Origin of the sequence: Paraburkholderia sp. EG287B (assembly GCF_040965595.1) — a bacterium.
GTDB lineage: Bacteria > Pseudomonadota > Gammaproteobacteria > Burkholderiales > Burkholderiaceae > Paraburkholderia.
In genome coordinates this window covers 1-111,996 of record NZ_JBFRCG010000013.1, presented here as the reverse complement: position 1 = coordinate 111,996, position 111,996 = coordinate 1, and the positions used below count along the sequence as shown (strand labels likewise).

The window sequence follows — 111,996 nt, the reverse complement described above, 5'->3', positions numbered from 1 at the left end:
GACATCGGCGACTACTGCATGCGCGTGCTCAAGCAGCCTTACGTCGCCGAATGGATCGCGGCGGCCCAGTCGGAAACCGAGGACATCGACGAACTCGATATGGAGTTCTGAGCGTCGCCGCGCACCAACATCGGGCATGAGGGCTTGCGCTCGCAGGCCAGGCATCGGCATGGAAGTTGCATTGCCCCAATGCAGCCCGGCACGAACAAACACGAACAATCGCGCGCAAAAAGGCAGCGAACGGAAAAAACGCACATGAAGCCAACAGCCTTCAACGAGATGTTCGAGTACGGGGATTTCGACGTTCGCGGTCTCGCCGCCACGGCGTTTGCGCAGGCCGGCGAGCCGCGCGCCCACTACCGCGAATTCTTCGCCTGGATGCGCAGCCAGAGCGAGCAGCAGATGCTCAAGAAGCGCACCGAAGCCGATGCCATCTTCCGGCGCGTGGGCATCACCTTCGCCGTTTATGGCGAAAAGGACGTATCGGGTGCGGGCACCGAGCGCACGATTCCGTTCGACGTGATCCCGCGCATCTTCCAGCGCCAGGAGTGGAACACGCTCGAGCGCGGCCTGCGCCAGCGTGTGAACGCGCTCAACCGCTTCATCCACGACATCTATCACGAGCAGGAAATCGTCAAGCGCGGCATCGTGCCCGCCGACCAGATCCTGCGTAACGCGCAGTACCGCCCCGAGATGCAGGGCGTGCACGTCGCGCACGACATCTACGCGCATATCGCGGGCATCGATATCGTGCGCGCCGGCGAGGGCGAGTTCTACGTGCTGGAAGACAATCTGCGCGTGCCCTCCGGCGTCTCGTACATGCTGGAAAACCGCAAGATGATGATGCGGCTCTTTCCCGATCTGTTCGTGCGCAATCGCGTGGCGCCGGTTGCGCACTACCCCGACCTGCTGCTCGACACGCTGCGTGCCGCCGCGCCGTCCGGCACCGACAATCCGACGGTCGTGCTGCTCACGCCGGGCATGTACAACTCGGCCTACTTCGAGCACGCGTTCCTCGCGCAGCAAATGGGCGTCGAGCTCGTGGAAGGCCAGGACCTGTTCGTCGAGAACGATCACCTCTATATGCGCACCACGCAGGGCCGGCAGCGCGTGGACGTGATCTACCGGCGCGTGGACGACGACTTTCTCGACCCGCTCGTCTTCCGCTCCGACTCGGCGCTCGGCGCGGCGGGCCTCATGAACGTCTACCGCAAGGGCAACGTGACGCTGTGCAACGCGGTAGGCACGGGCGTGGCCGACGACAAGTCGATCTACCCCTACGTGCCCGACATGGTGCGCTTCTATCTGGGCGAGGAACCGCTGCTCAAGAACGTGCCCACGTGGATGTGCCGCAAGGCCGACGACCTGCGCTACGTGCTCGACCATCTGCCGGAGCTGGTCGTGAAGGAAACGCACGGCGCGGGCGGCTACGGCATGCTGATCGGTCCCGCTGCCACGCGCACCGAGATCGAAGCGTTTCGCGCCGCGCTCGTCGCGAACCCGGACAAGTACATCGCGCAGCCCACGCTCTCGCTTTCCACCTGCCCGACGTGGGTCGAATCGGGCGTCGCGCCGCGCCACATCGACCTGCGTCCGTTCGTGCTCTCGGGCAAGGAAGTGCGCATGGTGCCGGGCGGGCTTACGCGCGTGGCGCTGCGCGAGGGCTCGCTCGTGGTCAATTCCTCGCAGGGCGGCGGCACGAAGGACACCTGGGTGCTGGAGCGCTGAGCCCGCGCAGCAACGAACTCGCGCGGCGCGTGGGCGTTCACGGCCGCGAAGACGAAGCCGAGATCACGCGATGAACGAAGCGCAACTTGTCGATGACGGGCGAAGCCAGTGCGAACGGATAGCCGTCGGGCATGCCGAGGCTGCGGTTCAGGCTGTTGAGCGCGTAGGTGAGCGGAAACCAGCGCGCCAGCAGGCTGTCGAAGCTCGCCTCGTCCACCGGCGTCTGGTCGACCAGCGTGGGCTCGTCGGGGCTTTCGGGCAGCAGCGCGAGGCCGCAGGCCGTGGCCGTATCGAGCGTATCGACGATATGCAGGTAATGCGCCCACGTCTCGGCCCAGTCCTCCCACGGATGCACCGACGCATACGCGCTCACGTGGCGCTCGGCCCAGTCGGGCGCAGGGCCGTCGGCGTAGTGCGCGGCGAGCGCGGCGGCATAGTCGGCGCGCTCGTCGCCGAAGCGGCGGCGAAACGGTTCGAGCCAACGCCCCGTCGGCTCCTGCGCGATGAGACGATCGAAATAGTAGTGGCCGACCTCGTGGCGAAAATGCCCCAGCAAGGTGCGATACGGCTCGTGCAGCGACACGCGCGTGCGCTCGCGATGCGCGTCGTCGGCCTCGGCGATGTTCATCGTGATGAGCCCGTGATCGTGGCCCGTCATGATGCGCTGGCCGTCGCCCGTCTCTTCGAGAAATTCGAATTGCAGGCCGTGTTCCGGGTCTTCGGCGCGCGTGACGAGCGGCAGGCCGAGCGCCCCCAGCGTGTAGAGCAGGCGCCGCTTGGCCGTCTCGAGGCGATACCAGTACAGGCGGTTTTCGGGCCGCGAGAGGTCGGGAATCGTGCGCGTGAACTGGCAGGCGCGGCACAGCGTGTCGTCGCAGTCGGCCGGGATCATGCCGTTGCAGACGTTTTCGACCGCGTAGTTGTGGCACTGGCGAAAGAGCGCACCGTTTGCCTGCGCATTCAGGCTGCGCCAGCGCCCCTCGCCCGCATCCTCGAATGCGTGCATCTCGCCCGTCTGCGGCACGTAGCCCAGGCGCGACTCGCACCGCTCGCAGCGCTCGTTTTCGAAAAACACCAGCTGACTGCAGTGATCGCAGTGAAAGGTCTTCATCGCCGCATTCCTGTGAGGGCCGCGCGGGCCACGGTGCCTCGCGCAGCACGCCGCGTGCCTCGCACCCGCGTGGCCGCCGCTGTCACATCCTGCACTCGCGCCATGCGCATCATAGGCGCGCTGCGCGCTGCGCCTTTTCCGCCGTTCCATCCATGTCGATCGAGGAGTCGGGTGTGTCCATCCGTGTCGCGTTAAACCATGTCACGCAGTATCGCTATGACCGGCTCGTGCATCTCGCGCCTCACGTGGTGCGCCTGCGCCCCGCGCCGCACTGCCGCACGCCCATCCTCTCGTACTCGATGCGCGTGGAGCCCGCCGGTCACTTCGTCAACTGGCAGCAGGACCCGTTCGCCAACTATCAGGCGCGGCTCGCGTTTCCCGAGCCGACGCGCGAGTTCCGCGTCACGATCGATCTGGTCGCGGAAATGGCGGTCTACAACCCGTTCGACTTCTTTCTCGAACCGAGCGCCGAGCGCTTTCCGTTCGCGTACGCGCCCGAGCTGGCCGCGGAGCTTGCGCCTTATCTGGCGCACAGCGAGCCGACACCGCGCTTTGCCGCGTTCGTCGAGACGATCGATCGCACGCCGCGCGTGACGATCGACTTCCTCGTCGAGCTGAACCAGCGCCTGCAACGCGAGATCGGCTACCTGATCCGCATGGAGCCGGGCGTGCAGACGCCCGAGGAAACGCTGGAGAAAGGCTCCGGCTCGTGCCGCGACACGGGCTGGCTGCTCGTGCAGACGCTGCGTCAGCTCGGGCTCGCGGCGCGCTTCGTGTCGGGCTATCTGCTGCAGCTCACGCCCGACGTCAAGGCGATCGACGGCCCGCGCGGCGCCGAGGCCGACTTCACCGACCTGCACGCCTGGTGCGAGGTCTATCTGCCGGGCGCGGGCTGGATCGGGCTCGATCCGACCTCGGGCCTGCTCGCGGGCGAAGGCCATATTCCGGTGGCGTGCACGCCGGAGCCCGGCAGCGCCGCGCCGATCTCGGGCGCGCTCGACGAATGCGAAGTCGAGTTTTCGCATGCAATGTCGATCTCGCGTGTGCTCGAAACGCCGCGCGTGACGAAGCCCTACACCGAAGCGCAATGGGCCGATATGCACGCGATGGGAGTTCAGGTGGACGCCGCGCTCGCCGGCCAGGACGTGCGGCTCACGATGGGCGGCGAGCCGACCTTCGTGGCGGCGGGCGACCGCGACGCGCCCGAATGGAACACCGACGCGCTCGGCCCGACCAAGCGCCGCTACGCCATCGCGCTGATGGACAAGCTGCGCGCGCACTACGGCGCGCTGGGCTTTCTGCATATCGGCCAGGGCAAGTGGTATCCAGGCGAGCAGCTGCCGCGCTGGGCGCTTTCGCTTTTCTGGCGCGCGGACGGCGAGCCCTGCTGGCGCGATCCCGCGCTCTTCGCCGACGAGCGCTCGCCGACCCACCACACCGCGGCGGACGCCCAGCGCTTCATCGAACACCTCGCGGCGAAGCTCGCGGTCGATCCACAACACGTGCAGCCCGGCTACGAGGACACCTGGTATTACCTGTGGCGCGAGCGCCGCCTGCCCGTGAACGTCGATCCGTTCGACTCGCGCCTCGACGACGAGCTGGAACGCACGCGGCTGCGCCGCGTGTTCGACGCGGGCCTCGACACCGTGACCGGCTACGTGCTGCCGCTCGCGTGCGAGCGCGGCGAGCCGCCTGCGGCACAACCCGCCCTGCAGGGCCCGCGCTGGGTGAGCGGCCCGTGGTTCTTCCGCGACGATCGCATGTACCTGATTCCCGGCGACTCGCCGATGGGCTACCGTCTGCCGCTCGATTCGCTGCCGTGGATCGCGGCGGGCGACTACCCGTGGCAGCACGCGCGCGATCCGTTCGCCGCGCCTGCGCCGCTGCGCAGCGCGGCCGAGTTGCGCATGCAGTACGAGGCGGGATTCGATGCTGCCGCGTCGTTGCGGCGCGAAGAAAACGCGGGAAGCGCGGGGGGCGCGAACGGACCCGAAACAAACCGCTACCCCGAGCGCGGCGAATCCGCCGCCTGGACGCACCGCACCGCACTGTGCGTCGAAGCACGCGACCCCGCGCGCGCCGCCGGGCCGAAAGCCGAAGCCGCCGCCTTCGGCCGCGCGCAAGGCCAGCTTCATGTCTTCATGCCGCCGCTCGCCGAACTCGACGATTACCTCGACCTGCTGGCCGCCGTCGAAGCCACCGCTGCCGAGCTGGCGCTGCCCGTCGTGATCGAAGGCTATCCGCCGCCGCGCGACCCGCGCCTGAAAATGCTCCAGGTCACGCCCGACCCCGGCGTGATCGAGGTGAACATCCACCCGTCGTCGAACTGGGACGAACTGGTCGAGCGCACCGAATTCCTCTATCAGGCCGCGCACGAAACGCTGCTCTCCACCGAGAAGTTCATGCTCGACGGCCGCCACACCGGCACTGGCGGCGGCAATCACCTCGTGCTCGGCGGCGCCACGCCCGCCGACAGCCCGTTCCTGCGCCGCCCCGACCTGCTCGCTAGCCTCGTGGCCTACTGGCACAACCATCCGTCGCTGTCGTACCTGTTTTCGGGCCTCTTCATCGGGCCGACGAGCCAGGCGCCGCGCGTGGACGAAGCGCGCAACGATCAGGTCTACGAACTGGAAGTCGCGTTCGCCGAGATCCAGCGTCAGGTCGATCTGCTGCGCGGCTTCGGCAGCCCCTTCGACAACGGACCGCGCGTGCCGCCCTGGCTGATCGACCGCACGCTGCGCAACATCCTCATCGACGTGACCGGCAACACGCATCGCGCCGAGTTCTGCATCGACAAGCTCTACTCGCCCGACGGCCCGACCGGCCGACTCGGCCTGCTCGAGCTGCGCGGCTTCGAAATGCCGCCGCACGCGCGCATGAGCCTCGCGCAGCAACTGCTGCTGCGCGCGCTCGTCGCGCGCTTCTGGAAGACGCCGTACACGCAGCGCCTCACGCGCTGGGGCACCGAACTGCACGACCGCTTCATGCTCTCGACCTTCGTGCAGATGGATTTCGACGACGTGCTCGCCGAAACGTCCGCGGCGGGATTCGCGCTCGATCCCGCCTGGTTCGCGCCGCACTTCGAATTCCGCTTCCCGCTGGTCGGCGAGCTGCACACGAGCGGCATCGCGCTCTCGGTGCGCCATGGGCTCGAACCGTGGCACGTGATGGGCGAAGAAGGCGGGGCCGGCGCGACGGTGCGCTATGTCGATTCGTCGGTGGAGCGGCTCGAAGTGCGCGTGCTCGGCATCAACGAAAGCCGCCACGTCGTCACCGTGAACGGCCGCGCGCTGCCGCTGCAGCCCACCGGGCGCGTGAGCGAGAGCGTGGCGGGCGTGCGCTTTCGCGCGTGGCAGCAGGCGGCGTCGCTGCATCCCACCATCGGCGTGCACGCGCCGCTCACGATCGATATCGTCGACAGCTGGAGCGCGCGTGCGATCGGCGGATGCCAGTATCATGTTGCGCATCCGGGCGGCCGCAATTATCAGACGTTTCCGGTCAACGCCTACGAGGCCGAAAGCCGGCGGCGCGCGCGCTTCTTCACGACCGGCCACACGCCGGGACCCGTGGACGTGGCGCCGCCCGAGCGCAGCCTCGAATTTCCGTTCACACTGGATCTACGCCGCGGCTGATTGCGGCCGATAACCCGTCAAGAGCCCTAACCGAAGGCGCGCCTCATGAACGAGGCGCGCTGCCACGACCCACGATCTTGCCCACCCAATCCACCCTGCCGTTCGATTCCTCCGCCAGCGACGAGCCGGCGAGCGCGCCGCTGCGCACGCTGCCGGTGCGCGCCGGACACTGGGACGAACTGCAAACGGCGGAAGGCGAGCTGCGCGAGCCGTGGCGGCAGTTCTTCGGGCTGCTCGGCAAGCCGGGCGTGGCGGGATTCGACGGCGCGGCCGCGTCGGTCGCGCGCCAGGTGCGAGAGAACGACATCACCTATAACGTCTACGCGGACGCGGGCGGACCGCGGCCGTGGGCGCTCGACGTGCTGCCGTTCATCATCGACGAAGCCGAATGGGCGCAGATCGAGCGCGGCGCTGCGCAGCGCGCACGCCTGCTCAACGAGATCGTCGCCGATATCTACGGGCCGCAAACCCTGCTCGCGCGCGGGCTGCTGCCGCCCGCACTGGTGTTCGGCCACCCGGGCTATCTGCGCGCGGTGAAAGGCTTCGTGCCGCCCGCCCGCCAGTATCTGCAGATCGTCGCGCTCGACCTCGCGCGCTCGCCCGAAGGCCTGTGGACCGTCGTCTCGCACCGCACGGAAGCGCCCTCGGGACTCGGCTATCTGCTGGAAAACCGGCTCATCGTCTCGAGCCTCTTCGCCGAGCCGTTTCGCACCATGCGGGTGCACCGACTCGCGCCGTCCTATTCGCAGCTCGTCGCCACGCTCGCCGCGGCGGCGCGCGCGATCATGAGCGCCGACGAGCGCAGCGTGAGCGGCGCGTCCGCGCATATCGTGCTGCTCACGCCGGGGCCGTTCAGCGAGACTTACTTCGAGCACGTGTTCCTCGCGCGCTACCTCGGCCTCACGCTCGTCGAGGGCAAGGACCTCACGGTGCGCGACGACATGCTGTACCTGAAAACGCTCGACGGGCTGGAGCGCGTGCACGCCGTGCTGCGCCGCCTCGACGACACCTTCTGCGACCCGGTCGAGCTTCGCGCCGACTCGACCATCGGCGTGCCGGGCCTGCTGCAGGTCATGCGCGCGGGCAACGTGATGGTCTCGAACGTGCCCGGCGCGGGCTTCGTCGAATCGCCCGCGCTGCACGGCTTCATGCCCGGCATCGCGCAGGCGCTGCTCGGCGAGGAGCTGGCGCTGCCGGGCATCGCGACCTGGTGGTGCGGCGAAGACGCGGCCTGGCGCGATGCGCTCGCGCAGGTCCCCGAGGCGCTGCTCGTGCCGACGTGGCCGGGCGCGGCGAACGCGCCGTCCGCGCCGCCCGGACTCGCCGCCGGCATGCAAACGCTCGCCGACTGGCGCGAGCGCATCGAGCAGCTGCCCGACGCCTTCACGGTCCAGCAGCCCCTGCGCTACAGCTATACGCCGCGCTATGAAACCGGCGCGGGCATGCTCGGCGCGCGGCCTGCCGGGCTGCGCGTCTACGCGATCGCCGACCAGGAATGCGGCTGGCGCGTGCTGCCCGGCGGCTTCACGCGCCTCGCGGCCGAACATCAGGAATCCGTATCGATGCAGATGGGCGGCAGCAGCGTGGATACCTGGGTCCTGTCGAGCCAGCCCGGTTCGACCTTCACGCTCCTGCCGAGCCCGATCAAGCCCGGCGAGCTGCGCCGCGAGCGCCGCCGCGTGCCGAGCCGCTCGGCGGAGAACCTGTTCTGGGCGGGGCGTTATGGCGAACGCGCCGAAAACGGCGTGCGCCTGTGCCGGCTGATTCTCGGCTCGCTAGAAGGCAGCGACGCCGAAGAGCTGTTCGGCACCTTCATCGAACTGGCCGCCGCCAACGGGCTCGTGCCCGCCACGGTCAGCGAAGCCCGGCGCAGCCTCGACGACTTCGAGCGCGTGCTCGTGGCCAATCTGCACGAGAATGCGGGCGCAACGGGCATCGGCCGCACGCTCGCGAGCCAGGCGTACGCGTGCGGCGAGATTCGCGGCCGGCTGTCGAACGATCACTGGCGCACCGTGCTCGCCTCACGCAACGACTTCCGCGACGCGCTCCACGCGCTTTCGCTCGTGCCCGCGGCGGCGCGTCAGGGCGCGGCGATCGAATTCAGGCGCCCCACGCCGTACGACCGCATGGCGCTGATGGGCGCACTCGATGCGCTCGCGACGCAGTTGAGCGCCATCAGCGGCTGCCAGGGCGACCGCATGACTCGCGACGAAGCCTGGCGCCTGCTGTTCGCGGGGCGCCATATTGAACGCGTGGCCGCGTTGGCCACCATGCTCCGCATCGCCGCACACGAACGCACGCTCGCCACGCCCGCGGGCTTCGACGTGCTGCTGCAACTGTTCGACAGCACGCTCACGTATCGCTCGCTGTATCCGGGGCGACTCGAAGTGCCCGCCCTGCTCGACGTGATCGTGACCGACCCGACCAATCCGCGCGGGCTCTATGGCGTCTATGCGCGGCTGCGCGCGCGGCTCGACGAAATCGCCCAGGCGGCGCGCGGCCCGAGGCGCGAGCCGTTCGCCTCGCAGCTCGCGCCCGTCGAGGCGCTGCCGACGCTGGAGGCGCTCTGCGAGCCCGGCGACGACGGCCGCTACCCCGCGCTCACCGCACTGTGCGACAGCCTCGCCGAGCGCATGGCCGCGATGTCGAACGAGATCAGCGCGCGCTGGTTCAGCCACGCCGCGCCGCTCGCCGCGCAGGTCTGGTCATGAACGGCACGCGCCTCGCGGTCACGCACCGCACGACCTACCGTTATTCGACGCTCGTCGAGACCGCGCAGCATCTCGCGACCATCCGCCCGCTCGACCTGCCCTGGCAGCGCGTGCTCGCGCACCGCGAGCGTATCGAACCCGCGCCCTCGTATCAGACGAGCCGCCGCGACGCCTTCGGCAACGAGGTGCTCTACTTCTCGTTCGACGCGCCGCACGACTACTTGCAGATGACGAGCGAAACGAGCGTGCTGCTCTCGCCGCGCTACGCGACGCTCGACGCAGACGGCACGCCGGCCTGGGAAGACATCGCGCGAACGCTGCGCTACACGGCGGGCGGCGCCTTCCATGCGGAGTCGGAATTCTGCTGCGCCTCGCCGAATATCGCCTTGCTGCCGGAATTGCGTGCCTACGCGCTGGAGAGTTTCGCGCCCGCCGCCCCGGTTCTGGCTGGCGCGATCGACCTGATGCATCGCATCCACGCGGACTTCGCGTACCGCCCCTCGGCGACGTCGTTCGACACCCCCGCCGCGCGCGCCTTCGAACTGCGCCACGGCGTGTGTCAGGACTTCGCCCAGGTGATGATCGGCTGCCTGCGCTCGATCGGGCTCGCCGTGCGTTACGTGAGCGGCTATCTGCGCAACGACCCGCCTGAAGGCGCCCAACCGATGATCGGCGCGGACGCCTCGCATGCGTGGGTGTCGCTCTACGTGCCTTCGGCGCCGTCTGCCCCCCCTGCTGGCTGGATCGATCTCGATCCGACCAACGACGTGCTCGCCGACCAGGGCCACGTGACGCTCGCCATCGGCCGCGACTACACCGACGTGTCGCTCCTGCGCGGCGTCATTCTTGGCGGCGGCGCGCATCAGGTGGATGTGGCGGTCAACGTGAGCGCGGAATGACGGCCGCGCTCAGACCCGGCGTCGAAGCGGCGCCGTATAAGGCGCCAACGGGCTGATGCTCCATCTGGTGTGAACCTGGCTGGCCAGCGAAAGCAGCGAGTCGACGTGCCCGGCCACGCTGGCGTCGTAGAGGACGGCTTGCCCGTTCTCGTTATGGTTCTCTCCGACAAGCCGGCTCGCGACTGCGCGCCTGATCGTCTCGCGCAGCGACCGCACATCTCCCCGCTCGAACACGTGTTTCGCATGCGTGGCGATCACGTCGCCGCAACCCATCGTCGACGGCATGATCACCGGCGTGCCGCACATGACCGATTCGATCCCCACCAGCCCGAACGGCTCATAGGCGGAAGCGAGGATCGAGAAGTCCGCCGCGCGAAAGCAGTCTTCGATTTCGCGCTGAAAGCCGATGTAGCGCACGTGCGGCGAGTGACTGGCTACCGGGCGGCCCGCCACCGCGACGACGACGGGTTCCTTCAGGTCTCGCACGGCGGCTTCAATGAGGGGCAGTCCCTTGCGCACATGACTGCTCGACGGAAAGAGCAGCACGCGCTCGTTGTCCTGGAAGCCGAGCCGCTTGCGCAGCGAAGCGCGCGCAGCCGCATCGACGGGCGTGAAGCGCGCCGTATCGACCGGGGGACGCAGAATGCGCACCCTGGCTTCATCGATCCCGTACAGTTCGATCAGCTCGTCACGCATCAACGGTGAGTGCGCGAGAATGATCGCCGCATTGGCATACAGGCGTTCTTCCAGCGCAATCTGCCAACGGTCGGCAAGCTTGAGTCTGCGGCCTGTTGCGCGCAGAAACCCGCGATGGGTGCCGCCACACACCGCGATATCCGAACTGTCGACCCGGTTGCAGCCGATCATGACGTCGACGTCCGCAACACGCTTCGCACGGCGCAGCCGCCACGAGAACCAGGCATCGCGCAATTTGCCCGGCAGAAACGACACGTTGATGCGATGCGGCTCGACCATCGCATACTCCGGCAGCGCGTGGTCGAGCTTGCGCGCGAAATAGGCGGGTCGAAAGCCGCGCTCGGCAATGCCGCGCGCGAGGTCTCTCGCATAACGCTCCATGCCGCCGCTATGCTTCATGACATTGCAGGAAACACCGAGTTTCATGGCGATCCGCTCCTCCAATATTGGCCGATCCAGTCCTTTACGCCGGGCCGCGTTTGACGGCTTGCGCTCATGAGCGCGCCTGCAGCGCCTGAAAATGCGCCATCACACGCCTTACGCTGAGCAGCTTCGTCCATAGCAGCTCCTTGAGATTGCCGAACGGGATGACGTTGGGCGGCAATACGACCTGACCGGGTCCCCAGCACGGGCGCCACGTACGGGCAAGGCCGCGCCGCATGAAAAGCGTGAGCGTGGGGACGCCGATCGATGAAGCGAGGTGGCCCAGACCCGAGTCGTTGCCGATGAACCACGCCGACTCGGCGATCCATGTCGCCACGTCTTCGAGTCGCGGCAGCGAGTGAACCTCGTGGCCTTGCATGGTGCTTTGCCGCCAGGCGGCGAACTCGCCGGGCGCAACGAGAAAGCCCGGATGCAAGTGAGCGCACTTGAGTTCGTCGGCGAGCGCGAGAAACTTCTCGCGGCTCCACATTTTTTCGCGGTGGCTGCCCGTCGGATGGATCACGACGCGATCCGCGAAACGGCCGCGCTGCACGCCAGGCGGCACGACGAGCCCGTTCGAATGCGTCACGTCGCGCAGCCCGAACACATTCGCTGCAATATCGACGATGCGGTCGACCATGTGCTTCCCGCCGCCATATTCGGGCAGGTCAGCCAGACGCAACGTCTTGCCGGTGCGGCTCAGCATCGGCCCGAACTCGGTCGGACGCAGTTCGATCACCGTATCGAAGGCGCCTGCATACGCCGCCTGATAGCCGACCGTCATATGGGGAAACCAGTCGGCAAGCTGCTCGGCGACCCAGCCAAACACGATAGGACGGTAGCCGTTGCGAATCAGATTGTTGACGAGCACGAGCCCGATGAGGCTGTCGCCGATCGGCGGCGGCAACGCCACCGCAACATTGCCCTGGATCTGAACTTTCATTTTTGTGCGAAGGCTTATACGTTAGCAAGACTAAATTTATATTCGGCATGCGTAGCGGACCCCGCCATGCGTTTATCGCGATGCAGGCTTCAGGTCATCGACGCCACGCGCGCCCGCAATGTCAGAAAGGCCCGGTACACGCGTCTCACCGAGATGCTTTCGCGCCACCACTTTTCCTTGAGCCCCGCGGTCGGCACCCACCACGGCGGCAGCACGATCTCGCCGCGCTGAAATCCCGGGCGCCAGCGTTGCGCGATACGTCGCCGGCGAAATACGGTCAGCGTCGGTATGCCGAGCGCCGAAGCGAGATGCCCCAAGCCCGAATCGTTGCCGATGAACCAGCCCGATTCGTAGAGCCACGCCGCAAGCCCGGCCGTATCGCGAAACGAGCGCAACGGCGGCGCTACGCTGGCAAGCGGCAGCCAGTGCGAGCGCTCGCTGTCGGCAACCACGAACTCGGGCGCAAAGCCTTCCCCGCTCAACCGCCGGGATAAGCCGATGAAGCGCTGCGCCAGCCAGCGCTTGTCGGCCGTACTGGCCTCCGGATGCACCGCCACGCGTTGGGCGTAACGGCGGCGCTGAAAATCCAGCGGCGCACGAATGCCGTTCGAAATCTCGACGGTTTGCAATCTGAAATGAGCCGCTGCGAACGCCGCAAAACGCTGCGCCATGCACCGGCCGTCATCGGCATATTCGATGTCGTGCAGGTCGACGAAGCCCGGATGCCATGTGCGCAGATGCTTGAACGGCCGCTCGCGGTGCATCTGCACCACGACGCCGAAGCTCGCCAGCCTGTCGCGCGCTGCTTCCTCGCCGAGCGCCGGGTTCATCGACAGGTGCGGGAACCAGAGCGCAAGCGACCACGCATGATCTCCGAATATTTCCACCTGCCAGCCCGCTCGCACGAGGTTGTGCGCGATGACCAGCAGATTCAGCGAATCCCCTAGCGCCGGCGACATCACGAACGCCGCGTTGGGTGCTTTCGCGTGCGCAATGGAGGGACCCGTTGCTGGCGTGTCGTGCTGTGCGTGACTCACACGGGCGGGTTGTGGCATCGGTTGCGTGTCTGATCGGGTTTCGGCTATGGACACGCATGGTGCCACTGTGGCGCGATTCGCGGGTTACGTGATCTTTCTGCGCATTTCTTTCGCGCCACGCCGGCGCGCGCGAACGTTACGCGCCCGATTACACGTAAAGAATTAGCAATGTTTCTGGGCTTCGTGAATGCGACGTCACCTGCTACGCTGGTCTTCGCCTGACATTGCGCGGGAAGCCTCGACCGCGGATGAACGGTGCTTTACCTTCAACCCTTTGCATACCCGGCGCATCGCCGGGTTTTTTTCACGCGCGGGCAGCAGCCTGGTCCAGATCGGGAAGCGCGTCGTCAGGGCAAAACACATAACCATCCCTATAGCGCGTTTGAATATATTGGCGGCCGCAGGGCGACAGGCCGAGCAGCTTGCGCAGACGAAAGACGACGACGTCGACGCTGCGCGCGTGAAGCGACGAATTGCGATCGATCATGCTCACGATGCGCTCGCGCGAAAGCGGCCGCAGGCGGTTCGCGGCGAACACCGCGAGCACCGCGAGCACCAGGGGAGGCGCGGGAATCTTGAGTCCGTCCCTGAACAGCTGGTTGTCGATGGCGTCGAGTTCGAAGCCGTCGAAGACGTACTTCGTCTCTCTACGCGGCGACGCAGGGTAATCGATCTTGCAGCGCAATGCATGATGCAGGCGCGCGAGCAGTTCGCGAGGATCGAACGGATCGACCATATAGTCGTTGGCGCCGAATTCGAAGGCGAGCACCTTGTCGGCCACGTCGGCGGACTCGCTCACGATGATGGCGGGCGTCAGCCACCCTCGCTCACGCAGCGTGCGCAGCGCTGCGATGCCGTCGATCCTGAGCGCATCATGCCGCAGGATAATGAGCGAAGGGGTTTCGCGCGCGAGACGCTGCTCCAGCCGCTCGACGCCATACAGCACCGACACCGCGATCTGCTGCCGCTGCAAATAAGTACGCAGGTCGTCCCGATACGCCTGATCGGGCTCGACAAGCAGCACGTGAATGTCCATCGATCTGTCCCTTCCTCTGTGATGCACGTCATTCCATCCGGATCCCGCGCACGAACGCATGGATGCGCTTCGATCTGCAGCGGATCATACGGAACAACGGTGCAGGAAAAAGAAGGGAAATCTGGAGAAAATGTGGATTCGGACGGGCCACGTACCCCTTACGGTACGCTTCGGGCGAAAATAGTGCCGAATAATTTCGCACTCGCCTCTATTGCTCCCTGCTGAACCCGTCATGAAAGTCAGCGTCACCTCCAAACTCTTCCTCGCGATTCTTTCGGCTTGCGTGCTCGCTGCGGTGGCCATGGGCGTCGCGATCCGGACGAGTTTCGAATTCGGCTTCGTGGATTTTCTGCAGGAGCAAAGTGCGAGTGAGCTGGCGGCGCTCCAGCAGGAACTGGAAGCCTCGTACGCCCAGCATGGCAATTGGGATTTCGCTCGCGAGTCCACGCAGGACCGGCCTCCATTCGATGGCGGGCCGCCGCCAGGCGCGCCGCCGGGCGACGGCCGCCCGCCCGATGCGCCGGGCGGCTTCCACGGCGACGACGGCAACGGCGGTCCCTTCGCCCCCGGCCTTGGCGGACGCCCGCGGCCGTTTCGCCCGCCCTACACGCTTTACGACGCAAACATGAAGCGCGTCACGAGCGCGGGGCCGCCCCCGCCGCCCGACGCCGTACGCCATCCGCTGCGTGTCAAGGGCCAAACGGTCGGCTGGATCGCAGTGGCGGGACCCAACTCGCTCATCAACCAGGCGGAGCAGCGCTTCAAGGACCGCCAGCTGCAGGCGACGTGGATCATCGTGGGCTTTACCGCGTTGCTCTCCGCCGCCATGTCGATCATCCTCGCGCGTACGCTGCTCACGCCGATCAAGCGGATCGTCACGGCCACGCATCGCCTCGCGGGCGGCGACTACGCCACGCGCGTGCCGGCCAAAGGCAGCGACGAATTGCAGATGCTCGCGAGCGATTTCAACCGGCTCGCGGCGTCGCTCGAAAAGGCCGAAAGCGACCGGCGCGACTTTATCGCCGATATTTCGCATGAGTTGCGCACGCCCCTCTCGGTGCTGCGCGGCGAGCTCGAGGCGATCGAGGACGGCGTGCGCCGACCCGACGCGGCGACCATCGCTTCTTTGCAGTCCGAAGTCGCGATGCTCAGCCAGCTGATCGACGACCTCTACGAACTTTCGCTGGCTGACATCGGCCAGCTCTCATTCGAGAAAGTGCCGCTCGACCTCGTGCCTATCGTCGAAGCTTCATGCGACGTATTTCGCGAGCGCCTCGCCGCCAAGGACATCGCGCTGGAATTCGATCCCGACGACGCGCACGCCACGCTCTCGGGCGATCCTTATCGCCTCACGCAACTGTGGAAAAACCTGCTGGAGAACGCGCTGCGCTACACCAATGCCGGTGGCCGCGTGAGGCTCTCGGTCACGTCGAACGACAACGACATCCATGTCGACGTTCAAGATTCGTTTCCGCCGGTTCCTGCGCCGCTGCTGCCGCATCTGTTCGACCGGTTCTTCCGCGTCGACCCATCGCGCAGTCGTCAAAGCGGCGGTGCGGGTCTCGGGCTCGCATTGTGCAAGCACATCGTGGAGCAGCACGGCGGCACCATCGAGGCATCGCGCTCCCCGCTCGGCGGGCTGCGGATCCTGGTCCAACTTCCTCGCCTACACACGCAACATGATTGATCCGACCATGCGGCCGTCCATCCTCATCGTCGAAGACGAGCCGAAGCTCGCGGCCCTGCTCGCCGACTACCTCGCGAAGGAGGATTTCGCCACGGCGATCGTGGCCGACGGCCGCGAGGTCGTGCCCTACGTGCGCGAACATCAACCGTCGATGGTGCTGCTCGACCTGATGCTGCCCGGACGCAGCGGCCTCGACGTGTGCCGCGAACTTCGCACGTTCTCCGCCATTCCCGTGATGATCATCACGGCGCGCGTGGACGAAATCGACCGTTTGCTCGGGCTCGAACTGGGTGCCGACGACTACGTGTGCAAGCCGTTCAGTCCGCGCGAAGTCGTAGCACGTGTGAAAGCGATCCTGCGTCGTGCCGAACTGCTGGCGCGCGCACACCAGGAGGCGGAAGGCACCGTGGCCTCGCCGTTTTCGATCGATGTTACGCAATACGCCGCGCGCCTGGACGGCCGCGATCTGCACCTCACGCCCATCGAATTTCGTTTGCTTGCGCTGCTGCATTCGGGCCCGGGCCGCATTTACGCGCGCGACTTTCTTCTGCGCGCGCTATACGACGATCATCGGGTCGTGGCCGACCGCACGATCGACTCGCACGTCAAGAACCTGCGGCGCAAGATCCAGTCGATCCGGCCCGAGCAGGACATGATCCGCTCGATTTACGGTGTGGGTTATCGCCTGGAGATCGCGCCTGCCGGCGAATGAATTTGACAGGCTGTACACCGACGAATCCGCATCGAACGAGAGGCGCCGGTAGATAGGCTAAATGTATTGGCGTGCCGGACGCGCGATGCAGTCTAATGGCCTTCCCGCGTTCCCCTCTATACGCATGGAGGCATCGATGAACCAGCACGCCGCAGAAGAACTCGTAAAGGCGATTGCAGCCGAGACCCGTGCTCCCATGGAGACCGTTTCCAGGATGTACGAAGAAACCTGGGCGGCATTCAGCGACGGCGCGCGCATCATGGATTACCTGACCGTGCTGGTCGCGCGGCGCGTGCGCGAAAATCTGCGGAGCTTGCGCACAGACGCGCACTAGGCTCGTGCAGCCCCGAGCGCTCTGAGTGGCTGGAGATGCAGGCGCGCGCCATGCATGCGCGCGCCCGCATTCCATTGCAGATCAAGGTGCGATCGGCTTGCCGCTCGCGTCCTTGACCTTCTCCTTCCACTGCGACTTGATTTCGCTGACGACCGACTCCGGCAGCGAGATGTAGTCGAGGCTATCGGCGGCGGACGAGCCGTTCTTGAAAGCCCAGTCGAAGAACTTGAGCGTTTCCTTGCCCTGCTCAGGCTTGTCCTGCGCCGTGTGCACCAGCACGAAGGTCGCGCCGACGACCGGCCATGCGTCCTTGCCCGGCTCGTTCGTGAGGATCTGGTAGAACGACTTTTTCCAGTCCGCGCCGGCGGCCGCCGCCTTGAACGTTTCGGTGTCCGGCTGAACGACCGTGCCCGCTTCGTTCTTCATCGCGGCGTAGACCATGTGGTTCTGCTTCGCGTACGCCCACTCGACGTAGCCGATCGCGCCCGGCAGACGCTGCACGAAGGCTGCGACGCCGTCGTTGCCCTTGCCGCCCGTACCGGTCGGCCAGTTCACGGTCGTGCCTTCGCCGACCTTGCTCTTCCACTCGGGGCTGACCTTCGAAAGGTAGTTCGTCCAGATGAAGCTGGTGCCCGAACCGTCGGCGCGGCGGACCACGGCGATGTCGAGATCAGGCAGCTTGACCTTCGGGTTCAGTGCGACGATGGCCGGATCGTTCCACTTCTTGATCTTGCCGAGGTAGATGTCGCCGAGCACCGGGCCCGACAAGGTGATCTCGCCCGGCTTCACGCCCGGCACGTTGATCGCCGGCACGACGCCGCCGACCACCGTCGGGAACTGGAACAGGCCGTCCTTGGCCAGCTGGTCATCCTTGAGCGGGGCATCCGAACCCGCGAAGTCGACGGTCTTGGCCTGAATCTGCTTGATGCCGCCCGACGAGCCGATGCCCTGGTAATTCACCTTGCCGCCACCCGACTTCTGATAGGCGTCGGCCCATTTCGTGTAGATCGGCGCCGCGAAGGTGCTGCCCGCGCCCGTGATATCCGCAGCCTGGGCGATGCCCGTGCCCAGCGCGAGAATGACAATCGCAAAGAGACTGACTCTCATCCCGTACTCCTTAAAATCGTTATTGATGCGCTGGACGTTACGTTCGCAATGTGACGATTGGGTGACACTGCAGTCGATCGCAAAAGAGAACTTATGGATGCTGACGTCACCATTCAGCAGACGTGTTAGCAAGGACTCATTGAACAGGTTCGAAGGCAGATCGCGGCGCGGGTGGAATGTCGCAATAAACAGTATATACTGTTTATACCGTTTTCAGACCGGAGATCGACATGACTGTAGCGACCACACGCAAACCCACCAAGAAGGCGTTCCACTTCCCGAAGTCCGCGGCAGCCGAGGCAACCGCGGAGGCGCAAAGCGAAGCAGCAAAGCCCGCTGCGGCAGCTGCAGCAGAAGCGGCGGTAAAGTCCAAACGCAAAAAGGCCGTATCCAAAGCGGCGGCGAAGCCCGCTAACGGCGCTGCGGAGGCACCGGCTCCTGCACCTGCGGCTGCACCCGCCGAAAAGGTCAAGGCCAAGCGCGTGAAGAAAGACAAGGTCGTGCGCGACAGCTTCACGATGCCCAAGACGGACTACCAGCGCATCGCGCTCCTCAAGCGCAAGTGCCTCGAGGCCGGTGTTGCGGTGAGAAAGAGCGAACTTTTGCGCGCCGGCCTTCAACTGCTGGAAGCGGCCCCGCAGAAGCGGCTGCTGGCTGCGATCGAAGCGCTCGAGACCGTCAAGACGGGCCGTCCGGCCAAAGGCGACGAAAACGCCTGATGGGCGCGAAGCGTTGGTGATGTTGGGCTTGGGGTATCTGCCTGGGGAAGGCAGATGCATCCGGATTGAACGCCGTGGGCGTTCAATCCCTCACCACGAGGGCCGTGGTGTTACTTCCTGCGCCGCTGGTTGATCAGCCGCACGATATCGGTTGTTGGACCGCTGGTGAGCAGGCGCGGGATGTCGTCGAGATGGACCCATCGACACCTGGCTATCTCGCTGCTCGGCCGTGCCTTGGCCTGCCTCGGTATTTCGCAGGAGAACACGTGATGGTGTTTCTGCTTGCCGCGAATGTCGAACAGGTACCTGGCCGACTTGCCCAGCAGCCGCGTCTCCTCCTTGAGTTCCCGAAGCGCGGTTTCCGTAAGATGCTCACCGCGCTTCAATATGCCACCCGGTAGTGCCCACTTCGACTGACTGCGTGCTACCAGGAGTATTCGCTTACCTCTACGGCAGATCACGGTGGCCCGTTTCTTCAACTCGAACTCCCACTTCGTTCCCGGGGGGCGCTTCTCGCTGCATCCGCAAAGCAACGCCTGACGTAGGTAAGCATCGTAATACAGAAAATCAGAAGTTCAACCTGCCGGTGACGCAAAGGCTGTCAACTTGTCAGAATTTGCACACTTCATCAAATCGTCACGAAGATTAGATTGCCAACCGGCCATATGGTATGGTTTGGGCCAACCTGTTTTTGTGAGACTCGAGGTTGAAATGGATATGGACGGTGACTGGCCGCTGCCACGGCCGCGCACTCGCCTCAGAATCGATCGGCGCCGCTCCGCCGCGTCACTCACCAGCAAGACCTCCATCGCCAGCACCTTCTCGTCATTGGCCATGCCAGTGGTCGTCGAGGTGGTGCAAAGAACGAAATCCCTCGCAACAGAAGTCGACCCCGAAGCGTTTCATCAGCTTCGGGTGGCCTTCAGAAAACTTCGTGCCTTGTATTGGGCGTACTCGCCCTGGCTCGGCGAGGAAGCCACCGCGCACGCCAGCGAAGAATTCAAGCGCCTGGCCGCCGTGGCGGGCGGAACGCGCGACTGGGACATCGCAGGCGATCTCCTCAAAACCGCACAGAAGTCAGACGCCTTCATCGAACTGCTCGTGAGCGCCGCGCGCGAGAAGCGCGCGCAAGCGGTGGCGCATAGCCAGGCCATGATCAAGAGCGACGCCGTCGAGGCATTTCTGAACGACGCCGTGCTGCGCGCGCAAACCACGCTGCAGTCGAGTTGCGATGATCTGCCGATCCGCGCGTTTGCCAGGCGGCGAGTCCGCATGGCGCAGCGCACGCTTCGAAAGCGCAGCAGACGCGCCGCGCGAAGCGAGGCCGGCCACGAGGAGAGTCTTCATGACGTGCGCAAGGCCGGTAAAAAGCTGCGCTATCTGCTCGAGTTTTTTCAACCCGTGATCAAAGGCGGGCACGAGCGCACCATCAAGGAGCTGACGTCCGTGCAAAAGACGCTAGGGGAGTTCAACGACATTGCCGCGAGCGAGACCCTGATCCGCAACACGACATTCGACGAGGTGCCTGCCGACATCGTCGAGAAGTCATTGCAGTGGCTGGAAGCCATGAAGTACCAGCGAATCGACGTGGCCTCGCGAAGGGTGAGAGCCATTACCGACTGAACCAGCAAGCTGCCATCACTGGCAGGTCACGACGCTAACGGGCAGGTTCTCACTCGCCGTGCCGAGCCGCTCGCGCGACGCGGTGGTGATGGAACCGCCGGGCGGTATGCATTCCGATTGCCCCATTCCCCCGCCTTCCGTTTGCGGCGCGCCGTTGTTGAACGACTGCCACGTGATGATGACCGATGCGCCGCAGTTGTTGATCAGGTCGATGTAGTCGAGTCCCAGTCTGGCATTTTTCCCGCGATATTCCCGGTCGACGCAGTCCGTCGAAAGCTCGCTCGGTTCGAAACCAGGTGAGGCGGTGGGCGCCGCGCGATCGCCGGCGGCATTGGCCGTGCCATGCACCAGAAGGATCAGGAGCAGGACGGTAAGCTGGCTGTTAGCCAGATTGCGGGAAGCGCTCATTGCGTCACCTCGCTTTCGGGTACCGATCACCGTCAGTTAGCGTCCCGCAGAAGCAGGCGTCAAGCGTGGGGCGCTTCCGTACGTGGGCAAACAAACAGTGTCGCCCGCGAGCCGTAAGTCCTTACTAAGGAATTCGAAATGAAGAAGACGATTCCTGGGATCTTCACAAGGCCTGCACCTGCACTGCCGGTCCGGGCGCGCCGCCCACGCTCGGCGCGATCACGAGATATCGTCGGTGATCGGACACGCCCGGCGTGCCGGGCACGACGACCTGTCGAATCTGCCCCAGCGTGTTGACGATCGCGGAGCCGGCCGGGTTGGCCTTGAAGCTCGCGAGGACGTCGATGCGGCCACTGCCGTCGGCGTGGTCCGAAAGTCCGAGGAAATACGGCTGGCCCGCCTGCAATCCCGTCACCGCAGCCTGCAGCACCTGCAGCAATCCCTGATCGAACAACGCCACCGAAGTGGGCGCAGCGCCACGATCGGCCGCGGCGTCACCCACCGGAACCAGCATGACGTGCGTGGCCTCGCCCGCCGCGCCGAGCGGCTGCGTGTTGGCCGTACCGTCGCCTTCCGGCACGGCGTCCGGCACGTACGCCACGGCTTGCGGCGCCTGGCCGACCGGCACCGTGGCGACGACCTGGTTGGTCAGCGTGTCGATTGCCGTCAGCGCATCGCCGTTTTCGAGGCCCACGTAGACACGCGTGCCGTCGCCCGACGGCCAGATGCCGTGCGGCAGGCTGCCAACCGCAATGGTCGCCACCTGCGAGAAGTCGTCGGTACGGAACACCTTGATCTGGTTCAGGCCGCCCACCGTCACGTACGCAAACATGCCGTGGGCGTTCTGCACGATGTTCACATGATTGGTGATCGGCCCCGTATCGAGCGTTTTCAGCAGCGCAAACGGCGGGCGGGCGTCGAACACCTGCGTCTTGCCCACATCCTTCAACGTGAACCAGACCTGCCGGCCATCCGGCGTCGCCGCGATGTTCGGGCAGAACGGGCTCGCCTGTGTGACGCGGGCCACGACCTTGTGATCGGCTACCGAAACGACATCGGTTTCCGGGTTGAACGACGAGCAGATATACCCGTACTTTCCATCGGGCGAGAAGATCTGCATGCCCGGCCCGGCTGGCACGACAATGCGCGTCTTCTCTTCGAAGGTCTTGCCGTCGAGCACATCGACGTAATTCTCACCGCGCACGGTCACCCACACCTCCTTGCCGTCGGGTGTGAAGAAGGCCTCGTGCGGGGAGCGGCCCACATAGGTCACGTGCTTGACCGCATTGGTTTGCGTATCGATGAAGCTCACCGAGTTCGAGCCGATGGAGACAATGGCCAGCATGCGGTGATCGGGAGAAAAGCCCATCCCGTGCACGAGCAACTGACCGTGATAGAGCGGGCTGAAGTTGGCCGGAGTCGGTTCACCGAGGCGGATGACACCGACCAGACGATTGGCCGCGGGGTCGATGATCGACACGGTGTTCGAAAACTGATCAGACGAATAAACGCGGTCCCGATGGCTCACCGGAATATCGGCGGCCGCGAGCGAACCGGGGACCTGCCCCGCCTCGGCGAGCGTGGCGGCGGCAAGCGCGACGGCGGTCAGGGCCGCGCCAAGCATGGCGTTGGTTTTCATGACGTTGTCTCCTGCGTTTTGATGCGAGTGGGTCAGTGCGACATCGGCGCCGGCGCCGGGTTCGCGTCATGCACCGCGAGGCGCATGGCAACGATCTCCTGCTGTTGCTCGACCACGATCGCCTGGGCGATCCGGCGTAACTGTTCGTTGTGTCCATGCCGCAGTTCCGCCATGGCCATATCGATGGCACCCTGGTGATGGGGAATCATTGTTGCGACGAAATCGCGGTCGATGTCGCCCGTGGGCCTGGCCGCCATCCCCGCCATCATCTTCGTCATGGCGGCGTCGTTTTCAGAGAGAAACGAGCCTTCTTCACTATCGCGAGACGATCCCGCGTCACCCGACGACGCGGCGCATAGACCGGCCAGGGAAAGCACGGCCGCACCGCTCACCGTTGCCCGCAAAACGAGTCGAATTGCAGCGTTCATGACGTCCCCTCCGTATCGGTCGAATCCCGTTCGACGAGAAGGCAAACAACGGACTCGCCGATTTACTCCATGCCTGGCGAAATTGAAGTGCGGATCGACGAACCGCGAAACGTTGGCAAACGCTTCCCGACTCACGAGCCTCGCGCGGGCCGGGTGGAATAACTTCCTTGATAGCGCGTTCGCCCCGTGACATTCGCGTAAGCGGGCGTACCATCATTGCACAGCGCATGAAGGTCGCACGCGCGGGCCCGACCGATTGATCTTTTGCCGGGCACCGCATAGCAGATTAGCCGCGTCGCCGCGGTGAGGAGCGCTACATGGCCACGAGCATTGGGCTTCACGATCAAGCGCGGCAGCTGTTGCCGTTTCGCGAGTCGGTATTGGCGATGCTCGGCGTCGCGTCGGTTTCGATGCTGATCGCGCTCGACCAGACCATCGTCGGCACCGCATTGCCCCGCATCGTCGCGGAGCTCAAGGGCTTCGAGCTTTATGCATGGGTCGCGACGGCCTACATGCTTGCGTCGGTCATCACGATTCCGATCTTCGGGCGTCTGGGCGATCTGTTCGGCCGTAAACCCTTCATGCTCGCAGCGATCCTCCTCTTCACCCTCGCCTCGGTACTCTGCGGGATCGCGACCAACATGCTGTTTCTCGTGCTCGCGCGCGGCCTGCAGGGCATCGGCGGCGGCATCATGATGGGGACGGTATTCGCGACCGTCGCCGACCTGTTCCCCGATCCGCGGCTGCGCCTGCGCTGGCTGGTGTTCGTCTCCTCAGCGTTTGGCCTGGCGAACGTGGTCGGGCCAACGCTCGGGGGCATGCTGACACAGCACGGCAGCTGGCGCCTCGTCTTCTTCGTCAACGTGCCGGTGGGCGTGGTAGCGCTCTTCTTCGTGAATGCTTTCCTGCCGCATCTGCACCATGCCCGCGAAGGCGCGCGGCTGCGTCTCGACTGGCTCGGCGCGTGCGTCGTCGCCGTCACGTTCGGCGCGCTGCAGCTCGCCATCGAGCTTTTGCCGAGGCAGGGCTGGACGACTTCGACGATCGTGCTCGCGGTGATCGTGCTGGTGTGTTCGCTGACGCTTTTCTTCTGGGAAAAACGCATGGGCTATCCGATCATCCCCGTGGACATGCTGCTCGACCGCAAGCTCGGTCCGCTCTTCGCGATGTCGGTGCTGGGCGGGTTTGCGTTGTTCTCGCTCGTGTTCTATGTGCCGCTGCTGTTCCAGGGCGGCTATGCGATGTCGCCGCGCGCCTCGGGCATGCTGATCACGCCGCTGCTGCTCGGCACGACGGTCGGCAGTTTCGTGAACAATCGCGTGGTCACGCGCATCCGGCGCGCCAACGCGATCCTCTACGTCGGCTTCGCGTTGTCCGCTTTCGCGAGCCTCGCGGTGGTCGTGCTGCGAGGCAACGAGCCGCATCTCGTGTGGATGGCGTGCATGGGCGCGAGCGGCCTGGGGCTGGGCCTCGTGGGCACGAGCCTCACGGTCTGCTCGCAGCAGATCGTCTCGCGCGACCATCTCGGCGCCGCCACGGCGATGCTGCAATCGCTGCGCACGTTCGGCGGCATGCTGGGCACGGCGATGACCGGCGCACTGCTCGGACATGTTTACACCATGGGCGTGAATCGCTCGCTCGACTCGTATCAGGCGACGCAGTGGTTCAAGTCGTTTGCGAGTCCCGAACTGCTCGTGGACCGCGCCGACCAGGCCGCGCTGATCAGCCGTCTCGTGAGCGCCGGCCATGCCGGCGATGCGATGATGAATTCGGCGCGCAGCGCGCTCGTGGACTCGATCCACATGGGCCTCATCGTCGCCGCCGTGGCTGCGCTGGCCGGCCTGTGTCTCGCGTGGTTCGTGCCGCCCGTGCAGGTCGGTTATCTCGAGGCGCAGCCGTAAATGAACGACGCAAAATATTTCACCGGTACTTCATTTCCACTACCGTTTAACATCTGCGTAATAAATTAGTAATTAGGGAGTAATCGACGGTAAGCATAATTCGCCGCCGTCAGTCACAAATAATCACACAGCATCAATCACGACGACGGAGCCCTCAGCATGCCCGCTTCACGCCATCGAATTGCACTGCCGGTCTACCTGGCAGTGCTCACCAGCGTTGCCGCGCTGACCGCCTGCGGAGGCGGCAATAGCGATCCCGCCACCACTGCCGCCATTCCCGCGCCGCCTGCCGACCTCGGCTCCGTGGACAACGCACCGGTTATGGCGCGTTCAGCGGCAACGTGATCGTGGCCATGGACGCGACCCAGGGTGGCTTCAACGCCGCCGACACCTGGCGCAACGACATCGCCGGCTCGGGCAAGCTCACGCTGCAGGGCAGCGGCACACTCACGCTCGCGGGGAACAACAGCTACACGGGCGGCTCGCAGGTGAGCGGCGGCGTGCTCGCGGCGGCGTCGACCACGGCCTTCGGCAACGGCGACGTGTACGTTGGGTCCGGCGGCGGCGTGGCCGTGGCGACGAGCGCACCGTTGACGGTGGCGGGCAAGTACACGCAGCTCAACGGCACGACGCTCGAACTCGACATCGACGGCAACGGCGGCGGACGCCTGCGCGTGGGCGTCCAGCTCACGGTGGCGGGCGGCACGCTGCATGTGAAGTTCGTGAACGGCTATACGCCGAAAGCGGGCGACTCGATCGACGTGATCGACGGCAGCGGCGCATCGGTGAAATTCGCAACGGTCACGGTGGATGGTTTCAAGGCCACGCCCGTTTATTCTTCGACCGGCGTTTCGGTGAAGCTCTCGGCTTCGTGATGTAGTCACTCAGCAAAGCGGCCCCGAATCGCGATGGTTCGGGGCCGTTTTGCGTGTGAATCAGAAGCGATGCCGGATGCCCGCCGCCACGAGCACCTGGTTGCGGCCGGCCGACGGGTCGCAGGTGTTGATCATCGCAAACGCACCGGACGACGCGCGCTGATAGACCGCCTCCGTATACACGTCCGTGCGTTTCGACAGCTGATAGTCGGCCTGCAGCGCACCTTGATGCCAATGTGCGGAGGTCGCGCCCGTATAGGCATACATGCCCGCCAGCGAGAACGCGGGCGTCACCTGCCACAGCGCATTCACTTCGTAGTTGCTGAAGGCGATCGACGGCAGCGGCACGCCGCCATCGGCCTCGCTCACACTCGTATGAATGGAACGTGACCAGGCCGCGCCGAGCGTCACGTCGCCGAGCGCGTAGCTCATGCCCGCGCCAATGGTGTCTTCGCGCTGCACCGCGACCTCGGTCGGCACGAGGCCCGCACCCGGCAGCACCGACGTGTCGTACGCACCCACCGAAGAGGCACCGCGTCCGTCGATGTGCATCCAAGCCACGCCGGCGCTGAACGGGCCGCCCTCGTAATGCGCGCCGAAGCCGTAGGCGCGGTTTTGCGCGAAGCGCCCCGCCGCGTTCGAAAACGCGTACATCGCGCCGGCGCTGAAACCGCCGTATGTGGCGCTCGCGAACTTCACCGCATTCGAGGCGAGCCAGGAATTGTTGGCGTTGTCGTTGTCGAACGGATGGCCGAATGCCGTGCCGCCCGCGCCGCCCGTCAGCGTGAACGGGGCGAAGTAGTCGTGCATCGTGTCGTACTGGCGGCCCAGCGTGATCGTGCCAAATCGTTCGGATTGCAGACCAACGTAGAACGGATGGTCGTTGAAGGCTTCGCCGGAGGTGACCGAGAAACCGCGCTCGAGGCGAAAGATCGCGGCGTTGCCGCCGCCGAGATCCTCGCTGCCCTGCAGGCCCCAAAAACTGCCGTCGATCAGGCCCGAGCCTGCGCGATACTGGCTGCGGCCCGCAACGTCGCTGACATAGTCGACGCTAGCGTCGATCTCACCGTACAACGTGACCTGCTGCGCCGAGGCGCCAGCGCCTGTGAATGCCAACGCCGCCCCGCCGAGGGCGGCCAGAATGTGCTTGTTCATGAGTCTTCTTGTTTGTGCTTGTAAAGAATGCATGGACGAGCGCCGTCAGCCCTCGCTTGGTGCGGCGAGGTGCCCCGACGTCGTCGTTAATCCGTCAATATCCAGCGTGCTTTTGAACAGCGAACGCCTGGTGGCCCGTGAGCGGTCTACGCCGCATCAGGGCCGGTGGTGGTGGCCGGATTGGCCCGCTTTTCCAAGGTGGGAGGGTGTGCATTGACGGCTCCTTGGGTTACGCGCCCGGGAATGAGTCGTGAAATAAACGTAGCGAGGTCTGACTTCTGGCTCGATTGACAGCCAGTCACAGTGGCGCGACCGCGCCGGATTCTCACCGGCTTCCCTGCTGCGTTTCGCTCGTGCAGCGCCTACGCGCGAAAAACAGCTGCAAGGATAGCGTAAGTTGCGGGAGCGGCCAAACCGGGTGTTTTCGCCACACGACACACGTCAAAGGTTGACGCGGCGAATGCGCGGCCATTACCCTTGCGCGCTGATGGTTCCCGGCGACGGGATCAAAAGGGAACGCAGTGCAAGACTGCGGCTGCCCCCGCAACTGTTAGCGGCGAGTCCATGCCAGAGCGTGCCACTGGGAAACCGGGAAGGCCGGCAACGGACGTCGACCCGCGAGCCAGGAGACCTGCCATCAGCCGAGTCCAGCAGCCGCAGCGGGCGGGGATCCCCAATGCGCAAAAGCACCGCCCACGCGGCGATCGCCCGTTGCACGGACAGCCCGTTTTTCAGGAGCTGTTTCCAGCCACCGCATCATGAAGTTTCGCCAATTCGTATTGACTTCCGCCGCGCTCGCCTGTGCGTGGCAAACCGCGCATGCCGCCGACGCATCGCCGACCCAGACACAGCAGCAAGCCGGCGACGGCACCACGCTGCCCAATATCCTCGTCGTGGGCGACGCGCAGCATCTGCCGCAATCGTTCGACCAGCGCTACGCGAGCACCCAGGTGCTCACGCGCGAGGACCTCGACCGCGTCTCCCCCGCCGACCCCAGCATCGCGCAGGCGCTCGCCACGCTGCCCGGCGTCACCGTCTCGCAGACCGGCGGGCCGGGGTCGTACACGGGGGTGAGCATCCGCGGGTCGTCGGCCGACCAGGTGGCCGTGTTCATCGACGGCATACGCATAGGCTCCGTCACCACGGGCACGGCCGAATGGGCCGATCTGGCGACCGCCTCGTTCGACCGCGTCGAAGTGATCTCGGGCCCCGCAGCCTCCTCGTTCGGCGCGGATGCCGTGGGCGGCGTCGTGCAGCTCTTCACGCGTCATGCGTCGAACCAGCCGAACCAGACCACCGTCTCGTTCGGCGGCGGCTCGAACAAGACCTTCGACACGCAGGTGCGCACCTCGGGCACGATCGGCTCGACCGGGCCGCTTTCCGCACTGAGCGGCCTCACCTACTCGCTGGGCCTGCACGACTACAACACGGCGGGCATCGACGCGACCCAGCCCTGGGCCTACGGCCACGAAGACGGCCGCAACCCGTACCACGCGCAGAACCTGGACGCGCGCCTTGGCTACGCGCACGACAACTGGTCGATCTCGACCTTCGCGCTCTACCACCGCTCCGATCTCTCGTTCGACAACGCGGGGGGCAACGACCGCCAGCGCGACAACCAGCTCACGACCGGCCTCGCGTTCCACCTCGACATCACGCCGACCACGCAGTTCGACCAGTCGGTGGGCTACGCGACGGACCGTCAGTTCCTCTATTCGAACGACCCGACGATCCCGACCGACGAGATCGACTCGACGCGCTTTTCCACCTCCACGTCGATCACGCATCAGGAAAGAGGCCACACGCTCTTCGGCATGCCGCTCGACGGCGAGACCAAGCTCGCCTACGACTACACGCGCGAGATGGCGTTCCTGCCGGTGGATGTGCCGGGCGGCCTGCCGGCGCGCAACGATTCGGCCGTGTCGATGCATCAGTCCACCACGCTCGGACCCGTCACGCTGTTTCTGGCGGGGCGGCACGAGATCGTGCAGGGGCAATCGGTGAATACGGGCAACGTCGCACTGTCGTGGGCGATCACGCCGGTCTACACCGCGCGCGTTTCGTACGGCAACGCGTTCCGCCTGCCGACCTTCAACGACCTCTACTATCCGGGCTACTCGAATCCCAACCTGCTGCCCGAACGCAGCGATTCGGTCGAAGCCGCGCTCGACGCCACCACGTCGATCGGCACGTTCACGGCGGCCGTGTACGACACGCGGGTGCACGACCTCATCACGTACAACTCGCAGACCTTCCTGCCCGTGAACGTGGGCCGCGCGCACATTCAGGGGCTCGACCTCTCGTACAAGGGCACGCTCGGCAAGTCCACGCCGGTGAGCCTCGCGGTGGGGATCCTGAATCCGCAGGACGTGACCGACCAGACCTGGCTCAATCGCCGCCCGCGCCAGACGGCGAGCCTGAGCGTGGATCACACGTGGGACGAGTTCCAGCTCCACGCCCTCAGTACCGGCGTTTCGCTGCTGTATAACGGCTCGACGTTCGACGACCAGCTCAACACGATCTACCTGCCTTCGTGGACCACGGTGAGCCTGCGCGCGTCGTACAAGGTCAATGCGCATCTCGCGCTTTCGGCCACGCTGGCGAACGTGTTCAACCGGCAGTACGTGACCGCATACGGGTACAACACGCTGGGGCGCACGGCGTTTGGCAAGGTGACCTATACGTTCTGAGCGTTGCGTGCGAGCGGGTGCGTTCAAGCGTTTCGCGCGCCCGCTCGCCTAGCCCTCGCGCTTCGGCCGCCGCACCGCGCGAATCTTCCCGCTGTTGCCGCCGCCGCAGAAAAACTGCTCGCCGCCATCGGACTCCAGCCCCGAAACGGCGGTCCCCGGCGGCATGTCGAGCTGTTCCAGCACTTCGCCCGTGCCCGGATCGATGCGCCGCAAGTCGCTCTCGTCGCCTTCCCAGGTGCCGTGCCACAGCTCGCCATCCACCCACGTCACGCCCGTGACGAAGCGGCTCGATTCGAGCGTGCGCAGGATCGCGCCCGTCTGCGGATCGACCTGATGGATCTTGCGCTCGCGATACACCCCGACCCAGAGCGTGCCGTCTGCCCACGCGAGTCCCGAGTCGCCGCCGCCTCCAGGCGCGGGAATCGTGGCAAGCACGCGGCCCGTTTCAGGGTCGATCTTGTGGATGCGGTCCTCGGCGATCTGAAACAGATGCCGGCCGTCGAACGCCGTGCCCGCGTGTGCCGCAATGTCGATCGAGCGCTGTGTCTGGCCGCTCTGCGGATCGAGCGACGCGATGCGCTCGCCCACGGCGAACCACACCTGCTTGCCGTCGTACGAGACGCCGCCCACCTTCTCGATGCCGGGAAAAGGGCCGTACTCGCGGACGATTTCGGCAGTCGTTCGTTTCATGGTTTCCTCCTTGAATGACGGGACAGGCGTTCATCCTAGTCGCCTGGCAGCGGCGCGGGGAGTAACAAGGTCGTCGCGAATCCGGGGACGGGCGGCGTGGTCCAGCGGCGCGCGCGGCCGTAGCCGAACGACTGCACCTTGTCCGCCGCGGCGAGCGAATCGAGCGCGCGCTGCACGGTGCGCTGGCTCGCGCCAAGCGCCAGCGCCAGCGCCGAACTCGACCACGATTCACCATCGGCGAGAAAGGCCAGCACGGCGGCGTGCTTTTCTTCCACGGGCCGTGCCAGCACCACCACTTCGCTCGCGTGGCGCGGCGCCAGCGCGAAGCCCTGCTGGGTCGCGCCGATCTCCGCCACGTCGCGCATCAGCGTGCGCAAGCGGCCGATTTCCACGCGCAGGCGGGCGCGATGCGTTTCGTCGGCGTGCTTCGTGCGAAAGGCGCGGGCGATGAGCGCGTCGCGCGGCACGTCGGCGGGCCACGCCTCGGCGAGCGCGCGGGCGAGCACGAACAGCACGGGCCGTCTTGCGAGTTCGATGACGGTCGGGCCCTCGCGCGCGACGTAGCGGCACGCGTCCACGACGAGCGCCTTCGAGGCGAGCAGCGCCTCGACGTCTTCCAGCAGCAGCACCCGCTCTTCACCGCGCGCGATGAGGCGCGCCGCCGGCGAGGTCAACAGCAGCGCGGCGCTCTCGATCTCGGCGCTCAGCGCCGCGATGCCCGCCTCACGCGCGGCGCGCGCGGCCGCGGAGAGCGCGCGCCGCGCCGCCTGCGTCTGAATGCGCCGCATGGCAATGCCGGCGGCGATCAGCTCGTGCGCCGCACGCAACGCAGGCGGCAGCGGCGCGGGATCGGCTTCGGCAAGCATGCCGCCGGCCTCGTCGAGGCGGCCGATGAGCAGCAACCGGCGTATTTCCAGGTAGCGTGCGTGCGCGGCATTGAGACGGTCGCCATGGGCCTCGAGCGTTTGCCGCGCCGCAGCGAGCGTATCGGTCGGCCAGCCGAGGTCGCGTGAGGCGAGCGCGATTTCGGCCTCGGCGACGACACAGCGCGCACGCGCCACGGCCTCGCGCGAGCCGAAGCCGCGCGCCGCGCTGCGCAGCAGCGCTTTGGCGCGCGCGAAGTCGCCGAGCTGCGCCATGGCGATGCCGCGCAGCGCGAGCGCGGGCGCGTCGTCGCGCAACGCGACCCGGTTCAGCGCGCCGAGCGGATCACCGGCCGCGAGCGCGCGCGCCGCCGCCGTGATCAGCGAATCCATGGTCATGGGAATCCCGCCACACTTGTCACTCCCCCTCCTCCTCGGTCCGGACCTAATCTAACACGGCGATCAAACGAATCATCGATCGAACGGCATGGCCATGCGCACAGCGCGCCGCCATCATAGTGAATCCATAGGAGGACCAGGCAATGGCAACCCATACCACAGGAACGCGCGAAGACTGGCTTGCGGCGCGCATCGAACTGCTGGCCGCCGAGAAAGAACACACGCGCCGCGGCGACGCACTGGCGCAGCAACGCCAGGCGTTGCCGTGGGTGCGCGTCGACAAGACGTATCGCTTCGAAACCGAAGAGGGCGGCGCCACGCTCGCCGATCTCTTCAAGGGGCGCTCGCAACTGCTCGTTTATCACTTCATGTTCGGACCGGATTACGCGGCGGGCTGTCCGTCGTGCTCGTCGATTGCGGATGGCTTCGAAGGCATCGCCGTGCATCTCGCGAATCACGACGTGCGGCTCATGGCGGTCTCGCGCGCGCCGCTCGCGAAGCTGCTCAGCTACCGCAAGCGCATGGGATGGCATTTCCCGTGGGCCTCGTCGAGCGGCAACGACTTCAACTTCGATTTCAACGTGGCGTTCACCACCGCGCAGCAGCGCGCGGGCGACATCGAATACAACTATGCGCGCAGCGGCCACGCCATGGACATGAATCCGCCGCCCGCGCCCGTTGCCGAGTTCGCGGCGAGCTGCGGCACCGACGCGGCGACCTACACGCGCGACCGTCCGGGCCTGAGCGCGTTCGTGCTCGAGGACGGCGTGGTCTATCACACGTACTCGACCTATGCGCGCGGCCTCGATGGCGTGTGGGGCATGTACCAGTGGCTCGACCGCGCGCCGAAGGGACGCAACGAGGCCGGCATCTGGTGGCACCGGCATGACGAGTACGCAGAGAGCTGAGGCGCATCATGGATAACGTCGGCATGACGGTACGGCTGCGCGGCGGTACACCGCGCGCGATTTTCTTCGGCGTTGCGTCGCTGGTCTGCGCGGCGAGCGCGGCGGCAACGTTCGTCTGGTGCGCTTCGATGCAGGCGATGGGCGGCACGCCGATGCCTGGCGGCTGGACGATGTCCACGCTCTGGACGCCCATATGCGGACGCACGTGGTTCGACGCCGCCGTATCGTTTGCCGGCATGTGGAATGTGATGATGGTCGCAATGATGTTGCCCGCGGTCGCGCCCGCTTTGTGGCGGTATTTCGAGGCGCTGGGCGACGCACGCGCGGCGCGTGCGGGTGGGATGACGGTGATGGCCGGTGCGGGTTACTTCTTCGTGTGGCTCGTAGTCGGGGGGCTCGTGTTCGCGGCGGGGGCGCGACTCACCGCGCTGGCCGTCGAGGCGCCAGCGCTAGCGCATAGTGCGCCGGCCCTGGCCGGTGTGGTCGTCGTGATGGCGGGCGTGCTGCAGTTCTCCGCGTGGAAAGCGCGGTGGCTTGCGTGCTGCGGGAACGTGCCGTCGTGCGGGCATGCGCGGTTCGATATGCAGGCTGCGCTGCGTCACGGCCTGAAGCTCGGCCGGCATTGCCTGTACTGCTGCGGAAATTTGATGGCGGCGCTGCTTGCGGCGGGCGTGATGGATCGGCCTGCGATGGCGCTGGTCGCGGCGGCGATCGCGGCGGAGCGGTGGATGCCGGGCGGCACAAGAGTCGCACGCGGGATTGGCGCGGCTGCGATTGCGGCGGGCCTGGTGATGCTGGTGCGGGCGTTGGCTGCATAAAAAAATCGCCGTTCCGCACTCGCGAAACGGCGATAAAACGCTCCGACTCTAACGTCGAACTCACGCCTCCAGACTCGCGCCTGCACACGAGTCTGATCGACGCTCCGGACTGTTACTGGCAATCCGGAGTAACAGCAGGAGGCTGACTGGATTCAACCTCCGTGCTGCTGGGCGAAGCCCGGCGCGACCGGGGGGACTCCCGGCCTCACCGCACTCCGCGCCTCTGGTGGCGGCTCACATGCCGCCTAAAGGTTTCTGAACCGTCAGCTTGTTCGTCACCGAAGTCACGCCAGGAACGCCCCTGGCGATCTCGGCGGCTCTGTCGACCTGCGCCGCATCCGTGACCGTGCCATTGAGCGTAATCGCCCCATTTTTGGCACTGACGCCGATACTGCCGCCTTGAATTTCCTTGTGCTTCGCGAGCGCGCGGTACACCGCGCGCCGCAGCTTGGTGTTGCTCGGCGTCGCGGGTGCCTCGGTGCTGGCCGCCGCCGAGGCCGTAGCGCTGGGCGCGCTGGCCTCGGTTTGGGCCGAAGCGTTCAGGGACGCCGCGGCGAGCAGCGTGACGAGTGCAAGGCTGAGGGTCTTGTTAAATGTGTTCATTCCATACTCCAATGGTGGCTTCTGCTCGCGGCTTAAAAGGTATGGCGCAGGCCGACGTTGACAGCCGTGGTGTTGCGACCCGGGGCGACAGGCGTGCCGTAAATGAGCTCCTGGTTCATCTGGCCGCGGTTGGACACATAGCCGCCCTGGGCATAAACCAGCGTGCGTCCCGAGATGTTGTACTCGGCGCCGAGTACGTAGGCAGTCGACTGGTTCGAGTTGTTCCGGTTGTCCTTCAGGTAGTAAACGCCCGAAGTGACGTTGAGCGCCGGCGAGAAGCGATAGCCAAGACCGCCCGTCCACATGTCAAAATCACCGGAGACAACCAGTGACTTCGGCACCCCGTTCGTGTTGGCCGGATTGCGGCCGTTGGCGAACGAGCCCGAGACCGAGAGCCCGTGCCACGTGTATTTCGCGCCGAAATAGATGAAGCGGTTGTTGTTCTGGCCGGTTGCCGGCGTCGCAGTCGGCGGGTTCGAGTACCCGTACGGGTTCGCATCGTGACCGTTGTAGTAGACGGCATCGGCGTTCAGGCCAAAGCCCGAGTACTTGAGGATGGCCGACTCGCGCGTGCCGCCCTGGGGCTGCCCTGCCACGCCGCCGGGCGCGTATTCGAGTGCAGTCGAAAGACCGTAAAACGACGGCGAGTTATAGACAATCGCATTGTCGTCGTAAAGCGCGCCAATCTGGGCATTCGTGTTGTTCCCCGCCCAGCCCGACATCGTGTTCATGGTCAGCCAGGCAGTCAGCGTGCTGCCGAAGTACTGCGCATTACGCACGTCCGTTTCGGCCATGGCGTAGGCCATCGGCGCAAACTGGCGGCCGAAGTCGATCTTGCCGAACGGACCCGAAAGGCCGATGGTGGTGACCTGGTTGAAAATCGCGCTCGCCGTTGCCGAGCTGTTCAATCCCGTCTGCCCGTTGGAGCTGTTGAACGATCCCTGGAGCTTGAAGTTGGCCGCGTATCCGCCGCCCAGGTCTTCCCTGCCCTTCATGCCGAAGATGCTCGAGTAGATGCCGCCGTCCTTGAGCGCAAAGATAGAGCCCGCGTTGCCATTGAATAGTTTGCCGCCCACTGTCTTGGGCGCGAAGGCATGCTGCGCCGACGTGCTCTGGTAAAGCAGACCGGAGTCCACGACGCCATAAAGCGTGACCGACGATTGCGCATGCGCCGCGCTGGCGAACAGGATCAGCGCTGCCACGCTGCCGAACTTCAATTTCATTGCCTCTCTCCGTGTGTGTGGCCGCCAGGTGGACCCGGCGTCTTTTGTTGTTGCCTGATGGGTATAGCCTGAAGGGTATTGCCTGAATGAAACGCTGTGACCTGGGACCTTAACCAGCTTGCAAGTAGTGGCCGCCATATTGATCGCGCAACTGGTTCTTGAGCACCTTGCCCGTCGCGCCGATCGGAACGCAATCGATGAACAGCACGGCGTCGGGCTTCCACCATTTCGCCACGCGGCCGTCGAAGAACGTGAGCAGGTCGTCGGCTTCGAGCGCGCTGCCCGGCTTCTTCACGATCAGCAAGAGCGGCCGCTCGTCCCACTTCGGGTGGCGCGCCGCAATGCACACCGCCGTCGCGACTTCGGGATGCAGGCTCGCGACGTTCTCGATGTCGGCGGAGCTGATCCACTCGCCGCCCGACTTGATGACGTCCTTGCTGCGATCGACGATCTGCATGAAACCGTCGGCATCGATCTTCGCCACGTCGCCGGTCGGGAACCAGCCGTCCTGCAGCGGCGACGCGTAGTCGCCGCCGAAGTATTCGCTCGCGACCCAGTGGCCGCGCACCTGCAGGTCGCCGGCGGCATTGCCGTCCCAGGGCAGCTCCTCGCCCGCAGCGTCGACGATCTTCATGTCGATGCCGAACACCGAGCGCCCCTGCTTCGCCTGCAGCGCATAGCGCTCGTCTTCGGCCAGTTCGGTCTGATGCGCCTTGAAGCTGCAAACCGTGCCGACCGGGCTCAGCTCGGTCATACCCCATGCATGCAGGACGTCGACGTGATGGCGCTTCTGGAACGCCTGGGTCATTGCGGTCGGGCACGGCGCGCCGCCGATGATCGTCCGGCGCATGGAGGAAAACGAACCTGCTACCGACTCGACGTGCGAAAGCAGCCCTTGCCAGACCGTCGGTACGCCAGCCGACACCGTGACCTGCTCTTCCTCGATCAGTTGATACAGCGACTTGCCATCGAGCGCCGGGCCCGGAAACACGAGCTTCGCGCCGGTCATGCAGGCGATGTACGGCAGGCCCCACGCATTCACATGGAACATCGGCACCACCGGCAGGATCGTGTCGCGCGCCGAGCAGTTCAGCGCGTCGGGCAGCGCCGCCGCAAAGGTGTGCAGCAGCGTCGAGCGGTGGCTATAGAGCACGCCTTTCGGGTTGCCGGTCGTGCCCGACGTATAGCAGAGCGACGAGGCGCTGTTTTCATCGAGCAGCGGCCATTCGAAAACGTCCTTGTGATTGTCGATCAGGTCCTCATAGCAGAGGAGTCTCGATCCAAGGCCATGGTTGCGCGGCATATGCGCGCGATCGGTCATGGCAATGAAGAACTTCGGCGTCGTCACGCGTGACGCGACGCTTTCGATGAGCGGCAGGAACGTGAGATCGAAGAAGATCACGCGGTCCTGCGCGTGCTCGATGATGTACACGAGCTGATCGGCATGCAGGCGCGGATTCAGCGTATGGAGCACGGCGCCCGAACCCGATACCGCGAAGTACAGCTCCATGTGACGGTAGCCATTCCATGCCAGCGTCGCCACGCGCTCGCCCGGCGCAATGACGAGGCTCGAGAGCGCATTCGCCATGCGGCGCGCACGCTGCGCGAGATCCTGATAACAGTAGCGGTGAATATCGCCTTCCACACGACGCGAGACGATTTGCCGAGCGCCGTGATGGCGTTCTGCGTGCTTGAGCAGCGAAGCAACCAGGAGCGGTTGCTCCATCATCAGACCTTGCATGGTTTGCTATCCTAAGTGACTTTGGTACGTATGCGGTTCTTGAGTGCGATGCCGCGCGGCTATGCCTGGCTCGAAGCCGGCGTTTCCATCACGCTCACCAGCAGCTTTCCTTCCGCGGTCCGCACAGGAAATGTCGTGAGCTTCAGCCCGCCCGCGCCCGGCATACAGCCGCTGCGCACGTCGAAGCGCAGTCCATGCGCCGGGCAGCGCACCACGCATCCTTCGAGCGGGCCGCTCGCGAGCGAGGCGCCGTTGTGAGGGCACGAATTGTCGACCGCGTGCAGCTGTCCTTCGATATTGAACAGGACGATGCTGCGGCCATCGACGAAAACCAGCTTGCGCTCGCCCGGCGCAAGTTCGTCGGCCATGCCGACCGGTACTTCACGTGTCATTCCTGTTTCCCCTCGATTTCCTTCAGCTCGCCTCAGTGCGCGACCGCCAGCGCCATCGCGCCAGCCATCGCCACCGGCGAATACACGCCCGAGAGCGAATAACCCGTGTTGAACACGAAATACGGCACGCCGTTCACCTGCGGTTCGGCATAAGGCACGCGCTGACCGGTCGGGTCCGCGAGGCGTTTCGACGCGGCGATGTGCGCCGCCAGGCTCTCGCGCTCGAGGCCGCATTCGATACCGAGACGCTCGAGCACCGCGTAATCGCCGATGTTCTGGCCTTCCATGAAATAGGCCTTGAGCACGCGGTCGATCAGTGCCGCACTCTGTTCGCGCGTGCCGCGGCTAACGGCAAACGTGACGAGGTCGTGCGCGGCCGCGGTGTTCGGCATCAGCTCGATGCGCTCGAATGCGAACTCGACACCCGCGTCGCGTCCCGCGCGCTGCACCTGCGCACGCCGTGCCGCCACCGCTTCGGCGCTGCCCAGACGGTCGCGATAGAACGCCTGATACGGCAGGCCGTCGAGCGGCGTCCACGGCAGCAGTTGATGCGAGCGCCACTGCACACGCACGCGCACATCGGGCCGCGAATTCGCGAAACGCGCGAGCGCTTCGTCCAGATTGCGCTTGCCGATCAGGCACCACGGGCAGATGAAGTCGAAGAAGGCTTCGATCGTCAGCACGGGCTGCTCGCCCGCGTCGCGACTCGCCTGCGTCGCCCACTTTTGATCAGACAAGTTCATGAATCAACATCTCCGCCATCGGCCATTCGCCGAAACCCGCTGCGGGATTCAGGTGGCCGACTTCGCCCAGGTCGACGAGGCTGCTGCCCCAGTCTTTCGCCATGGCCTCGACGCGCTCGAAGCGCGCGAGCGGATCGTTGCGGCTCGCGCCCACGATGCTCGGGAACGGCAGCGGCGTGCGCGGAATCGGGTTCCAGCCGTTCTCGGCGAGCGCATCGAATGCCGGGTAGCCCGGCGGCAGCGGCGTTTCGAGGTCGGCCGGCGCGGCGAGCAGCGCGCCGTGAATCTTGCGGCTGTGCTGCTGCGCCCAATGCACGGTGATCATCACGCCCGCGCTGTGCGCGACGAGAATGACGGGACCGTCGATCTTCGCGAGCGCCGCGTCGAGCGCGGCTACGCGCGCCGCGCAGCTGAGCTTGTCGTGCTCGAGCGGCGGCACCGAAGCGGCGTTGGGCAGCTTTTGCTGCAGCAGCGTTTGCCAGTGCTCCGCCACGTGGTCGCGCAACCCCGGGACCATCAGGATGGTCGGTGTGGTCTTCAGCGTCATTTGTAATGGTCTCCTGCGCGCTTCAATACGGCTTGTCGCCGACGATGCCGGCGCGTTCCATCTTGCGGTGGCACGGCGGGTAGTCCATCACCGCATAGTGCTGGGTGCTGCGGTTGTCCCAGATCGCGATGCTGTTCGGCTTCCAGCGCCAGCGTACCTGGTACTCCGGAATATAGGCCTGGCTCACGAGATAGCGCAGCAGGTCGCCCGCGCCCGGATTGGCGTCCTGCCCGAAGCGCACGCGTTCGGGCGTGTGATAGTTCGTGAAGTGCGTCGTGAATGCGCTCACGAACAGCACTTTCTCGCCGGTCTCCGGATGCGTGCGCACCACCGGGTGTTCCGCATCGGGAAACTGCGCCTTCAAGGCATGGCGCTTCTCGATCGGCATGGCCGCGCCGAAGCTCGCCTCGATGCTGTGGCGCGCATACAGGCCGGCAATCTGCGCCTTGACGTGTTCCGGCAGCTTCTCGTAGGCGAGCACCATGTTCGCCCACATCGTGTCGCCGCCCACGGGCGGGCACTCCACGCAGCGCAGCACCGCGCCGAACTGCGGCGCCTCGCGCCAGGTAGCGTCCGCGTGCCACGCGTTTTCGTAGCGGTCGTTGGGCTGCTCCGGGTTCTTGTAGATGCGCACGAGGCCCGGATGGTCAGGGTCGCTGCCCGCCACCGGATGATCCTCCAGCTCGCCGAAGCGGCGCGCGAACGCCACGTGTTCGGTGCGCGTGATGTTCTGGTCGCGCAGGAACAGGACGCGGTGCTTGAGCAGCGCCGCGCGAATCTCGGCAAAGAGCCCGTCGTCGTGAACGGCATCGGCGAGATTCACGCTGGTCAGTTCCGCACCGATGGCATAGGTCAGTTGTTCGACTTTCATGCTGCGCTCCTCAGATGACGAAGACCGACGACCCCGTCGTCTTGCGTGCTTCGAGGTCGCGATGCGCCTGCACCGCGTCTTCCAGCGCGTAACGCTGGTTCAGTTCGATCTTGATGCGGCCCGCCGCAACGTGCCCGAACAGCTCGCCGGCCAGCTCGTTCTTCTCCGCGGGATCGGCGATGTAGTCCGCCAGCGCCGGGCGCGTGAGATAGAGCGAGCCCTTCATCGCGAGGATCTGCGGATTGAACGGCGGAATCGGACCCGAAGCCGTGCCGACGCAAACCATCAGGCCGCGGCGCTTGAGCGAGTCGAGCGACGCCTCGAAGGTGTCCTTGCCCACGCTGTCGAACACCACATTCACGCCCACGCCGTCGGTCAGTTCGCGCACGCGCTTCGCGACATCTTCGCGACCGTAGTACACGATGTGATCGCAGCCATGCGCGCGCGCCACTTCGCCCTTCGCCTCGTTCGACACCGTGCCGATCACCGTGAGGCCCAGCAGCTTCGCCCACTGCGAGACGATCAGACCGACACCGCCTGCCGCCGCGTGCAACAGGATCGTGTCGCCGGCCTTGAAGTCGTGGATGCGGCGCATGAGGTACGACGAGGTGAGGCCTCGCATGGTCATGCCGGCCGCCGTTTCGCACGCGATCGCGTCGGGCAGCTTGATGAGCGGGGCCGCCGGAATCAGGCGTTCGGTGCTGTACGCGCCGAGCGTGTTGATGAAGCCGGTGTAGGTCACGCGGTCGCCCACCGCCACGTTGCTCACTTCGGGGCCCACGGCCTCGACCACTCCCGCGGCTTCCACGCCCATGCCGGCAGGCAGCGGCACGGGGTACAGGCCGGAGCGGAAGTAGGTATCCGCGAAATTCAGGCCGACTGCCTCATGGCGCAGGCGGACCTGTCCGGGGCCGGGATCGCCCACTTCGACGCTCTCGTAGCGCAAGACTTCGGGGCCGCCGGTTTCGTGGAAGCGCACTGCTTTCGCCATGTTCAATCTCCTATCCTTTACTCAAACGCATTGACTCGAACCCGGTCAAGCGGACTCAAACTGCCTGTTCAATTTCATCGTTGTGCGTGACCACCGGCTTCTTCGCGCAGTGCGTTCACACGATCCAGATCGACGGCGTAATTGCGCTTGCCGATCAGGAAAACCACTGCCGCCACGAGCGGCGCAAACGGTACGAGTTGCAGCGCGCCAAGCAGGCCGATATGGTCGGCGGCCATGCCCGTGAGCACCGCGGCGGGCGCGAGGCCGAGCAGGTTGTTCGCCAGCGTGAGCGTGGCGAACGCCGAGGCGTGGATCGAGGGCGGCGTGAGGTTCGCCACCATCGCGCCCGAGGGGCCCGCTGCGCCTGCGCAGAAGAACATGGCCGCGCCGATCAGAACCAGCTGCGCCGGACCCGCCGGCATGCGCAAGCCGACCGCGAGCAGCGCGAAGCAGATCAGGCAGTACGCGATGGCGATGCTCCATTTGCGCGCGCCGTTATCCTTGCTGAAGCGGTCCGCGAGGTTGCCGCACACCACCATGCCAATGCCCGTCACCAGCACGAACAGCGCGGCGGTCGCGGCCGCTTTGCCGGTCGCCATGCCGTAGTAGCGGTTCAAAAAGCTCGGCAGCCAGCTCCACACGGCCGCCGGCACGAGCAGATGCACGCCGCTGCCCACATACGCGCACACCACGGAGCGCGTGGAAAACAGGCCCTTGAGCAGCGCGCGCAGGCTCATGCGCATGCCGAGGCCATTCGCCTCGCGGCTCACGCTTGCCGGCTGCAGCGGGGCAATGCGCTTTTCCGTGACGACGATGCGATAGATCACGACCAGCACGATCCCCATGACCGCCATCGCGCCAAACGCCGCGCGCCAGCCAAGCTGCGCCGCCACCGCACCGCCCAGCGCCATGCCCAGCACCGAGCCGAACGCGCCGCCCGCCATGAACGCGCCCGTAATCGTGGAGCGCAGACGCACCGGGAAAATACTCAACACAACGGCAATCCCCACGCTGCCATAAGCCGCTTCGCCGATGCCGACGAACGCGCGTGCAAGCAGCATTTCGCCGTAGTTCGTCGAGAGCGCGCAGCCAAGCGTGGCGATGCTCCACAGCGCCGCCATCAGGACGATGCTCTTCACGCGGCCCCAGCGGTCGGCGAGCACCGACAGCGGAAACGTCAGCACGCCCACCATCAGCGCGACCACGCTGCTCAGCGAGCCGAGCTGCGTGTCAGAAAGATTCCATGTGGTCTTGAGCAGCGGGAACACGGCATTCAGGACCTGCCGCGACATGTAATCCGAAAGCAGCAGCCCGACCGTCAAGGCGAACACCACCCACGCATAAGCGGGCACGCTCGTTCCGGTCGTCGTCAATTCGCCCGCAGTGGGCTCGGCATGCGTTGTAAGCATGGGTTGTCTCCGTGCTAGCCCGCTCTTCGTCGGGTTCCGTTGTTCTCTCAGGTCGGCCGGCGGCCGCAAGGCAAGCGCCAGACATCCGTTTCGAGGCCCGCGCCCGCGGCGCCGGGCCTCACTTCGATTACGCCGCGCGCAGCGGCAGGTTCTTCACGCCGGCCACGCGGTTCGGCGCCATGCCGTTGGCCGCGAGCGTTTCGTCGACCGTCTCGTACTGCACGCCAATGCGGTAGATCTCGCGCGCTTCCTTGCCCGTGGCGATTTCGCGGCCCAGTTCGCGCGCCACGCGCACGCACTGCTCGATCTGCTGCACCGACGTGAAGCGCTTGCCGTGCTGGTCGATGATCGTATCTTCAATGCCGCAGCGCGGGTGCAGGCCCATGGACATCGCCATCATGTTGAACGGCAGCACATTCTTGAGCAGCGACTCGGCGGTGACGGTGCAGCCATCGGGCGCACGGTGCACGAAGTTGAAGAAGTTGAACGGGTTCGGGCCGTCGAAGCCGCCGCCGATGCCGATCCACGTGAGGTTCAGCGGACCCTTGTACGCGCCCTTGCGCACGAGGCGGTCGAGCGTTTCGAGCGCGTGGATGCCCGTGAGCTGGAAGTGCGGCTGGATGCCCGAAGCCTGCAGGCGGCGCAGATGCTCCTCCACCCATGCCGGGCCGGCCGGCACCGTCATTTCGCTGTACGCGGCCATGAGCGCCGGATGCGCCAGCGACGTGCCCTCCAGGTATTCCGGATAGAGCAGCTCCATGATGTTCATCTGCGTGGTGTTGATCGCCACGGTCACCTGGTCCGGCTTCGGTTCGAGATCGGCCAGCATGTGGCGCGTGTCGTCCGAAAGCCACTTGGCGGCCTGGCCATCGTCTTCCGGCGCGAACGAGATCGAGCCGCCCACCTGGATGATCATGTCCGGCACCGCGGCGCGCACGCCTGCGATCAGCTCGTTGAACTTCGACAGGCGCTTGGAGCCCTTGCCGTCGAGTTCGCGCACGTGCAGGTGCAGCACCGTTGCGCCCGCGTTGTAGCAGTCCACGGCCTTCTGGATCTGTTCTTCCATCGTCACCGGAATGTCTTCCGGGAAGTCTTCGGGCATCCATTCCGGGCCATACGGCGCGGTGGTAATCACAACCTTGTCCTGGTTCTCGGGGTGCAGCGAATCGTCGAGGAATTGCATCGTGTTCTCCAATATGGGTGACGGGATTTCAACGTTTGGCAACGTGGCCAGGAGCCTGAAATACCGCTCGGAACGTGGCTGAACCGTTGAGATGCACGATACGGCAATCCTGCGCTACACTTTTCTGATCGCACGCCATCGTTTTAGCTTTTCGCGCCACCAGGCGTTAACACCGAGATAAGCGCAAGCCCATGTTTGACGGGCTGAAGAAGCGCGACGAGGCTGCAGCAAGGAGGAGACACGACAATGGAAACGACGCTGAGCTCGGTCTCGCTGAGCGGCTATTTCGACGTGGCAAAGCGCGTGGGGCTGAACCCGGTCGAGCTTGCCCACGAGGCGGGCGTGGACGCCGCGGCGCTCGCAACCCCCGACCACCGCATTCCCGCCGCCGCCGCGTGCCGGTTGCTCGAGCGTTCGGCGGAAAAGGCCGCGTGCCCGACCTTCGCGCTGCAAATGGCCGAGACGCGCCACAAGTTCGGCACCGGCGTGGTCAACATTCTGCTCGCGCACAAGCGCACGCTGCGCGAGGTGCTGCTCGCCACGGCCGAATACCGGCACCTGCTCAACGAAGCGCTCGCGGTGTACGTCGAAGACGCGGGCGCAACCGTCACGATCCGCGAGGAACTGGTCGTCGATCCGGGCACGCCGACCTACCAGGCCATCGAACTCGCCGTGGGCGTGCTCGCGCGCCACTCCAGCGCGCTGCTGGGCGAGCACTGGAAACCGCGCGCGGTGCACTTCGTTCACCGGTCGCCGCCCAGCCTCACGTTTCACCGGCGTTTTTTCGGCTGTCCGCTGGAATTCGGCAGCGACTTCAACGGCATCGTCTGCACGGCCGCCGACCTCGACTACCCGAACCCCGCCGCCGACCCGGAACTGGTGCGCTACGCGGAGAGCCTCGCCGAATCGCTCAACGCGACGGGCGTCGATTCCACGGCGCTCGAAGTGCGCAAGGCGATCTACCTGCTGCTGCCGCTCGAGCAGGCCAGCGTCGAAGGCGTGGCCGCGCATCTGCGGCTGAGCGTGCGCACCATGCAGCGCCAGCTCGGGGTCGCCGATACGAGCTTCACGCGGCTCGTGGAGGAAGTGCGTGGCGAACTTGCCGTGCGCTACATGAGCAACCCGCGCTATCCCATTGGACGTGTGTCCGACCTGCTCGGCTACGCCCAGCAGGGCTCGTTCACGAACTGGTTCAGCGCGCGCTTCGGCATGACGCCGCGCGACTGGCGCAATAGCCATTTGAAGTGACGGGACGACGGCGCGCGTGCCCTGCGCGCTGGTCCCCTGGCCCCTCAGCCCGTATGCGGAAGCGGGTGCAGCTCAGTCGCGTCGGCATCGAACGTGGTCATGAGCCGCACCAGATCGGCAAGCGAGTTCGCCTTCATCTTCTCCATGACGCGCGCCCGGTGAATCTTGATCGTTTTTTCCGCCGCGCCCAGCTCGTCGGCCACGAGCTTGTTCGGCCGGCCCGTCACCACGAGCGCCATGACCTCGCGCTCGCGTGGCGTGAGCTTTTCCACCCGGCGCTGGATCTCCGCGCGCTGCTCGCGTTGTTCGAACAGATGGCAGGCGAGTTCGAGCGCGCGCGACGTGGCTTCGAACAGCACCTGCGCGTCGATCGGCTTCGTCAGGAAATCCGAAGCGCCCGCCTTCATCGCCCGCACCGCCGTATTCATGTCGCCGTGGCCCGAAACGAAGACGATCGGCACCCTGCCCTCGAGCTGCTGCTGCAATTCAATGCCGCTCAAGTCGGGCAACTGGAGATCGAGCAGCAGGCAGGCAGGCGCGCTCGCCAGATCCGCGCCGTGCAGGAAGGCGCTGGCGCTGCCGTAGGCCTCCACCGTGTAGCCGCCGGATCGCAGCAAGCGGCAGAGTGCGTTGCGAACGTGCTCGTCGTCGTCCACGACGAACACGATGGAAGCTGGCGAATTCATGGTGAAAAACGCGTAGTCGTCTGCACGCACGCGCCCTCCGCGGGAAGTTCGATATGGAACGTCAGGCCGCTATCGACGTTGCGCTCGGCCCAGAGCTGGCCGCCGTGCGCCATCACGATGGTGCGGCTGATCGAGAGGCCCAGACCCAGCCCTTGCGGCTTGGACGTCATGAACGGCTTGAACAGCGTGACGAGCCGGTCGGCGTCGACACCCGGCCCATGATCGCGGATGGCGAGGCGCACCTTGCCGCGATCCTCGCTCGTCGTGACGACGATGCCTACCCGGCGATCTTCGGCGCGGCAGTCGTGCACTGCATCGAGTGCATTCAGCAGCAAATTGACGAGCACCTGCTGCAGTTGAACCGCATCGCCATGCACTTGCGGCAGGCCGTCGTCGATGCGCGCGCCCACTGCCGCGCCACAGGTCTCCGTCTCGCGGCGCAGCAGGCGCACCACGTCGCGCACGAGGCTGCCCACATCGACCGGGCACAGCTCGGGCGGCTCGCAGCGCGCGGACTGGCGCATCTTGCGGATGATCGCGTGCGCACGCGTGCTGTCGGATACGACTTCGCCAAGCAGTTCCCGCAGGTCGCTCATGGCCGGCGGGCTCTGGGCGAGAAACCGTTGCGCGGCCTGCGCGTTGCTGAGAATGGCCGTGAGCGGCTGGTCGACTTCGTGCGCCAGCGCGGCGGCCATGTCGCCCACTTCGGACGCCCGTTCCCGACGCAGCCGGCGTGGCTCGCTGCTGGACTCCGCGAGCGTCGTGTCGTGACTTTCCGGTTCGATGACGACCACCATGCGCGCCGTGGGACCGGCCGCGAGCGACGCCGAAGCGCTCACATGCACGTCGATATCGGCGCCGTTCTTCGAGCGCGCGATGGCCACGCGCGTCACGCTATGCGGCAGCCCGTCCGCGGACTTCAGTGCGCCGAACGATACGGGGCGCGCGTCTCTACGCCAGGCCACGAGCACGTTTTCGATGCGCATGCCGGTCAACTCGCCCAGGGCGTAGCCGAGCACGCGGGTGGCCATGCCATTGGCCCATGCGACGCTGCCCGCTTCGTCGATCACGAGCGCCGCCGCGGGCACGACTTCGAGAACGCTATGCAGGCTTTGCGCAATGGCCTGCGTGGCCTGCGCCGTTGTGTGGCCGGTGTTGCGAGCGGCCAAAGCCTTCCCGTTCGGAAGCGTGCGTGGCTTGATCCTGTCGAGCCACGCCAGCAGGCTGGCCGCTGCGTGCTCGGCTCTCGATCTGTTCAGTTTTAGTTTTTCGTTCCCCATGTCTGCCCTGATCACGGTGTCCTCCGGCTACGCTGCCCTGCTGCGGCAGCCTGCGAAACGTTTCAAACGCTTCAGCGCCCAGGCGGGGCGGATTTGACGAGCACCAGAATTCCGGCCATTCGCGGGGCAGGCTGCGCCCCAATACTGACTACCGCCTACTTTTGATTTTCGAAGAACGCTCCGGCAGGTGCGGAAAATGAGTCAGTCATTGAAGAAAAGAACGGATGAGATCATGATTGCGGAACCGCGTCACTACGCTTTCACCGCGCGTTAATTATATGAAAGAAATTCCCGATGATTCGTTCCGTGCGCAATTGTTTTCGATAACTTTTCCCGCATACAACGCCTTTCAAGCGCCCCATGCTTGAATGCGCTTTCACCGGCCTATATACACTGACTATTAGCCGGAAATATTTGCGAACGTTTTATTTGATTTCTGTAAATGGCTCGCGCAATCACTTCCATTCAATATGGATAGTGATCATGCGGTTTGTATCCTGAATTATCTATGCTGTTTTTTATGAAATAGCCGCAGCCATTATTTCGATCTGGAAATGAATGCGCTAAATGGCCGTGCAGGATCCGTCACAGCTCGAACGCGTGACGGATCGTTGGGTGCCGTTGTCGATCAAGGCGCCGAAGCCGGGGCGCCTGCACTCGCCGCATGATGCTGCGTCGAATTTTGCTGCCCGTGCTGCTGGGACTGGTTCGAACGGGCCTTGTGCTCCGCTTTGCGCTGCACGTCCCGCATCTGCTTCGTACCCATCGTTCCCGCTTGCGCAAATACTTCAGACATGAAGGCGGGCGCACACAGCAGTAGCGCCATCGCACACAGCGCAAAACGCATCTTCATTTGGATCTCCGGGTAGCGGCGCTGCCAGCCTCGACGAGTGAATAGCATCATTGCGCCGCCATTGCGGTGTCAATAGGACTCTGGTCCGATTGCCAGCACAGAGTGGCTTACCGGACTATACCCGTGGGGCCCTCCGCCTCGCCACGCTCGAACAAGAATGCGCGCACGCGCTCGCCCCTTCACGTTGTCGCTATCCGTCCCGCAGTCCGGTTGAGCAAACGAATGGAAGGATCGGCCATGACCTCATGGATCAAACAACGCACGTACACGCTCTGCCTGCTCGTGCTCGCGTTGCTCGTGGCAGGCGCTCAGGCGGTGCGCGCGCAAGACGCGCCGCAGCCCGCCCCCTACAAACCCGAGGAGCTCGAGGCGCTGGTCGCGCCCATTGCGCTCTATCCCGATTCGGTGCTCGCGCAAGTCCTGATGGCATCGACCTACCCGCTCGAGATCGTGCACGCGGCGCGCTGGGTCAAGGAACACCCGAAGCTGAAGGGCGACGAAGCCGTGAAAGCCGTGCAGGACCAGCCGTGGGACACGAGCGTGAAATCGCTCGTTGCGTTCCCGCAGGCGCTCGAGCCCATGAACGACAAGCTCGACTGGACCCAGAAGCTCGGTGACGCCTTCCTCGCCCAGGAAAAGGATGTGCTCGCCGCGGTACAGCGCCTGCGTGCACGCGCGCAGGACTCGGGCAACCTGAAGAGCAACGAGCAGCAGAAGGTCGTGGTCGAACAGCCGCCCGCGCAAGGCGGCCAGACCAGCCAGACCATCGTGAAGATCGAGCCCGCCAACCCCGAGGTGATCTACGTGCCCGCGTACAACCCCACGGTCGTGTACGGCGCGTGGAGCTACCCGGCCTACCCGCCGTACGCCTGGCCGCCCTATCCCGCCTACTATCCCGGCGGCGCGCTGATGACCGGCTTCGCGTGGGGCGTCGGGCTCGCGGCCGCGGGCGCGATCTTCGGCAACTGCAACTGGGGCGGCGGCGACGTCAACATCAACGTGGACAAGGCGCGCAACGTCAATCGCAACTTCGACAGCACGAAGGTCCAGGGAGGCAAGTGGCAGCACGATTCGAGCCACCGCCAGGGCGTTGCCTACCGTGACAATGCCACGCGCGAGAAATTCGGCAACAACGTGGCGGGCGCCGACGGCCGCCGCGACTATCGCGGCCGCAACGGCCAGAACGGCCAGAACGGCGCCAGCGTGGCCGACCGCGGCAACCGCACGGGCGGCGGTGCAGGCGGCAAGGGCCTGGGCAATGGCGACCGCGGGAATCAGGGCAATCCCGGCAATCGCGGGGGCGCGGGCAATAACGCGAGTGTGGGCAACCGCGCGAACTTCGCCGACAACGGAGCGGGTGGCAATCGCGGGAATCCTGGCAATAACGGCGCCGGAGGTAACCGCGGGAATCTCGGCGATAACGGCGCCGGCGGCAATCGCGGGAACATCGCCGACAATGGAGCGGGCGGCAATCGCGGGAACATCGGTAATAACGGTGCCGGAGGCAATCGCGGCGGCATGGCTAACAATGCCGGCGGGAGCAATCGCGTGAGCACCGGGGCGGGCGGCGGGTTTGGCGGCGGCGGTGGCGGGAGCTACGGCGGCGGAGGCGGCCGCGATGGCGCCTTCCAGGGTGTGGGCGGCGGCGGCGCCACCCAGCGCGACGCGAGTCGCGGCCGCTCCAGCGTGCAGTCTTCGGGGTTCAATCGTCCGAGCGGCGGCGGCGGGATGCGCGGCGGTGGCGGCGGTCGTGGCGGCGGCAGACGCTAGGGAGAGCGGCCATGAACAGACATGAGTTTCTCCGTCCGGCTGCATCGGCTGCAGTCGCAGCGGCGATTGCCATTGCACTCCTCGCGTACGCGCCGCGGCCTTGCGCGGCCGCCGGACAAAACACCTTCGCTACGCCCGACGCAGCGATGGCCGCGTTCGGCGACGCCGTGGCCGGCAACGACGAAGCGGAACTGCGCACGCTCTTCGGCGCCGATTTCCGCCAGCTCATCCCGCCGGTCGGTGCGGAGATCCGCGACAAATTCCTGAGTGAATGGCAAACCTCGCACGCCATTCAGGATACCGATGCAAATCACGCGATGATCGCCGTTGGCGACGACGGCTGGACCTTTCCGGTCCCGCTCGTCAAAACCGCCCAGGGCTGGCACTTCGACACCCACGCTGGAGTCGAGGAAATGCGCGTGCGCCGCATTGGCCGCAACGAACTTGCCGTGATGCAGACGATGCTCGCGGTCTACGACGCGCAGCGCGAATATGCGCAAACCTATCACGACGGCAGCAACATGCTGGTCTACGCCAGCAAGCTCGCGAGTTCGCCGGGCAAGCAGGACGGGCTGTACTGGCCGACCGGCCCCGACGCCACACCGAGCCCGCTAGGCGTCGCATTCCTCAAGGCCGGCGCGCGCAACGCCGAAAACGCCGGTTACTACGGCTACCACTACAAGCTGCTGACCTCGCAGGGTCCGCACGCGCCCGGCGGCGCGTATAACTACATGGTCGACAACAAGCTGTTCGGCGGCTTCGGCGTCGTTGCGTGGCCGGTGCGGTACGGCGACACGGGTATCAAGACATTCATGGTGAGCCACGACGGCCAGGTCTACGAGCGCGATCTCGGCCCGGATGGCGCGGCGAAGGCCGAAGCGATGACGTCGTTCGATCCGGGTCTGGGCTGGTCGAAGGCTTCGCCGTGACACGCAACACCGCCACAGCGCCACTGCGTGTCAGGGCGCGTGGGCGGGTTCGGGGGCAGGCGTTCGCGCCGGTGCGTCTTCGCCGAGCATGTAGAGCAGTAGCGCATCGCGGTCGGGTGCGCTCATCGCAGCCGTCGAGCGCATGAGCACCGCGCTCGCCCAGCAGATATCGGCCATCGTGGCGCCCGGCCCGCCGTTCGTGACGCGCTCGAGACGCGCCACGGATTGCGGATCGCCAGCAAGCGCGGCGTTGACCGCGTCGTCCAGATGCCGCAGCGCCCGCTCGTACGCCACGGGCGCGGGCAGCGTGACCGGCGCGGCGAGCACGGAACGGACCACCACGCGATAAAGCAACGAGAAATATTCGGCCGTGTCGGCATCGCTCATGCTGCCGATCGAAATGCCCTGAGCAATGTCCTGCACGCTCGCCATGCCCTGGCAATTGCCGCGCGCCGCGCGGCCCATGTATTTCGCGAGCAGCGTGAAGTACGCGAGCCGGTCCTGCGGCGTCAGGCGCGCAATGCCGCCGCGGATCAGGCGCTCGCGCGCCGCGTCGTCGCGCAGCCGCGCCTCGAGGCCCGCCACGCCGCCGGGCAACGCCACCGCTACGGCCGGGTCCGCACGCAGCCGGTAGAACCAGGCTTCGACGATGCGCGCCTTGATTGTCTCCTGCTCCACGCCGGCCTCGCGCAACGCCACCGCGCTCTGCGCGGACGTCGGCTCGGCGGGCGCGACCACGTAATCGAGCACCGCGAAGAGTCCCGCTGGCGTGTCCTCGTTGCGCGGCACGCTGCCCGACGCATCGTGGCCGGCCAGCGCCAGCGCCGCGGTCAGTGCGAGCCACGCACAATGCAACGTCTTCATGAGATCCCGCGTGGCGCGCTCACTCCGTCGCGCTGCCAACGGTTGCATGGTCCGCGCGAATCGCGGCCGCAATGTCGGCGCTGATGGTGGCGAGCGCGCGATCGTGCGCGTCGACGAGCGCGCCGTAGTCCTGGCCCGTCACCTGCTCGTGCGCCACCGTGTGCCCGAGCGTCAGCGCCTGGTGACCCGGCGGGCGCACGACCCATTGCGCATCGATCGTCACGGAATCTCCCAGTACGCTGTCGATGCGCGTGATATCGACGCGAACGCGCCAGACCGGCGGGGTGGCCGCACCATCGAACGTCGAGACGTGCGCCGTACCGAGCCGCTGCGCAAGGTCCGCGGCAACGACGCGCCCGACGTCCAGTTTGAGCGGCGTGGCCCAGCGCGCGAACTCGTTCATCTGGATCGTGTTGTCCGGATTGCGCGTGACGATTTGCGGCCGGTCCACCATGTCGGGCACGGTCACGGGACCGACGATGACATCGAGTGCAGCGGCGCTCGTCGGCACGGCGGGCGACGTGCTGGCCGTTGCGGCGCCCGATTCGTCGGCGCGCAGCGCATAGAACGTGGGCGACTGCGAAGAACAGCCGGCGAGGCACGCTATCGCAGCGACGAGAACGGCAGGCAGGGTCGGGTTGCGGCGGTTCACTGCTTGCCTCCAGGTTTGCCTTGCACCACGGCCTCGGGATGGCGCTCGAGATAATCCGTGAGCATGCGCACGGACGCGGCGGTGCGGGCCAGTTCACGCATGGCGTCGCTCGTGTTCTGCTGGAGCTGCGAGTCGGGCTGCAAGGCGTCGGTGGCCGAGTTGAGCGTGGATTTTGCCGCCGAGAGCGTGTCGTGCGCCTGCGGCACGACGTCGGTGCCGAGCTTCGCCATCACGTCGTTCGCGCTTTGCAGCGTACGCTGCGCATTTGCGCCGATCGCCTCGAACGGGATGCTGTTGAGCTTCGCGAGCAGCCGCGTGAGCGAATCCTGCAGCGACTGCAACGTGCGCGGCACCGTCGGCATCTCGGGCGGCGTTCTCGCCCAGTCGATCTTCGCCTTCGGCGCGTCCGGGAAAACGTCGAACGCGACGTAGAGCTGTCCCGTGAGCGGATTACCCGAGCGCAGCTGGAACCGGAAGCCGCTGGCAACGAGGAACTCGGCAAGCTGGCGCGGCTGCGCAGTGAGGCGCCCGGCCGGCTGGCCGTTCTCGAAGCGCGACGTAAAGCGCTCCGGATACAGGTTGATTTCGACAGGAATGCTGAACTGTTTCTTGACCGGGTCGAAGCGCGTGTAGATGCGTGTGACCTCGCCGATCACGACGCCGCGGAAATCGACGGGCGCGCCAACGGTCAGCCCGCGCACCGAGTCGTAGAACGTCACGACGTAGGTGTCGACTATGCGGTCATGCACCTTCATCGAGTCGGCGTGCGTGGCGTAAAGCTCGAACTTCGATTCGGCGTCGGCCTCGGGCGATTCGCTGCTGGCGTCGTCGGGCATTTCGAACGCCACACCGCCAATCAGCATCGACACCACCGACTGCGTGTTGATCTGCACGCCATCCGGGCTGAGCGAGACGTCGAGCCCGCTCGCGTGCCAGAAGCGCGTATCGCTGCGCACGAACCTGTCGTAGGGTGCGTTCACGAACACACGCAGCGTCACGCCCTTGCCATTCGGGTCCATTTCATACGAAGCGATCTGCCCGACCTGGAGACGGCGGAAGAACACCGGCGAGCCGACATCGAGCGAGCCCATGTTCACGCTGTGCAGCACGAATTCGCGTCCCGGAATATCGCTCGGGATCACGGGCGGCACTTCGAGCCCCACGAAGTCGTGGCGCGCCTTGCTGGAGTTGCCTTCATCCATGCCGACAAACGAGCCGGAGAGCAGCGTGCCCAGGCCCGAAACCGTGCCGCCGGAAATACGCGGACGCACGACCCAGAAGCGCGTGTTGTCGACGAGCATGCTCGCCGCATCTTTCACGAGCTCGCCCGTCGCGATCACACGCTTGTGATCGGGCGAGAGCGTGACCGCCTTCACCACGCCGATCTCGACGTCCTTGTACTTGATCTTCGTTTTGCCGGCCTCGAGGCCGTCGCCGGTCTTGAAGCTGATCGTGATGGTCGGCCCTTCCTCGATGATCGCCTTGGCGGCGAGCCAGCCGCCAATCAGCACCGCGACGATCGGCACGAGCCAGACGATCTGCATGCGCCAGCGCGAGCCCCGCACCGGCTTCGCCTCGGGCAGGTCCGGCAAGGAATTGTCGTTACCGGGCGCTGCCATTTTCGCGCTCCATCGCGTCCCAGATGAGACGCGGGTCGAACATGTTCGCGGCGAACATCGTGAGGATCACGACGGCGCCGAAAGCGATCGCCGCGGGGCCCGCCTTGATCGTGGCGAGCGCGTTGAACTGCACCAGCGCGACGAGCATCGTGATCACGTAGATGTCGAGCATCGACCAGCGGCCGACCAGCTCGATCAGCCGGTAGATGCGCGTGCGCTGCTCGGGCAGCCATGTCCAGCGGCGCTGCGTGGTCCACGTCAGATACGAAAGCCCGAGGATCTTCAGCATGGGCACGGCGATGCTGGCAATGAACACGAGCAGCGCAAGCGGCCACGACCCCGACACCCACAGATACACCACGCCGCTCATGATCGTGTCCTTCTGCGTGCCGAACAGCGAACTCGTGTCCATGACGGGCAGTACGTTCGCCGGTACGTACAGCACCATCGCCGCGACCAGCAGCGCCCACGTGCGCGAGAGGCTCGCGACCTTGCGCATATGCAGCGCGCTGCCGCAGCGCGGGCACGTCGCCGCATGCGCCGCCGCTGGCATGCGCGCGAGCATCCCGCATGCATGGCAGCGCGCGATGCCGCACGCGGCGCCCGTGAGCGGGCCTGCGGCGTGCTCCCCGCGCGTTCCGGCCGCCTCGCCAGACGCGAAGTTCGTCGTCACGCCGGGCGCGTCGGGCACCCTGACCGCGCTGGCCGGCTGCGTCGCCCGCGCCACACGCGACCAGAACTGGCGCGCGTCGAACGCCGCGCTCGCGCCCGCGAGCACCAGCATCAACGCGCCGAACGACCACAACGCAACGCCCGTCACGACCGTGGCGATATGGGACAGCTTCACGAGCGCGACCAGCAGGCCGAGTATCAGCACCTCGGTCATGCCCCAGGGCCGTGCGATGTACATCGCACGAAACAGGAGCGGCGCCTGCCACGGCGCGCGATTCATCGCGAGCGGCACGAGGAGGGCGAGCAGACACACGACCTGCATGCCCGGCATGAAGATCGTCGTGGCGAACACCAGCGCCGCGATGGGCCACATGCCGTCGAGATAGAGAATCTCGACCGCATGCCACAGCGTCGTGCGCACGAGATTGCCGTTCACCGAGAGCCCGACGATCGGATACAGGTTGGAAATCACGAACAGCACGAGCGCGCCCAACGCGAACGCGAGCGCACGGCCGAGGCTTTCCGGCAGATTCCTTTCGAGTTCGGCGTTACAGCGCAGGCAGCGCAGCGTGCCCCCCGGCGGGCAAGGCGCGCCGCGCTGCATGAGATCGCAGTCGTGGCAGACAAGAAGCTCGGCGCGCTTCATTGCGGGGCCTCCCGGAATCCGGTCGTGGCGTCGTCGATTCATCGTCGCTGTACCGATTCGGCATGCGGGGGCGTCAGCCCGGTGGCGGCACGCCAAGCACTGCATGGACCGCGCCGATGAGCGCGGAGTCGTCGAACGGCTTGCGCAGGTACGCAACCGCGCCGGCCGCCTGTGCCTGCTCGCGCACGCGCGCATCGTCGTGCGCCGTGATCACGATGCACTGGATGCCGGTGCCGCCCAGCCGGCGCTGTACCTCGATACCGTTGATGCCGGGCATCTGGATATCGAGGACCACGCACGCCGGCGCGTCGGGCGCCGCAGCCGCCAGCGCGTCGAGAAAGGCCTCGCCGCTGGTGTACACGTCGGAGTCGATGCCGACTGACTTCAACAGGCGCTGGATCGCCCGCCCGACCGACTCCTCGTCGTCGACGACGGCCACGGATCGTGTCACGTTGTTCATTTGACTTAGCGTTCGGTTACTAATGAGGACAGCCAGAGCGGCGCCGCCGTGCGCGCCGACCGGCATCCTGAGCGCAAGCGGCTGCCCCATGCGCGACTACTTGTGTTGTGCAGGCTTGACGGATACGGCGAACGCTTCCGTATACACTGCCTCGACCTGATCGCCGACCTGCACGTTTGCAAGCTGTTGCGGATCCTCGACCCGCAGGTCCATCGTCCCCCCTTCGGGTCCCATCAGGGTGACCGTTTTCGTTTTGGTGTCGACCGCCACGACATTCGCCGTGACCTTCACCTCACGCCCGACCATGCCGCCGGGCTTCTCGCCGGCAGCCGCCCGCTCGACCTGCGGCGTTTCCTGCACCGAGGTCTCGCCGCCGCCCTTCTTCAGGCTCAGCGTGAGCGATTCCTTATAGGTCATCGTCACGACATCGCCGACCTTTAGTTGGTCGAAGTTTCTGACTTCCGGTCCCAGCTCGGCTTCGACCAGCTTGCCGTCATGACGCTTGAGCGTGACGGTGCGGGTGTCGGCGTCGATCTTCGTGATGGTCGCCGTCACCTTGTGCATGCCGGTGACGGTCGCCTTACCCGGCTCGTGCGTCACGTTGGCCGTCGTCTGGCCCTGGGCCGCGGCAAGCTGCGCCGCGGCAACGACGACTGCTGAAACAATCCATTTGAGGTACGACATCGCGACCTCCTGTTACAGATCGAGCTTCGTCACCTTGGTGCCGGCGACCGACGCATCGGCCATGATGCCCGTATTGGTCATCACGATCGCCTGGACCGGCGCCGTTGCGGTTCGAGTGTCGATCTGCCCATTCGCGCCGACCTTGACGAGCGCAACGGCAACGTCGCCGCCAACCGACCAGCCCTTCGAGTTGCGGAATTTGTCGAGCGACTCCTGCGTCATGAAGAGGAAGATCACGGCGGTGGACTGCACCCCTGCCTGCAAGCCGAACGAAGCGGCCGCCGTGCTGTAGTAACCGACCGTCGATCCGCCTACGCGCAACGCACCCTGGCCATACGACCCTCCGATAATGAACGCTGCCTTGCCGACCGATGGAAACACCAGTACGCCTTGCGACTTGGACACGAGTTCCTGCGAGCCCGGGACCGTCGAGAACAGCCGGGACATCGTGCCGTCCACGGCCGCGTCGATCTCCTGGCGTTTCGCCGCGTCGGTCGCGCCGCTCGTCCCACTGCTCGTGGTCGTGCTGCAACCCGCTGCAGCCAGCCCAGCCGCGGCCGCCGCCGTAAGCACAAAAATCCGTCGCTTCATTGTTGTCCTCCATTGAGTTTAGACAGCCCGGATACGGCACTCACGCATGCGGATCGAACGTCACGCGGAAATGAGACGTTGCTCGCACATCGTTGCTCATCGTTCAGTTACATAGTCGCAGACGCGGCACACAGGACAAATCGGACCTTGGTCTTACGCCGCCGCGAGCCACAGCAAGCATCGCGGCCGCTACTGGACCGTGTAGCCGCGCCCTTGCATGCACGCGGCAAAGGCGCGGTTGAACGTGTCGATTGCGCCCTGCTGCTGTTGCTGGGCGTTGGCCTGCTGGGCACGCCGTTCCTGCCGCGCACGCGAGCCGCCCACCATCGTGCCGGCCGCCGCGCCCACTGCAGCGCCCTTGCCCGCGTCGCCGGTGATCGCGCCGATCACCGCGCCGCCCGCCGCGCCGCGCGCCGCGCCCTGGACACGCTGGCCGCCGCCCACCGCCGGGCCCGAAGGCGGCGGTGGCGTCGACGCAACCTGCTTCGGGTCGATACCCGTGTTGCTCTTCGCCCACGAGTAGCACGCCGATTCGTCCGCATGCTGTTGCTGCGCGCTCTGCCCTTTCGCCGGATAGGCGATAGGCGTTGCCTGCGCGGCACTCATCGCAAGCAGCACGGCGGCGCACAGGGCGCCGGTCCGACGATTTATATAGGTATCCATATCAACTCCTTGAGCGCGTGCGAGAGCGCGCCGATTACGCCTGCTGCTATCGGCGGGAGGTTGGGAAGCGACAGTCGTGCCGACGGCACGACGCCCGAATGCGGGCAAGCACCGCGCCGTGCTCCCGGCGCAGTGGTCCATTCAATAATGCGGGAGTGGCACGGCGAAGACAATCAGACCATGGTCCTACCGCCAGCCACAGCGGCTGACAGGCGCCATGAAGCGCCCGCCGCCGCACGGCCGGTACGGCCATGCGGTGTGGCGGGCGTAGAAGAGAGACGGCGGGGAATCAGAACTTGTGGCGAATGCCGAGGCTCACCATGATTTGCGAACTCGAACTGCCGTTCAGTCCGTAGTCCGCCACGGAAGCGACCGCGGTGGTCAGAATGGAACCCGTTGCGGTCGGTACGCGCTGCGTGCCGTTGGCGTGCTGCCACGCGCCGACCAGGTACACGTCGGTGCGCTTGGAGAGGTTGTAGTCGCCGCCCAGCGAGACCTGGTTATAGGTCGCCGAGGTGTCGCCCGCGCTGTGCGTCCACGTATAGCCGACACCGATGAGCGACGCCGGCGTAACCGCATAGTTCACGAAACCGCCCGCGACGTTGTAGCGCTGGTTGGATGGGAAAAGCGATTGCGCGTCGGCCTTGTACTGCGCATTGCTATACCGGCCGCCGAACGTCCACGGTCCGGCCACGTATTGCAGCGCGACGGAACCAATGCCGACCCATTTGGCGGTTTCGTAAGCGAGGTTCTGAAAGCCGCCATCGAAGGTGCCGTCCGAAGTGCTGGTCCAGCCGGTGCGAGGAATCGTGGAGTTGGCGTTAGTCATACGGACGTAGCCCGCCGCGATGCTGAACGGGCCAGTCACATAGCTCGCCGCCGCCGACCAGGTCTGCTGCGAACCGGTCGCGCCCGCCACGCCGCCAAACGCATACATGCCTTCGATCTGGAAGCCCGCGAATTGCGGCGAGAGATACTTGATCGCATTGTTCGTACGAGAGCTGTTGTCGTTGTTGTCGACGTCGCCCGGCGTGGTGAAGGTGCTGCCCCAGTAGTTGTCTGCGGTAAGCGGCTGGACCATGTCGACGACCGGGTCGTACTGGCGACCCAGTGTCAGCGTTCCATACTGCTGGTGCGTCAATCCTACGAAGGCTTGACGGCCAAATAGCAAGGTATTGCCGTTGTAGTTGCCCATCTTGCCGCTATTGATATCGAATCCGCTTTCCAGCTGGAAGATCGCCTTCAGGCCGCCGCCCAGATCTTCCGTTCCCTTCAAGCCCCAGCGGGACCCTTGCAGATTGCCGCCTTGCATCCGATACAGGTTGTTGCCCTGAGCGTCGGCGTTGTGGACGAACTGAAAGGCTTCGTCGATCACGCCGTACAGGGTAACGCTGCTTTGCGCTTGAGCGACCGGCGCCAGCATGGTGAGCGGAACAGGAAGCAACATAAGCGCAAGCTTTTTCATGTTTGCAACTCCTTCACGCACCGGGTAATCGGTATTCCTATATTAGTCGCTTGCTCCGGAATGCCCCCCGCGTGAAATTGGTGCCGTTGTCGGCGCAAGACACCCAATGCAACGTGAATGAAGGAGGGCGTTCTGTAACCGCAGCTTAAATAAAGCGTTGAGACCGGCATGTGCGAGTTCGGGCCGCATCCATTGCGAGATCTCCTCCTTGAAGTAGCTGACGGCAGACGTTGCGTGCGCAACCAGCGCGAGCGGCAGCGCCACGAGCAGCAGACCGGCCCACGCGTGCCGTGCTGCCTTGGCTTGCGCCCGTTACGATTGCGACTTTTCCGGCCATCTTCCCGCCCCTCATTCGATCAGCATTGCCAACCATCATGCGAGAAATTCCGTGATCGCCGTGGCGATCTCGTCGGCGTGCGTTTCCAGTGCGAAGTGGCCGGTGTCGAAAAAGCGCACCACGGCTTGCGGCAAGTCGCGCTTGAATGCCTCCGCGCCCGGAGGCAGGAAAAACGGATCGTTCTTGCCCCACACGGCGAGAAACGGCGGCCGATGTGTGCGGAAATACGCCTGAAACTCGGGGTAGAGCGCAACGTTGTTCCGATAGTCGCGGAACAAATCGAGCTGAATCTCGTGCGCGCCGGGGCGGTTCATATAGTAGTCGTCGAGCGAATAGCCGTCCGGCGACACCGCCGACGCATCGGGCACGCCGTGCGTGTATTGCCAGATCGTCGCTTCGCGCGAGAGCATCGCACGCAGTGCCTCGCGATTGGCCGGCGACGCGTCCTGCCAGTAGGCACGAATCGGATTCCAGCCGTCGCTCAGGCCTTCCTCGTAGGCGTTGCCGTTTTGCGAAATGATCGCCGTGATGCGCTCGGGATGCGCGAGCGCGAGGCGAAAGCCCGTCGGTGCGCCGTAGTCGAACACGTACACCGCGAACCGGTCGAAGCCGATGCGCTCGGTGAAGCGCCCCGTCACCTTCGCGATGTTCTCGAACGTGTACGCGAACTGCTCCCGGTCCGGCAGGTCCGATTGACCGAAGCCCGGCAGATCCGGCGCGACGATATGGAAGCGGTCGGCCAGCTTCGGAATGAGGTCGCGGAACATGTGGCCGGCACTCGGAAAGCCGTGCAACAGCAGGAGCTTCGGCGCGCCGACGCGCCCGGCTTCCCGGTAGAACACGTTGAAGCCGTCGACATCGGCACGGCGGTAGGCAATGGCAGTCATGGATTCCTCCAGAGGTGAACGGAAAACCGCGCGTTTAGCGCGAAGAGACGGACCGAACGGCTTCGGCAATGACCTCGGCCACGGCATCGGGCGCCGTGACGCTCGGCGTGTGATCGACTTCATGGACGCGGATCTGGGCGTTCATCCGGCTGGCCATGAAGCGCTGCGTAGCGGGATCGATCATGCGGTCCTCGCCCGCGACGAGAAACCAGGCCGGCCGGTCTCTCCAGAGCGGCCGCGCCACCGCTTCACCAATACACGCCGCCGCAATCGGGCGCTGGATCGCGGCGAGCGCCGCCGCCTCGTGCGCGGTGGCGCGCTGCGCGAACGCGTTCGCAAACGCCTCCTGCGGCAGCCAGATCCAGCCGTGCCGGTCGGGCGCGAGTTGCGGTGCCTGCGGGTGCGTCTTGCCGCGATAGAACACGTCGGCCACCGTTTCGCCTTCGTCGGGCGCGAGCGCGGCCACGTACACCAGCGCCGCGACGTTCGCAGCACGCGTGGCGCCGATCACGGCCCCCGCGTACGCGTGGCCGGCCAGCACGACCGGCCCCTTGACCCGTTCGAGCGTGCGCTCGAGCGCCGCCACATCGTCCGCCAGCGAAGCGAGCGGAAGCGGCGCCGCCACGGCGTCGATGCCCAGCCGGTTCAGCCGCTCGATCACCTTGCTCCAGCTCGACCCATCCGCCCAGGCGCCGTGCGCCAGCACCACGCTCGTTTTGCCGTGAGACATGCTTCGCTCCTTGCGTAACCGTATTGATGATGTTTTAGAGGTTACTAACCAGAGATGTAACTTGTCAAGGGCGATTTGGATGGTTACACTGAATGCACCCTGATTACCCTTTTGCGGCAAGAAAATGGATTTCCGTCCCACACCGGCGATATTCGTGGCCGACGCGCCGGGGCTCGACTTCCTGAACTCGGTTGCTACACCGGTAGACGTGCCGATCGACTGGATCGCCGACGGCGAAGGTTTGCTGTCCTGGCTCGAACAGGCGGGCATGGTCCCCGCACTGGTGCTTGCCGCCCTGCGCGCGCAGTTCACCGCGGGTGAGTTCGACGCCGTGGCGGGCGAGGCGCGCGCGCTACGCGAGTGGTTCAGGTCCTTCGTGCGGGAACGAAAAGGCCGGCCGCTCGCTGGCGCCGATCTGGGCGAACTCGCGCCGCTCAATGAGTTGCTCGCGCGTGACGACCGCTATGGCGAAGTCGTTGCGGCCGGCAGTGAGGGCGCGGCGGCATTCGAATACCGCGTGGATCGCCGCTGGAATGCGCCGGAATCGCTCTTGATGCCCATTGCCGAGGCGCTGGCGAAACTCGTCTGCGAGCAGGACTTCACGCACGTGAAAGCCTGCGAGGGCCCGAAATGCACGCTGCTGTTCGCCGACCACACACGCGGGCACGCGCGCCGCTGGTGCAGCATGGCGATCTGCGGGAATCGCGCGAAAGTTGCCGCGCACCGCAAACGGCTCAAGGAGCGCGAAAGCGCTTAGGGCCGATTCACGCGCCGGGCGCGGGCCTTGCGGGGTCAGGCGGGTCTACCGGAACGGGAGAGGAACGATGACCGCCAGCACCCCAAAGCCCCATGGACATGGCGCCAGCCAGGCCAGCGAAAAACCGCAGCAGAAACACACCGAGCACAGCGACGACCAGCGCAGCGCGATGCCCGAGCGCGATGACAAGTCGCGCAAGCAGTCGCCCGCCGACCGCCCCGGCAAGCAGTCCGGCGAGGGGGAGCCTTCGGTGGGCTGATTCCGCTGTCTGTAAAGCGAAAGAGGCTTGCATGGCATCGCGCAAGCCTCTTTACCTCGCACCCCTTAGTGAAGTCGCATCAATCGCGATCCGGCGCACCGAGCGGAAAGAGCGGACGATACGGCCGCGCCTCGTTCACGGCCCGCGCGAAGGAGGGCCGCGCGAGCAGACGCTCGCGATAGGCACGCAGCACGGGATACGCCGGGGCGATGCGATGCGTCCAGTCCGCGTAGAAAAGCGACGAAGACGCGGCGCAGTCGGCCATCGTATAGTCCTCGCCCGCCGCCCACGTTTTGCCCGCGAGGTGGCCTTCGAGCCATGCGTAGGCGAGTTCGAGCTTTTCCTCCGCGAAGGCGCGCCCTTCGTCGCGCCTCGCCGGGTTGCCAGTCAACGCGCCATCCACGGCGCGCTGCACGGGCGTCATGACATGCAGGTCGAAGAAGCGGTCGAGAAAGCGCACGTCGAGCGCGGCCATGGGATCGGCGGGCAGCAGGCGCACCGGCCCGGGATGCGCGAGCTGCAGGTATTCGATGATGATGCTGGTTTCCGCAACGTTGCGCTCGCCGTCCACGAGCACCGGAAACTTGCGCAGCGGCCAGCGTTGCAGCCACTGCGCCGTATGCTCGGGCGAATCCGGACCGACGCCGCGGAACTCGAAAGGCGTGTCGTTCTCGTATAGCGCGATGAGCACCTTCTGCGTGTACGAGGAAAACGGGTGACCATATAGCGCGAGCGACATCGTTGAGTCTCCTGGTTCGAGCCGGGGGAAGTCGTTGAACCATGCACCGCTTGCGTGCGGATTGCAAGCGTTGCCGGGAACTGCAGCGGCGCAGGTTCGGGGAACTGTACATGGCCGTGGCCACATGCATGACGTATCGTGCACGGGCGCGGCTCCCTCTTCGTTCCTCTCGATATGCTCAACATCCTCGGCAAAGCATCGTCCATCAACGTTCGCAAGGTGCTCTGGACCTGTGTCGAACTGAACCTCCCTTTCGAGCGTGAGGATTGGGGCTCGGGCTTTCGCTCGACGTATACGCCGGAGTTCCTCGCCTTGAATCCCAACGCGCTCGTGCCGGTCATCAGGGATGGCGATTTCGTTCTGTGGGAGTCGAACACCATCATCCGCTATCTGGCGTCGCGCTATGGCGGCGCGCATCTCTATCCTGTCGATGCGGTTGAGCGGGCTCGCGTCGATCAATGGATGGACTGGCAGGCGACCGACCTGAACCGTTCGTGGAGCTATGCATTTCTCGCCCTGGTCAGAGCGTCGCCGGCTCACCAGACACCCGGCGAAATCGCGCTTTCCATCGAGAACTGGACCTGGCACATGCGCATTCTCGACGCGCGGCTGCAGGCGACCGGCGCGTTCGTCGCCGGCGCGCAATTCTCGCTTGCCGATATTCCCGTCGGGTTGTCGGTGAACCGCTGGTTCGGCACGCCGTTCGAGCATCCGCATTTGCCGGCTGTTTCTGCCTATTTCGAACGGCTGGCCGAACGGCCCGGGTTTGCCGTGCATTGCGCAAACGGGACGCCGTGAGGAACGGCACGGGCCGCAGGCCGACTTGCCAGGGCACTCAGGCAGCGAAGTCAGTCGATGCCGACAACGCCTGCCACGTTTGCATTTCCTGCGTCACGTAAGCGTTTTTCGCCGCAATGGCGGCGAGCGTGTCCGTGCCGAGCGGAAGGCGCAATGGCGGTTCCGGCGCGTCGACGAGCGTGATCAAGGCGGCGGCCAGCTTCGTCGGGTCGCCGGGCTGGTTGCGCCGGTACCCGGTGCAGCGATGCTGACTCGTTCCGTTGCTGATGCAGCACGTCACCGAGTACGGCACGATTTATATCTACTACCGCCATCGAACCGAACAGTCCCTGCGTGTGAAGACGTTCATCGACTTCATGGTCGAGCGCATGGCCGGCAACCGGGACTTTTTCCTCGATCCGTCCGAGCTTCGCGCCGGATAGTGGCATTCGCGCGCAAACGCGAGGCCGTGCACAATACCGTCATGCAAGCCCAAGACCTCGAACGCCTTGTCACCCTCGCCATGCCCTTCGGCAAATACAAGGGCCGGCTCATCGCCGACCTGCCGGGGCACTACCTCAACTGGTTCGCCCGCGAAGGGTTCCCGCCGGGCGAGATCGGCCGTCTGCTCGCGCTGATGCAAGAGCTGGACCACAACGGTCTGAAGGGCTTGCTCGAGCCGCTGCGCAAACGCGGCTAGCGCCAAGCCGGCACCCGGCGGACAATGCCCGGGCGAATCTCTTGCGAGGCTGCCCGACATGGCGAATTTTCAGCCCGATGGATGGCACACCGTGACGCCCCGGATCGTCGTACGCGACGCGGAGAACCTGGTCGCCTTCATCAAGACGGTGTTTCAGGCGCATGGCGCGTTCCGCGACGGCCTGCCAGCCGAAATCAGGATCGGCGATTCCGTCGTGATGGTGAGCGGCTCGGACGGCCTGCGCGAGCCGATGCCGGCATTTCTGTACGTCTACGTTCAGGACACCGATTCGACCTATCAGCGCGCGATTGCGGCAAACGCGGTCTCGCTCGAGGTTCCGGCCGACCTGCCATACGGCGACAGGCGCGCGATGGTCAGAGACCCGTGGGGAAACACCTGGCAGATCGCCACCCATCAGCGCGACCTCTCGGCTGCCGAGATCCGTTCGAGGATGGCCGGCGAAGGTTAGGCCGACATTCGGGCATTACGCGAATGGGGACTGCAGGACAATCGCATCGTCGCGCTCAGGACCGGTGCTGACCATCGCCGCGGGCACGCCGACTTCGTTCTGGATCGCTTCGATCAGCGCCGCTGCCTGTGGCGGCAGGTCGCCATAGGAGCGGATGCCCCGGGTCGAACCGGCCCAGCCATCGAAGCGCCTGAGAACCGGCTGCAGGCGCTGCTGCTCGGCGTTCGTGGATGGCATGTAGTCGATCCGCTCCCCATCGAGCAGATAGCCCACACAGAGCTGCACCGACTCGAAGCCATCGAGCACATCGAGCTTGGTCAGCGCGAGCTGGTTGATGCCCGCGACTTTGCAGCTCTGACGCAGTTGCACGGTGTCCAGCCAGCCGCAGCGGCGCGGGCGACCCGTGTTGACCCCGTACTCGCCGCCGCGCTGCCGCAGCACGTCGCCGAGTGCGCCGTCCAGCTCCGACGTGAACGGGCCTTCGCCGACCCGCGTCGCATAGACCTTGCTGACGCCAAGCACGCGCCCCAGTTGCGACGGCGCGATGCCGGCACCGCTGGCCGCGCCGGCGGCAACGGTGCTCGACGACGTCACGTAGGGGTAGCTGCCCCAATCCACGTCGAGCATGACCGCCTGCGAGCCTTCGAATACCACGCGTTTGCCCGACGAATGAGCGCGATCGAGCTGCTCCCAGACGCGGCCCACGAACGGCAGGATGCGCGGCGCCATGGCAAGCAGGCCGCTCAGCATCGGCTCGCGCGGGAATGGCGCCTGGCCCGAGCCGCGCAGCCAGGCGTTGTGGTGCTCGAGCAGAACGTCGAGCTTCTGGGCCAGCAGTTCCGGTTCGGCCAGGTCGCACACGCGCAGGCCGCGACGCCCGACCTTGTCTTCGTATGCCGGACCAATGCCGCGCAAGGTCGTGCCGAGCGGCTTCGCGCGCATCCGTTCCTGGGCAGCGTCGAGCGCGCGATGCACCGGCAGGACCAGCGTGGCCGTCTCGGCGATCTGCAGCACCTCCGGCGTGACGCGCACGCCCAGCGCCGCCATACGGTCGATTTCCGCGAACAGCGCCTCGGGGTCGAGCGCGACGCCATTGCCGATCAGGCCCAGCTTCCCGCGCACGACGCCACTGGGTAGCAGCGCCAGCTTGTAGGTCCGGCCGTCCACCACCAGCGTGTGCCCGGCGTTGTGGCCACCGTTGTAACGGACGACGATATCCGCCTTCTCCGCGAGCCAGTCCACGATCCGGCCCTTTCCCTCATCGCCCCACTGCGCGCCGACCACGACGACATTCGACATGCGAGATTTCCCCTGGTGAGTTAATCGAACAGATCCAGAACCGGAACTGCTGCAAAGGGCCTCAATATAGGGCTACGCTGCTGCCACGAAAAGCGATGTAAACTCACGGGACTTGTCAGGAAAAGTCACATAGGAGTTTGGGCTGATGTCGCGTCGTTTGCCGCCGTTGAACGCCCTGCGCGTATTCGAAGCCGCCGCCCGCGCGGAGAGTTTTTCGATGGCGGCCGAGGAGCTTTGCGTCACGCACGGGGCCGTTAGCCGACAGGTTCGGCAACTGGAGGACTGGCTTGGACTCGACCTGTTCGAGCGTCGCGGCCGCAGGGTCGTCTTGACCGCGTCGGGGCGCGCCTACCTGGCCGAGGTATCGGCGGCGCTGGATCGCATCGCCCTGGCCACCAGTGAGCAGCTTCGGGCCACGCGCGCGCAGATCGTGAGGGTCAACGCGCCAACGACGTTCGCGTTGCGCTGGCTATTGCCGCAGCTCTCCAGCTTCCAGCTGACCAATCCGGCGGTGGAAGTCCGGCTGACGACTTCGGATGAGCCCATCGAAAAGCTCGGCGACGAGTGCGACGTGGCGATTCGCGGCAGCGAGCAGAAGTCGGCGGGGTATGCGGTCAAGGAGTTTTTATCGGAAGTCCGGCTGCCGGTGTGTTCACCCAGGGTGCTGGAGTCTCACCCGATACGCCGCGTTGCGGACCTGGCGCACCACACCCTGCTGCACACGGCGACCTATCCCGGCCTCTGGGCGGAATGGCTTGCGGCGAGCGGCCACCCGGGCCTTGCCACGCGCCATTCCCAGCAACTGGATCACTTTTATTTGACCCTGCAAGCCGCCATCGACGGTCTGGGCATCGCAATGGGTCCTACCGCACTGGTCGCGCTCGACGTCAAAGAGGGCCGTCTTGTGTTTCCGTTCGACGGCCCCGCCCTACCGGCATGGTGCTACTGCAGCTATGTCCGCGAAGCACGCCTCGACGATCCTGCGATCAACACCTTTCTCACGTGGTTGCGCGAACTCGGCCAGCGCTTTTCGCATCATGCATAGCGCTGGATCGGCGCTTCGCCTGTTGCGCGCTCACCGGTTGACAGCCTGGATTCGATGCTTTAAAAAGTAAAGCATGAAAATTCCACAGCCAGGACAACCCGTACGCGGCTCGACCACCGGACGGCCGATCATGGTCGTACTGGACCTGCTCGGGCGGCGTACCGCACTGCGGATCCTGTGGGAACTTCGCGGCGAGGCGCTGACGTTTCGCGCGCTCCAGGAAGCGTGCGACACCAATGCCCGCCTGCTCAATACGCGGCTCGCGGAAATGCGGGCGTCCGGTCTCGTCGAGCATGGCGACGGCGGTTACCGGATGACAGCCGAAGGCAGGAATCTTCTGGCCGCGTTGCAGCCGCTGCTGGCCTGGGCGCGTCAGTGGGCCGAGCGCGATCCAGTAGGGTTCGAAGCCGCCGCCCCCGATCACGCCGACCGCGAGGCGTAATTCGCGGTCTCTCATTCAAGGGATGTTGCACACCGTGAACCATCTCCGCTGGAAGATCGTGGCATTGCTCGTTGCGCCACTGACGTTCGTGATGACGCTCGACCGCACGGCCATGGCTGTCGCGGCCCCGACGATCCAGAACGAACTGGGCCTGTCGATCGTCGAGATGTCGATGATTCTCACGATCTACTTCTGGGCCTATGCAATCGGGCAGATACCGGCCGGCCGCGCTGCCGAACGCTTCGGCTCGCGTAAGGTGCTGTTCGGCACGAGCACGCTCTGGTCGCTCATGATGCTCGCCACTCCGCTGGGCACCTCGTTCGCCTGGCTCTTCGGCTGCCGGCTCGTGCTGGGCGGGGCGCAGTCGGCGGACTGGTCGAGCAGTGTCGTCGCGCTCAAGCGCTGGATTCCGGCCCGCGAGCGCGCAAAAGGCAACGCCCTGCTGCTCGCGGGACTCTATCTCGGCCCGATCGTCTCGGCGCCGCTCACGGCGTGGACCATCGCGCGGTTCGGCTGGCATGCCGTTTTCTTCGGGTTCGGCGCACTGGGCCTGCTGCTCGGCGCGATCTGGTGGTTCGGCTACCGCGACACGCCGGCCGCACATCCGCTCATCACGAAGGCAGAAGTCGAGTACATCGCAGCCGGCCAGCCACCCGAGCGCGTGGCGGCCAGGGGTGCGCTCAGGCGCTGCCTGAGGCGGTGGCGCTTCTGGGTCTTCGGTGTCCAGTACTTCCTGCTGGTGCTGATCCAGAGCTTCTATACGACGTGGCTGCCAACCTACCTCATGCGTGCGCGCGGACTCTCGCTCAAGGCGATGGGTCTGTACGCATCGTTGCCCTGGGTCGCCGTGTTCATGGCGGTATTCGTCGCGGGCGCGTTCAGCGACTGGCTGCTTCGGAAGACCGGCTCGATCTATCGGGCGCGCACGCCCGTTGCGATGACCGGATTCGTCGTGAGCGCGCTCGCATTGACGGCGGCTTCGCGCGCGGATTCGATCGCGATGGTCATCGGCTTGCTGTGCCTGTCCTTTGCCGCGGTGGGATTCGTGCAGGTGGTCGTGTGGTCGGCCACGCAGGATCTCGGGCGCGCGTTCGCCGGCGTCATGTCGGGCTGGACGAACGTGTGGGGGGCCCTCTCGAACGTCGCAGGCCCCATGACGCTGGCTTTGATCGTCAAGGTCACGCACAGCTGGGCGAGCGGCATGATCGTGATCGGCGCGGCGGCCGCCTGCGGTGCGCTGCTATGGCTGTTCGTGCATCCCGAGCGTCCCTTGCTCGGTGACGAGCCGGCCGGACCGCTGCCGCCGGCGAAGACGGGCGCGGCAACAGCGTCAGCCGGGAACGCGGGGGTTTCGCGCAACGATGCGCGCGCGACCGATGCCGACGCCGGAGAGGTTTCCGAGCAGAATCGCTGAGTCAGAGCACGAGGATCATCTCGTGCCACGCCATGCCACCGTGGTCGGATGCGGACGGCCTCACGTACTCGTAGCCAAACTTCCGGTACAGATCGACGTGCCGGTCCTTGCACATCAGGTGGATGGTGGCTTTGCCCATCGCTCGCATGCGGTCAACGAAAGTCTCCATCAAAAGCGTCGAGTAGCCTTTGCTTTGCTCCGCGGGGTCGACGACGACGGACATGATGACGACGTTTGGCGCCGCTGCGTCGTGCCCGACGAGTTCCTTGAACGCTTCGTCCGACATCACGACATCGTAGGCGCACCCCGAGTTGATGAAGCCGATGATCCGGCCGCCCCGTTCCATGACGAGGAAACCTTCGGGGTACTGGGCGATACGCGTCGCGATTTTCTCCCGCGTTGCCGCTTCGTCGCCTTCGTAGGCGGAGATCTCGATTTCGTAGCAGCGGTCAGCGTCGGCTGGCGAGGCCGCGCGAAAGTGGATGTCGTTCGTCATGGAAGGCGTCGATCAGCAAAATAGCCATCCCTGATCATAAGATCCGGGACGAATCCCTGTGCTGAATTGTCCTCAGTGCGGGCGTGCCGCGCAGGCGCGACAGCGCGTGACTGCACGCAGACGCGCTCAGGGCGAGTTCGTCGGCCGCCGCCGCCACGCTGCGATGGCGATAGAGGGCGTCGAACACGAGCAGCAGGTTCAGATCGAGGCGTCTCGGAGCGGCGTGCATACTGTGCATATTCATTTGGTAAAAATGCAGTATTGCGCCTCTTCTACCCGACGTCATACCTCCTGGCCGAACGCCGGCGCATGACTCATCCTCATCAGGCGAGCGGCCCCTCCTTGTCTTTCCGGCCAACCGAGACCGCAATGGCGCTGCCGACGATGAGTGCAATTCCCACGAGGGACAAGGGCTGAAGCAGTTCGCCCCAGATGACGTAACCGAATAGCGCCGCCCAGACGATGCTCGTGTAGTTATACGGTGCGAGTTTCCCGACGTCCGCCTGGCGGAAAGCGACCGTCATCAAGATCTGACCTGCGGTCGCGAAAGCGCCAAGGAGTGCCATGATCAAGAGCGCCTCCACAGATGGGGTGCGCCAGTTGAACACGACAGTAAGACCGGTAACGACCGTCCCTACGAGGGTGAAAAACAGAACCGTCGTCACCGAGTCGTCGGTAGATCGTATGCGCTTGATCTGGACGATGGAGAGCGCCCCGAAGAAAGCGCTGAGGAGAAGGAACATCGGACCGAGCCAGCTTGACTGACCGCCACCCGGGCGCACCACGAGCAGCACGCCGCAGAATCCGACGAGCGCCGCGGCGACGCCACTTCCCGTCAATCGCTCTCGCAAAATCAAAGGGGCGAGCAGGATCACGATGAGCGTTTCCGAATACGCGAGTGCAACCGCTTCTCCCAATGGGACGTAAGGCAAGCCGGCAAAGAAGAGTCCCGATGCGCCGAGGAGCGTCAGCGCACGCGCAGTCTGCCCTTTGATGTCGATGTTGGCGAGGCGCTCCGTTAATGAACGGCGCCCCCGGCAGCACATCGCCACAGCGGGCACCAGACCGAAGAGCATTCGGAAGAACGTGACTTCATTGGCGGGATATTGCAGCGCGACCGTCTTCGCCAGTGCATCCACCACGGCAAAGCAAAACATCGAAGCCAGTATGGTGGCCACGCTGTTGAACGCAAGCGATGTAGTTCGTGTTGCGCTGGAGGATGGCATGGCGATGCGCAAATGTAAGGAGTATTGGCATCATCGCATATGGCCTGCGCCGAAATGGCGAAAGTGGCCGCGGCGAGTGCACTCCATCGAGTGCGATGATCGTCGCGGGCATGCGCAGTATGCGAAAAGAATATTGCGGACCGGAACGGGCGCCCGTAGTCGATCCGAAGCGGACGATCACCCTAGCCGAGCTGTAGCGGCCGCTTCCAGGGTCCAACCACTACAGGGCGCACCTGCCGTCTTGCTTACCGCTCGCCCTCGGGAAAGAAACACCCGCCATTGCGGACCAACGACTTCATCTCTTCGCTCACCTCCAGGGGGCTTCGATTCAATCGAGCAACGAACTCCTTCTGTCGCCGCATGTACGACTTCGAATCGTGCTTCGCGCTCCAAAGAACGATGTTGAGCAGGATGGGAATGAGATCCAGTCCCTTCTCGGTCAGCGTATAGAAGTCCTTGCGTCTATCGTCGGGGTTGGGCGCCCTTGCGAGAATGCCTTGCTCCTCGAGAAAGGCGAGGCGGGAAGCCAGGACATTGGTCGCGATGCCTTCTTCCGATTTCAGGAATTCGCCGTACGTTTTCTTGCCAGTGAAAACGATGTCGCGGACGATCAGGAGCGACCACCTGTCGCCGAAGATCTCCACGCCGTAGTTCACTGCGCAATGGGACCGCACGTCTTCTTTGCACGTCGTTTTCATGACTGGATCTTAACATCGCTTGCATGTTACAAGTGAATTTTCCTGTTTACTTGTATTTTGCAAGTAACATGGCTAGCATGGGTTGTACGTTGAGTGCGGTTGCTGGATCGCACCCCACGAACAATCAACCCCATGACAGCAAGGGATTTCGAAATGAAAATTGGTTTTATCGGCGCCGGCCCTGTCGCACAGACGATCTCCAGACACGCTCTATCAGTTGGTCACCAGGTTGTACTGAGTAACTCGCGTGGGCCTGAGTCGCTCGCCGGGCTTGTGGTGGAATTGGGTTCCGGTGCCGCCGCCGGAACGGCGCAGGAGGCCGCCGAGCAGGACCTCGTCGTGCTTGCCACCAAATGGTGGAACGTGCAGGCAGCGTTGTTTTCAGTCGGCAACTGGAAGGGCCGGATCCTGGTGGATACGACCAACCGCGTTGCCAGCATTCAGCCTTTGACGCTAGGCGACACCGCCGGTCGCACGTCGAGCGAGATCGTCGCCGATCTCGCGCCGGGAGCGAAGGTTGTCAAGGCGTTCAACACGGTTCCGATGTCGTGGATCTCGGACTTTTCGCCGTCGAAGCGCAAGACCGCGTTCTTCGTGTCCGGGGACGATGCGGACGCTAAAAAGCGGGTGAGCGACCTGATCGAGGAGATCGGCTTCTACAGCCTCGATCTCGGCGCCCTCGCGGTTGGCGGCAGACTCCAGCAAACCGGCGGACCGCTCGTGGGCGTCAATCTTACGTTCAATGAACGGTTCGTCTTGCCTACGATTGACTGACCGGCTGGGGCAACGACGGTGTCGGCGTTGCCCCCGGTGCAATCTTCGTCGTTCAATGCTCGACGCAAGCCCAGGCTACTTTCCGCTCGACCTACATGGCTCCCGAAGACGCGTTCTCGCGCCGATTGACCGCCCGTTGCAGCATCGAGCGAGACAGGAGCTTATGAAAGGGCATGATGACAAACAAGTAGGCTCGACCAAGGAGATTGTTGATTTTTACCAACGTTGAAATCGTCACTTCCGATCCCTTCGGACTCGGTTGAATGCTTATCCAGATCCGAAAATCCAGATGCTTGTCGTTACCACCGACGACGACCTCTGTGCCCGTACTTGAAATAATCGGAAACACGTCAATTTTCCCGAGCCCGCGATCGCTAAAGTCAACACTTGCCCTTAGTCCGAACGGCGCCACGATTCCGTTGCGCAAGGCCATCAGACATCGGACCATGTGTGGCGGATCGGCGAACACGGCGCGCGCGGCTTGTTCGGCGTCGACGTAGGTTCGATCTGCCTGGCCGGAATAACCATCGGCGAAATCAATGTGTGTCAATCCTGACGCACGAATTGCCGCCGTCGGTGTGGGAATCAGCAAGACTTTGTTTGTCATGAGTACCCCTGTTGATATTTCCAGTGTCATAGGGGCAGGCGAAATGCGGACCGACTCAAACCTGCACAACGGCCGGCAAAGATCCCTGCGCACACACCGCTCACATGTAATTGCGATGCCCCAGCGACTCCAGCACACGCTCCACCACCTGATGCGGCAACCCACCTTGATCGTGCAAGTGCCGATGCACCTGCTCCGGAGTCATGCCTTGCTGCAAGTACATTCTGGCATCCTGACGAATAGCGATCATGTCATATTCGCGGATAAGGTCCCGATCGCGGTAGACCGAAACCGTGTCACCAAGCACCAGCGACGAGGAACCGGCGGTCGACAGCGAAGGCGTCGCCTGGATCGACGGACTGCTCCCGGGCCTCGGCGAGGCCTTCCTGCCTTCCAGCCATTCGTGGAAGCAGATCTCCGAGCCGGGGCATTTGTCGTTATCGTCCTGAATCGGCACGATGGGCACCCCACACATATCGGCACACGTCAGAATCATGCCGCGCAGGCAGTGCGCGGCATCGTCATTCACGAAGGACTGCCATAGCATGTTCTTGCTGGTGACCTTGATGAAGATGCCGGCGATCTTCACCCGCTCCTTGCCGGCAAAGCCCAGCACCACGACTTCGTTGTGCCCGGTGGGCGAACTGAGCGCCAGGATTTGCGACGGCGACTTCAGCGGCTGCTGATACAGGCCAAGCAGCGACTCCAGGAAGGCGTCCACCTGTACCAGCCGGTGCAATGGCGTGGGCTGCATGGCCAGCACAGCGGCACGCGCCTGGGAGTTGGAAATCGCCAGATCACTCGGACTGGCGATACAGATATTGGTGCTCGGTGCCTGGAGGATGAAACCGAAGCTGAAGTTGCCATATAGCTTTTTGCGGTTTTCGCAGATCAGCGAGCAACTGAGCATCTCGGCTTCGATCGTGCTGGGGGTAGTCAGGTAAAGCTCGGCCGATTTCAGCGTTAGCGTGCCGTCGCTGCCCTTCTCGATGAAACGCCCCAGCTTTTTCACCGTGTACTCGTGCATTTTGAGCGTGTCCCTGGTCGGCGCGATCAACCCGGTGCTCGGACGCATGGCATGGACGAGATAGCAGAACTTGTTATCGTTGTGCTTCAGCGGTTCAGTAAAGGCCACCTTCGGCTGCCATGACTGCCGGTCGAGATTGCACTGCGCCAGCGCCAGTGCATCCAGCGTGGCGCGGCCGGTGACCAGCTCGAGCAACTGCTGGCGTACCACCGTTTCTGCCATGGTGCGCAGCTGCCCGACCCACCCGATCATCTGCGTCTGGTCATTGGGCGGCACGAACGAGCCCAGCGAGATCCACTCGACCACACGCACCAGCAGCCAGGCGCGCGCCGCCTGCACCCAGTTGCCCTGCCAGAAGTACGCGAGGTTATCGGCGCTTTTGATCAAGGCGACGATCTGCAATTGTTCCTGCTGCGACAGATCGCGCAATTTAGTTTCGATTTTCAGGCGACCGACGGGGGAAATGGCGCCAATGATGGTCAAGGCGTTGATCAGGTCCTGGTGCATGATTTGCACTCGCTAGAAAGTCGGGCCGCGTATGCCCGGTGAAGGATACACACAGCAAAACAAACCACGCGCGCCACCCACCGTAGGTTATGGCGTCCAGTCCAACTCGACCATGCATTCTCCCACGCTCGGGCCGACGTCGCAGCCTCGGAAGCGCACATCATGCAACAGGCATAAGCCGGCCCGATCGAAGCCTGGTCAACGCCCATTCTCAGGCTTGAGGATGACACGCAGACGATACTTCGTCTGCATGGCTAACCATGCGTGACGACATAAAGTACTATTTCCACGGCAGCGGAGCGTCGTTTTGCCAATGGATGATTCTCCGCGTTCGACGTTCTCGCGTCGTGAACAGGAACCGCGTGTCGAAAGGCAGGAGAATTGTGAATGGAGTCGATTCCGGCAATCGCGCCGGCCCAAACCGCGCTTCTCGTCATGCACTATCAGACCGACATTCTCGGGCTCTTTCCTTCGGTCGCGCCGGCATTGCTTGCCAATACGCGCAAGCTCTGCGACGCGGCGCGGACCAAAGGCGTCAGCGTTTATTTCGCCAACCTCCGCTTCAGTCCGGGCTATCCGGAAGTCAGCCCATTGAACAAGAACGGGCAAGGAATCAAGCAACTCGGTCTCTTCGTCGACGACCAGACCTCGCCGGAGCTGGGCCAGCGGGCTGGCGAACCGGTCATCGTTGCCCACCGGGCCAGTGTGTTCTTCGGCACCGATTTGCAGGCGCGACTGCTCGCACACGGGATCGATTCGCTGATCATGGTCGGCATTGCATCGACCGGTGTTGTGCTGTCGTCGGTCGCGTATGCAAGCGACGCGGACTTCCGCCTGTACACGGTCAAGGACTGCTGCTACGACCCAGATCCGGTGGTACATGAACACCTGTTCTCCACCGCATTCGATTCGCGCACCACGGTACTCTCGCTCGCGGACGCCTTGCTGCTGCTCGCCTAGACGATCCCTGCCTTCTCTCCCCCAAACTCCGCGAAGCAATCAAAAAGCCCCTCTCGATTCGGGAGAGGGGCTTTCGCGTACCGTGTGATGCGTTAGTGCGACGTGCTGCGAGACCACACGAGACAGTCCGTCAACGCAGTGTCTTACTGACCGAAGTAAACCGGCTTCAAACCGGTAATGGCCGCCGCTGGCGCGCCGGAAGCTGACGATCCGCTGACCATCCCGCCGTAACTGCTCCCGCCGTTCTGCGCGGCCACGCGTGCTTCGGCAGCCTGGATATCAGCTGGATAGCTTGCGTTGTCGCCGTCACCGACGTGGTAGCCAGCCTGTTCGAGCTGGACCAGCTCGGCGCGAACCTGTTCAGTCGTCACGGGGCCGTTCGACTGTGCGAACGAGAGAACCGGAGCAGCCGCGATAGAAAGGATAACGACAGTTTGAGCAAGGTATTTCATGATGAGCTACCTCCAACGATTGCCACGTACGGTTCGACAAGTCTTCGTGTATGCACCGGCGTCAACGACCCATCGATGCAGTGAAGCAGGGTGCGTTCAAGCGAGCTGGCCGCACAACTCCGCTGATTTCCTCCTGTAACGAACAAGGTCATGCTCAAAGCGAACCCCACTTGCCTTGATCACGACTGGGTTGAACATATGCAAACGATCCGCGCTTGGGGGGCTGCGACGGCGAGCGTCGCGCAGGCTCGCATCGCCATGCGCTTGCTGTTGTACGGCTTCGGCAAACGCACCGGCGGCAGAGTGCTCGCTGTTGGGTAGATACGACTGTAAGCGCCGACCCCATGTGCATGAACCAGGCGCCCGTCCTAAAAGAGGCTAGGGGATTGCCTTATTCAGCGGGCAGGCTCAGCCCTATTGGTTCTCGATCCACTGAATTGCGAACCGCGTCAGTTCCTTGCCGCTGCGGATGCTCAGCTTTTCCTTGATATTGGCCTGGTGCGCTTCGATCGTCTTCACGCTCCGGCTCAGCTTCTCTGCGATATCGCGGGTGCTGAAGCCGAGTCCGATCAGGTGCAGAACTTCGAATTCCCTTTCCGAAAGGTTCGCAATTTGGCCCTCGGGCTTTTTATGTGGGACGGCAAGCGCCCGCGCCAGCTTCCCGTGCATGGCGGCGCTCATGTAGATATTGCCCGCCAGCACTTCGCGGATGGCGCTCACGACATGCTCCGTGGCCTCGAGTTTCATCAGATACCCGTTTGCCCCGGAGCGCAGTGCGCGTTCGGCAAACAAGCTTTCGTCATGCATGCTGAGGACAAGGATTGCCAGATCGGGATAGCGGTGCCGCAGCGTCTTGACCAGTTCGAGGCCGGAGTCGGTCTGCAGACTGATATCCACAATGGCCATGTCGGGCAGGCACGCCATCGCCGCGAGCGCTTCGTCGGCGCTGCCCGCTGCACAGCAGACGTGCAGGTCCTCTTGCAGATTGAGCAGGAGCGTCATCCCGTCCCGGATGATGGGGTGGTCATCTACGATCAGGATTTGAGTCGCACGGCCTGGGCTAGCGCATTTCCTGTGCATGGCCAGTGCCCTCCGGTAGCGGATAGCTAATGGCGACCGTGGTGCCGCCCAGGCCGTTGCGGGTCACCGTGCAGGAGCCGCCCAGAAGACTCGCCCGGTGGCGCAGGTTGTGCAGTCCAAGACCCGACGCTCGCTCCATTTCCTCCGGGCCGATACCGACCCCGTCGTCACTGATCGAGAGCGTCTGCAGACCGCCCGCCCGCTCGAGGTCGATCCAGATGCGGTGGCCATGACAATATTTCAGCGCGTTGTTGACGGCTTCCTGTGCGGCTCGGTACAGGTTGATCTGCAGCAGCGGGTCCAGCAAGTCCACATCCGGCGCGATCCGCAGCTTGCAATCCACGCCGTTGAGCGCGCGAGCCGTCTCCGCCAGCGCTTGCAGTGCGTCCGCAAGTCCACCGTATTCCATCGCGACCGGATCGAGGCCGTGGGCAATCCTGCGCGTCATCAGGGACGCCTGCTTCACCAGGCCGACGACGATAGCGGCGTCGGCGGCGGCCGGGTGGCCCTGGGTCTGCAGTTTCTGATTCAAGGCCGCGCAGTACAGTCCCAGGCTGGTCAGGTGTTGCCCAAGTCCGTCGTGCAGTTCCTGGCCGATGAGTCTCTGCTGCTGATCGCCGATCCGGATCAATTCCCCTTCCAGCAAACGGCGTCGCTCCATCTCCTCTGTTAGCTCGTTGTTTGCCTTCTCCAGGTCTTCGGTGCGCTCCTCGACGCGTCGCTCGAGTTCGATGTGGGCCGCCTGCAGCAGGTCATGGGCGCCCCGTTCCTGAGCGCGTGCCGCCGCCAGCAACAGTCCTGTCACCGCCACGACGTTCGCGAAGGCGCACCACCTCACGAGGCTGTCCACAGCAGATTCGGCAGCAAAGGGCCCCGTGCCGTGGGTCGTGCCCCAGATGGCCACCACCGAGACCATCAGCGTCACGATGCTGGCGCCCAGGCGATCGAAGCGCAGCGCCGCCCAGATAACGAATGGAAAAATCGCGAGCGCTGCAGGGTAGTAGCCGTGCCCGGCAAGTTGCGGGGCACCGAAGATGAGGTAGCTGACCCAAAAGGTCGCAGCAATCAGTCCGCACGCTTCCATGATCCGCCGTGCGGAGCGGAGAGGGTTCGAATACGTAAGGAAGCTGAACAGGGCCGGCGCCACGACGAGAACCCCCATCATGTCGCCGAGCCACCATTTCAGAAAGGCTGCGGGGTACCCGGCGGCAGGCACGAGTCCCCCTCCCAGCAGGGCGGTCGTGCCGACCAGCGCACTGACTGCCGTACTCGTCACCGCAGCGAGGGCGATGAAGGCCAGCACATCGTTGATGCGCGCGAGGGTGATCTGGAATCGTGTCGCGCGGTTGAGCAACAGCGCCGCCGTCAACGGCCCGGCCATGGAGCCGATGCCTATCGCCGCGGCCACGGCTGCAGGCACGCCGCCCGACACGTTGGCGAGGAAGGACCCAACGGCAATCCCCGGGGCGACTTCGATACCGAGTGCGAGCAGCGCAACGAGGGCGATGCCGCTGGAAGGCCATACGAGAGAGATTGCACCGCCCACTACCGCATACGAAAGGCCCAGCTTTGCACCGGCGAAATACGCCAGGGCAACCATTCCGGTGTACAGGAAGAGGCCGAATCTGGAAGTGTCCCGAATGGTAGCCATTTTCGCTTCCAATCCAGAAGCCGGAGTGCGAATACGCTACGCGCTCCCTGGGGGTGAACGCGGAGGGAGCCGCCCGTCAGTCCGTGAGTCACTCGGCGCCTGTTCCCGACCTGACCTCATGATTGTGGTGGCACCCACCGCGTTAATCAAACACTACACAGCACTCCTTATGCGTGAAGTGCTTCACGTTACGGCCGCATTCCGACGACGGTCACCAACGCCGCAGCCATCGAACCGCTTACGGCCTCATGTCGTAACGCCTTTCAACAACGTCAGGTTTTCCGCTCGTTGGTGCTTGCCCGAGTGAAGTCGCTTGAACGGCTCTTGTCAGATCGATTCGAATCCCGCAAAAAAAAAAAGCGCCGGGCTAAAAAGCCCGGCGCGGAGTTCGCAGGAGAGGCAACAGGGCCCGGCACTCCCACGACGTGTAGGGCGCCATTGTCGATGCGCTTCGCCCTGCACGCCGTGATCAAAGTCAAAGACCGTGGCGCCCGCCTCGCGCGCCAGGCAACCCGCGCTTGAACTCAGCCGTCGCGGAAGATGAAGCTGTACGCGCTCAACGCCGGCACGCCGCCCAGATGCGCATACAGCACTTTCGACCCCGGCTCGAATTCGCCGCGGCGCACTTTGTCGATCATGCCGTGCATCGACTTGCCCTCATACACGGGATCGGTCAGCACGCCTTCCAGGCGCGCGCACAGGCGAATCGCCTCCAGCGTGCCTTCGTTCGGCAACCCGTACTCCGGGCCGCCGTAACGCGTGTCGAGAATCACGTCCTTTTCGCTGATATCGCGGTTGAGATCGACGAGCCCGGCGGTATGACGCGCAATGCGCGTGATCTGCGCGTGGGTCTTCTCCGGCGTGGCCGAAGCGTCGATGCCGATCACGCGGTCCGCCCGGCCATCCGCCGCAAAGCCGACCACCATGCCCGCCTGCGTGCTGCCCGTCACCGAGCACACGACGATGTAGTCGAACTTGAAGCCCAGTTGCGCCTCCTGCGCCCGCACTTCCTCGGCAAAGCCCACGAAACCGAGGCCGCCGAGCGGATGCTCCGAGCAGCCCGCCGGTATCGCATACGGTTTGCCGCCCGCCGCACGCACGCTCTCGAGCGCCTCCTCCCAACTCGGTCGAATGCCGATGTCGAAGCCGTCTGGCACGAGCCGCACGTCCGCGCCCATCATGCGCGACATCTGGATGTTGCCGACGCGGTCGTAGACGGCATCGGAGTAGTTGACCCAGTTCTCCTGGACCAGCACGCACTTCATGCCGAGATGCGCGGCGACGGCTGCAACCTGACGCGTCTGGTTCGACTGGATGCCGCCAATCGAGACCAGCGTGTCGCAACCTTGAGCGAGCGCGTCGGGAATCAGGTACTCGAGCTTGCGCGTCTTGTTGCCACCGAACGCGAGTCCGCTGTTGCAGTCCTCGCGCTTCGCGTAGAGCTCGACCTTGCCGCCCAGATGCTGGCTAAGGCGCTTGAGTGGCTGGATGGGCGTGGGTCCGAACGTGAGTGGATAACGGGGGAAACGCTGGAGGTTCATCGAATATCTCCGGGAGGTCGGCTCATGCGGGGCGTGGTCAACGGTCGGTACGCGCCTGGTACGCGCAATCCGATGGAGAAATGTTAGGCGCGTTGCCGCGAAATGAGCTTGCTAAAAAAATATCGACGACCTACGTTTAAAGCATTCGCGTTGACTTCTGAACACTTTTAATTTGTAAGACGGCTTACGGACGCAATGAAATTAACCAGACGCTCTCCCGCTACACCGCATGAGCCACCCGCATTGGATCGCATCGATCGCGCGATCCTCCGGCATTTGCAGCAGGACGCATCGATTTCCAACGTCAGCCTCGCGGCCAAAGTGAAGCTCAGCCCGCCGGCGTGCCTGCGGCGTGTGGAACGGCTCAAGGAGTTGGGGCTGATACGCGGAATCGTCGCGCTACTCGATCCGAAGGCGCTCGGCGCAGGCATGCTCGTCGTGATCGGCTTCGTGCTCGACCGCTCGACACCCGAAGCGTTCGCCGCATTCGAGAAAGCGGCCCAGAAGGTTTCAGGCTGCGTGGAGTGCCACGTCGTGACCGGCGAATTCGATTACTTCATGCTGGTGCGCACGCGCGACAACGAAAGCTTCAACCAGCTGCATGCAGAGCAGTTGTTGTATTTGCCGGGCGTGCGGCAGGTCCGCAGCTTCATGGTGCTCAAGGAGATTCTGTCGACGCATGCGTTGCCGCTGTGAACGGTGCGCGCGCGAAGGCGATCCATTGAAAATGGCTGCGTGAATTTCGATGCGGCGTGGGGAAGTGAATCAGGATGATGAAGCAACGTGCCCGAAGGCCGCGCGTTCTGTTGGTGGAGGTAAGCGGGATCGAACCGCTCACCTCTTGCATGCCATGCAAGCGCTCTCCCAGCTGCAAGACGCAAAAATATCGGCTTAGTGACGTCAATTGTTTCGGCTTGGTGTGCCAACTTGCAGGCGCCCGAAAGCCTTATGGGGCGGCCGCCTAAGCCGAATTAACTGCACCGCATTCTTCGGCAAGCACACGCAAGGTTATCGTCCATCACCAGGCGAACACAGCCAACGGGGTCGAGATTTGCCCTAGGTACGATTATGCGTATGTCGTTCTATTATTACAACATCGCAAAACCGCTCAAACCAGGTGCAGAATGGCCGGTTGCTTAACCGGTTACATCATTGCGGGTGGAACATGCGTACCGTCTTTGGAATTCATTCAGATCGACTTGTCGGAGGTTGTTGTCCACGGCCAATTGCCAACGGATCAAGCCGATTTACTCCCTGCTCCTTTTACAAGACTGATAACTTGTTGCAATGACCAAGAGTCGAGGGCGTTCCGGAACAGCGACCGGCTATGTATGCGGCAATGAAACGCGAGCCCGAATCATTGCTGCAGCACTCACGCTTTTCGGTTTGCGCGGATTTGAAGGAGCCTCGACGCGAGACATAGCGGAGCTAGCAGGTGTCAATCCACCCGCATTGCGCTACTACTTTTCGAACAAGGAAGGCGTGTATCTGGCGTGTGTCGATCACATCGCCACCACGATTTCTGATCACCTCGCCAGCCCCGTCGACGCGGCGCGGGCCGTACTTGATACAGACGGGGACGACGATGAATTAATCCGCGCGTTCCGTGAAATCCAGAAACATCTTGCTCAATACCTGTTCACCTCGGCTGAGCCCGATAGCTGGAGGCTCTTCATGGCGCGGGAACAGGCGGGCCTGGGACCCCAGTTTCCCGAGGCTCAATTGCGCGATCGTCTTCAGACGCGCCTGATACCGGTGTGCAGCGAAATAGTTGCCCGCCTGATGGGCAGAGATGCCGGCGACGAAGAGGCTTTATTGCGCGCGCTAACCATTACCGGCCAGCTCATAGCAATTCACCTCACACGGCGATCGATGATGCTTTCTCTAGGCTGGGGATCCATCGATACACATCGGCTCAGCTGGATCACATCGATCGTTGACCGGCAAACGGCTCTGCTGCTCGAAGAAGTAGTAAGAGAACGGCCCGCCAAGATTGTCAGAGCAGGGTCGAAAGCGCCCTTCCCACAACAGCCGACGCAAGGGCTTGCTCCGCGCCCTGATGCGATGACATAAGCAAACTCAGGTGAAAGCAACCCGTCAATAGTGAGTGAATGTATACCGCTTCCACAGCGTAGTCGACGTGATCAGTGGCCACACGATTTGCCGCTGCGAGCCTTAACGCAGACTCGATAGATGACTGCGCGATTCGCGCAGCTTCCCCCAGCGTCGATGTGGAAACAACGGTATCTCCTTCAGATTTTGCTGTGGAGAATGCGATGGAGTACAGGCGCCGTTGTGTGCCGGAGTGAAGGACGTCGGCCAATCTCCTCTCAAGTTTTGAACGCAATGCGCCAAGCGTTGCCCCATTAGACTTCTCGGGCGGAATTGTGAACGGGTCCAGAGGCAAAGCTGATCGCTCGAACAAAGCTGTCACGAGGGCCCATTTGTTTGAGAAGTGACCATAGATTGCGCCTCTGGTCATACCAGCCGCGTGAGCGATGTCTTCAAGAGACGTAGCACTGACGCCACGCTCAAAAAATAAAATCTCCGCGCTGTCGAGGATCTTTTCCCGCGTTACGAGTCCCTGTACTTTTCGCTTCATCATGTCCCTCGGCCTTCCACGCGCTCTCTTGTCGCGCTGCACCGCTATCCGCCCTGTTCGCCGCGAGATGTGAGGTCTTGTCCCGCGCGCCTACTCAATATTCGCGAACATCACGTCGCGCTGGCTGGATACAAGATGTTGACCTCCGTCGACGACCAAGGTCGTCCCCGTCACTCCACGTGCCTCGGCAAGATAGACGGCTGCATCGACGATGTCTTCAAGCCGCGACCCGCGCCGAAGCGGGGTCATTCGGTGAGCCGTCTCAAACTGCTCTTGCGTTTGATCGCCGGAGACAAGCGTAAGTCCGGGAGCCAATCCGACCACTCTGACCTTTGGCGCTAGCGCCTGCGCAAGCGCTATCGTTGCATTCGCCAACGCTGCTTTCGTTAAGGTATAGGAGATGTAGTCTGGATTCATGTTGTAAAGCTTCTGGTCCAGAACGTTGACAACAACGCCTCGCTGCGCCTCGTCGGCAACTGCACAGTCCGGTATCGCGTCGTAGAGTCCGCGCGCCAAAGCCAGCGGCGCAGCGACGTTGATCTTCATGAGCGCCAGCAGGAGATCGTAAGTAAAAGTCTGTGCCGTATCTTCCTCGAACCGCGACGCGCAATTCAGGACGCAATCGAGACGTCCGAATGCTTGCACACACGCGGGTACAAGCTGCCTCACCTGTTCCTCTTTCGAAAGATCCGCGCAAAGGGAAATTGCCCTTCCGCCTCGCACCGCGATCTGATCGACAACCTCTTGCGCTTCGCGCTTCGACTCGTGATAGTGCAAGGCAACGTCCCATCCTCGCGCGGCAAAGCCAAGGGAGAGCGCGCGACCGATTCGCCGGCCCGCTCCGGTCACAAGAACCGACTGCCTGCGAGAGCCGCCATCATGAATTGCTGGTTCAGTCATAACGAAACGCCAATGTCAGACAGGCGCAGGGTGCGCCTTTGAGTTGCGCTCTCGCCCTACCCCCCAGTCACCGTGGCAAGGCATAGCATCAAGGGTTCAAATCTCAAGGTTGTCAATAAGGCGTGTGCTGCCGAGGCGCGCTGCCGCCAGCACGACGAGCTTTTGATCGACTACATCCTGCTCCATTGGAGAGCGTAAATCGGCCTGCTTTCGAACCGAGATGTAGTCGGGTTTCCAGCCGCGATCGACCAGCGTTGAGAACACGCGCCGTTCGATTCGCTGGATATCCTGTCGACCGCTCAAAATGTCCTCGCGCACCTCGTTGAGGAGCCGATATAGCGTGGGGGCCTCCACGCGTTGCTCCGGCGTCAGGAAGCGATTGCGAGAGGACAGCGCAAGTCCGTCGATGTCGCGGATGGTTTCGCCGGCCACGACATCCGTGGGCATTGCGAACTGTTTGCACATTTCCCGAACTATCATCAATTGTTGATAGTCCTTTTTTCCAAACACTGTCACGCGCGGCTGCGCGCATAACAGCAACTTCATTACGACCGTGCAAACGCCTTGAAAGAAGCCCGGCCGGAACTCCCCCTCTAGCATGTCGCCAAGCCCATTTGGAGGCTGCACGCGATACTCTTGCGGCTGCGGATAGAGGTCCCGTTCCGTAGGGGCAAAGACGACGTATACATTCTCCTTCTGGAGCTTCTCCATGTCCGCCTCGAGGGTTCTCGGATAACGCTCGAAATCTTCACCCGGTCCAAACTGCAGCGGATTCACGAAAATGCTGGTAATGACAGGATCTCCATGCTGTCGTGCGAGACGAATCAGCGACAGATGTCCTTCGTGCAGATTGCCCATTGTCGGCACGAATGCCGTGCGGTTTTGCCCGCGCAATTGAGCTCGCAGTTCCTCGACAGACCGAGTCAGTTTCATGCTGGATCTTGCCTCTGAGACTTAACCACGTACTGCTTACATGTTCGGATAGTTCGGCCCGCCGCCACCTTCAGGCGTAACCCATACGATGTTCTGCGTCGGGTCCTTGATATCGCAGGTCTTGCAGTGCACGCAGTTCTGCGCGTTGATCTGCAGACGATCTTCTTCCTGATCGTCTTTTACGAACTCATACACGCCTGCGGGACAGAAGCGCGCCTCGGGACCTGCGTAAGTCGCGAGATTGATGCCGACCGGCACCGTCATGTCCTTGAGCGTGAGGTGCGCGGGCTGATTCTCTTCGTGGTTCGTGTTCGAGATGAACACCGAGGAGAGCCGATCGAACGTGAGCTTGCCATCCGGCTTCGGATACTCGATCGGCTTGCACTGCGAAGCCGGTTTCAGCATCTCGTGGTCGCGATGCTGGTGATGCAGCGTCCACGGCACGTTACCGCCCAGCAGCTTCTGCTCGATGCCCACCATCAGCGTGCCCAGGTACAGGCCCTTGCTCATCCACTGCTTGAAGTTGCGCGCCTTGTACAGCTCCGTGTGGAGCCACGACTGCTTGAACGCTTCCGGGTAGGCCGCGAGTTCATCGCTCTGTCGGCCCGCCTGCACGGCTTCGAATGCGGCGTCCGCTGCCAGCATGCCGGTCTTGATCGCCGCGTGGCTGCCCTTGATGCGCGAGGCGTTCAGAAAGCCTGCGTCGTCGCCCACCAGCGCACCGCCCGGGAACACGAGCTTGGGCAGCGACATCAGGCCGCCGGCCGTGATCGCGCGCGCACCATACGAGACGCGCTTGCCGCCTTCCAGATACTTGCGGATTTCCGGGTGCGTCTTGTAACGCTGGAACTCCTCGAACGGCGAGAGGTACGGATTCTGATACGCAAGACCCACGACAAAGCCCACCATCACCTGGTTGTTGTCGGTGTGGTACAGGAACGAGCCGCCATAGGTGTCGCTTTCCAGCGGCCAGCCGGCGGTGTGGATCACGAGGCCGGGCTGGTGCTTCGAGGGATCGATCTCCCACAGTTCCTTGATGCCGATGCCGTAGACCTGCGGATCCGAATCCTTGCCGAGCTTGAACTTCTCGTTCAGCTGACGGCCCAGATGCCCGCGGCAGCCTTCGCAGAACAGCGTGTACTTCGCGTGCAGCTCCATGCCGAGCTGGAAGTTCTCGGTGGGCTCGCCGTCCTTGCCGACCCCCATGTTGCCGGTGGCGACGCCCTTGACCGACCCGTCGTCGTTGTAGAGCACTTCGGCAGCGGGGAAGCCCGGGAAGATTTCGACGCCCAGCGCCTCGGCCTGCTGGCCCAGCCAGCGCGTGACGTTGGCGAGGCTGATGACGTAGTTGCCGTGGTTCTTGAAGTTGTCGGGCAGTGCCCAGTTCGGCACAGCCTTAGCCCCCGTTTCGGAAAGAAAAAGGAACTTGTCCTCGGTCACGGGCACGTTCAGCGGCGCGCCTTGCTCTTTCCAGTCCGGAATCAGCTCGTTCAGGGCACGCGGATCCATGACCGCGCCCGAGAGGATATGCGCCCCGATTTCCGAGCCTTTCTCCAGCACGCAGACGCCGATCTCAGCGCCTTTCTCCGCGGCCAGCTGCTTCAGGCGGATCGCGGCAGACAGCCCGGCGGGGCCGCCACCGACGATCACCACGTCGTATTCCATCGACTCGCGTGGGCCGTGCCCTTGCTGATTCTCCTCCGCCATCCCCACTCTCTCTCCCTGGCCTCGTAACGCCGCCATGCTTGTTGGACTCTCGCCCGTCGAGGGCGCCATCAACACGGGAATCGCTTCCAGAATCTCCCGTAGGTGACAGCGAGGAGTATATATAAATGAATGACGTATAACAATATGAACGCTGGACGGTGGTGAAGGCGCCACATGAACAAGCGCCTCCACGCGCACACACCGCCGCCGGCTCAGAGTGGGGCACCTCGAAATACGTCGAGGAAGCCCACCGTCTGGAGTTTGTCGAAGATCGCTTCCACGGCCGTTTCAGGAGACGATTTCGTGGTGTCTATGCGCATTTCCGGATTCTGCGGACGCTCGTAGGGCGAATCGATGCCGGTAAAGTTCTTCAGCTCGCCGCGGCGGGCCTTCTTGTAGAGGCCCTTCGGGTCGCGCTGTTCAGCCACTTCGAGGGGAGTATCGATGAAAACTTCAATAAATTCGCCATCTTCCATGAGATCGCGCGCCAAGCCTCGTTCGGAACGGAACGGCGAAATGAAGGCAGTGATCACGATTACGCCCGCATCGGCCATCAACTTCGCCACCTCGGCGACGCGCCTGATATTCTCCACGCGATCCTCGGCCGTGAATCCGAGATCCTTGTTCAACCCATGCCTGACGTTGTCGCCATCGAGTAGATAGGTGCGCTTTCCCATTGCATGCAGGCGCTTCTCCAGCAGATTGGCAATGGTCGATTTGCCCGCCCCCGATAGTCCGGTAAGCCAGACAACGCCACTTTGATGCCCGTTCAGCACCCGCCGCGCGCGCTTGTCGACCTCAAGCGCCTGCCAATGGATGTTGCTTGCGCGGCGCAACGCGAACCGCAACATGCCCGCGCCAACCGTATTGTTGGTCATGCGATCGATCACGATGAAACCGCCCGTTTCGCGGTTATGCTCGTACGGATCGAAGGCAATCGTGCGGTCAAGCTCAATTTCCGCGACACCAATTTCGTTCAAAGTAAGCGTCTCGCCAGCCACGTGTTCGAGCGTATTGACATTCACTTTGTACTTGAGCGGCATTACGGTTGCCGTAACGGTCCGCGTGGAGAGTTTGAGCAAATAGCTGCGCCCGCGCAGCATAGGCTCGTCGCTCATCCACACGAGTGTCGCTTCAAACTGGTCGGCGACCTGTGCGGGTGAATCGACTGTCGAAATCAGGTCGCCGCGAGAAACGTCCACTTCGTCAGCAAGCACGAGCGTGACGGACTGTTCAGCGTAGGCCACGTCGAGCTCGCCATCTGCCGTCACGATTCGGGCGACGGTGCTCTCCCGTCCCGAGGGCTGTATCTGCACGCGATCCCCCTTACGCACAGCGCCGGATGCGATCGTTCCAGCGAAACCACGAAAATCGAGGTTGGGCCGGTTGACCCACTGGACTGGCAACCGGAAGGGCTGAGCTTGCAAGCGCGCCTCGTCGATCTCGACAGTCTCGAGGTGATGCATCAATGAAGGCCCGTCGTACCACGCAGTCTTTCCGCTTTTCCCGATGATGTTGTCGCCGTTCACGCCGGAGATTGGGATGGCCGTTACCCCTCGAATACCGATCTTCTCCGCAAAGTCACAGTATTCGCACGATATTTCATCGAATCGTTTGCGCGAGTAGTCGACGAGGTCCATCTTGTTGACCGCGAGCACCACGTTGCGGATACCGATTTGCGACACAAGATAGCTGTGTCTGCGAGTTTGCTGCAGCATGCCCTTGCGGGCATCGACCAGGATAATGGCCAGGTCGGCCGTCGACGCACCCGTGATCATGTTGCGGGTGTACTGCTCGTGGCCTGGCGTATCGGCAACGATGAATTTGCGGCGATCCGTCGAGAAGAACCGGTAGGCGACATCGATGGTAATGCCCTGCTCGCGTTCGGCCGCCAGGCCATCCAGCAGCAACGCGTAGTCTATCGCGCCGCCACGCGTACCTACCTTCCTGGAATCGGCTTCGAGTGCCGCGAGCTGGTCCTCAAACAGCATCTTCGACTCGTACAGCAAACGGCCTATCAGTGTGCTCTTGCCGTCATCCACGCTCCCGCATGTGATGAATCGAAGCAGGCTCTTCGTTTCGTGCTGTTTCAAGTACCGCTCGATGTCGGTTCCAATGAGCTCGGAGACGTGTGCCATCAGAAGTACCCCTCTTGCTTCTTTCGTTCCATCGAAGCCGCCCCATCATGATCGATGACGCGGCCCTGCCGTTCCGAGGTTGTCGTCAGGAGCATCTCTTGAATGATTTGCGGCAAAGTCGTGGCGCACGACTCCACCGCACCGGTTAGCGGATAACAGCCGAGCGTGCGAAAGCGCACCATCTTCTCCTCAGGCCTTTCACCCGGCTTGAGTGGCATACGGTCGTCGTCGACCATTACGAGCACACCGTCCCGCTGCACTACCGGACGTTTCGCCGCGAAATACAATGGCACGATCGGGATGTTCTCAAGGTAGATGTACTGCCAGATGTCAAGCTCAGTCCAGTTCGAGATCGGAAACACACGAATCGACTCGCCCTTGCTCTTGCGCACGCTATACAGGCGCCATAGCTCGGGCCGCTGGTTCTTCGGGTCCCATTGATGTGTTGCAGTGCGAAACGAAAAGATGCGTTCCTTCGCGCGCGACTTTTCTTCGTCTCTGCGTGCTCCGCCAAAGGCCACATCGAAACCGTGATTGTCGAGGGCCTGCTTGAGACCCTGGGTCTTCCACATATCCGTGTGGACTTGCGATCCGTGATCGAACGGATTGATTCCTAGTGCCTTTGCTTCCGGGTTCTGGTGAACGATCATTTGCATTCCCGTCTCACGCGCCATGCGATCGCGCATCGCGTACATGTCGCGAAACTTCCACGTGGTATCCACGTGCAACAGCGGAAACGGTGGCGGTGCGGGATGAAAAGCCTTTTTCGCGAGATGGAGCATGCAGGCGCTGTCCTTTCCGATCGAATAAAGCATCACCGGTCGCTCTGCTTCTGCAACGACTTCTCGCATGATATGGATGCTTTCGGCTTCGAGCCGTCGCAGGTGAGTCAAAGTAGGCATGACAGGTCCTTCTGGAAGAACGATTCATTGCGAGGCCGCGATAACGCCCAGTATCGATTCGGCGACCTCGCGACGACAGATGAGCAGATCCGGCATCGCGGCGTCTGCGCCGTTGTAAACGCACGGGCTGCCGTCAATGCGGCTTGCGTGAAGTCCAGCTGCGAGCGCCACCCCCACCGGTGCACACGAATCCCACTCGTATTGGCCACCGGCGTGGAGATAGGCGTGAGCCTCCCCTCGCACGACCGCCATCGCCTTGGCGCCTGCCGAGCCCATCGGCACGAGTTCGGCGTCCAGGCGTTCCGCCACCTTCCGCGCCAGCTCAGGTGCCCGGGTGCGGCTAACGAGAATCTTCAGGCGCCCTTGTGGCGCTGCGGGTAAGGTTGCGGGCGATCCGGTTGCGAACGTCATCCCCAGGGCCGGTAGCGCGACCGCGCATGCGTCCGGCATGCCGCCGACAGTCAAAGCAACGTGAACCGCCCAGTCGCTACGCCCTTCGATGCGCTCGCCATACTCGCGGGTGCCATCGAGGGGATCGATGATCCACACGCGATCGCAAGTAAGGCGTTTCGGGTCCGGCGCGAATTCCTCCGAGAGAAAACCATCGTCAGGGCGCGCGTGGCCGATGATTCGCGCGATAAGCTCATTCGCCGTAGCGTCGCCGACTGCACCCAGCGGTTTGCCGGCAAGCACCGCCGATGCGCGTATCGCGTTCAACGCATCCCCGGCCGCCGTCGCGATGCGAGCAGCAAGACGATGGTCGTCATCCAGCGCGAGCGCCTCTTCGAGTACGTTCATCGCACCTCCCCGTTGCGCGGCAATTGCTTCATTCCTGCGAGGCCCGCGGGCGTGTACCAGATGTGCTCGATATAGTGCCCCAGCGTCGCGCGGTGATCCGTGTAGAAGTAGCGGGCCGCGCCCGGCGACTGGCCGTCGACAACGATGGGCACGCCGCTCGCGGCCATTTGCTCACGTTGCGTATCGAATGCGGCTTCGCTTTCGATTAACTGCGCGAAGTGATGGTGGCGAATTGCAAAGCCTGTTTGAGGCAGCGCCTCGCGGTAAATACGATCGTCGCCGGAAAGCGGTTCGATCAACTCCAGTTGCGTCTGTCCTACGAACGCGAGCGCGATATTCAGCTTGCAGTGGCGCCCGCCCATCGACTCGATTTCAATTCTCGGCAACCGCGCCCATGCCGGGACATTGTGTTCAGCAGCGAAGCGAGCAATCGCCTCGTCCACATCAGTCGTGACATAGGCAATCTGGAGGAAACCGGAAAATGGTGAAAGGGAAGGAATGCTCATCTGTCCAGTCCGTAGGTAGCCATGTAGCGGGAGAAGCGCTCCCTGATCGCTCCCGCTGCAAGACCGAATTCGTCAGGTGTGTAGCCGTGGGCGCCGTGAGCACGCTCCGGATTCTGCTTGACACGCTCGCGCATCGCTTGCTCTGTTTCCGCGCTCAGTCTGAAACCGAAGTGACTATAGATCCGCCTCACCGTGCCGATCGGGTCGACCTGAAAGTCCTTCTGCCGGATATCAATGAACTGCTTCTTTGGTAAATGCGCACGCGCCTCGATTGCCGCTTCGCTCGCTCTCGCCCAGTTCTCCACTTCCCGCCGGCCGATCTCGTGCTTGTCGACCCGCTTGCCCTCGGAGACGCGGCGCGCCATCGTCAGCACACTTGCGAGCGAAGGGAGTGCCTGCATCGGGTCGCGGTGCGTCTGTACGACACAAGCATCAGGAAAGACCTCGAAGAGCGTCGGCAACTGCATGATGTGACCGGGATTCTTCAACAGCCACGTCTTCTCGCTATCGCGCGCTCCAATCAAGCCGATGGCCCTCGCGAAGTAGCGATATGCGGGCAACTCACTTTGCTCGCGCCACCAGCTATCGTATTGGGGCGCGCGGAACGACGACCCCCAGAGGTTGCTGCAGAATCCCTGCTTGAGGATCTCAAGACATTCGTCCACCTCATCGGCCACGATGTTGTGCGCTGCGCGCATTTCAGGCGCGGCGTTGAAGAAGGCTTCGAGCCCGGCCGCGGTCGCCTGGAACTGTGCATGGCCGCTCCACGTCTCCCGCGGGGGGCGAGGCTGCGGAAAGACCGTCAACCATTTTTCCAGCCCCTGGAACTGAGGATCCACCGAGAGCAGCTTATGCAACGCTGTTGTGCCTGTTCTGGGTATTCCGGTTATGACGAGCGGGCGCCGCGGAATTTTCTGCACGGCGCCGGCATGTTTGCGTAAGCCCTCTACGAGCACCAGGCGCGAAATCAGCGCGCCGACCAGCGCATTCCAGACGAACTCGCGCCCTCCGAGTGCGAAGCGCGGACCGTCGTCGTCGAGCGCAATCAAAAGCTGCGTCAGACCCGGCATGTACTCCGCGCCGACTCCGAAATCGTTCAAGCCGGCTGCGCCGCTAGCGGCATCATGCAGCGCATCCTCCGCGCCTGTGAATTGTCCACGCAATGACATATGGCATCTCCTTAAAACATTTGTTCTACTTACCAACGCCGCCTCAACTGCGCGCCGATGCGCCGTTCCCGCAAGCGCCTCTCACGCTCGCTCTCGTCAACAACAGGAGTTTTCGCTGGCAGGTAATTGCGAACGTCGGCCAATGACACACGCTTGAGCGTCGGGACAGGCTCCGAACTGCATGCATACCATCTGCCTATCGCCGTGCCGCGATTGATACCGCAGGTATCGAGCCAGTTCGGCACACCCGGATCACGATGAGCAATCACAGCGCGAAAATGCCCGTCTTCGTCGACGTGAGCCTGATGTCCATTGAGACTGCTTTGATGATCGATAAAGTCGAGCGTGTTGAATAGCGCGTCATTCAACTGCACGTTCCAGTAGCGTTGTGTCTGCGGCAATGCCGTTTCAAGGATCAGCGCCTCGTCGGGACCAAAGTCAAAAATCGCTTGCCAGTAAGCCTGTTTCGCGAGACCGCCGCCGAAGGCAAAGAACTCGAATTCGTTCACCTTGCTACGTGTACGCAGTTGCTGCATATGTGTGAGCCAACGGCGTGACAACCGGCCCGCATAGTTCATCAGTTCGCCGGTTCGCTGCGCGATGTCCTCGTACCCCATCGGTGGCTTCGTGAACGGGGCGTCAAGACACTCGATGGCGACACGCGCGTCGCGCTCCGTACCCCACGCATAGGAACGCTGGCGCAGCATCGCAAAGTCGGCGTCGCCATGTAGCGGTAGCCAGTTACCCTCGTAACCGGCCGGCCGCTCCGCACTCAACAGCACCTCGAAGTTCCCGTCGTCGTCGATCTCCAGATCGTCGAGATCGAATTGACCGAGCGGAGGATGGATTTCGTCGGTGGTTCCCATGGTGCCGCGGCCGATATCGAGCGTCAGCAGATGCACGCTTCCACGCTCTCCCACCAGCCGGTATCGCAGGTCGCCGCGTAGTGGGGCGATGAAGTACGTGTCGTCCGGATTTGGCTGCAGCATGAACACCGAGTTCAGGAAGGGCAGCCAGTCGGGATGAAGTGGATCGGACTGGAAATAGATGAAGTACGCAAGCGAGAGGTTCATCTGGAACTGACGATACAAATCCGCCCGCGTTTGAGGGTCGTCAGGCGTTTCGGTCAACTCGAGCAAACTCTCGGCCTCGCCGAGCCTGGCAAGATAGTCCCTCCACGATTTCAGCTGAGCCATGGATTCACCATCACCTTGCATTGCGTCGAGCGATTGCGCAGTGCTTCAAAAGCTTCAGGTAGTGCGTCGAGCGAAATGCGATCCGTGATCATCATGCGCGGTTCGACATGGCCGGCGTCAAACACGTTCGCGACATGCGTGAACTCCTGCATGCTGTATGTAACAGCGAACTGGATCCGCACTTCCTTCCACACCGCCGCAGCGGGAATGAATTGATCGGGGACCGTGCAAAAGCCGAGCACGATCACGTCGCCCTGCGGCTTGATACACTGAATCGCCTGCGCGATCAGTTTCTTCTGTCCCGCGCATTCGAATACGACGTCCGGTGCACCTTCAAGCACATCGGCGGCCAGTGTCGACAGATCTTGCCCGGCGTCAGGTACAACGAACGCATCGGCGCCCATATGCCGCGCGAGCGCCTCGCGACGTCGTGAGGAAGCGGTCGCAACGATGCGCCCCGCTCCGAGTCGCCGCGCCCAGAAAGTCGCTGCGAGCCCCACGGGGCCTGCGCCAATCACCAGCACCTTCGCGCCCGGCGTCAGTTTCGCGAGCGAGACGCCGTGCAAGCCAACCGCCATCGGTTCGATGAGTGCACCGTCCTCCATGCTCAGCGTCTTGGGAAGCTTCGTCGCGACACGCTCCGCTACGACGGCATACTGCGCAAACCCCGCCGCGGCGCCCTTGAACTCCGCACAAAAGTTAGGCTTTCCCGCAAGACAGGTAACGCAATGTCCGCATCCCGTGAACGGGAGCGCCGTAACAGGATCTCCGACCCTCAGCTTCTCCACACCCTTTCCAACCGCAATCACTTCTCCGGCAAATTCATGACCCAGTGTCGAATTTTCCGGAAGAGTGAAGTGCGGCGCGTGCCCGTCCGTCATGTGAAGATCCGATCCGCAAATCCCACAGCGGTGAATCTTCAACACAACTTCGCCTACACCCGGGGTTGGATCTGCAAGACTCCTAACTTCTAGCGGCGAACCTACGCCCGTGAAATATGCGGCTCTCATCGATCGCATCTCCGTTTTGCGTGAGTGATTTGCTCATGTCGAGCACATGGAATTTACTTTACTGGGAAAGTAATTAGATTCCACCAGGTGTTTTTACGGAGAATGCGTAGGAAAATCGCCTCGGCGGCTGTTGCTGACGAGCGATCGCGCTGCAAAAGACATGCGGCGCAGGCCCGGTCAGCTCAACGTGGCAGGAGGAAGATGAGGGAGATGGCCGGCAAAGGGTGCCGGCGTGAGTGCTGCGTAGCGAACAGCTGCGCAGCACAACGAGATATTGGCGCGACCGCGATCGACGAGAAGATATCAGCGGCGCTCGCGGCTTCGACGCGCAGCCTCCGCGTCGGCGAAAAGCTGAAGTTCGCGCAATAGAATCGAGAGCGCCGCCCGCCGTGCCGGCGCCATATGGCTGGACGCCACCCAGTCGGTTCCGTATGCCCCTTCGCGGAGAATGTTCTCCAGGACTTTACGCGCTCGCGGCTTCATTCGCACGAGAATTCCGCGTCCATCCGCCGGGTCCGGCGTTCGCTCCACCAAGCCCATCTGCTCCAAGCGGCTCACGCACTTCGTGATGCCGCCAAGCGTCATCGCCAGCGGCTTCTGAAGCTGCGTCGGGGACTGAGTATAAGGTGGCCCCGAAACCAGCAGCGCGTCCAGCAGCAACAACTCGGCGGCCAGGATGCCTTGGCTCGCGGCGGCCTCTTTGAGCGCCTGGTCGATGTGTGTCGACAACCGAAGCAGCCGTTGCCCGATAAGATAGACGTTCGCGTCTTCGGCCGGCCACTCGCGCGCCCACGCCGCGGCTTGAGCGTCGAGGGCGTCGCCTGCTTCGGGCCTTGCCGGTGTCTGCAACGCGACGCACTCCGCGAGGAATTGCGCTTCGGCGTGCGCGCGCTTCGAATAGAGCGCCTCGCCGCTATCGTCCTGAGCCACATCGACCCAGCCCGCCTCGTCGAGTGCACGCAGATGATCGAGCACACTCGCGCGCGATATGTTCAGTCCGCGCGCCAGCGCGGGCGCGCTTTGCGCGCCTGCGCCCAGCAACGACAACAGTTGTCGCCGGGTAGCGTCCGCGAGTGCGGCAAAAAGTGAATCGGCGGTCTTGCGGGCACCCATACCATCATCGATCGGTCGAGACCCGCGTGCCAGATGGCAAATGCTCGTAACGAGCCATGGGCGACATGACGTGATCGGTAGCTCTACGGCTCGCGTCAACGCCATACAGGTGCCGTTTCCTGTAGCGGGGTCATTTCGGCAACGCTAAGTTACCAGAAAAATCCGCCCGCAGAACAACACAACAAATCGGCGTGCACGCCCAGCGCGCACGGCCCAGCTATTGTCCAACGAGGTCGTAAGCAGCAAGTGCCGCAACCTCCGTCACGCCGCCGTCCACTGGCAGGCATGTGCCAGTAATAAACCGCGACTCGTCGCTGGCGAGAAACAGCGCGGCAGACGCAACGTCCCACGCGTCTCCTTCCAGTGGAAGTGGTGCGATCTTGCGGCGCCGCTCGCGCGCCTTTTCATTGAGCATACTCTGCACCATGGGTGTAAAGATGTGCCCCGGCGCGATGGCATTGGCACGCACATGATCACGGCCGTACATCACAGCTAACTCGCGCGTGAACGCAACCATGCCTGCCTTCGATGAACCGTACGCGGCTGACCCGTGACTGCGTATGCCAGCAACCGAACTAATATTGACGATTGCCCCGCCTCCGCGCGCCACGATCTTTGGCACCGCACTGCGACTCATCAGGAACGCGCTCTTCAGGTTCACATTCATCACACGGTCCCACGACGCCTCGTCGATATCCTGCAACCGTCCCGGCGCACCTGAAATTCCGACGTTGTTCACGAGTATGTCCAGGCGGCCATATCGCTCAACAGTCTCTTCGACGATTCGCGTGCACACGGCCGCGTCCGTGATATCACCTGTACAGACGAACCCCTCGCCGCCGGATTCGGTAATCAACGCGAGTGTCTCGGCAGCCCTTTCGTACTGCTGATCGACCAGGCAAACGGACGCGCCCTCAGCCGCAAAAAGACAGGCGATAGCCTTGCCCGTGCCGTAACCCTGCCCGAGTGACCCCGCGCCAGTGACGATCGCGATCTTGCCGCTCAAACGCTGATAAAAGACTTTTGGAGAAGGCATGCTGTAGTCGAATGATGTGGTCGCTCGCCACTCAAAGCATTCGCGCGCTTACGTACCCGGTATGGCTGTCCATCCGCGCGCGCTGGAGTCGGCATTTTCGATCAAGCTTAGTCTCATGAGGCTGATAATGCAACATATAGTTGCATTATCAGCCTATGCGATCACCTGGTCCTACTCTGCCGTGATCCACCAATGCCGCGCCAAAGCGCGCCGCGTAGGCCGTGTTCACCGCCTCCGTCTGGAAGCGTGTCTCGTTGATGGCGAAGATGAAGTAGCCGTATGCGAGATCGCGTCGATAGTCCTCCCAAGCTTCGTCGAACGAGGGCGCCTCGACTCCGCCGGCTGCCAACTGCGATAAATAGTGTTCGAGCAGCGGCCGCTCCCACGCGCGACGGTCTTCGATATCGAGCGCGCAGCCTATGTGGTAGGCGACCTCCAGGCTCCACGGCGCCCTGCTTACCTGAGCATCGAAAAAGCCTGGCGTTCCGTCTGATTCAACGTACAAGTTGCCCAGATGCGTGTCGCCATGAATGAGACACACCGGCTTGCCTTTGTGCTGGCTCGCAATGTCTGCGAGCGCTGCGACCATCCATTCACGATCGTGCAGGTATCGGCTCACCGCGGCACCTCGCGGTAGCGAGACGTAGTGGGCCCACACATCCGGTTCCAGATAGCGATTCTGATATTCCAGCGACCAGTCGGAAAATCGCTCCCCCACCCAATCAAAGCGGCCGCCCATTTCAAATTCGGCGCCGTTCCATGTTTGCGCGTGATAGCGCGCCATCGCACTCAGACGCCGCCCCATCTCTTCGTAGCGTTGCGATCGCTGCGCTCTGCAAAAGCGCGCTTCGCGCTGCTCGAGGTCTTCCATCACAACGACAGATTGCCATCGATCGGGATCCGCGCCCGCATAGAAGCATTTCGGCGCGTTCATATTTATGAATGGCAAAACATCACGATAGAAGCGCATTTCGTTGCGGTACATGTCCTGCATTAACTCGCTGTGATCCTGAAAGCCACCTTTTACGATCATGCGCGAAGGCAGCGCCATCTCCCTGCCCACATCGTTGTACTCGAGCGCCACGCGCACTTTCGTCGAGGTTCCAGGCAGCACGGCTACGTGGCTGCACGAAGTCACTTCCACGCCGACGAAGCGAAACGCGAGCGCCGACGTGAGCCATTGCGCGGTCACGCCTTCCACCGTGACCGGCAACGCCATGTCACTCATCACAGCAAGTGCAGACAAGATTTCCCCCCGGCGATTGAGATACGCAAGACGCGTGCGCATCGTCGCGCACAGAGTCGTTCGACCGCAACATGGGGAAAACCACACCTCGTCGAGCGTTGCATATTTTGAATGGCGTGCATATAGTTGCCTCCAGATGCAGATACTTTTTTGGCAGGTACCTGATGAATCTTCTTGACTCACCCACACTGGCCGATGACTTCGCCGGTGCCGAACCAGCAAGAATGCTCGCCCCGGAGGAATACCGAACCGAAGAGAGCGTGGCCTTCAAGATGAATCTGGTTCACCTTCTGCTGGGCAGCGAAATCGACCGGAAGCTTGCCGCCAGCGGACTTTCGGCTCTCCAGTGGGGCGTGCTGAAAGCGCTCTACGACGAGCGCGCACGCACGCCCACCGCCCTCTGCCGCATTCTTCTCGCGGACAGCGGGGCAATGACCCGGAAGCTCGATTCACTCGAGAAGCGTGGATTGATCGAGCGCATCCGAAGCATTTCCGATAGACGCAGCGTCGAACTCGCATTGACGGCAAACGGCCGTGGATTGCTGCGCGAGACCCTGCCGCACATTGTGGAAACGAGCAACCGCCAGCTTCACGGCTTCACGATGGACGAAGTCGCAACCGTCAAACGTCTTCTCGAGCGAATGATCGTCAACCTGAGCTGAACGGCTACGTCCATGCCCGAATTGAGCGACGAATCCTCCAAAGCTCAGCGCTTGACCCAATTGAAAAAGGAGCAGTTCATGGAGCACACTGAAACGACCGCAAGACCGGCCGAGACATCGACGCAAGCGTCGGCTTCCGCGCCGCTGCCGGTTCCGCATGTCTACCGCGGCCGTATGATCACCGGAAATGCGATCAAGCACGTATCGCGAGATCTCGGTCAGGGTTTCTGCACGCCCAAAATCGAACTGGATGATCTCGTCTGGCCGCGTGCGGAGTCGGGGCCTGCGTTTGATGTGCCTGTCGAGCAGATTATTGATTTTCTCGTCGAGCTCGGTCCCCGCCTGCATCTCGACGTCAATCCGCTCATGCAGGCCGCACTCGAATCGATGATCAAGGTTAGTCCCCTGGGACGCCGGATCCTCGAAAACTGCTATCGGGACATACCTAACCTGTTTTTGCGCGAGGTAATCGAAGACGAGTTGCGTGTGAGCCTTGGCGACGCGAGACTCGTCGACGGCTGGGTGGAACGCACGCTGCGCGGCCGTCCTAGCCGTCTGCGCGCCTTCCCGCCGAGGCTCGTTCATATTCTGGCGGGAAACTCACCGATGGTTGCGGCTATGACCGTCATGCGCGCCGCGCTGACGAAAGGCGTGCATCTGCTCAAACTGCCATCGAACGACCTGTTTACGGCCACCGCGATTTTGCGCACGATGGCCGAAATCGATCCGAACCATCCCGTCACGCAGTCCTTTTCCGCTGCCTACTGGCGCGGAGGCGACGAGAACGTCGAGTCCATTCTTTATCGCCCGCAGTACTTCGACAAGATCGTCGTTTGGGGAGGCGATAGCGCGGTACGCCACGTCATGCGCTATGCGGGGCCGGGTCTGGAACTGGTTGCCTTCGACCCAAAGGTGTCCATCTCCCTGATCGGCCGCGAAGCCTTCAGCTCCGACGAGGTTCTGCGCGAGGTCGCACGTGCGGGCGCCGCCGATGTGCTGTCGTTCAACCAGGATGCGTGCAATGCAAGCCGCTATCAGTTCATCGAAGGCGACGAAGACGACGCCGACCGCTACTGCGAGCAACTCGCGCTCGCGCTCGGCGAGGACTACCGTTATGGCGATGGCCAGGGCCCGCTGGTGCCGAGCGACATTCGCGAAGCCGTCGACGTGCTGCGCGAAATGGAGCCGCTTTATCGCGTGTTCGGTGGCTACGACGGCAAAGGTCTCGTCATTCGCTCGGACGAGATGGTTGACTTCCACCCAATCTGCAAGACCGTCAACGTCGTTCCCGTGGGCAGTTTGCGCGACGGGGCGCGCTACGCGACTGTCGCGACGCAGACCGTCGGTATCTATCCGCCGCATCGGGTAACCGAGGTGCGCGACGCCCTTGCATGCGCAGGCGTACAGCGCATGGTCGCTTTGGGCGAATCGATTTCGGATGGCGTGGGTGGCTACCCCCATGACGGCATGTTCCCGATCCACCGATTCATGAAATGGGTCTCGGAGGAATCGGGGCCGAACCAGCAGGAGACGCGACAATGAATGCCCTCTCCTCCCTCCTGCAATACACGGATCTTCAGGACCCCTTTCGCAATGCGCCCGAGAACCTCCATACCGTTCAGCTGCAAGCCGTACGGGAACGCTTCGCGCAGCGCCGCCAACAGATTCGCATTCTCGACAAGCGGGCCAGCGAAGCAGGCGTAACGGAACTTGGCACGCTGGACGACGCGGTTCCGCTGCTATTCGCCGACGCCGTCTACAAGAGCTATCCCGATTCGTTCATCGAAAACGGCAAATGGCGTCACCTCACGGCATGGCTTCAAACCCTTACGACGAACAAGATCGATGGGATCGACTACAGTAAGGTCGACAATCTCGACGGCTGGATCAACGAGCTGCGCCGCAACGGCCACTACGTAATGAGTTCGAGCGGCACCTCGGGGAAGCAGTCGTTCATCTACCAGAGTGAAACCGACCGTGAGCTCGGCTGGCGCCTGCTCGACCAGGGTATTCGCTGGGCGGCAAGCGCGATGCACGACCGGTCGCGCCGTTATCCCGCGTACCTTTTGACGCCGTCTTCCGGGTCCTACACCGGCACTGAGCGCATGGCGAAGTTCGCCGAGTCGATTGCCCTGCCTGGCGACATTCACTACATGTCGGACGTGCCACAAAGCGCCGCCCAGACCACACGCATGGCGCGCATGCGTCGAGCGATTGCGGACGGCACCGCGTTGCCCAGCGAAATCGAAGCCTTCCAGAACGAAAATCGTGAACGCACCGAGCGTGTGCAAGCCGACTTCCGGCGCTTCATCGACGAGTTGCTCGAGCGGCGTCACGAACCGATGTTCATCATGGGAATGATGGGCATGCTCTACCAGATCGTAGCCACGGCACGCGAACGAGGCATTCCCGACGGTGACTTCCACCCCGACACGATCATCAGTATCGGCGGCGGCAAGAAGGGTGCGAATTTGCCGGAAGATTTCCAGCAGCAGTGCGAACGCTTCTTCAATTTCAACGCGACCAATTTCAACGATGGATACGGCATGGGCGAAGTATCGGGGTTCTGCCCGTGGTTCCATGAAGCTAAGGCGTGGACGGTACCGCCTTGGCTCGTCCCGCTGGTGCTCGATTCCACCGGCGAACAGTTGCTGAATCCGCGTGACGGAAAAGGTGTCGTCGAAGGACGGCTTGCGATGATCGATCTGCTCGCCGACGGCCGCTGGGGCGGTGTCATCAGCGGGGACAAGGTCACCGTGGAGTTCGGCCATGGCATCGACGGCGTGCGAACACCCGTCATACGCGACGTGGTGCGCTACAAGGATCTGCCCGGCGGCGATGACAAGCTGTCGTGTGCCGGAACGATCGACGCCTATGTCCGCGGAGAGATCGCGGATATGACCGAAGCCCGTACCGCGAAATGAGCCAACTCCTCCCCATACTACGTAGACCTATTCAACAATGACTGAGCAAACGACAAATCCGGCCGTGTGGTTCATCACAGGCGTTTCGTCCGGCTTCGGCCGATCCCTTGCGGAAGCGGTCCTCGCACGCGGTGACAAGGTGGTAGGCACCGTGCGTAACGACACGCAGATAGCGCCTTTCGAAAATCTCGCGCCCGGGCGCGCCTACGGCGTGTTACTCGACGTCACCGATGCCGCTTCGGTGCCCTGCGCCGTCGAGCAGGCCCTTGGCCGGGCGGGCACCATCGACGTTCTGGTGAACAATGCGGGCTACGGCCTCTTTGGTGCACTCGAAGAAGTATCGGACAAGGAAGCGCGTCAGCTCTTCGATACCAACGTGTTCGGCACGGTCAACGTGATCCGCGCCGTGCTGCCCCATTTTCGCGAGCGAAAGCGCGGGCATATCGTGAACTTTTCCTCGGTGGCAGGAGTTATCGGCATCACGGGTTGCAGTTTCTATTGCGCCTCGAAACACGCGATCGAAGGCCTGTCCGAATCGCTCGCGCGAGAACTGAAGCCGTTCGGAGTTCACGTGACCATCGTCGAACCCGGCGGTTTTCGCACGAATTTCGCGGGTGGCTCGCTGAAATGGAGCGAGATCGAATCGCCTGCCTACGCTGAAACGGTGGGCAAAATGCGCCAGATGATGGGTGGCTACCACGGCACGCAGGCGGGAGATCCAGCCAAGGCCGCCGCCGCCGTCGTGCGCGCGGTGTCTGCGGAGAACCCGCCGTTGCGGTTGCCGCTCGGCCCGGATGCCGTCGACGTCGTCCGAAAGAAGCTCGCGTCCGTACAGGACAATCTTGAAGCGTGGCTCGACGTGTCGAGTTCCACTGACTTTGATCACTAACGCCGCAGAAGCTCGTTGCCCGGGAGACGACATGTCCGCACTGGACTCATTTTACGCAATGCTTCGCGGTGACGCCGATCCGTTCCGCAATCACCCTGAGAACCTTCGCGAGATTCAGCTCGCCGCCATGAAGGAGCGTTTCGCCGAGCGCCGCAACCAGATCAGGCTGCTGCGCCGCCGCGCGGACGATATGGGTGTTGAAACCATCAACCGCCATGAGGACATGGTTCCTCTCCTGTTCGCGCATCAGATCTACAAGAGCTACCCCGAGCAATTCATCGACAACGGCCGCTGGAAGCACCTGGCGGCCTGGCTGCAGACGCTTTCCAGCACCCCGGTGAGCGAAGTGGATATGACGGGCGTGGAAGACGTCGACGCGTGGATGGAACGGTTGCGCGAAGCGGGGCACTACGTGTTCAGCTCGAGCGGCACATCCGGGAAATGCAGCTTCATCAACCAGACGCGAGCCGATCTTGAGAACGTCACCGAGTCGTGTGTGAAACTCGGCGTTCACGGTAACGAGCTGATCCGCCGAGATTTCGGCAAGCGCCCCGTATTCCTGATGATGCCGCCTGCCGGCGCGCATCGTCACATCGAACCGGTACTTGGCGCTGCGAAGCGACTTGGCGCCGAAAACACGCTGATGTTCGACGAACCTGTGCTTGCTTCCGCAACGATCTCGATGGGTCGCATGCGTCGCGCAATCGCCGACGGTTCCGCCAAACCCAGTGAAGTCGCGGCTTTTCAGGAGCATGCGGTGGCGCGCCAGCGCCATACTGGCGCGATGATCGACAGCTTTCTCGACAAGCTTGTCGCGCAGCGCAACGTCCCCGTTCTCGTACAGGGCAACTGGTCGTTACACTGGACGCTCGTGGAGCGCGCCCGCCATCGCGGCATCACCGATGGAATCTGCCACCCCGACACGGTGATCACGACCGGCGGCGGATTGAAGGGCACCTCGGCACCCACCGACTATCGGGAGCAGATCACACGCTTCTATGGCATCCGCCCGGAGAACGTCCAGAATAGCTATGGCATGTCCGAAATGATCGGGACTGGCCCCTGGTCGGAGGTGGCACAGGGCTACGCAATCTGCCCCTGGATCGTTCCGTTCGTGCTCGACAAAGCCGGCGAGCAACTACTGAATCCGTCGGATGGGCGCGGCGTTGCCGAGGGCCGTTTCGCGTTTTTTGACCTGCTTGCCGAGGGATACTGGGGCGGCTTCATCACCGGCGACAAAGTCACTGTGGACTTCTCGCCGGAGGGGAGCACCGACGGACTCCAGGGACCGCTGGTCAGGCGGGTCGGCCGCTATGCCGACCTCGAAGAAGGCGAAGACAAGCTCTCTTGCGCGGGCACGATGGAATCGTATGTGCGTGGGATGATCAACGTTTGATTTCGGCCGCGAGCAACTGCGGGGGCCAGGGGGTGCCAGTATTGGCACCCCCTGGCGCTCGTGAGTATACTGATGCACTAATTCCGTCATCAAAAGCTCAACGATGTCCAAACCTATGGCAGTTCAGGCTCCCGACGGAGCCTCGCGGCTCGCTGCGGCGGGCAAACCTCGAACGGCCGGCCGGCCCACCCACGACGACGCGGTCCAGTTGCGCGAGCGCCTGCTCGACGCCGCCAAAACGGTCTTCATGAGGGAAGGTTTCGGTGCCGCCAGGGTCGATGAAATCGCGTCACTGGCCGGTGTCAGCAAAACTACCGTTTACCGCCAGTTCGGCACGAAGGAAGAGCTTTTTCGCTCTATCGTCTGGCGCGGTATGTCCGACTTGCGCGGCAAGATCGATCAGCACCTGGAGCCCGGCCGCGATTTTTCGACCAACCTGGCATCCCTGATCGATGCGCTCGTCGAACACATGGCAATACCGGACAGCATTCACACTTCACGCATGGTCATTGGCGAGGCGATACGTTTTCCGGATGTCGCAAGGCAGTTTCTGCAGTTCGTGGTGACGATGCTGGAGCCGCTTACGGCCGTTCTGGAAGCGGCAGCGGCCAATGGAACGATCGACATCGACGATCCTGCGAACGCGGCACGTGATCTCCTCACGCTGGTCACTGGCGCCCCCGAAGTGCACCTTGCGATCCAGACTACGCGCGCTGAACGCAAGCGTAGGGCCGAGAGGATTCATCGGATCCTGTTGACCGCCTGGAAGTATCGCGCAACGCTCGATAAGGTTCGGGCCAGGGCAATGCAGTAACGTTCATCGCGCGCCTGCCTCGCCGGCAGACTAGCTGCCGACTTCCCCCATCACCTGAAACTGCCCGGATGCCTGGGCAATGCATTTCGCATTGGCCCAGATCCGGCAGTCCGAGAAAATCACCCGTTTCCCAGAACGCAGAACGTCGACATGGGCTTCCACCCAGTCGCCCGGTTCAGCGTTGCCCATGAAGTTGACCATCAAGCCCGTCGTCAACACCCTTACGGCCGGTTGACGCGAATACTTGCTTGCCCACGTAATGGCCGTATCCGCCAGCATGCAAACGGCGCCGCCGTGCATCATCTGGCCGAGATTCCGATGCGCTTCGCGCACGTACATACCGACGACATGTCCACGCTCGCTCTTGCGAAAATAAGTAGGACCGAACATCTGATGGAAGGGGCCAAACTCCGGCATCAATGCAAAGCCCTCCGGAATGGGCTTTTCTTCGCTCTCTTCAAGCGCGTCTACCGCCAGTGCGTGTGCTTGTTCCAATGCCACTCTCCTCTTCGCGCCGTAGGTGGCCGGCACCAATAATTCCTTTTTCATGGGTGAGACATAGCGTATCATTATTCGCACACAAGTCAATTATATGAATGAATATGGACATCGGATCGCTCTTTACGCCACTCGTTGTTCGAGGCGTCACGCTTGCCAACCGTATCGTCATGTCACCCATGACTCGCGGTTTTTCGCCCAATGGACTGCCCGGCAGTGACGTTGCCGCTTACTACAAGCGGCGCGCGCAGGGCGAGACTGGCCTTATCATCACGGAAGGTGTTGGTGTCGATCATCCGGCAGCCCTGGGCGAAGCCGGACTCGGCGAGAATTCAATTCCCGTACTCGCCGGAGCAGAATCGGTTGCCGCGTGGCGGCGTGTGACGAATGAAGTTCACGCAAGCGGCGGCGTCATCTTTCCGCAACTGTGGCATATGGGACCGATGAAAGAGGCGAACACAGGGCCCTTCCCCGCCGCCGCGCCACTACGGCCATCGGGACTGTGGGGGCCGTCCGGATGCACGACTTCGCTCAACGCGGGCTACATGGAGCGGGTGATGCCACCAACCCGGCCAATGACCGACACCGAGATCGCGGACGTCATCGCCGCCTACGGTCGAAGCGCAACTTTTGCGAAGGCCGCCGGATTCGACGGCATTGCCATCCACGGAGGGCACGGCTATCTGATCGATGCGTTCCTTTGGGCTGAGACCAATCAACGCACGGACAAATGGGGTAAGGATCTCGTGGCGCGCAGCCGCTTTTCCGCCGAAGTCGTGCGCGCGATACGCGAAGCGATCGGCTATACGATGCCGATTACATTCCGCTTTTCACAGTGGAAACAGCAGGATTTCCGGGCGCGCCTCGCCAACGATCCGCACGAGCTCGAACAGATCCTCGCACCGCTCGCAGATGCTGGCGTCGATATCTTCGAGGCGAGTACGCGTTATTTCAATCGCGCGGAATTCCCGGGCTCGGAGATGAATCTCGCAGGCTGGGTAAAGAAAGTGACCGGCCGGTATTCTATGGCGGTGGGCGGAATCGGCATTAATAAGGGATACTACGATTCTATGGCCGAAGCCGAGACATCGGCACAACCCGACCTAACACCACTGCTGGATCGTTTCTCGCGCAACGAGTTTGACCTTGTTGGCGTAGGTCGTTCGCTTCTGCACGACCCGAACTGGGCCCGGCGTGCCCGCCTTGGCGAGCCGTTTCTCGGATTCAGCAACGATTCGCTCGCGCGCCTCACCTGAAATGCAGTTTTGCAGTTAGCGCCCCTGTATCAGGCGTCAACTGCTGTTGGTGGCCTGCCAATCTTCAGGTGCGCCCAGTAACCGGAATCAATGCACCGGTTACCCCCGACGCAGCTTCGGAAGCGAGAAAAAGAATCACGTTCGCGATTTCCTCGGGCCGTACCCAACGTGAAAAGTCTGCATCGGGCATGTCGTTGCGGTTTTGCGGCGTGTCGATAACGCCCGGCAGGATCGCGTTCACGGTAATTGAACGATCCTTGAGCTCTTCGGCTAGCGCCTCCGTCAAACGCATCACCCCCGACTTCGACGCCGTGTACGCACCCATTCCCATACCTGCCTTGAGTGCGGCGCCAGCGCCAATGTTGACAATGCGACCGCCGTGCGCGCCGACAGCAAGATAGTCCAACGCCGCTTTCGATGCCGTTGCGGCCGTCCGCACGTTCATCTGATACATCAAATCCCACGTCTCGAGGGAGCCGTCCGCCAGCGTTTCCCAGCGAAATCCACCCGCTATGTTGACGACGGCATCGAGCTTGCCAAGCTGCTCGACAGTCGCCGAAAACGCCGCGCGCGCCGCGTCCAGGTCAGTCAGTTCCACGCCGCCTCGCCACCAGGAGGCGTGTAGCTGCTCCGCGCTCGCGCCCTCCGGCGCAGGCGCCTTGTCGATCAGCGCGACCTTCCAGCCATTGTCGGCAAATACCCGGCCCACCGCGCGTCCCAATGTGCCGAAGCCACCGGTTACCACTACTACCCGTTGCATGTCCGATCACTCCCTCGCCGCTTCGGGCGCGAAAAAATCAACGTCCCTTGAAAACCGGCTCACGCTTCTCGCGAAACGCGTTGACCGCTTCCTGGTGGTCTTCAGTCAAATTCGACAGCGCCTCGTAGGCGATCGACGCATCGAGAATCGAATGCGCGAGTTGCTTGAGTCCGATGTTGATTGAAGCCTTGGTCCATTGAATCGCACGCGCGGCTCCGTTTGCCAGCCGCTTCGCCATGGCATCGACAACGGCATCGAGTTCGTCAGCCGGCACGGCGTGATTGATGAGCCCCAGACGCGCCGCCTCTTCTGCGGTGAGGAGGTCACCCGTCAGGAGGTACTCCTTGGCCTTCGCGTAGCCGACGAGCTGCGGCCAGATCACCGCGCCGCCATCGCCCGCTACGAAGCCGACTTTCACGTGCGGATCGCCGATCTTCGCGTGATTGGCCGCGTAGCTCAGATCCGAGAACAACGCGATCGTCGCGCCCAGACCAATTGCATGACCATTGATCTTCGCGATGACCGGCTTCGGACAATCGAGCATCGAGAAGACGATTTTCTTGGCGCGCTGCATGCCTTCCAGAAACAACGCCGGGTTGTCGATGACCTGCTGCATGTGCTCTATATCACCGCCCGCGCTGAATGCGCGCCCAGCGCCCGTCAACACGACAACACGGGTCTCGTCGTCCTCCGCGACATCGAGAAAGAGCCGCGACATCTCGATGTCCATCTGCTCGTCAAACGCATTCAGCGTTTCGGGGCGGTTGAGCGTGACGGTCAGGACGCCGCCGTCGCGTTCGAGCAATAACGCCTTATAGTCCGAAATATTCATGGCTTACCTGTTCACAAAGAAGAGACCGCGCGGGACGACGGGTCGCGCCGCCGCGCAAACGCCGGATGCGATTCCCGCTGCACCGGCGCCCCGCGCGACTTCGATTACACCTGCAGCGGAATGAACCTGCGGCCGTTGTCGTACATGATCTTGCGCGTGTCTTCTTCGGTAAGCCCATTGAGCGCTTCCGCCGCGAAGTCTTTCGGCTCCGGGACGCCTTCCGCGTGCGGATAGTCGGAGCCCATCAACAGAAAGTCCGACGATCCGGTTTGCGCGATGATCTGGCCGATGTCGTCCTCGGGATACGCGACCACAAACACGTTTTCCTTGAAGATCTGGCTCGGGCGCTTCTTCAGTTGACCGCACGGCCAGTAACCATTCTTCGCCATGCCCCGGCACTTGTCCATTTTCACGAGCAGCGACGGCACCCATTCGGCACCGTTTTCCGCGCTGCACAGCTTGACGCGCGGGAAACGCTCGAAGAAATTGTAGAAGATGAACGATGACAGCGTTTCCATCACCGGACGCTCGCCGTAACCGTGCATCCAGACAAAGGCGGTTTGACGCTGGCGCGACTGCTGCACCGGCTCGCCCCACACCGCCATGTGATCCTTCATGTAGATCGCTTCCGACACGTGGAACGTGACACGCACGCCCGCTTCATTGAGGATCGACCAGAACGGATCGAAATACGGGTCGGCCGGCGCACGGCCATTGAACGGCCCCATCGGCATCAGGATTACGCGGACACCGTTCGCGACCAGCCATTTTGCCTCGGCTACAGCGGCGTCGAGATCGTCGAGCGTGACGACCGGCGTCGTGTAGATCCGGTCCTTGTAGTTGAAGCCCCAGTCGTCGAGCATCCACTGGTTATACGCATGCAACACGGCATTTGCGGCGGCAGGCTCGTTGAGGTACGAAATGCACGCGACCATTTCGCCGATGTACATTGTGCAGGCCTCCACGCCGAATTCGTCCATCTTCTTCAGGCGTGCGTCGCGATTGAACATGTCCGGCGTCGGGGCGACACGCATGTCGACGTTGTCCTTGCCGTCCTTCATCGCGCGCAGCCATTCATGCAGTTTGCCCGGCGGCGGCACGTGCCCCTCGGCAGAGGTGTAGCCTTCGCTGATTTCCACCTTGCGGTCGCCGACATACATGCAGCGGTTGCCGTCGGCCGTGACACGGCTGGTAAACGACCAGTCCTTCTTGAACTTTTCGGGCAAATGGCGGCTGTATGCGTCCTCGACTTCGTAGAAGTGCGTGTCCGCGTCGTAGATCTTCCCTTGATACGCTTGCATGAACTCTCTCCTGATTGTGGGGGAGCGCTGCTGAACGTGCGCCCTTGAGAGAAGTATCGGCTCAAGCCATCAGCCCAAAAACTCTCATATCGAACCCAGAAACGTCGATATCGAATTGATATCGGTCGGCGCCCGCGCCATTTCCGAAGCTCGCACATGGCATCTTCCGAAAATCATCAATACGAACATCGTTCGTATATGAGTATACTCGAAACGATACATACAACCGGAGACGCTCATGCAAGTTGAAGTCCTCTCGCAGCAGGCACACCGAGCACAACCCGTAGCCGGTCCGCCGCGCGGGTTCACGATGGCGATCCTGCTGGCCGCAGTGGCAGCCTCGTCGGGAATCACCGTTATCTATACGGTGCTGGTCACACTCTACAAAGCCTTTCCCGCTTCGAACTCCGTGAGCTGGACGGTTACCGCATACTGGCTCGGCTCGGCCGTCTTCGCCGCGGTGAGCGGGCGGCTCGGTGACTTGCTGGGCTACCGTCGCATCCTGCTCGTGGTGATGTCGGTCGCTGCCGCCGGCGCGGTCGTCGCCGCATGTGCAACCCATGTCGGCATGCTCGTCGCTGGGTGCGCGATGCAATCGATCGCGGCAGGCATTACGCCGCTCTCCATCGGCCTGGTCCGCGAGAACCTGCCACCAGCGAGGCTGCCTGGCGCGGTGGGCCTGATCAGTGCTGCAGGCATGGTATCCGCGGGGCTGGTCTACATTTGTGCGGGCGTCGTCGTGGATCACTATTCCTGGCAAGGCGGCTTTTGGTTCAAAGTCGCGCTTTGCATCGTGGCAGTCGCTGCCGTGCGCGCGTGGACGCCGGCGTCGCCACAGCATCCCAGCGTCCGGATCGACTACCTTCGAGGCCTTGCGTTCGCTCCAGCACTCTGCGCGATCCTCTTCGCGGTGCAACAGATCCGCGCGTGGGGGCTCGGCGATGCGCGGCTTTGGGGTTTGATCGTCGGCGGCATGGTCGTGCTGGGACTATGGGCGCGGCATCAACTCAAGGCGCGTCATCCGCTCATCAACGTGCGTCTGCTGAAGGCGCGCGAGGTCATCCTGGCGAATGCCTGCATGGCATTCCTCGCGGCAGGCGCCATGCAACTGGGACAGGTTTTCTCGCTGCTCGCCCAGCAGCCTGCCGGCACGCACGCCGGATTCGGGCTGAGCGCAACAGCGGCCGGATTGCTGATGTTCAGCGTCAACATCGTCGCGATGGTCGCGAGCCCGTGGAGCGGCCGCGTCGCGGCCCGCTACAAGGCGCGTCGCGCCGCCTTGATCGGCATGGTCATATTGGTCTTTGCCTGGGCCGCACTGATCGTGCTTCATCGCAGCCTGCTGCTCTTCGTTCCAGGCGCGGTCCTGTGCTCGTTCGGGCTCGCCTTCGCGAGCACGGCGCTGTACAACCAGATCGTGGAAACGACCCCTGCGCATCAGACAGGCGAGGCAACGGGCATGCTCTATGTCTTCTTCTCGTGCTTCTTCGCGATAGGCGCCCAGGTGGTATTCGTGCTGCTACGCGGCGCGACGGGGGAACATGATGGTGCGTCGTTTCCCGCCGACAGTGGCTATGTTTCGGTGTTCGTCTACATTGCCTGCAGTTCGATTGTTGGACTGTTGATCGCTTGCATGCTGCCGAAGCGTCACGCCCGTTGATCGTCGTTGCGAACGATCCGTTACGCGCCGGTCCAACGCTTCTTCAAATTCGCCTTGCGTGCCGAACATTGAAGCATGTGCTTCAATGTTCGGCACGCTGGCCGGTCACTCATCTTCGGCTTGACCCAATGCAGACGCACGCTGCGCCACCCTGATCATGTTCTGCTCGAGTTGCGGGCGTTCGCGATCGAAACGCTCGAGCGGCGCACCAATCGCCATCGCCGCAATCACGTTACCGTTCGGCCCGAAGATCGGTGACGACACACCCGCGGAGTCCGGCAGCAATTCGCCACGGCTCACCGACAAACCGGATTCGAGGATGTGATCGAGTTCGTCACGCAGTGCCTTCTTGGTGGCGATCGTTTGCGGTGTGCGGCGCTCGAACTTGACCGTCTTCATGTAGTCGGCAACGAAAGCGTCCGGCGCATGGGCGAGCAGCACGCGGCCCGCGGCCGTGCAATAGAGCGGACGACGCAAACCGATGTGCATCGAATAGCGCACGGATTGCTCGCTCTCGATCACGTCGACATAGGTGATCTCTTTGTGCTCGTGATCAAGGACGCCGATATACACGGTTTCATTGGTGCTCTTCGAGAGATCCACCAGGAATGGGCGCAGCATCTTCGAGAAATTCCACGCGGCCATCACGCCGGCGGACAAGCGGAAGATCGAAGGCCCCAGGCGATAGCGGCCTGCGTCGTGCATCAAAAACCCTTCCGCCACGAGAGGCCTCAGTAGATTGAGCAGGCTGCTCTTCGGCGACTCGAGGGCAACATTCAGTTCTGCCAGCGACATCCCTTCCGGAGACTTCGCCAGCACATCGAAAATTCCGAGGAGTCGGGTCAGCGAGCGCGGCCCGCTGACATCCCGGTCCGCCGGCGCTGAGGTCTCTTTTAACATGATTTTCCCCATGAATTGACTGTATCGATTATACGGGAACTATTCACATAGTTTTACAACGATCACAATTTGGCACACTTTTGCACCGCCTGAATTCGGGAATACGCCAGGGCGCCTCCGCATCAAGGTTGAGATATAGTTGAACGACGTTCACAAAATTGCAATGCGGGAGCAACGCTTTCCGGACCATCCACGTGGCACGCTCGCGTGTCGAACTGCGGCATCAAACTTCACTTCTGGATCACACATGCACACGAAAAAACTGGCAGAAAAGGTCGTCATCGTGACCGGAGGCGGGCAAGGCGTTGGACTCGGCATTGCCCGCGCGCTTGCCACCCAGGGCGCGAGTCTGGTGCTGACTGGCCGCACGGAGAGCAAACTCACGCATGCTGCCGAGGGATTGAGCGCCCTCGGCTCGCAAGTGCTCGTCGTGCCTGGTGACACGCGCAATCGAGCCGACGCCGTGCGCACGGGCGAACTTGCCATTGAGCGTTTCGGTCGCGTAGACGCGCTTATTAACAACGCACAAAGCAGCAGCCCAGGTGTGCCGCTCGAATCCGTTACTGACGACGACTGGAGCAACACACTCGAGTCCGGCTTGTACGGCACGCTGTATTTCATGCAGGCCGTATTGCCGCACATGAAGGCACAGGGCCGCGGCGCCATCGTCAACTTCGGCTCGCGCACAGGCATCGAAGGGCTCAAGGGATTCGGCGCGTACGCCGCAACCAAGGAGGGCATTCGTGGACTTTCACGTGTTGCCGCGCGCGAATGGGGTGCCTATGGCATTACCGTCAACGTCATTTGCCCGGCAGCGCTCACGCCAGCCGCTGAAGCCTACCTCGAAGCCAATCCCCAGGAACGCACGCGCTATCTCGGTGAAATCGCACTTGGCCGCTTCGGCGATCCTGAGCTCGATATTGGACGAACAGTTGCATTTCTGTGTAGTGACGACGCTAATTTCATAACGGGGCAGACTATCAGTGTGGACGGCGGACAGTCAATGCTTTAGTGCGTCTTTTTGAACACAGTTGCAATATATGAAACAGGAAGTTGCATTTTTCAGCGGTCGCAGAGAATTTAATTGAACTAATCGTTGCATTAATTGGGATACCTCGATCCGAGGGCGAGTTCGCACGAGACGCCTACCAAGAAGATCGAAAGTGGTCACATATTTCTCCTCCGGCACACTTCGCGAGAGCGTGTGGAGTTTGACCTTGGCTGCGGGACACCGAGCCAAGGTTTTTTTTGCGCCGTTGTGTTAGGCAATTTTCAGCGGGGACACCGCGACGTCGAGACGCACCCGAAGCCGTAAAGCGACGAACGGATTTTTTGGGCGACGGCGAGGAGGACACTCACCAAGACAGACCGAGTCGGCCGGGAACTTCGAGCACGGCACGTTGCAGTCCACGCGGAAACTTACCAGACCGAACTCCATGCACAACGCCTGACCAACGGTCAGGCGTTGTGCTAGCGGTTCAAGCGAGTTGTGAAAATTGCGATCTCGATGCCGCTTTTCAAGAAAGCAATTAGAACCATTCCGATGTGAAGAACGGCAAGTGCACGTCCATCCAGTCGTATTCGCTGCGGCAGACGGCCCATGCCCACTGGGGTGACTTTCCACCGCGCTGGGCAGCGTCCGATCGTTGATGCAGGCGTGAACTATTTGAAGCATCCCCGCCCGCTTCGAGATACCCGACTTCTACCTCGGTTGTGTCTGCGATACCGCTATTGCTATTCTCAGTCGTCATGATTCGTCCTTTAGCTCCCGCTTACTCCACCGCCTTCACCATCTCCTCGATCACCTTCTTCGCGTCGCCGAACACCATCATGGTTTTATCCATGTAGAAGAGCTCGTTGTCGAGGCCCGCGTAGCCCGCCGCCATCGAGCGCTTGTTCACGATGATCGTGCGCGCCTTGTACGCCTCGATGATCGGCATGCCCGCGATCGGCGACTTCGGGTCATTCTTCGCCGCCGGATTCACCACGTCGTTCGCCCCGAGCACCAGCACCACGT

The 111,996-nt window shown here is 63.4% G+C and carries 108 protein-coding genes, 5 pseudogenes and 2 riboswitches (1 of these 115 only partly in view); of the genes and pseudogenes, 42 read left to right on the top strand and 71 right to left on the bottom strand.

Features of this window, described 5'->3' with window-relative positions:
- Both AB4Y40_RS24335 and AB4Y40_RS24330 read left to right on the top strand, forming a co-directional pair.
- Window positions 1-111, top strand: partial view of a glutathione S-transferase family protein gene (locus AB4Y40_RS24335; RefSeq protein ID WP_368689971.1) — the 3' end only. Its footprint begins 549 nt before the window's first position; the window shows 111 of its 660 coding nt (coding positions 550-660); its start codon lies beyond the left edge, outside the window; the stop codon is at window positions 109-111.
- A gap of 168 nt (window positions 112-279) precedes the next feature.
- Complete coding sequence (locus AB4Y40_RS24330; RefSeq protein WP_368690167.1) at window positions 280-1,728, top strand: circularly permuted type 2 ATP-grasp protein; 1,449 nt, start codon at window positions 280-282, stop codon at window positions 1,726-1,728.
- Between the two features lie 37 nt (window positions 1,729-1,765).
- Here AB4Y40_RS24330 and AB4Y40_RS24325 read toward each other — a convergent pair whose 3' ends face one another.
- A complete protein-coding gene (locus AB4Y40_RS24325; protein ID WP_368689970.1) occupies window positions 1,766-2,839 on the bottom strand; it encodes a putative zinc-binding metallopeptidase in 1,074 nt (357 codons plus the stop codon).
- A 173-nt stretch (window positions 2,840-3,012) separates the two neighbouring features.
- On the opposite strand from AB4Y40_RS24325, the gene AB4Y40_RS24320 reads away from it, so the two are divergent.
- From AB4Y40_RS24320 to AB4Y40_RS24310, 3 genes are all read left to right on the top strand, one after another.
- Window positions 3,013-6,471 carry a DUF2126 domain-containing protein gene (locus AB4Y40_RS24320; RefSeq protein WP_368689969.1) on the top strand — a complete coding sequence of 1,153 codons (3,459 nt, stop codon included), beginning with the start codon at window positions 3,013-3,015 and terminating at the stop codon, window positions 6,469-6,471.
- A gap of 77 nt (window positions 6,472-6,548) precedes the next feature.
- Window positions 6,549-9,182: a circularly permuted type 2 ATP-grasp protein gene (locus tag AB4Y40_RS24315; RefSeq protein ID WP_368689968.1), complete on the top strand. Its 2,634-nt coding sequence runs from the start codon at window positions 6,549-6,551 to the stop codon at window positions 9,180-9,182.
- Window positions 9,179-10,081 (top strand): transglutaminase N-terminal domain-containing protein, encoded by a 903-nt coding sequence (locus tag AB4Y40_RS24310; protein WP_368689967.1) that lies wholly within the window; start codon window positions 9,179-9,181, stop codon window positions 10,079-10,081. The genes AB4Y40_RS24315 and AB4Y40_RS24310 overlap by 4 nt, the downstream gene beginning before the upstream one ends.
- Window positions 10,082-10,090: 9 nt before the next feature.
- On the opposite strand, the gene AB4Y40_RS24305 is transcribed toward AB4Y40_RS24310, so the two are convergent.
- The 4 genes from AB4Y40_RS24305 to AB4Y40_RS24290 form a co-directional block, all read right to left on the bottom strand.
- Window positions 10,091-11,203, bottom strand: coding sequence for a glycosyltransferase family 4 protein (locus AB4Y40_RS24305; protein ID WP_368689966.1), 1,113 nt, complete (start codon window positions 11,201-11,203; stop codon window positions 10,091-10,093).
- A 67-nt stretch (window positions 11,204-11,270) separates the two neighbouring features.
- Window positions 11,271-12,143 (bottom strand): glycosyltransferase family 9 protein, encoded by an 873-nt coding sequence (locus AB4Y40_RS24300; RefSeq protein WP_368689965.1) that lies wholly within the window; start codon window positions 12,141-12,143, stop codon window positions 11,271-11,273.
- A gap of 89 nt (window positions 12,144-12,232) precedes the next feature.
- Window positions 12,233-13,198, bottom strand: a complete 966-nt coding sequence (locus AB4Y40_RS24295; RefSeq protein WP_368689964.1) for a glycosyltransferase family 9 protein — start codon at window positions 13,196-13,198, stop codon at window positions 12,233-12,235.
- A gap of 286 nt (window positions 13,199-13,484) precedes the next feature.
- Entirely contained in the window at window positions 13,485-14,216 is a 732-nt protein-coding gene (locus tag AB4Y40_RS24290; protein WP_342919856.1) for a response regulator transcription factor, read from the bottom strand.
- A 232-nt stretch (window positions 14,217-14,448) separates the two neighbouring features.
- Here AB4Y40_RS24290 and AB4Y40_RS24285 point away from each other — a divergent pair, with 232 nt between their 5' ends.
- The 3 genes from AB4Y40_RS24285 to AB4Y40_RS24275 all read left to right on the top strand — a co-directional run bounded on the left by AB4Y40_RS24285 (window position 14,449) and on the right by AB4Y40_RS24275 (window position 16,949).
- The gene (locus AB4Y40_RS24285) at window positions 14,449-15,903 is read left to right on the top strand and encodes an ATP-binding protein (protein ID WP_368689963.1); all 1,455 of its coding nucleotides are present in this window, start codon (window positions 14,449-14,451) and stop codon (window positions 15,901-15,903) included.
- A gap of 7 nt (window positions 15,904-15,910) precedes the next feature.
- Complete coding sequence (locus AB4Y40_RS24280; RefSeq protein WP_368689962.1) at window positions 15,911-16,615, top strand: response regulator; 705 nt, start codon at window positions 15,911-15,913, stop codon at window positions 16,613-16,615.
- 136 nt (window positions 16,616-16,751) lie between these two features.
- Window positions 16,752-16,949, top strand: a complete 198-nt coding sequence (locus tag AB4Y40_RS24275) for a DUF3562 domain-containing protein (protein ID WP_368689961.1) — start codon at window positions 16,752-16,754, stop codon at window positions 16,947-16,949.
- Between the two features lie 81 nt (window positions 16,950-17,030).
- Here AB4Y40_RS24275 and pstS read toward each other — a convergent pair whose 3' ends face one another.
- Entirely contained in the window at window positions 17,031-18,056 is a 1,026-nt protein-coding gene (gene pstS, locus AB4Y40_RS24270) for a phosphate ABC transporter substrate-binding protein PstS (protein ID WP_368689960.1), read from the bottom strand.
- 230 nt (window positions 18,057-18,286) lie between these two features.
- Between pstS and AB4Y40_RS24265 the strand changes: the two genes are divergently transcribed.
- A complete protein-coding gene (locus AB4Y40_RS24265; protein ID WP_368689959.1) occupies window positions 18,287-18,775 on the top strand; it encodes a hypothetical protein in 489 nt (162 codons plus the stop codon).
- 110 nt (window positions 18,776-18,885) lie between these two features.
- Here AB4Y40_RS24265 and AB4Y40_RS24260 read toward each other — a convergent pair whose 3' ends face one another.
- Window positions 18,886-19,254: an NUDIX hydrolase gene (locus AB4Y40_RS24260; protein ID WP_368689958.1), complete on the bottom strand. Its 369-nt coding sequence runs from the start codon at window positions 19,252-19,254 to the stop codon at window positions 18,886-18,888.
- 232 nt (window positions 19,255-19,486) lie between these two features.
- On the opposite strand from AB4Y40_RS24260, the gene AB4Y40_RS24255 reads away from it, so the two are divergent.
- A complete protein-coding gene (locus AB4Y40_RS24255; RefSeq protein ID WP_368689957.1) occupies window positions 19,487-20,398 on the top strand; it encodes a CHAD domain-containing protein in 912 nt (303 codons plus the stop codon).
- Between the two features lie 15 nt (window positions 20,399-20,413).
- On the opposite strand, the gene AB4Y40_RS24250 is transcribed toward AB4Y40_RS24255, so the two are convergent.
- The 3 genes and pseudogenes from AB4Y40_RS24250 to AB4Y40_RS24240 form a co-directional block, all read right to left on the bottom strand.
- Window positions 20,414-20,806, bottom strand: a complete 393-nt coding sequence (locus AB4Y40_RS24250) for a hypothetical protein (RefSeq protein WP_368689956.1) — start codon at window positions 20,804-20,806, stop codon at window positions 20,414-20,416.
- Window positions 20,807-20,969: 163 nt separating this feature from the next.
- Window positions 20,970-22,445 (bottom strand): YncE family protein, encoded by a 1,476-nt coding sequence (locus tag AB4Y40_RS24245; protein ID WP_368689955.1) that lies wholly within the window; start codon window positions 22,443-22,445, stop codon window positions 20,970-20,972.
- A 71-nt stretch (window positions 22,446-22,516) separates the two neighbouring features.
- Window positions 22,517-22,873, bottom strand: a pseudogene (locus AB4Y40_RS24240) (DUF305 domain-containing protein); the annotation flags it as partial.
- A 317-nt stretch (window positions 22,874-23,190) separates the two neighbouring features.
- Between AB4Y40_RS24240 and AB4Y40_RS24235 the strand changes: the two are divergent.
- From AB4Y40_RS24235 to AB4Y40_RS24225, 3 genes and pseudogenes are all read left to right on the top strand, one after another.
- On the top strand, window positions 23,191-24,774 hold the full coding sequence (locus AB4Y40_RS24235; protein WP_368689954.1) for an MFS transporter: 1,584 nt from the start codon (window positions 23,191-23,193) through the stop codon (window positions 24,772-24,774).
- 159 nt (window positions 24,775-24,933) lie between these two features.
- A complete protein-coding gene (locus tag AB4Y40_RS24230) occupies window positions 24,934-25,119 on the top strand; it encodes a hypothetical protein (protein ID WP_368689953.1) in 186 nt (61 codons plus the stop codon).
- Window positions 25,092-25,649: pseudogene (locus AB4Y40_RS24225) on the top strand (autotransporter-associated beta strand repeat-containing protein); the annotation flags it as partial. The gene AB4Y40_RS24230 and the pseudogene AB4Y40_RS24225, both read left to right, overlap by 28 nt.
- A 60-nt stretch (window positions 25,650-25,709) precedes the next feature.
- Here AB4Y40_RS24225 and AB4Y40_RS24220 read toward each other — a convergent pair.
- The gene (locus AB4Y40_RS24220) at window positions 25,710-26,804 is read right to left on the bottom strand and encodes a porin (RefSeq protein ID WP_368689952.1); all 1,095 of its coding nucleotides are present in this window, start codon (window positions 26,802-26,804) and stop codon (window positions 25,710-25,712) included.
- Window positions 26,805-27,050: 246 nt separating this feature from the next.
- A riboswitch (cobalamin riboswitch) is annotated at window positions 27,051-27,185 on the bottom strand.
- A gap of 90 nt (window positions 27,186-27,275) precedes the next feature.
- Window positions 27,276-27,458: riboswitch (cobalamin riboswitch) on the top strand.
- A 104-nt stretch (window positions 27,459-27,562) separates the two neighbouring features.
- On the opposite strand from AB4Y40_RS24220, the gene AB4Y40_RS24215 reads away from it, so the two are divergent.
- Window positions 27,563-29,494, top strand: a complete 1,932-nt coding sequence (locus AB4Y40_RS24215; protein WP_368689951.1) for a TonB-dependent receptor — start codon at window positions 27,563-27,565, stop codon at window positions 29,492-29,494.
- A 48-nt stretch (window positions 29,495-29,542) separates the two neighbouring features.
- Here the strand turns inward: AB4Y40_RS24215 and AB4Y40_RS24210 are convergent, their stop codons facing one another.
- Both AB4Y40_RS24210 and AB4Y40_RS24205 read right to left on the bottom strand, forming a co-directional pair.
- On the bottom strand, window positions 29,543-30,184 hold the full coding sequence (locus AB4Y40_RS24210; protein WP_368689950.1) for a glutamine cyclotransferase: 642 nt from the start codon (window positions 30,182-30,184) through the stop codon (window positions 29,543-29,545).
- Window positions 30,185-30,219: 35 nt separating this feature from the next.
- Complete coding sequence (locus AB4Y40_RS24205) at window positions 30,220-31,440, bottom strand: helix-turn-helix domain-containing protein (RefSeq protein WP_368690166.1); 1,221 nt, start codon at window positions 31,438-31,440, stop codon at window positions 30,220-30,222.
- Window positions 31,441-31,589: 149 nt separating this feature from the next.
- On the opposite strand from AB4Y40_RS24205, the gene AB4Y40_RS24200 reads away from it, so the two are divergent.
- Together AB4Y40_RS24200 and AB4Y40_RS24195 are read left to right on the top strand one after the other, a co-directional pair.
- Window positions 31,590-32,354: a DUF899 domain-containing protein gene (locus tag AB4Y40_RS24200; RefSeq protein WP_342919839.1), complete on the top strand. Its 765-nt coding sequence runs from the start codon at window positions 31,590-31,592 to the stop codon at window positions 32,352-32,354.
- A gap of 8 nt (window positions 32,355-32,362) precedes the next feature.
- Complete coding sequence (locus AB4Y40_RS24195) at window positions 32,363-33,172, top strand: DUF2182 domain-containing protein (protein ID WP_368689949.1); 810 nt, start codon at window positions 32,363-32,365, stop codon at window positions 33,170-33,172.
- Between the two features lie 234 nt (window positions 33,173-33,406).
- On the opposite strand, the gene AB4Y40_RS24190 is transcribed toward AB4Y40_RS24195, so the two are convergent.
- The 10 genes from AB4Y40_RS24190 to AB4Y40_RS24145 form a co-directional block, all read right to left on the bottom strand.
- Window positions 33,407-33,775, bottom strand: coding sequence for a BON domain-containing protein (locus tag AB4Y40_RS24190; RefSeq protein ID WP_368689948.1), 369 nt, complete (start codon window positions 33,773-33,775; stop codon window positions 33,407-33,409).
- Window positions 33,776-33,807: 32 nt separating this feature from the next.
- Window positions 33,808-34,998 carry a porin gene (locus AB4Y40_RS24185; RefSeq protein ID WP_368689947.1) on the bottom strand — a complete coding sequence of 397 codons (1,191 nt, stop codon included), beginning with the start codon at window positions 34,996-34,998 and terminating at the stop codon, window positions 33,808-33,810.
- 109 nt (window positions 34,999-35,107) lie between these two features.
- Window positions 35,108-36,739: a 3-(methylthio)propionyl-CoA ligase gene (locus AB4Y40_RS24180; RefSeq protein ID WP_368689946.1), complete on the bottom strand. Its 1,632-nt coding sequence runs from the start codon at window positions 36,737-36,739 to the stop codon at window positions 35,108-35,110.
- Window positions 36,740-36,798: 59 nt separating this feature from the next.
- Window positions 36,799-37,131, bottom strand: a complete 333-nt coding sequence (locus AB4Y40_RS24175) for a Rieske (2Fe-2S) protein (protein ID WP_368689945.1) — start codon at window positions 37,129-37,131, stop codon at window positions 36,799-36,801.
- 32 nt (window positions 37,132-37,163) lie between these two features.
- Window positions 37,164-37,874: a DsbA family oxidoreductase gene (locus AB4Y40_RS24170; RefSeq protein ID WP_368689944.1), complete on the bottom strand. Its 711-nt coding sequence runs from the start codon at window positions 37,872-37,874 to the stop codon at window positions 37,164-37,166.
- Entirely contained in the window at window positions 37,861-38,421 is a 561-nt protein-coding gene (locus tag AB4Y40_RS24165) for an RBBP9/YdeN family alpha/beta hydrolase (protein ID WP_368689943.1), read from the bottom strand. Before AB4Y40_RS24165 ends, AB4Y40_RS24170 begins: the two co-directional genes overlap by 14 nt.
- 22 nt (window positions 38,422-38,443) lie before the next feature.
- Window positions 38,444-39,292: a TauD/TfdA dioxygenase family protein gene (locus tag AB4Y40_RS24160; protein WP_368689942.1), complete on the bottom strand. Its 849-nt coding sequence runs from the start codon at window positions 39,290-39,292 to the stop codon at window positions 38,444-38,446.
- 10 nt (window positions 39,293-39,302) lie between these two features.
- A complete protein-coding gene (locus tag AB4Y40_RS24155; RefSeq protein WP_368689941.1) occupies window positions 39,303-40,283 on the bottom strand; it encodes a quinone oxidoreductase in 981 nt (326 codons plus the stop codon).
- Between the two features lie 74 nt (window positions 40,284-40,357).
- Window positions 40,358-41,692, bottom strand: a complete 1,335-nt coding sequence (locus AB4Y40_RS24150; protein WP_368689940.1) for an MFS transporter — start codon at window positions 41,690-41,692, stop codon at window positions 40,358-40,360.
- 127 nt (window positions 41,693-41,819) lie between these two features.
- On the bottom strand, window positions 41,820-42,875 hold the full coding sequence (locus AB4Y40_RS24145) for a 3-keto-5-aminohexanoate cleavage protein (protein WP_324140444.1): 1,056 nt from the start codon (window positions 42,873-42,875) through the stop codon (window positions 41,820-41,822).
- Between the two features lie 246 nt (window positions 42,876-43,121).
- On the opposite strand from AB4Y40_RS24145, the gene AB4Y40_RS24140 reads away from it, so the two are divergent.
- Window positions 43,122-44,123 carry an AraC family transcriptional regulator gene (locus AB4Y40_RS24140; protein ID WP_368689939.1) on the top strand — a complete coding sequence of 334 codons (1,002 nt, stop codon included), beginning with the start codon at window positions 43,122-43,124 and terminating at the stop codon, window positions 44,121-44,123.
- Between the two features lie 44 nt (window positions 44,124-44,167).
- On the opposite strand, the gene AB4Y40_RS24135 is transcribed toward AB4Y40_RS24140, so the two are convergent.
- The 3 genes from AB4Y40_RS24135 to AB4Y40_RS24125 all read right to left on the bottom strand — a co-directional run bounded on the left by AB4Y40_RS24135 (window position 44,168) and on the right by AB4Y40_RS24125 (window position 46,942).
- Window positions 44,168-44,809 (bottom strand): response regulator transcription factor, encoded by a 642-nt coding sequence (locus AB4Y40_RS24135; protein ID WP_368689938.1) that lies wholly within the window; start codon window positions 44,807-44,809, stop codon window positions 44,168-44,170.
- On the bottom strand, window positions 44,806-45,978 hold the full coding sequence (locus AB4Y40_RS24130) for a nitrogen regulation protein NR(II) (protein WP_368689937.1): 1,173 nt from the start codon (window positions 45,976-45,978) through the stop codon (window positions 44,806-44,808). The genes AB4Y40_RS24135 and AB4Y40_RS24130 overlap by 4 nt, the downstream gene beginning before the upstream one ends.
- 739 nt (window positions 45,979-46,717) lie before the next feature.
- A complete protein-coding gene (locus AB4Y40_RS24125) occupies window positions 46,718-46,942 on the bottom strand; it encodes a hypothetical protein (protein WP_368689936.1) in 225 nt (74 codons plus the stop codon).
- 237 nt (window positions 46,943-47,179) lie between these two features.
- On the opposite strand from AB4Y40_RS24125, the gene AB4Y40_RS24120 reads away from it, so the two are divergent.
- Both AB4Y40_RS24120 and AB4Y40_RS24115 read left to right on the top strand, forming a co-directional pair.
- On the top strand, window positions 47,180-48,712 hold the full coding sequence (locus AB4Y40_RS24120) for a DUF3300 domain-containing protein (protein WP_368689935.1): 1,533 nt from the start codon (window positions 47,180-47,182) through the stop codon (window positions 48,710-48,712).
- Window positions 48,713-48,723: 11 nt separating this feature from the next.
- Complete coding sequence (locus AB4Y40_RS24115; protein ID WP_368689934.1) at window positions 48,724-49,641, top strand: DUF2950 domain-containing protein; 918 nt, start codon at window positions 48,724-48,726, stop codon at window positions 49,639-49,641.
- A gap of 30 nt (window positions 49,642-49,671) precedes the next feature.
- Here AB4Y40_RS24115 and AB4Y40_RS24110 read toward each other — a convergent pair whose 3' ends face one another.
- The 11 genes from AB4Y40_RS24110 to AB4Y40_RS24060 form a co-directional block, all read right to left on the bottom strand.
- Window positions 49,672-50,505, bottom strand: a complete 834-nt coding sequence (locus AB4Y40_RS24110; protein WP_368689933.1) for a hypothetical protein — start codon at window positions 50,503-50,505, stop codon at window positions 49,672-49,674.
- 19 nt (window positions 50,506-50,524) lie between these two features.
- Window positions 50,525-51,157 (bottom strand): membrane integrity-associated transporter subunit PqiC, encoded by a 633-nt coding sequence (locus AB4Y40_RS24105; RefSeq protein ID WP_368689932.1) that lies wholly within the window; start codon window positions 51,155-51,157, stop codon window positions 50,525-50,527.
- Entirely contained in the window at window positions 51,154-52,776 is a 1,623-nt protein-coding gene (locus AB4Y40_RS24100) for an intermembrane transport protein PqiB (protein ID WP_368689931.1), read from the bottom strand. The genes AB4Y40_RS24105 and AB4Y40_RS24100 overlap by 4 nt, the downstream gene beginning before the upstream one ends.
- Window positions 52,760-54,094 (bottom strand): paraquat-inducible protein A, encoded by a 1,335-nt coding sequence (locus AB4Y40_RS24095; RefSeq protein ID WP_368689930.1) that lies wholly within the window; start codon window positions 54,092-54,094, stop codon window positions 52,760-52,762. Before AB4Y40_RS24095 ends, AB4Y40_RS24100 begins: the two co-directional genes overlap by 17 nt.
- A 73-nt stretch (window positions 54,095-54,167) precedes the next feature.
- Complete coding sequence (locus AB4Y40_RS24090) at window positions 54,168-54,554, bottom strand: response regulator transcription factor (RefSeq protein WP_368689929.1); 387 nt, start codon at window positions 54,552-54,554, stop codon at window positions 54,168-54,170.
- A gap of 96 nt (window positions 54,555-54,650) precedes the next feature.
- Complete coding sequence (locus AB4Y40_RS24085) at window positions 54,651-55,238, bottom strand: hypothetical protein (RefSeq protein ID WP_368689928.1); 588 nt, start codon at window positions 55,236-55,238, stop codon at window positions 54,651-54,653.
- Window positions 55,239-55,250: 12 nt separating this feature from the next.
- Window positions 55,251-55,829, bottom strand: coding sequence for a YSC84-related protein (locus tag AB4Y40_RS24080; protein WP_368689927.1), 579 nt, complete (start codon window positions 55,827-55,829; stop codon window positions 55,251-55,253).
- 189 nt (window positions 55,830-56,018) lie between these two features.
- Window positions 56,019-56,492 carry a glycine zipper family protein gene (locus tag AB4Y40_RS24075; RefSeq protein WP_342919814.1) on the bottom strand — a complete coding sequence of 158 codons (474 nt, stop codon included), beginning with the start codon at window positions 56,490-56,492 and terminating at the stop codon, window positions 56,019-56,021.
- Between the two features lie 289 nt (window positions 56,493-56,781).
- Window positions 56,782-57,957 carry a porin gene (locus tag AB4Y40_RS24070; protein WP_368689926.1) on the bottom strand — a complete coding sequence of 392 codons (1,176 nt, stop codon included), beginning with the start codon at window positions 57,955-57,957 and terminating at the stop codon, window positions 56,782-56,784.
- Between the two features lie 372 nt (window positions 57,958-58,329).
- Complete coding sequence (locus AB4Y40_RS24065; protein ID WP_368689925.1) at window positions 58,330-59,181, bottom strand: alpha/beta fold hydrolase; 852 nt, start codon at window positions 59,179-59,181, stop codon at window positions 58,330-58,332.
- A 34-nt stretch (window positions 59,182-59,215) separates the two neighbouring features.
- On the bottom strand, window positions 59,216-59,911 hold the full coding sequence (locus AB4Y40_RS24060) for an alpha/beta hydrolase (protein WP_368689924.1): 696 nt from the start codon (window positions 59,909-59,911) through the stop codon (window positions 59,216-59,218).
- Window positions 59,912-60,035: 124 nt separating this feature from the next.
- Between AB4Y40_RS24060 and AB4Y40_RS24055 the strand changes: the two genes are divergently transcribed.
- Both AB4Y40_RS24055 and AB4Y40_RS24050 read left to right on the top strand, forming a co-directional pair.
- On the top strand, window positions 60,036-60,668 hold the full coding sequence (locus AB4Y40_RS24055; protein ID WP_368689923.1) for an ABATE domain-containing protein: 633 nt from the start codon (window positions 60,036-60,038) through the stop codon (window positions 60,666-60,668).
- Window positions 60,669-60,735: 67 nt separating this feature from the next.
- Window positions 60,736-60,927 carry a hypothetical protein gene (locus tag AB4Y40_RS24050; RefSeq protein ID WP_368689922.1) on the top strand — a complete coding sequence of 64 codons (192 nt, stop codon included), beginning with the start codon at window positions 60,736-60,738 and terminating at the stop codon, window positions 60,925-60,927.
- Window positions 60,928-61,006: 79 nt separating this feature from the next.
- On the opposite strand, the gene AB4Y40_RS24045 is transcribed toward AB4Y40_RS24050, so the two are convergent.
- Entirely contained in the window at window positions 61,007-61,666 is a 660-nt protein-coding gene (locus AB4Y40_RS24045; RefSeq protein WP_368689921.1) for a glutathione S-transferase family protein, read from the bottom strand.
- 174 nt (window positions 61,667-61,840) lie between these two features.
- Between AB4Y40_RS24045 and AB4Y40_RS24040 the strand changes: the two genes are divergently transcribed.
- Window positions 61,841-62,464, top strand: coding sequence for a glutathione S-transferase family protein (locus tag AB4Y40_RS24040; protein ID WP_368689920.1), 624 nt, complete (start codon window positions 61,841-61,843; stop codon window positions 62,462-62,464).
- 37 nt (window positions 62,465-62,501) lie between these two features.
- Here AB4Y40_RS24040 and AB4Y40_RS24035 read toward each other — a convergent pair.
- Window positions 62,502-62,687: pseudogene (locus AB4Y40_RS24035) on the bottom strand (short-chain dehydrogenase/reductase); the annotation flags it as partial.
- Window positions 62,688-62,715: 28 nt separating this feature from the next.
- Here AB4Y40_RS24035 and AB4Y40_RS24030 point away from each other — a divergent pair.
- The 3 genes and pseudogenes from AB4Y40_RS24030 to AB4Y40_RS24020 form a co-directional block, all read left to right on the top strand.
- Window positions 62,716-62,886 (top strand): annotated as a pseudogene (locus AB4Y40_RS24030) (LysR family transcriptional regulator); the annotation flags it as partial.
- 41 nt (window positions 62,887-62,927) lie between these two features.
- Window positions 62,928-63,143, top strand: a complete 216-nt coding sequence (locus tag AB4Y40_RS24025) for a DUF3820 family protein (RefSeq protein ID WP_028208077.1) — start codon at window positions 62,928-62,930, stop codon at window positions 63,141-63,143.
- A 58-nt stretch (window positions 63,144-63,201) separates the two neighbouring features.
- The gene (locus AB4Y40_RS24020) at window positions 63,202-63,612 is read left to right on the top strand and encodes a VOC family protein (RefSeq protein ID WP_368689919.1); all 411 of its coding nucleotides are present in this window, start codon (window positions 63,202-63,204) and stop codon (window positions 63,610-63,612) included.
- Between the two features lie 15 nt (window positions 63,613-63,627).
- Here AB4Y40_RS24020 and AB4Y40_RS24015 read toward each other — a convergent pair whose 3' ends face one another.
- Entirely contained in the window at window positions 63,628-64,911 is a 1,284-nt protein-coding gene (locus AB4Y40_RS24015) for an adenylosuccinate synthase (RefSeq protein ID WP_368689918.1), read from the bottom strand.
- A gap of 145 nt (window positions 64,912-65,056) precedes the next feature.
- On the opposite strand from AB4Y40_RS24015, the gene gcvA reads away from it, so the two are divergent.
- The 3 genes from gcvA (at window position 65,057) to AB4Y40_RS24000 (ending at window position 67,812) form a co-directional block, all read left to right on the top strand.
- Window positions 65,057-65,956 carry a transcriptional regulator GcvA gene (gene gcvA / locus AB4Y40_RS24010; protein ID WP_368689917.1) on the top strand — a complete coding sequence of 300 codons (900 nt, stop codon included), beginning with the start codon at window positions 65,057-65,059 and terminating at the stop codon, window positions 65,954-65,956.
- A gap of 130 nt (window positions 65,957-66,086) precedes the next feature.
- Window positions 66,087-66,398, top strand: coding sequence for a winged helix-turn-helix transcriptional regulator (locus AB4Y40_RS24005; protein WP_368689916.1), 312 nt, complete (start codon window positions 66,087-66,089; stop codon window positions 66,396-66,398).
- 34 nt (window positions 66,399-66,432) lie between these two features.
- Entirely contained in the window at window positions 66,433-67,812 is a 1,380-nt protein-coding gene (locus tag AB4Y40_RS24000) for an MFS transporter (RefSeq protein ID WP_368689915.1), read from the top strand.
- 1 nt (window position 67,813) lies between these two features.
- Here the strand turns inward: AB4Y40_RS24000 and AB4Y40_RS23995 are convergent, their stop codons facing one another.
- The 4 genes and pseudogenes from AB4Y40_RS23995 to AB4Y40_RS23980 form a co-directional block, all read right to left on the bottom strand.
- Window positions 67,814-68,308 carry a GNAT family N-acetyltransferase gene (locus AB4Y40_RS23995; RefSeq protein ID WP_368689914.1) on the bottom strand — a complete coding sequence of 165 codons (495 nt, stop codon included), beginning with the start codon at window positions 68,306-68,308 and terminating at the stop codon, window positions 67,814-67,816.
- A gap of 88 nt (window positions 68,309-68,396) precedes the next feature.
- A pseudogene (locus tag AB4Y40_RS23990) lies at window positions 68,397-68,537 on the bottom strand (LysR family transcriptional regulator); the annotation flags it as partial.
- Between the two features lie 94 nt (window positions 68,538-68,631).
- Window positions 68,632-69,534 (bottom strand): DMT family transporter, encoded by a 903-nt coding sequence (locus AB4Y40_RS23985; protein ID WP_368689913.1) that lies wholly within the window; start codon window positions 69,532-69,534, stop codon window positions 68,632-68,634.
- Window positions 69,535-69,779: 245 nt separating this feature from the next.
- Window positions 69,780-70,232, bottom strand: a complete 453-nt coding sequence (locus tag AB4Y40_RS23980; RefSeq protein ID WP_368689912.1) for a winged helix-turn-helix transcriptional regulator — start codon at window positions 70,230-70,232, stop codon at window positions 69,780-69,782.
- A gap of 153 nt (window positions 70,233-70,385) precedes the next feature.
- On the opposite strand from AB4Y40_RS23980, the gene AB4Y40_RS23975 reads away from it, so the two are divergent.
- Window positions 70,386-71,006: an NADPH-dependent F420 reductase gene (locus tag AB4Y40_RS23975; RefSeq protein WP_368689911.1), complete on the top strand. Its 621-nt coding sequence runs from the start codon at window positions 70,386-70,388 to the stop codon at window positions 71,004-71,006.
- A 91-nt stretch (window positions 71,007-71,097) separates the two neighbouring features.
- On the opposite strand, the gene AB4Y40_RS23970 is transcribed toward AB4Y40_RS23975, so the two are convergent.
- Both AB4Y40_RS23970 and AB4Y40_RS23965 read right to left on the bottom strand, forming a co-directional pair.
- Entirely contained in the window at window positions 71,098-71,613 is a 516-nt protein-coding gene (locus tag AB4Y40_RS23970; RefSeq protein WP_368689910.1) for a DUF2867 domain-containing protein, read from the bottom strand.
- 100 nt (window positions 71,614-71,713) lie between these two features.
- Window positions 71,714-73,147 carry a hypothetical protein gene (locus AB4Y40_RS23965; protein WP_368689909.1) on the bottom strand — a complete coding sequence of 478 codons (1,434 nt, stop codon included), beginning with the start codon at window positions 73,145-73,147 and terminating at the stop codon, window positions 71,714-71,716.
- A gap of 387 nt (window positions 73,148-73,534) precedes the next feature.
- Between AB4Y40_RS23965 and AB4Y40_RS23960 the strand changes: the two genes are divergently transcribed.
- Window positions 73,535-74,107, top strand: a complete 573-nt coding sequence (locus AB4Y40_RS23960; RefSeq protein ID WP_368689908.1) for an isochorismatase family cysteine hydrolase — start codon at window positions 73,535-73,537, stop codon at window positions 74,105-74,107.
- A gap of 143 nt (window positions 74,108-74,250) precedes the next feature.
- On the opposite strand, the gene AB4Y40_RS23955 is transcribed toward AB4Y40_RS23960, so the two are convergent.
- Window positions 74,251-74,559, bottom strand: a complete 309-nt coding sequence (locus AB4Y40_RS23955; RefSeq protein WP_368689907.1) for a DUF4148 domain-containing protein — start codon at window positions 74,557-74,559, stop codon at window positions 74,251-74,253.
- Window positions 74,560-74,709: 150 nt separating this feature from the next.
- Between AB4Y40_RS23955 and AB4Y40_RS23950 the strand changes: the two genes are divergently transcribed.
- Entirely contained in the window at window positions 74,710-74,880 is a 171-nt protein-coding gene (locus tag AB4Y40_RS23950; RefSeq protein WP_368689906.1) for a hypothetical protein, read from the top strand.
- 93 nt (window positions 74,881-74,973) lie between these two features.
- Here the strand turns inward: AB4Y40_RS23950 and AB4Y40_RS23945 are convergent, their stop codons facing one another.
- From AB4Y40_RS23945 to AB4Y40_RS23935, 3 genes are all read right to left on the bottom strand, one after another.
- Window positions 74,974-75,639: a response regulator gene (locus AB4Y40_RS23945; protein ID WP_368689905.1), complete on the bottom strand. Its 666-nt coding sequence runs from the start codon at window positions 75,637-75,639 to the stop codon at window positions 74,974-74,976.
- Window positions 75,620-77,290, bottom strand: coding sequence for an MASE1 domain-containing protein (locus tag AB4Y40_RS23940; protein WP_368689904.1), 1,671 nt, complete (start codon window positions 77,288-77,290; stop codon window positions 75,620-75,622). Before AB4Y40_RS23940 ends, AB4Y40_RS23945 begins: the two co-directional genes overlap by 20 nt.
- A gap of 524 nt (window positions 77,291-77,814) precedes the next feature.
- Window positions 77,815-78,831: a 1-aminocyclopropane-1-carboxylate deaminase gene (locus AB4Y40_RS23935; RefSeq protein ID WP_368689903.1), complete on the bottom strand. Its 1,017-nt coding sequence runs from the start codon at window positions 78,829-78,831 to the stop codon at window positions 77,815-77,817.
- 195 nt (window positions 78,832-79,026) lie between these two features.
- Here AB4Y40_RS23935 and AB4Y40_RS23930 point away from each other — a divergent pair, with 195 nt between their 5' ends.
- Window positions 79,027-79,527 (top strand): Lrp/AsnC family transcriptional regulator, encoded by a 501-nt coding sequence (locus tag AB4Y40_RS23930; RefSeq protein ID WP_368689902.1) that lies wholly within the window; start codon window positions 79,027-79,029, stop codon window positions 79,525-79,527.
- A 591-nt stretch (window positions 79,528-80,118) separates the two neighbouring features.
- A complete protein-coding gene (locus tag AB4Y40_RS23925; RefSeq protein ID WP_368689901.1) occupies window positions 80,119-80,904 on the top strand; it encodes a CerR family C-terminal domain-containing protein in 786 nt (261 codons plus the stop codon).
- Here the strand turns inward: AB4Y40_RS23925 and AB4Y40_RS23920 are convergent.
- From AB4Y40_RS23920 to AB4Y40_RS23855, 14 genes are all read right to left on the bottom strand, one after another.
- Window positions 80,828-81,433, bottom strand: a complete 606-nt coding sequence (locus AB4Y40_RS23920; RefSeq protein ID WP_368690165.1) for a TetR family transcriptional regulator — start codon at window positions 81,431-81,433, stop codon at window positions 80,828-80,830. The two genes, AB4Y40_RS23925 and AB4Y40_RS23920, sit on opposite strands and share 77 nt — an antisense overlap.
- A gap of 90 nt (window positions 81,434-81,523) precedes the next feature.
- Window positions 81,524-82,333 (bottom strand): SDR family oxidoreductase, encoded by an 810-nt coding sequence (locus tag AB4Y40_RS23915; protein WP_368689900.1) that lies wholly within the window; start codon window positions 82,331-82,333, stop codon window positions 81,524-81,526.
- A 96-nt stretch (window positions 82,334-82,429) separates the two neighbouring features.
- Entirely contained in the window at window positions 82,430-83,266 is an 837-nt protein-coding gene (panC, locus tag AB4Y40_RS23910; RefSeq protein WP_368689899.1) for a pantoate--beta-alanine ligase, read from the bottom strand.
- A 36-nt stretch (window positions 83,267-83,302) separates the two neighbouring features.
- Window positions 83,303-84,973, bottom strand: a complete 1,671-nt coding sequence (locus AB4Y40_RS23905) for an electron transfer flavoprotein-ubiquinone oxidoreductase (protein ID WP_368689898.1) — start codon at window positions 84,971-84,973, stop codon at window positions 83,303-83,305.
- Window positions 84,974-85,185: 212 nt separating this feature from the next.
- Window positions 85,186-87,111: a sulfate adenylyltransferase subunit CysN gene (gene cysN / locus AB4Y40_RS23900; protein WP_368689897.1), complete on the bottom strand. Its 1,926-nt coding sequence runs from the start codon at window positions 87,109-87,111 to the stop codon at window positions 85,186-85,188.
- Complete coding sequence (gene cysD / locus AB4Y40_RS23895; RefSeq protein WP_368689896.1) at window positions 87,111-88,013, bottom strand: sulfate adenylyltransferase subunit CysD; 903 nt, start codon at window positions 88,011-88,013, stop codon at window positions 87,111-87,113. Before cysD ends, cysN begins: the two co-directional genes overlap by 1 nt.
- 24 nt (window positions 88,014-88,037) lie before the next feature.
- Entirely contained in the window at window positions 88,038-88,811 is a 774-nt protein-coding gene (locus AB4Y40_RS23890) for a 3'(2'),5'-bisphosphate nucleotidase CysQ (protein ID WP_368689895.1), read from the bottom strand.
- On the bottom strand, window positions 88,808-89,317 hold the full coding sequence (locus AB4Y40_RS23885; protein WP_368689894.1) for a VOC family protein: 510 nt from the start codon (window positions 89,315-89,317) through the stop codon (window positions 88,808-88,810). The genes AB4Y40_RS23890 and AB4Y40_RS23885 overlap by 4 nt, the downstream gene beginning before the upstream one ends.
- Window positions 89,314-90,486 carry a sulfotransferase gene (locus AB4Y40_RS23880; protein ID WP_368689893.1) on the bottom strand — a complete coding sequence of 391 codons (1,173 nt, stop codon included), beginning with the start codon at window positions 90,484-90,486 and terminating at the stop codon, window positions 89,314-89,316. Before AB4Y40_RS23880 ends, AB4Y40_RS23885 begins: the two co-directional genes overlap by 4 nt.
- Before the next feature lie 29 nt (window positions 90,487-90,515).
- Window positions 90,516-91,682: a DUF1214 domain-containing protein gene (locus AB4Y40_RS23875; RefSeq protein ID WP_368689892.1), complete on the bottom strand. Its 1,167-nt coding sequence runs from the start codon at window positions 91,680-91,682 to the stop codon at window positions 90,516-90,518.
- Complete coding sequence (locus AB4Y40_RS23870; protein WP_368689891.1) at window positions 91,670-92,692, bottom strand: alcohol dehydrogenase catalytic domain-containing protein; 1,023 nt, start codon at window positions 92,690-92,692, stop codon at window positions 91,670-91,672. The genes AB4Y40_RS23875 and AB4Y40_RS23870 overlap by 13 nt, the downstream gene beginning before the upstream one ends.
- Window positions 92,693-92,995: 303 nt before the next feature.
- Window positions 92,996-93,805, bottom strand: a complete 810-nt coding sequence (locus AB4Y40_RS23865) for a MarR family transcriptional regulator (protein WP_368689890.1) — start codon at window positions 93,803-93,805, stop codon at window positions 92,996-92,998.
- A gap of 217 nt (window positions 93,806-94,022) precedes the next feature.
- A complete protein-coding gene (locus tag AB4Y40_RS23860; protein WP_368689889.1) occupies window positions 94,023-94,841 on the bottom strand; it encodes an SDR family NAD(P)-dependent oxidoreductase in 819 nt (272 codons plus the stop codon).
- 148 nt (window positions 94,842-94,989) lie between these two features.
- Window positions 94,990-96,087, bottom strand: a complete 1,098-nt coding sequence (locus AB4Y40_RS23855; protein WP_368689888.1) for a phosphotransferase — start codon at window positions 96,085-96,087, stop codon at window positions 94,990-94,992.
- Between the two features lie 164 nt (window positions 96,088-96,251).
- Here AB4Y40_RS23855 and AB4Y40_RS23850 point away from each other — a divergent pair, with 164 nt between their 5' ends.
- From AB4Y40_RS23850 to AB4Y40_RS23825, 6 genes are all read left to right on the top strand, one after another.
- The gene (locus AB4Y40_RS23850) at window positions 96,252-96,749 is read left to right on the top strand and encodes a MarR family winged helix-turn-helix transcriptional regulator (RefSeq protein ID WP_368689887.1); all 498 of its coding nucleotides are present in this window, start codon (window positions 96,252-96,254) and stop codon (window positions 96,747-96,749) included.
- A gap of 12 nt (window positions 96,750-96,761) precedes the next feature.
- Entirely contained in the window at window positions 96,762-98,291 is a 1,530-nt protein-coding gene (locus tag AB4Y40_RS23845; RefSeq protein WP_368689886.1) for an acyl-CoA reductase, read from the top strand.
- A complete protein-coding gene (locus AB4Y40_RS23840) occupies window positions 98,288-99,673 on the top strand; it encodes a hypothetical protein (protein WP_368689885.1) in 1,386 nt (461 codons plus the stop codon). The genes AB4Y40_RS23845 and AB4Y40_RS23840 overlap by 4 nt, the downstream gene beginning before the upstream one ends.
- A gap of 37 nt (window positions 99,674-99,710) precedes the next feature.
- Window positions 99,711-100,562 carry an oxidoreductase gene (locus AB4Y40_RS23835; RefSeq protein WP_368689884.1) on the top strand — a complete coding sequence of 284 codons (852 nt, stop codon included), beginning with the start codon at window positions 99,711-99,713 and terminating at the stop codon, window positions 100,560-100,562.
- 31 nt (window positions 100,563-100,593) lie between these two features.
- Entirely contained in the window at window positions 100,594-101,958 is a 1,365-nt protein-coding gene (locus tag AB4Y40_RS23830; protein ID WP_368689883.1) for a hypothetical protein, read from the top strand.
- 115 nt (window positions 101,959-102,073) lie between these two features.
- Window positions 102,074-102,772, top strand: coding sequence for a TetR/AcrR family transcriptional regulator (locus tag AB4Y40_RS23825; RefSeq protein WP_368689882.1), 699 nt, complete (start codon window positions 102,074-102,076; stop codon window positions 102,770-102,772).
- Between the two features lie 30 nt (window positions 102,773-102,802).
- On the opposite strand, the gene AB4Y40_RS23820 is transcribed toward AB4Y40_RS23825, so the two are convergent.
- Window positions 102,803-103,321, bottom strand: a complete 519-nt coding sequence (locus tag AB4Y40_RS23820) for a PaaI family thioesterase (RefSeq protein ID WP_368689881.1) — start codon at window positions 103,319-103,321, stop codon at window positions 102,803-102,805.
- A 53-nt stretch (window positions 103,322-103,374) separates the two neighbouring features.
- Between AB4Y40_RS23820 and AB4Y40_RS23815 the strand changes: the two genes are divergently transcribed.
- Window positions 103,375-104,526, top strand: a complete 1,152-nt coding sequence (locus AB4Y40_RS23815) for an NADH:flavin oxidoreductase (protein ID WP_368690164.1) — start codon at window positions 103,375-103,377, stop codon at window positions 104,524-104,526.
- A 64-nt stretch (window positions 104,527-104,590) separates the two neighbouring features.
- Here the strand turns inward: AB4Y40_RS23815 and AB4Y40_RS23810 are convergent, their stop codons facing one another.
- From AB4Y40_RS23810 to AB4Y40_RS23800, 3 genes are all read right to left on the bottom strand, one after another.
- Entirely contained in the window at window positions 104,591-105,286 is a 696-nt protein-coding gene (locus tag AB4Y40_RS23810; RefSeq protein WP_368689880.1) for an SDR family NAD(P)-dependent oxidoreductase, read from the bottom strand.
- Window positions 105,287-105,323: 37 nt separating this feature from the next.
- Window positions 105,324-106,118 (bottom strand): enoyl-CoA hydratase/isomerase family protein, encoded by a 795-nt coding sequence (locus tag AB4Y40_RS23805; RefSeq protein ID WP_254353264.1) that lies wholly within the window; start codon window positions 106,116-106,118, stop codon window positions 105,324-105,326.
- 104 nt (window positions 106,119-106,222) lie between these two features.
- On the bottom strand, window positions 106,223-107,419 hold the full coding sequence (locus tag AB4Y40_RS23800) for an amidohydrolase family protein (RefSeq protein ID WP_368689879.1): 1,197 nt from the start codon (window positions 107,417-107,419) through the stop codon (window positions 106,223-106,225).
- Between the two features lie 238 nt (window positions 107,420-107,657).
- On the opposite strand from AB4Y40_RS23800, the gene AB4Y40_RS23795 reads away from it, so the two are divergent.
- Window positions 107,658-109,079, top strand: coding sequence for an MFS transporter (locus AB4Y40_RS23795; protein ID WP_368689878.1), 1,422 nt, complete (start codon window positions 107,658-107,660; stop codon window positions 109,077-109,079).
- 105 nt (window positions 109,080-109,184) lie between these two features.
- On the opposite strand, the gene AB4Y40_RS23790 is transcribed toward AB4Y40_RS23795, so the two are convergent.
- A complete protein-coding gene (locus AB4Y40_RS23790; protein ID WP_368689877.1) occupies window positions 109,185-109,979 on the bottom strand; it encodes an IclR family transcriptional regulator in 795 nt (264 codons plus the stop codon).
- A gap of 247 nt (window positions 109,980-110,226) precedes the next feature.
- Between AB4Y40_RS23790 and AB4Y40_RS23785 the strand changes: the two genes are divergently transcribed.
- Complete coding sequence (locus tag AB4Y40_RS23785) at window positions 110,227-110,991, top strand: SDR family NAD(P)-dependent oxidoreductase (RefSeq protein ID WP_368689876.1); 765 nt, start codon at window positions 110,227-110,229, stop codon at window positions 110,989-110,991.
- 517 nt (window positions 110,992-111,508) lie between these two features.
- Here AB4Y40_RS23785 and AB4Y40_RS23780 read toward each other — a convergent pair.
- A complete protein-coding gene (locus tag AB4Y40_RS23780) occupies window positions 111,509-111,730 on the bottom strand; it encodes a hypothetical protein (protein ID WP_368689875.1) in 222 nt (73 codons plus the stop codon).
- 21 nt (window positions 111,731-111,751) lie between these two features.
- Window positions 111,752-111,996, bottom strand: a 245-nt coding sequence (locus AB4Y40_RS23775; RefSeq protein WP_368689874.1) for an NAD(P)(+) transhydrogenase (Re/Si-specific) subunit beta, incomplete at its 5' end; no start/stop codon positions are given.

Coding starts and splice junctions, on each gene's coding strand:
- AB4Y40_RS24330 (WP_368690167.1), top strand. CDS start 280: ATGTTCGAGTACGGGGATTTCGACGTTCGCGGTCTCGCCGCCACGGCG.
- AB4Y40_RS24325 (WP_368689970.1), bottom strand. CDS start 2,839: ATGAAGACCTTTCACTGCGATCACTGCAGTCAGCTGGTGTTTTTCGAA.
- AB4Y40_RS24310 (WP_368689967.1), top strand. CDS start 9,179: ATGAACGGCACGCGCCTCGCGGTCACGCACCGCACGACCTACCGTTAT.
- AB4Y40_RS24305 (WP_368689966.1), bottom strand. CDS start 11,203: ATGAAACTCGGTGTTTCCTGCAATGTCATGAAGCATAGCGGCGGCATG.
- AB4Y40_RS24300 (WP_368689965.1), bottom strand. CDS start 12,143: ATGAAAGTTCAGATCCAGGGCAATGTTGCGGTGGCGTTGCCGCCGCCG.
- AB4Y40_RS24295 (WP_368689964.1), bottom strand. CDS start 13,198: ATGCCACAACCCGCCCGTGTGAGTCACGCACAGCACGACACGCCAGCA.
- AB4Y40_RS24290 (WP_342919856.1), bottom strand. CDS start 14,216: ATGGACATTCACGTGCTGCTTGTCGAGCCCGATCAGGCGTATCGGGAC.
- AB4Y40_RS24285 (WP_368689963.1), top strand. CDS start 14,449: ATGAAAGTCAGCGTCACCTCCAAACTCTTCCTCGCGATTCTTTCGGCT.
- AB4Y40_RS24280 (WP_368689962.1), top strand. CDS start 15,911: ATGCGGCCGTCCATCCTCATCGTCGAAGACGAGCCGAAGCTCGCGGCC.
- AB4Y40_RS24275 (WP_368689961.1), top strand. CDS start 16,752: ATGAACCAGCACGCCGCAGAAGAACTCGTAAAGGCGATTGCAGCCGAG.
- pstS (WP_368689960.1), bottom strand. CDS start 18,056: ATGAGAGTCAGTCTCTTTGCGATTGTCATTCTCGCGCTGGGCACGGGC.
- AB4Y40_RS24265 (WP_368689959.1), top strand. CDS start 18,287: ATGACTGTAGCGACCACACGCAAACCCACCAAGAAGGCGTTCCACTTC.
- AB4Y40_RS24255 (WP_368689957.1), top strand. CDS start 19,487: ATGGATATGGACGGTGACTGGCCGCTGCCACGGCCGCGCACTCGCCTC.
- AB4Y40_RS24250 (WP_368689956.1), bottom strand. CDS start 20,806: ATGAGCGCTTCCCGCAATCTGGCTAACAGCCAGCTTACCGTCCTGCTC.
- AB4Y40_RS24245 (WP_368689955.1), bottom strand. CDS start 22,445: ATGAAAACCAACGCCATGCTTGGCGCGGCCCTGACCGCCGTCGCGCTT.
- AB4Y40_RS24235 (WP_368689954.1), top strand. CDS start 23,191: ATGGCCACGAGCATTGGGCTTCACGATCAAGCGCGGCAGCTGTTGCCG.
- AB4Y40_RS24230 (WP_368689953.1), top strand. CDS start 24,934: ATGCCCGCTTCACGCCATCGAATTGCACTGCCGGTCTACCTGGCAGTG.
- AB4Y40_RS24220 (WP_368689952.1), bottom strand. CDS start 26,804: ATGAACAAGCACATTCTGGCCGCCCTCGGCGGGGCGGCGTTGGCATTC.
- AB4Y40_RS24215 (WP_368689951.1), top strand. CDS start 27,563: ATGAAGTTTCGCCAATTCGTATTGACTTCCGCCGCGCTCGCCTGTGCG.
- AB4Y40_RS24210 (WP_368689950.1), bottom strand. CDS start 30,184: ATGAAACGAACGACTGCCGAAATCGTCCGCGAGTACGGCCCTTTTCCC.
- AB4Y40_RS24205 (WP_368690166.1), bottom strand. CDS start 31,440: ATGGATTCGCTGATCACGGCGGCGGCGCGCGCGCTCGCGGCCGGTGAT.
- AB4Y40_RS24200 (WP_342919839.1), top strand. CDS start 31,590: ATGGCAACCCATACCACAGGAACGCGCGAAGACTGGCTTGCGGCGCGC.
- AB4Y40_RS24195 (WP_368689949.1), top strand. CDS start 32,363: ATGGATAACGTCGGCATGACGGTACGGCTGCGCGGCGGTACACCGCGC.
- AB4Y40_RS24190 (WP_368689948.1), bottom strand. CDS start 33,775: ATGAACACATTTAACAAGACCCTCAGCCTTGCACTCGTCACGCTGCTC.
- AB4Y40_RS24185 (WP_368689947.1), bottom strand. CDS start 34,998: ATGAAATTGAAGTTCGGCAGCGTGGCAGCGCTGATCCTGTTCGCCAGC.
- AB4Y40_RS24180 (WP_368689946.1), bottom strand. CDS start 36,739: ATGCAAGGTCTGATGATGGAGCAACCGCTCCTGGTTGCTTCGCTGCTC.
- AB4Y40_RS24175 (WP_368689945.1), bottom strand. CDS start 37,131: ATGACACGTGAAGTACCGGTCGGCATGGCCGACGAACTTGCGCCGGGC.
- AB4Y40_RS24170 (WP_368689944.1), bottom strand. CDS start 37,874: ATGAACTTGTCTGATCAAAAGTGGGCGACGCAGGCGAGTCGCGACGCG.
- AB4Y40_RS24165 (WP_368689943.1), bottom strand. CDS start 38,421: ATGACGCTGAAGACCACACCGACCATCCTGATGGTCCCGGGGTTGCGC.
- AB4Y40_RS24160 (WP_368689942.1), bottom strand. CDS start 39,292: ATGAAAGTCGAACAACTGACCTATGCCATCGGTGCGGAACTGACCAGC.
- AB4Y40_RS24155 (WP_368689941.1), bottom strand. CDS start 40,283: ATGGCGAAAGCAGTGCGCTTCCACGAAACCGGCGGCCCCGAAGTCTTG.
- AB4Y40_RS24150 (WP_368689940.1), bottom strand. CDS start 41,692: ATGCTTACAACGCATGCCGAGCCCACTGCGGGCGAATTGACGACGACC.
- AB4Y40_RS24145 (WP_324140444.1), bottom strand. CDS start 42,875: ATGCAATTCCTCGACGATTCGCTGCACCCCGAGAACCAGGACAAGGTT.
- AB4Y40_RS24140 (WP_368689939.1), top strand. CDS start 43,122: ATGGAAACGACGCTGAGCTCGGTCTCGCTGAGCGGCTATTTCGACGTG.
- AB4Y40_RS24135 (WP_368689938.1), bottom strand. CDS start 44,809: ATGAATTCGCCAGCTTCCATCGTGTTCGTCGTGGACGACGACGAGCAC.
- AB4Y40_RS24125 (WP_368689936.1), bottom strand. CDS start 46,942: ATGAAGATGCGTTTTGCGCTGTGTGCGATGGCGCTACTGCTGTGTGCG.
- AB4Y40_RS24120 (WP_368689935.1), top strand. CDS start 47,180: ATGACCTCATGGATCAAACAACGCACGTACACGCTCTGCCTGCTCGTG.
- AB4Y40_RS24115 (WP_368689934.1), top strand. CDS start 48,724: ATGAACAGACATGAGTTTCTCCGTCCGGCTGCATCGGCTGCAGTCGCA.
- AB4Y40_RS24110 (WP_368689933.1), bottom strand. CDS start 50,505: ATGAAGACGTTGCATTGTGCGTGGCTCGCACTGACCGCGGCGCTGGCG.
- AB4Y40_RS24100 (WP_368689931.1), bottom strand. CDS start 52,776: ATGGCAGCGCCCGGTAACGACAATTCCTTGCCGGACCTGCCCGAGGCG.
- AB4Y40_RS24095 (WP_368689930.1), bottom strand. CDS start 54,094: ATGAAGCGCGCCGAGCTTCTTGTCTGCCACGACTGCGATCTCATGCAG.
- AB4Y40_RS24090 (WP_368689929.1), bottom strand. CDS start 54,554: ATGAACAACGTGACACGATCCGTGGCCGTCGTCGACGACGAGGAGTCG.
- AB4Y40_RS24085 (WP_368689928.1), bottom strand. CDS start 55,238: ATGTCGTACCTCAAATGGATTGTTTCAGCAGTCGTCGTTGCCGCGGCG.
- AB4Y40_RS24080 (WP_368689927.1), bottom strand. CDS start 55,829: ATGAAGCGACGGATTTTTGTGCTTACGGCGGCGGCCGCGGCTGGGCTG.
- AB4Y40_RS24075 (WP_342919814.1), bottom strand. CDS start 56,492: ATGGATACCTATATAAATCGTCGGACCGGCGCCCTGTGCGCCGCCGTG.
- AB4Y40_RS24070 (WP_368689926.1), bottom strand. CDS start 57,957: ATGAAAAAGCTTGCGCTTATGTTGCTTCCTGTTCCGCTCACCATGCTG.
- AB4Y40_RS24065 (WP_368689925.1), bottom strand. CDS start 59,181: ATGACTGCCATTGCCTACCGCCGTGCCGATGTCGACGGCTTCAACGTG.
- AB4Y40_RS24060 (WP_368689924.1), bottom strand. CDS start 59,911: ATGTCTCACGGCAAAACGAGCGTGGTGCTGGCGCACGGCGCCTGGGCG.
- AB4Y40_RS24055 (WP_368689923.1), top strand. CDS start 60,036: ATGGATTTCCGTCCCACACCGGCGATATTCGTGGCCGACGCGCCGGGG.
- AB4Y40_RS24050 (WP_368689922.1), top strand. CDS start 60,736: ATGACCGCCAGCACCCCAAAGCCCCATGGACATGGCGCCAGCCAGGCC.
- AB4Y40_RS24045 (WP_368689921.1), bottom strand. CDS start 61,666: ATGTCGCTCGCGCTATATGGTCACCCGTTTTCCTCGTACACGCAGAAG.
- AB4Y40_RS24040 (WP_368689920.1), top strand. CDS start 61,841: ATGCTCAACATCCTCGGCAAAGCATCGTCCATCAACGTTCGCAAGGTG.
- AB4Y40_RS24025 (WP_028208077.1), top strand. CDS start 62,928: ATGCAAGCCCAAGACCTCGAACGCCTTGTCACCCTCGCCATGCCCTTC.
- AB4Y40_RS24020 (WP_368689919.1), top strand. CDS start 63,202: ATGGCGAATTTTCAGCCCGATGGATGGCACACCGTGACGCCCCGGATC.
- AB4Y40_RS24015 (WP_368689918.1), bottom strand. CDS start 64,911: ATGTCGAATGTCGTCGTGGTCGGCGCGCAGTGGGGCGATGAGGGAAAG.
- gcvA (WP_368689917.1), top strand. CDS start 65,057: ATGTCGCGTCGTTTGCCGCCGTTGAACGCCCTGCGCGTATTCGAAGCC.
- AB4Y40_RS24005 (WP_368689916.1), top strand. CDS start 66,087: ATGGTCGTACTGGACCTGCTCGGGCGGCGTACCGCACTGCGGATCCTG.
- AB4Y40_RS23995 (WP_368689914.1), bottom strand. CDS start 68,308: ATGACGAACGACATCCACTTTCGCGCGGCCTCGCCAGCCGACGCTGAC.
- AB4Y40_RS23985 (WP_368689913.1), bottom strand. CDS start 69,534: ATGCCATCCTCCAGCGCAACACGAACTACATCGCTTGCGTTCAACAGC.
- AB4Y40_RS23980 (WP_368689912.1), bottom strand. CDS start 70,232: ATGAAAACGACGTGCAAAGAAGACGTGCGGTCCCATTGCGCAGTGAAC.
- AB4Y40_RS23975 (WP_368689911.1), top strand. CDS start 70,386: ATGAAAATTGGTTTTATCGGCGCCGGCCCTGTCGCACAGACGATCTCC.
- AB4Y40_RS23970 (WP_368689910.1), bottom strand. CDS start 71,613: ATGACAAACAAAGTCTTGCTGATTCCCACACCGACGGCGGCAATTCGT.
- AB4Y40_RS23965 (WP_368689909.1), bottom strand. CDS start 73,147: ATGCACCAGGACCTGATCAACGCCTTGACCATCATTGGCGCCATTTCC.
- AB4Y40_RS23960 (WP_368689908.1), top strand. CDS start 73,535: ATGGAGTCGATTCCGGCAATCGCGCCGGCCCAAACCGCGCTTCTCGTC.
- AB4Y40_RS23955 (WP_368689907.1), bottom strand. CDS start 74,559: ATGAAATACCTTGCTCAAACTGTCGTTATCCTTTCTATCGCGGCTGCT.
- AB4Y40_RS23950 (WP_368689906.1), top strand. CDS start 74,710: ATGCTCAAAGCGAACCCCACTTGCCTTGATCACGACTGGGTTGAACAT.
- AB4Y40_RS23945 (WP_368689905.1), bottom strand. CDS start 75,639: ATGCACAGGAAATGCGCTAGCCCAGGCCGTGCGACTCAAATCCTGATC.
- AB4Y40_RS23940 (WP_368689904.1), bottom strand. CDS start 77,290: ATGGCTACCATTCGGGACACTTCCAGATTCGGCCTCTTCCTGTACACC.
- AB4Y40_RS23935 (WP_368689903.1), bottom strand. CDS start 78,831: ATGAACCTCCAGCGTTTCCCCCGTTATCCACTCACGTTCGGACCCACG.
- AB4Y40_RS23930 (WP_368689902.1), top strand. CDS start 79,027: ATGAAATTAACCAGACGCTCTCCCGCTACACCGCATGAGCCACCCGCA.
- AB4Y40_RS23925 (WP_368689901.1), top strand. CDS start 80,119: ATGACCAAGAGTCGAGGGCGTTCCGGAACAGCGACCGGCTATGTATGC.
- AB4Y40_RS23920 (WP_368690165.1), bottom strand. CDS start 81,433: ATGAAGCGAAAAGTACAGGGACTCGTAACGCGGGAAAAGATCCTCGAC.
- AB4Y40_RS23915 (WP_368689900.1), bottom strand. CDS start 82,333: ATGACTGAACCAGCAATTCATGATGGCGGCTCTCGCAGGCAGTCGGTT.
- panC (WP_368689899.1), bottom strand. CDS start 83,266: ATGAAACTGACTCGGTCTGTCGAGGAACTGCGAGCTCAATTGCGCGGG.
- AB4Y40_RS23905 (WP_368689898.1), bottom strand. CDS start 84,973: ATGGCGGAGGAGAATCAGCAAGGGCACGGCCCACGCGAGTCGATGGAA.
- cysN (WP_368689897.1), bottom strand. CDS start 87,111: ATGGCACACGTCTCCGAGCTCATTGGAACCGACATCGAGCGGTACTTG.
- cysD (WP_368689896.1), bottom strand. CDS start 88,013: ATGCCTACTTTGACTCACCTGCGACGGCTCGAAGCCGAAAGCATCCAT.
- AB4Y40_RS23890 (WP_368689895.1), bottom strand. CDS start 88,811: ATGAACGTACTCGAAGAGGCGCTCGCGCTGGATGACGACCATCGTCTT.
- AB4Y40_RS23885 (WP_368689894.1), bottom strand. CDS start 89,317: ATGAGCATTCCTTCCCTTTCACCATTTTCCGGTTTCCTCCAGATTGCC.
- AB4Y40_RS23880 (WP_368689893.1), bottom strand. CDS start 90,486: ATGTCATTGCGTGGACAATTCACAGGCGCGGAGGATGCGCTGCATGAT.
- AB4Y40_RS23875 (WP_368689892.1), bottom strand. CDS start 91,682: ATGGCTCAGCTGAAATCGTGGAGGGACTATCTTGCCAGGCTCGGCGAG.
- AB4Y40_RS23870 (WP_368689891.1), bottom strand. CDS start 92,692: ATGAGAGCCGCATATTTCACGGGCGTAGGTTCGCCGCTAGAAGTTAGG.
- AB4Y40_RS23865 (WP_368689890.1), bottom strand. CDS start 93,805: ATGGGTGCCCGCAAGACCGCCGATTCACTTTTTGCCGCACTCGCGGAC.
- AB4Y40_RS23860 (WP_368689889.1), bottom strand. CDS start 94,841: ATGCCTTCTCCAAAAGTCTTTTATCAGCGTTTGAGCGGCAAGATCGCG.
- AB4Y40_RS23850 (WP_368689887.1), top strand. CDS start 96,252: ATGAATCTTCTTGACTCACCCACACTGGCCGATGACTTCGCCGGTGCC.
- AB4Y40_RS23845 (WP_368689886.1), top strand. CDS start 96,762: ATGCCCGAATTGAGCGACGAATCCTCCAAAGCTCAGCGCTTGACCCAA.
- AB4Y40_RS23840 (WP_368689885.1), top strand. CDS start 98,288: ATGAATGCCCTCTCCTCCCTCCTGCAATACACGGATCTTCAGGACCCC.
- AB4Y40_RS23835 (WP_368689884.1), top strand. CDS start 99,711: ATGACTGAGCAAACGACAAATCCGGCCGTGTGGTTCATCACAGGCGTT.
- AB4Y40_RS23830 (WP_368689883.1), top strand. CDS start 100,594: ATGTCCGCACTGGACTCATTTTACGCAATGCTTCGCGGTGACGCCGAT.
- AB4Y40_RS23825 (WP_368689882.1), top strand. CDS start 102,074: ATGGCAGTTCAGGCTCCCGACGGAGCCTCGCGGCTCGCTGCGGCGGGC.
- AB4Y40_RS23820 (WP_368689881.1), bottom strand. CDS start 103,321: ATGAAAAAGGAATTATTGGTGCCGGCCACCTACGGCGCGAAGAGGAGA.
- AB4Y40_RS23815 (WP_368690164.1), top strand. CDS start 103,375: ATGGACATCGGATCGCTCTTTACGCCACTCGTTGTTCGAGGCGTCACG.
- AB4Y40_RS23810 (WP_368689880.1), bottom strand. CDS start 105,286: ATGCAACGGGTAGTAGTGGTAACCGGTGGCTTCGGCACATTGGGACGC.
- AB4Y40_RS23805 (WP_254353264.1), bottom strand. CDS start 106,118: ATGAATATTTCGGACTATAAGGCGTTATTGCTCGAACGCGACGGCGGC.
- AB4Y40_RS23800 (WP_368689879.1), bottom strand. CDS start 107,419: ATGCAAGCGTATCAAGGGAAGATCTACGACGCGGACACGCACTTCTAC.
- AB4Y40_RS23795 (WP_368689878.1), top strand. CDS start 107,658: ATGCAAGTTGAAGTCCTCTCGCAGCAGGCACACCGAGCACAACCCGTA.
- AB4Y40_RS23790 (WP_368689877.1), bottom strand. CDS start 109,979: ATGTTAAAAGAGACCTCAGCGCCGGCGGACCGGGATGTCAGCGGGCCG.
- AB4Y40_RS23785 (WP_368689876.1), top strand. CDS start 110,227: ATGCACACGAAAAAACTGGCAGAAAAGGTCGTCATCGTGACCGGAGGC.
- AB4Y40_RS23780 (WP_368689875.1), bottom strand. CDS start 111,730: ATGACGACTGAGAATAGCAATAGCGGTATCGCAGACACAACCGAGGTA.